Annotated in this window: 97 protein-coding genes and 7 tRNA genes (2 of these 104 cut by a window edge); 39 read left to right on the top strand and 65 right to left on the bottom strand. The window is 60.7% G+C overall.

Annotated elements, in window-relative coordinates:
* From DXT88_RS10310 to DXT88_RS10290, 5 genes are all read right to left on the bottom strand, one after another.
* Nucleotides 1-707, bottom strand: partial view of a bile acid:sodium symporter family protein gene (locus DXT88_RS10310; RefSeq protein ID WP_265213179.1) — the 5' portion only. 277 nt of this gene lie to the left of the window's left edge; 707 of the gene's 984 nt are visible here — the first part of the coding sequence; its start codon is at nt 705-707; the stop codon falls past the left edge of the window.
* A 133-nt stretch (nt 708-840) separates the two neighbouring features.
* Nucleotides 841-2,181 (bottom strand): 4Fe-4S binding protein, encoded by a 1,341-nt coding sequence (locus DXT88_RS10305; protein WP_265214127.1) that lies wholly within the window; start codon nt 2,179-2,181, stop codon nt 841-843.
* Between the two features lie 57 nt (nt 2,182-2,238).
* Nucleotides 2,239-3,108: an FTR1 family iron permease gene (locus DXT88_RS10300; protein ID WP_016835062.1), complete on the bottom strand. Its 870-nt coding sequence runs from the start codon at nt 3,106-3,108 to the stop codon at nt 2,239-2,241.
* 54 nt (nt 3,109-3,162) lie between these two features.
* The gene (locus DXT88_RS10295) at nt 3,163-3,537 is read right to left on the bottom strand and encodes a cupredoxin domain-containing protein (protein ID WP_050977729.1); all 375 of its coding nucleotides are present in this window, start codon (nt 3,535-3,537) and stop codon (nt 3,163-3,165) included.
* 104 nt (nt 3,538-3,641) lie between these two features.
* On the bottom strand, nt 3,642-4,184 hold the full coding sequence (locus DXT88_RS10290; RefSeq protein WP_016835060.1) for an iron transporter: 543 nt from the start codon (nt 4,182-4,184) through the stop codon (nt 3,642-3,644).
* Between the two features lie 416 nt (nt 4,185-4,600).
* Between DXT88_RS10290 and DXT88_RS10285 the strand changes: the two genes are divergently transcribed.
* Together DXT88_RS10285 and DXT88_RS23410 are read left to right on the top strand one after the other, a co-directional pair.
* Complete coding sequence (locus DXT88_RS10285; protein ID WP_029363633.1) at nt 4,601-5,167, top strand: phosphonate degradation HD-domain oxygenase; 567 nt, start codon at nt 4,601-4,603, stop codon at nt 5,165-5,167.
* A gap of 187 nt (nt 5,168-5,354) precedes the next feature.
* Nucleotides 5,355-6,929 (top strand): methyl-accepting chemotaxis protein, encoded by a 1,575-nt coding sequence (locus DXT88_RS23410; RefSeq protein ID WP_016835057.1) that lies wholly within the window; start codon nt 5,355-5,357, stop codon nt 6,927-6,929.
* A gap of 24 nt (nt 6,930-6,953) precedes the next feature.
* On the opposite strand, the gene DXT88_RS10270 is transcribed toward DXT88_RS23410, so the two are convergent.
* The 4 genes from DXT88_RS10270 to DXT88_RS10255 all read right to left on the bottom strand — a co-directional run bounded on the left by DXT88_RS10270 (nt 6,954) and on the right by DXT88_RS10255 (nt 7,919).
* Nucleotides 6,954-7,184, bottom strand: coding sequence for a hypothetical protein (locus tag DXT88_RS10270; RefSeq protein ID WP_016835056.1), 231 nt, complete (start codon nt 7,182-7,184; stop codon nt 6,954-6,956).
* An 80-nt stretch (nt 7,185-7,264) separates the two neighbouring features.
* Nucleotides 7,265-7,341, bottom strand: a tRNA-Arg gene (locus DXT88_RS10265).
* Between the two features lie 212 nt (nt 7,342-7,553).
* A tRNA-Arg gene (locus DXT88_RS10260) sits at nt 7,554-7,630 on the bottom strand.
* Between the two features lie 212 nt (nt 7,631-7,842).
* A tRNA-Arg gene (locus tag DXT88_RS10255) sits at nt 7,843-7,919 on the bottom strand.
* Between the two features lie 196 nt (nt 7,920-8,115).
* Between DXT88_RS10255 and DXT88_RS10250 the strand changes: the two genes are divergently transcribed.
* The 3 genes from DXT88_RS10250 (at nt 8,116) to DXT88_RS10240 (ending at nt 11,286) form a co-directional block, all read left to right on the top strand.
* Complete coding sequence (locus DXT88_RS10250; RefSeq protein ID WP_265213172.1) at nt 8,116-8,805, top strand: sensor histidine kinase; 690 nt, start codon at nt 8,116-8,118, stop codon at nt 8,803-8,805.
* Between the two features lie 41 nt (nt 8,806-8,846).
* The gene (locus DXT88_RS10245) at nt 8,847-9,497 is read left to right on the top strand and encodes a response regulator (protein ID WP_016835055.1); all 651 of its coding nucleotides are present in this window, start codon (nt 8,847-8,849) and stop codon (nt 9,495-9,497) included.
* 223 nt (nt 9,498-9,720) lie between these two features.
* The gene (locus DXT88_RS10240; protein WP_265213170.1) at nt 9,721-11,286 is read left to right on the top strand and encodes a GGDEF domain-containing protein; all 1,566 of its coding nucleotides are present in this window, start codon (nt 9,721-9,723) and stop codon (nt 11,284-11,286) included.
* A 3-nt stretch (nt 11,287-11,289) separates the two neighbouring features.
* Here DXT88_RS10240 and pnuC read toward each other — a convergent pair whose 3' ends face one another.
* The 11 genes from pnuC to DXT88_RS10185 form a co-directional block, all read right to left on the bottom strand.
* Nucleotides 11,290-11,898, bottom strand: coding sequence for a nicotinamide riboside transporter PnuC (gene pnuC, locus DXT88_RS10235; RefSeq protein WP_265213168.1), 609 nt, complete (start codon nt 11,896-11,898; stop codon nt 11,290-11,292).
* Nucleotides 11,899-11,910: 12 nt separating this feature from the next.
* Nucleotides 11,911-12,291, bottom strand: a complete 381-nt coding sequence (ftsB, locus tag DXT88_RS10230) for a cell division protein FtsB (protein WP_016835052.1) — start codon at nt 12,289-12,291, stop codon at nt 11,911-11,913.
* Nucleotides 12,292-12,343: 52 nt separating this feature from the next.
* Nucleotides 12,344-13,627, bottom strand: coding sequence for a phosphopyruvate hydratase (gene eno / locus DXT88_RS10225; protein WP_016835051.1), 1,284 nt, complete (start codon nt 13,625-13,627; stop codon nt 12,344-12,346).
* An 83-nt stretch (nt 13,628-13,710) separates the two neighbouring features.
* A complete protein-coding gene (gene kdsA, locus DXT88_RS10220; protein ID WP_016835050.1) occupies nt 13,711-14,565 on the bottom strand; it encodes a 3-deoxy-8-phosphooctulonate synthase in 855 nt (284 codons plus the stop codon).
* A complete protein-coding gene (locus DXT88_RS10215) occupies nt 14,562-16,223 on the bottom strand; it encodes a CTP synthase (protein ID WP_016835049.1) in 1,662 nt (553 codons plus the stop codon). Before DXT88_RS10215 ends, kdsA begins: the two co-directional genes overlap by 4 nt.
* 116 nt (nt 16,224-16,339) lie before the next feature.
* A complete protein-coding gene (locus DXT88_RS10210; RefSeq protein ID WP_265213161.1) occupies nt 16,340-17,155 on the bottom strand; it encodes an alpha/beta fold hydrolase in 816 nt (271 codons plus the stop codon).
* Nucleotides 17,156-17,246: 91 nt separating this feature from the next.
* Entirely contained in the window at nt 17,247-19,757 is a 2,511-nt protein-coding gene (locus DXT88_RS10205; protein ID WP_265213159.1) for a DNA internalization-related competence protein ComEC/Rec2, read from the bottom strand.
* Between the two features lie 2 nt (nt 19,758-19,759).
* Complete coding sequence (locus DXT88_RS10200) at nt 19,760-20,557, bottom strand: TatD family hydrolase (RefSeq protein ID WP_016835046.1); 798 nt, start codon at nt 20,555-20,557, stop codon at nt 19,760-19,762.
* 96 nt (nt 20,558-20,653) lie between these two features.
* Entirely contained in the window at nt 20,654-21,826 is a 1,173-nt protein-coding gene (gene argE / locus DXT88_RS10195) for an acetylornithine deacetylase (RefSeq protein ID WP_265213156.1), read from the bottom strand.
* Between the two features lie 54 nt (nt 21,827-21,880).
* Nucleotides 21,881-22,576, bottom strand: coding sequence for a lipoprotein-releasing ABC transporter ATP-binding protein LolD (gene lolD, locus DXT88_RS10190; protein ID WP_265213155.1), 696 nt, complete (start codon nt 22,574-22,576; stop codon nt 21,881-21,883).
* Between the two features lie 25 nt (nt 22,577-22,601).
* Nucleotides 22,602-23,867, bottom strand: coding sequence for a lipoprotein-releasing ABC transporter permease subunit (locus tag DXT88_RS10185; protein WP_265213154.1), 1,266 nt, complete (start codon nt 23,865-23,867; stop codon nt 22,602-22,604).
* Between the two features lie 213 nt (nt 23,868-24,080).
* On the opposite strand from DXT88_RS10185, the gene DXT88_RS10180 reads away from it, so the two are divergent.
* The 4 genes from DXT88_RS10180 (at nt 24,081) to DXT88_RS10165 (ending at nt 29,955) form a co-directional block, all read left to right on the top strand.
* On the top strand, nt 24,081-25,172 hold the full coding sequence (locus DXT88_RS10180; RefSeq protein WP_321161109.1) for a hypothetical protein: 1,092 nt from the start codon (nt 24,081-24,083) through the stop codon (nt 25,170-25,172).
* A 10-nt stretch (nt 25,173-25,182) separates the two neighbouring features.
* Nucleotides 25,183-26,877 carry a single-stranded-DNA-specific exonuclease RecJ gene (gene recJ, locus DXT88_RS10175; protein ID WP_265213151.1) on the top strand — a complete coding sequence of 565 codons (1,695 nt, stop codon included), beginning with the start codon at nt 25,183-25,185 and terminating at the stop codon, nt 26,875-26,877.
* Between the two features lie 94 nt (nt 26,878-26,971).
* Complete coding sequence (locus tag DXT88_RS10170) at nt 26,972-28,339, top strand: TAXI family TRAP transporter solute-binding subunit (protein ID WP_265213149.1); 1,368 nt, start codon at nt 26,972-26,974, stop codon at nt 28,337-28,339.
* On the top strand, nt 28,336-29,955 hold the full coding sequence (locus tag DXT88_RS10165; protein WP_265213147.1) for a diguanylate cyclase domain-containing protein: 1,620 nt from the start codon (nt 28,336-28,338) through the stop codon (nt 29,953-29,955). The genes DXT88_RS10170 and DXT88_RS10165 overlap by 4 nt, the downstream gene beginning before the upstream one ends.
* Before the next feature lie 96 nt (nt 29,956-30,051).
* Here the strand turns inward: DXT88_RS10165 and DXT88_RS10160 are convergent, their stop codons facing one another.
* The 3 genes from DXT88_RS10160 to DXT88_RS10150 all read right to left on the bottom strand — a co-directional run bounded on the left by DXT88_RS10160 (nt 30,052) and on the right by DXT88_RS10150 (nt 34,243).
* On the bottom strand, nt 30,052-31,227 hold the full coding sequence (locus DXT88_RS10160) for an acyl-CoA dehydrogenase family protein (protein ID WP_265213145.1): 1,176 nt from the start codon (nt 31,225-31,227) through the stop codon (nt 30,052-30,054).
* Nucleotides 31,228-31,334: 107 nt separating this feature from the next.
* Complete coding sequence (locus DXT88_RS10155; protein ID WP_265213143.1) at nt 31,335-32,069, bottom strand: hypothetical protein; 735 nt, start codon at nt 32,067-32,069, stop codon at nt 31,335-31,337.
* Nucleotides 32,070-32,314: 245 nt separating this feature from the next.
* Nucleotides 32,315-34,243, bottom strand: coding sequence for a PhoX family protein (locus DXT88_RS10150; protein WP_265214122.1), 1,929 nt, complete (start codon nt 34,241-34,243; stop codon nt 32,315-32,317).
* Between the two features lie 170 nt (nt 34,244-34,413).
* Between DXT88_RS10150 and prfB the strand changes: the two genes are divergently transcribed.
* From prfB to DXT88_RS10115, 7 genes are all read left to right on the top strand, one after another.
* A protein-coding gene (gene prfB, locus DXT88_RS10145) for a peptide chain release factor 2 (RefSeq protein WP_157137882.1) occupies nt 34,414-35,518 on the top strand; the annotation gives its coding sequence in 2 pieces (ribosomal slippage) (nt 34,414-34,494 and nt 34,496-35,518; 1,104 coding nt in all).
* A 97-nt stretch (nt 35,519-35,615) separates the two neighbouring features.
* Nucleotides 35,616-37,166, top strand: a complete 1,551-nt coding sequence (gene lysS / locus DXT88_RS10140) for a lysine--tRNA ligase (protein WP_016835032.1) — start codon at nt 35,616-35,618, stop codon at nt 37,164-37,166.
* A 179-nt stretch (nt 37,167-37,345) separates the two neighbouring features.
* Nucleotides 37,346-37,975 (top strand): outer membrane lipoprotein, encoded by a 630-nt coding sequence (locus DXT88_RS10135; RefSeq protein WP_265213140.1) that lies wholly within the window; start codon nt 37,346-37,348, stop codon nt 37,973-37,975.
* A 215-nt stretch (nt 37,976-38,190) separates the two neighbouring features.
* Nucleotides 38,191-39,201, top strand: a complete 1,011-nt coding sequence (locus DXT88_RS10130) for a methionine ABC transporter ATP-binding protein (protein ID WP_265213138.1) — start codon at nt 38,191-38,193, stop codon at nt 39,199-39,201.
* The gene (locus DXT88_RS10125; RefSeq protein ID WP_265213136.1) at nt 39,198-39,860 is read left to right on the top strand and encodes a methionine ABC transporter permease; all 663 of its coding nucleotides are present in this window, start codon (nt 39,198-39,200) and stop codon (nt 39,858-39,860) included. The genes DXT88_RS10130 and DXT88_RS10125 overlap by 4 nt, the downstream gene beginning before the upstream one ends.
* Before the next feature lie 14 nt (nt 39,861-39,874).
* Complete coding sequence (locus tag DXT88_RS10120; protein ID WP_016835028.1) at nt 39,875-40,678, top strand: MetQ/NlpA family ABC transporter substrate-binding protein; 804 nt, start codon at nt 39,875-39,877, stop codon at nt 40,676-40,678.
* Between the two features lie 206 nt (nt 40,679-40,884).
* A complete protein-coding gene (locus tag DXT88_RS10115; RefSeq protein WP_265213134.1) occupies nt 40,885-41,838 on the top strand; it encodes an amino acid ABC transporter substrate-binding protein in 954 nt (317 codons plus the stop codon).
* Between the two features lie 126 nt (nt 41,839-41,964).
* Here DXT88_RS10115 and DXT88_RS10110 read toward each other — a convergent pair.
* Together DXT88_RS10110 and DXT88_RS10105 are read right to left on the bottom strand one after the other, a co-directional pair.
* A tRNA-Arg gene (locus DXT88_RS10110) sits at nt 41,965-42,041 on the bottom strand.
* A gap of 84 nt (nt 42,042-42,125) precedes the next feature.
* Nucleotides 42,126-42,202 (bottom strand) — tRNA-Pro (locus tag DXT88_RS10105).
* Nucleotides 42,203-42,513: 311 nt separating this feature from the next.
* Between DXT88_RS10105 and DXT88_RS10100 the strand changes: the two genes are divergently transcribed.
* Nucleotides 42,514-43,977: a DUF3300 domain-containing protein gene (locus DXT88_RS10100; protein WP_265213132.1), complete on the top strand. Its 1,464-nt coding sequence runs from the start codon at nt 42,514-42,516 to the stop codon at nt 43,975-43,977.
* A 238-nt stretch (nt 43,978-44,215) separates the two neighbouring features.
* The gene (locus DXT88_RS10095) at nt 44,216-45,874 is read left to right on the top strand and encodes a peptide chain release factor 3 (protein ID WP_265213130.1); all 1,659 of its coding nucleotides are present in this window, start codon (nt 44,216-44,218) and stop codon (nt 45,872-45,874) included.
* 71 nt (nt 45,875-45,945) lie between these two features.
* Here DXT88_RS10095 and DXT88_RS10090 read toward each other — a convergent pair whose 3' ends face one another.
* On the bottom strand, nt 45,946-47,403 hold the full coding sequence (locus DXT88_RS10090) for a Ppx/GppA phosphatase family protein (RefSeq protein WP_265213128.1): 1,458 nt from the start codon (nt 47,401-47,403) through the stop codon (nt 45,946-45,948).
* A 221-nt stretch (nt 47,404-47,624) separates the two neighbouring features.
* Here DXT88_RS10090 and DXT88_RS10085 point away from each other — a divergent pair, with 221 nt between their 5' ends.
* Nucleotides 47,625-48,377 (top strand): SAM-dependent methyltransferase, encoded by a 753-nt coding sequence (locus DXT88_RS10085; protein ID WP_265213126.1) that lies wholly within the window; start codon nt 47,625-47,627, stop codon nt 48,375-48,377.
* Nucleotides 48,378-48,452: 75 nt separating this feature from the next.
* Here the strand turns inward: DXT88_RS10085 and DXT88_RS10080 are convergent, their stop codons facing one another.
* The 4 genes from DXT88_RS10080 to DXT88_RS10065 form a co-directional block, all read right to left on the bottom strand.
* The gene (locus DXT88_RS10080; protein ID WP_016835023.1) at nt 48,453-49,493 is read right to left on the bottom strand and encodes a S49 family peptidase; all 1,041 of its coding nucleotides are present in this window, start codon (nt 49,491-49,493) and stop codon (nt 48,453-48,455) included.
* A gap of 79 nt (nt 49,494-49,572) precedes the next feature.
* Nucleotides 49,573-49,944: a Rieske (2Fe-2S) protein gene (locus DXT88_RS10075; protein ID WP_016835021.1), complete on the bottom strand. Its 372-nt coding sequence runs from the start codon at nt 49,942-49,944 to the stop codon at nt 49,573-49,575.
* A gap of 11 nt (nt 49,945-49,955) precedes the next feature.
* Nucleotides 49,956-50,615: an HAD-IA family hydrolase gene (locus DXT88_RS10070; RefSeq protein ID WP_265213123.1), complete on the bottom strand. Its 660-nt coding sequence runs from the start codon at nt 50,613-50,615 to the stop codon at nt 49,956-49,958.
* A 62-nt stretch (nt 50,616-50,677) separates the two neighbouring features.
* On the bottom strand, nt 50,678-51,709 hold the full coding sequence (locus DXT88_RS10065; RefSeq protein WP_029363620.1) for an RluA family pseudouridine synthase: 1,032 nt from the start codon (nt 51,707-51,709) through the stop codon (nt 50,678-50,680).
* A 684-nt stretch (nt 51,710-52,393) separates the two neighbouring features.
* On the opposite strand from DXT88_RS10065, the gene DXT88_RS10060 reads away from it, so the two are divergent.
* The 5 genes from DXT88_RS10060 (at nt 52,394) to DXT88_RS10040 (ending at nt 60,117) form a co-directional block, all read left to right on the top strand.
* Nucleotides 52,394-55,462, top strand: coding sequence for an Rne/Rng family ribonuclease (locus DXT88_RS10060; RefSeq protein ID WP_265213120.1), 3,069 nt, complete (start codon nt 52,394-52,396; stop codon nt 55,460-55,462).
* A gap of 194 nt (nt 55,463-55,656) precedes the next feature.
* Nucleotides 55,657-56,781, top strand: a complete 1,125-nt coding sequence (gene moaA, locus DXT88_RS10055; RefSeq protein ID WP_265213118.1) for a GTP 3',8-cyclase MoaA — start codon at nt 55,657-55,659, stop codon at nt 56,779-56,781.
* Nucleotides 56,781-57,422, top strand: a complete 642-nt coding sequence (mobA, locus tag DXT88_RS10050) for a molybdenum cofactor guanylyltransferase MobA (protein ID WP_265213116.1) — start codon at nt 56,781-56,783, stop codon at nt 57,420-57,422. Before moaA ends, mobA begins: the two co-directional genes overlap by 1 nt.
* A complete protein-coding gene (gene moeA, locus DXT88_RS10045; RefSeq protein WP_265213114.1) occupies nt 57,423-58,709 on the top strand; it encodes a molybdopterin molybdotransferase MoeA in 1,287 nt (428 codons plus the stop codon).
* 4 nt (nt 58,710-58,713) lie between these two features.
* Nucleotides 58,714-60,117 carry a coniferyl aldehyde dehydrogenase gene (locus DXT88_RS10040; RefSeq protein ID WP_265213113.1) on the top strand — a complete coding sequence of 468 codons (1,404 nt, stop codon included), beginning with the start codon at nt 58,714-58,716 and terminating at the stop codon, nt 60,115-60,117.
* A gap of 28 nt (nt 60,118-60,145) precedes the next feature.
* Here DXT88_RS10040 and rmuC read toward each other — a convergent pair whose 3' ends face one another.
* The 4 genes from rmuC to DXT88_RS10015 all read right to left on the bottom strand — a co-directional run bounded on the left by rmuC (nt 60,146) and on the right by DXT88_RS10015 (nt 65,205).
* Nucleotides 60,146-61,621, bottom strand: a complete 1,476-nt coding sequence (rmuC, locus tag DXT88_RS10035; RefSeq protein WP_265213111.1) for a DNA recombination protein RmuC — start codon at nt 61,619-61,621, stop codon at nt 60,146-60,148.
* Between the two features lie 15 nt (nt 61,622-61,636).
* Nucleotides 61,637-62,038: a group II truncated hemoglobin gene (locus tag DXT88_RS10030; RefSeq protein WP_265213109.1), complete on the bottom strand. Its 402-nt coding sequence runs from the start codon at nt 62,036-62,038 to the stop codon at nt 61,637-61,639.
* A 52-nt stretch (nt 62,039-62,090) separates the two neighbouring features.
* On the bottom strand, nt 62,091-64,601 hold the full coding sequence (locus tag DXT88_RS10025; protein ID WP_265213107.1) for an ABC transporter permease: 2,511 nt from the start codon (nt 64,599-64,601) through the stop codon (nt 62,091-62,093).
* Between the two features lie 247 nt (nt 64,602-64,848).
* Nucleotides 64,849-65,205, bottom strand: coding sequence for a hypothetical protein (locus DXT88_RS10015; RefSeq protein ID WP_016835010.1), 357 nt, complete (start codon nt 65,203-65,205; stop codon nt 64,849-64,851).
* A 186-nt stretch (nt 65,206-65,391) separates the two neighbouring features.
* Here DXT88_RS10015 and DXT88_RS10010 point away from each other — a divergent pair, with 186 nt between their 5' ends.
* Nucleotides 65,392-65,796, top strand: a complete 405-nt coding sequence (locus DXT88_RS10010; protein WP_265213104.1) for a lysozyme inhibitor LprI family protein — start codon at nt 65,392-65,394, stop codon at nt 65,794-65,796.
* A 150-nt stretch (nt 65,797-65,946) separates the two neighbouring features.
* A complete protein-coding gene (locus DXT88_RS10005) occupies nt 65,947-66,246 on the top strand; it encodes a PsiF family protein (protein WP_016835008.1) in 300 nt (99 codons plus the stop codon).
* A 102-nt stretch (nt 66,247-66,348) separates the two neighbouring features.
* Here the strand turns inward: DXT88_RS10005 and DXT88_RS10000 are convergent, their stop codons facing one another.
* A complete protein-coding gene (locus DXT88_RS10000; protein WP_265213100.1) occupies nt 66,349-66,984 on the bottom strand; it encodes a LysE family transporter in 636 nt (211 codons plus the stop codon).
* Between the two features lie 133 nt (nt 66,985-67,117).
* Here DXT88_RS10000 and DXT88_RS09995 point away from each other — a divergent pair, with 133 nt between their 5' ends.
* Both DXT88_RS09995 and DXT88_RS09990 read left to right on the top strand, forming a co-directional pair.
* Nucleotides 67,118-67,273 (top strand): DUF3096 domain-containing protein, encoded by a 156-nt coding sequence (locus tag DXT88_RS09995; protein WP_016835006.1) that lies wholly within the window; start codon nt 67,118-67,120, stop codon nt 67,271-67,273.
* 164 nt (nt 67,274-67,437) lie between these two features.
* Nucleotides 67,438-67,710, top strand: a complete 273-nt coding sequence (locus tag DXT88_RS09990; protein WP_265213096.1) for a hypothetical protein — start codon at nt 67,438-67,440, stop codon at nt 67,708-67,710.
* Between the two features lie 129 nt (nt 67,711-67,839).
* Here DXT88_RS09990 and tilS read toward each other — a convergent pair whose 3' ends face one another.
* From tilS to cysS, 4 genes are all read right to left on the bottom strand, one after another.
* Nucleotides 67,840-69,267 carry a tRNA lysidine(34) synthetase TilS gene (gene tilS / locus DXT88_RS09985; protein WP_265213094.1) on the bottom strand — a complete coding sequence of 476 codons (1,428 nt, stop codon included), beginning with the start codon at nt 69,265-69,267 and terminating at the stop codon, nt 67,840-67,842.
* A gap of 184 nt (nt 69,268-69,451) precedes the next feature.
* The gene (locus DXT88_RS09980) at nt 69,452-70,432 is read right to left on the bottom strand and encodes an acetyl-CoA carboxylase carboxyltransferase subunit alpha (RefSeq protein WP_265213092.1); all 981 of its coding nucleotides are present in this window, start codon (nt 70,430-70,432) and stop codon (nt 69,452-69,454) included.
* 111 nt (nt 70,433-70,543) lie between these two features.
* Nucleotides 70,544-71,188 carry a DNA-3-methyladenine glycosylase family protein gene (locus DXT88_RS09975; RefSeq protein WP_265213090.1) on the bottom strand — a complete coding sequence of 215 codons (645 nt, stop codon included), beginning with the start codon at nt 71,186-71,188 and terminating at the stop codon, nt 70,544-70,546.
* A 5-nt stretch (nt 71,189-71,193) separates the two neighbouring features.
* Nucleotides 71,194-72,597: a cysteine--tRNA ligase gene (gene cysS / locus DXT88_RS09970; RefSeq protein WP_265213088.1), complete on the bottom strand. Its 1,404-nt coding sequence runs from the start codon at nt 72,595-72,597 to the stop codon at nt 71,194-71,196.
* A gap of 214 nt (nt 72,598-72,811) precedes the next feature.
* Here cysS and DXT88_RS09965 point away from each other — a divergent pair, with 214 nt between their 5' ends.
* The 5 genes from DXT88_RS09965 (at nt 72,812) to DXT88_RS09945 (ending at nt 77,367) form a co-directional block, all read left to right on the top strand.
* A complete protein-coding gene (locus DXT88_RS09965) occupies nt 72,812-74,065 on the top strand; it encodes a L,D-transpeptidase Cds6 family protein (RefSeq protein ID WP_407649300.1) in 1,254 nt (417 codons plus the stop codon).
* A complete protein-coding gene (locus DXT88_RS09960) occupies nt 74,065-75,321 on the top strand; it encodes a L,D-transpeptidase family protein (protein WP_265213084.1) in 1,257 nt (418 codons plus the stop codon). Before DXT88_RS09965 ends, DXT88_RS09960 begins: the two co-directional genes overlap by 1 nt.
* Before the next feature lie 82 nt (nt 75,322-75,403).
* Nucleotides 75,404-75,988 (top strand): peptidylprolyl isomerase, encoded by a 585-nt coding sequence (locus DXT88_RS09955; protein WP_016835000.1) that lies wholly within the window; start codon nt 75,404-75,406, stop codon nt 75,986-75,988.
* Between the two features lie 73 nt (nt 75,989-76,061).
* On the top strand, nt 76,062-76,550 hold the full coding sequence (locus DXT88_RS09950; RefSeq protein ID WP_016834999.1) for a peptidylprolyl isomerase: 489 nt from the start codon (nt 76,062-76,064) through the stop codon (nt 76,548-76,550).
* Nucleotides 76,551-76,572: 22 nt separating this feature from the next.
* Entirely contained in the window at nt 76,573-77,367 is a 795-nt protein-coding gene (locus tag DXT88_RS09945) for a UDP-2,3-diacylglucosamine diphosphatase (protein ID WP_265213081.1), read from the top strand.
* Between the two features lie 59 nt (nt 77,368-77,426).
* Here the strand turns inward: DXT88_RS09945 and cysE are convergent, their stop codons facing one another.
* The 3 genes from cysE to rnr all read right to left on the bottom strand — a co-directional run bounded on the left by cysE (nt 77,427) and on the right by rnr (nt 81,613).
* Nucleotides 77,427-78,176, bottom strand: a complete 750-nt coding sequence (cysE, locus tag DXT88_RS09940) for a serine O-acetyltransferase (protein WP_265213079.1) — start codon at nt 78,174-78,176, stop codon at nt 77,427-77,429.
* A gap of 151 nt (nt 78,177-78,327) precedes the next feature.
* Nucleotides 78,328-79,065: a 23S rRNA (guanosine(2251)-2'-O)-methyltransferase RlmB gene (rlmB, locus tag DXT88_RS09935; protein WP_265213077.1), complete on the bottom strand. Its 738-nt coding sequence runs from the start codon at nt 79,063-79,065 to the stop codon at nt 78,328-78,330.
* A 79-nt stretch (nt 79,066-79,144) separates the two neighbouring features.
* A complete protein-coding gene (gene rnr, locus DXT88_RS09930) occupies nt 79,145-81,613 on the bottom strand; it encodes a ribonuclease R (protein WP_265213075.1) in 2,469 nt (822 codons plus the stop codon).
* Between the two features lie 276 nt (nt 81,614-81,889).
* Between rnr and DXT88_RS09925 the strand changes: the two genes are divergently transcribed.
* The 3 genes from DXT88_RS09925 to DXT88_RS09915 all read left to right on the top strand — a co-directional run bounded on the left by DXT88_RS09925 (nt 81,890) and on the right by DXT88_RS09915 (nt 82,301).
* Nucleotides 81,890-81,974 (top strand) — tRNA-Leu (locus DXT88_RS09925).
* A 19-nt stretch (nt 81,975-81,993) separates the two neighbouring features.
* Complete coding sequence (locus tag DXT88_RS09920; protein WP_265213073.1) at nt 81,994-82,185, top strand: hypothetical protein; 192 nt, start codon at nt 81,994-81,996, stop codon at nt 82,183-82,185.
* Between the two features lie 31 nt (nt 82,186-82,216).
* A tRNA-Leu gene (locus tag DXT88_RS09915) sits at nt 82,217-82,301 on the top strand.
* Nucleotides 82,302-82,360: 59 nt separating this feature from the next.
* On the opposite strand, the gene pbpC is transcribed toward DXT88_RS09915, so the two are convergent.
* The 3 genes from pbpC to DXT88_RS09900 all read right to left on the bottom strand — a co-directional run bounded on the left by pbpC (nt 82,361) and on the right by DXT88_RS09900 (nt 91,382).
* On the bottom strand, nt 82,361-84,568 hold the full coding sequence (gene pbpC, locus DXT88_RS09910) for a penicillin-binding protein 1C (protein WP_265213071.1): 2,208 nt from the start codon (nt 84,566-84,568) through the stop codon (nt 82,361-82,363).
* Complete coding sequence (locus tag DXT88_RS09905) at nt 84,568-90,378, bottom strand: Ig-like domain-containing alpha-2-macroglobulin family protein (protein ID WP_265213069.1); 5,811 nt, start codon at nt 90,376-90,378, stop codon at nt 84,568-84,570. Before DXT88_RS09905 ends, pbpC begins: the two co-directional genes overlap by 1 nt.
* 122 nt (nt 90,379-90,500) lie before the next feature.
* Nucleotides 90,501-91,382 carry a LysR family transcriptional regulator gene (locus DXT88_RS09900; protein ID WP_265213067.1) on the bottom strand — a complete coding sequence of 294 codons (882 nt, stop codon included), beginning with the start codon at nt 91,380-91,382 and terminating at the stop codon, nt 90,501-90,503.
* Between the two features lie 99 nt (nt 91,383-91,481).
* On the opposite strand from DXT88_RS09900, the gene DXT88_RS09895 reads away from it, so the two are divergent.
* Together DXT88_RS09895 and DXT88_RS09890 are read left to right on the top strand one after the other, a co-directional pair.
* Nucleotides 91,482-92,666 (top strand): MFS transporter, encoded by a 1,185-nt coding sequence (locus DXT88_RS09895; protein ID WP_265213065.1) that lies wholly within the window; start codon nt 91,482-91,484, stop codon nt 92,664-92,666.
* 38 nt (nt 92,667-92,704) lie between these two features.
* Complete coding sequence (locus tag DXT88_RS09890) at nt 92,705-93,760, top strand: SDR family oxidoreductase (protein WP_265213063.1); 1,056 nt, start codon at nt 92,705-92,707, stop codon at nt 93,758-93,760.
* Nucleotides 93,761-93,845: 85 nt separating this feature from the next.
* Here the strand turns inward: DXT88_RS09890 and DXT88_RS09885 are convergent, their stop codons facing one another.
* The 16 genes from DXT88_RS09885 to ndk form a co-directional block, all read right to left on the bottom strand.
* The gene (locus tag DXT88_RS09885; RefSeq protein ID WP_016834990.1) at nt 93,846-94,382 is read right to left on the bottom strand and encodes a phosphoribosyltransferase; all 537 of its coding nucleotides are present in this window, start codon (nt 94,380-94,382) and stop codon (nt 93,846-93,848) included.
* 35 nt (nt 94,383-94,417) lie between these two features.
* Nucleotides 94,418-95,731, bottom strand: coding sequence for an adenylosuccinate synthase (locus DXT88_RS09880; RefSeq protein WP_016834989.1), 1,314 nt, complete (start codon nt 95,729-95,731; stop codon nt 94,418-94,420).
* A 3-nt stretch (nt 95,732-95,734) separates the two neighbouring features.
* Nucleotides 95,735-96,886, bottom strand: a complete 1,152-nt coding sequence (locus tag DXT88_RS09875) for an ATP phosphoribosyltransferase regulatory subunit (protein ID WP_265213060.1) — start codon at nt 96,884-96,886, stop codon at nt 95,735-95,737.
* Nucleotides 96,887-97,190: 304 nt separating this feature from the next.
* A complete protein-coding gene (hflC, locus tag DXT88_RS09870; RefSeq protein ID WP_016834985.1) occupies nt 97,191-98,075 on the bottom strand; it encodes a protease modulator HflC in 885 nt (294 codons plus the stop codon).
* Nucleotides 98,075-99,394 carry an FtsH protease activity modulator HflK gene (hflK, locus tag DXT88_RS09865; RefSeq protein WP_029363612.1) on the bottom strand — a complete coding sequence of 440 codons (1,320 nt, stop codon included), beginning with the start codon at nt 99,392-99,394 and terminating at the stop codon, nt 98,075-98,077. Before hflK ends, hflC begins: the two co-directional genes overlap by 1 nt.
* Nucleotides 99,395-99,496: 102 nt before the next feature.
* Complete coding sequence (hflX, locus tag DXT88_RS09860) at nt 99,497-100,651, bottom strand: GTPase HflX (RefSeq protein ID WP_016834983.1); 1,155 nt, start codon at nt 100,649-100,651, stop codon at nt 99,497-99,499.
* A 39-nt stretch (nt 100,652-100,690) separates the two neighbouring features.
* Nucleotides 100,691-100,930: an RNA chaperone Hfq gene (gene hfq / locus DXT88_RS09855; protein ID WP_034297704.1), complete on the bottom strand. Its 240-nt coding sequence runs from the start codon at nt 100,928-100,930 to the stop codon at nt 100,691-100,693.
* Between the two features lie 119 nt (nt 100,931-101,049).
* Nucleotides 101,050-102,390, bottom strand: coding sequence for a ribosome biogenesis GTPase Der (gene der, locus DXT88_RS09850; protein ID WP_265213057.1), 1,341 nt, complete (start codon nt 102,388-102,390; stop codon nt 101,050-101,052).
* 6 nt (nt 102,391-102,396) lie between these two features.
* Complete coding sequence (gene bamB, locus DXT88_RS09845) at nt 102,397-103,569, bottom strand: outer membrane protein assembly factor BamB (RefSeq protein WP_016834980.1); 1,173 nt, start codon at nt 103,567-103,569, stop codon at nt 102,397-102,399.
* A gap of 54 nt (nt 103,570-103,623) precedes the next feature.
* Nucleotides 103,624-104,274 (bottom strand): YfgM family protein, encoded by a 651-nt coding sequence (locus tag DXT88_RS09840; RefSeq protein ID WP_016834979.1) that lies wholly within the window; start codon nt 104,272-104,274, stop codon nt 103,624-103,626.
* A gap of 27 nt (nt 104,275-104,301) precedes the next feature.
* Nucleotides 104,302-105,654, bottom strand: a complete 1,353-nt coding sequence (gene hisS / locus DXT88_RS09835) for a histidine--tRNA ligase (protein ID WP_265213054.1) — start codon at nt 105,652-105,654, stop codon at nt 104,302-104,304.
* 74 nt (nt 105,655-105,728) lie between these two features.
* Nucleotides 105,729-106,997: a flavodoxin-dependent (E)-4-hydroxy-3-methylbut-2-enyl-diphosphate synthase gene (gene ispG / locus DXT88_RS09830; RefSeq protein WP_265213053.1), complete on the bottom strand. Its 1,269-nt coding sequence runs from the start codon at nt 106,995-106,997 to the stop codon at nt 105,729-105,731.
* Between the two features lie 27 nt (nt 106,998-107,024).
* Nucleotides 107,025-107,996, bottom strand: coding sequence for a helix-turn-helix domain-containing protein (locus DXT88_RS09825; RefSeq protein WP_265213052.1), 972 nt, complete (start codon nt 107,994-107,996; stop codon nt 107,025-107,027).
* An 82-nt stretch (nt 107,997-108,078) separates the two neighbouring features.
* Entirely contained in the window at nt 108,079-108,897 is an 819-nt protein-coding gene (pilW, locus tag DXT88_RS09820; RefSeq protein ID WP_265213051.1) for a type IV pilus biogenesis/stability protein PilW, read from the bottom strand.
* Nucleotides 108,894-110,075 carry a 23S rRNA (adenine(2503)-C(2))-methyltransferase RlmN gene (gene rlmN, locus DXT88_RS09815; RefSeq protein ID WP_265213050.1) on the bottom strand — a complete coding sequence of 394 codons (1,182 nt, stop codon included), beginning with the start codon at nt 110,073-110,075 and terminating at the stop codon, nt 108,894-108,896. Before rlmN ends, pilW begins: the two co-directional genes overlap by 4 nt.
* Before the next feature lie 67 nt (nt 110,076-110,142).
* A complete protein-coding gene (gene ndk / locus DXT88_RS09810; RefSeq protein WP_016834972.1) occupies nt 110,143-110,568 on the bottom strand; it encodes a nucleoside-diphosphate kinase in 426 nt (141 codons plus the stop codon).
* A 225-nt stretch (nt 110,569-110,793) separates the two neighbouring features.
* Here ndk and DXT88_RS09805 point away from each other — a divergent pair, with 225 nt between their 5' ends.
* Nucleotides 110,794-111,486 (top strand): Bax inhibitor-1/YccA family protein, encoded by a 693-nt coding sequence (locus tag DXT88_RS09805; protein WP_016834971.1) that lies wholly within the window; start codon nt 110,794-110,796, stop codon nt 111,484-111,486.
* A gap of 72 nt (nt 111,487-111,558) precedes the next feature.
* On the opposite strand, the gene rlmD is transcribed toward DXT88_RS09805, so the two are convergent.
* From rlmD to DXT88_RS09785, 4 genes are all read right to left on the bottom strand, one after another.
* Nucleotides 111,559-112,917, bottom strand: coding sequence for a 23S rRNA (uracil(1939)-C(5))-methyltransferase RlmD (rlmD, locus tag DXT88_RS09800; protein ID WP_265213047.1), 1,359 nt, complete (start codon nt 112,915-112,917; stop codon nt 111,559-111,561).
* A 76-nt stretch (nt 112,918-112,993) separates the two neighbouring features.
* Nucleotides 112,994-114,025: an RNA polymerase sigma factor RpoS gene (rpoS, locus tag DXT88_RS09795; protein WP_029363608.1), complete on the bottom strand. Its 1,032-nt coding sequence runs from the start codon at nt 114,023-114,025 to the stop codon at nt 112,994-112,996.
* 3 nt (nt 114,026-114,028) lie between these two features.
* Nucleotides 114,029-115,036, bottom strand: a complete 1,008-nt coding sequence (locus DXT88_RS09790; RefSeq protein WP_265213044.1) for a peptidoglycan DD-metalloendopeptidase family protein — start codon at nt 115,034-115,036, stop codon at nt 114,029-114,031.
* Between the two features lie 123 nt (nt 115,037-115,159).
* Nucleotides 115,160-115,343: the 3' portion of a protein-L-isoaspartate(D-aspartate) O-methyltransferase gene (locus DXT88_RS09785; protein ID WP_265213042.1), read on the bottom strand. Its footprint extends 731 nt past the window's final position; the window shows 184 of its 915 coding nt (coding positions 732-915); the start codon falls outside the window, past its right edge; the stop codon is at nt 115,160-115,162.

The raw sequence follows: 115,343 nt of genomic DNA, 5'->3' as shown, positions 1-115,343 counted from the left end.
ACAATCAGGCTGACCAGCATGACCGGCGGCACCTGGCGCCACAAGCCTTGATTGACCGCTTCACTGAACGCGACGTACACGACGAGCAGGACCGAGCTCTGGTCCACCCAGCGCAGCCAGGACTTGTTGCGATCCATCCAGGCGCCGATCCAGGGACGGGCGATCTGGCCGGCCACGAACGGCAGCAGCAACTGATAGACGATCTTCAGGATGGAGCCCAGCGAGGAATGTTCCGCGTTGTGCGCCACGATGATGACGCCGACCATGAGCGGCGTCAGGAAGATTCCCAGCAGATTGGAAGCGGAGGCGGCGCAGATGGCGGCCGGCACGTTGCCGCGCGCGACCGATGTAAAAGCAATCGAGGATTGCACCGTCGATGGCAGCACGCACAGGAACAGGATGCCGAGATAGAGATCCGGCGTAATCACCAGCAACAAGGCGGGCTTGAGAATCAGGCCGAGCACGGGGAAGACGGCGAAGGTGCACAACAGCACCGTCACATGCAGACGCCAGTGCACCATGCCGGCGATCACGGCTTCGCGCGACAGCTTGGCGCCGTGCATGAAAAACAGCAAGCCGATCATGAAGGTGGTGAGCCAGTCGAAGCCGACGGCAACCACGCCGGTACAGGGCAAAAGGCTGGCGGTGAGGACCACCGCAAACAGCATCAACGTCAGATTGTCGGGAAGGAAACGGGGGCGCGCCATAAGAATCTTTGCAGGTTGGTTCCGGAAACAAGGTCCTGTCGGACCAAACCCGCTATTTTACGCGAGTCCTGCAAAGCGACGGAACGGGGGAAACCCGGCGGTATTCCGAGAAGAGAATTAGAGAATCAGGGAATTACCAGATCCAGAACATCAGCAGCCACGCGTAGTTGACCAGCGCGAGCGCACCGATCACGGGCAGCATGGCGAGTACCCGGCGCGAGAATGCTTCTGTGTGCTGGCCGATGACTTTCCAGGCCAGCAGTACGCTCCACAAGGTCATGACCGTGAGCAAGGCAGCGCGCACGTCATTGGCCCAGTCAACCGGCCAATGTTCCGCACGCAGCAAGCTGATGGTGGTTGCCGACAAGCCGACGAACACGCCGCAGCCGGCCAGCGGAATCGTTGCCTGCACCAGATGATTGAAGCGGGAACGGCTCCATGATCCCAGCACCAGGTTGCTCAGTGCGAACAAGGCGGTCAGCGCGGTGCCCAGCACGGCGGCGGTCGCCAGGATGTAAGACACCACGAGGCCGCCGTCGAGCCAGGAAAACACGTCGCTTTGTTGCGGATAGTTGGTGAGCAGCCACCATGGCGCGTTGGTCGCAAACGGCCACATGATGTCGCGATCGATCAGCCAGGTGGCGATGAATTGCTTGGCTTCGACGAACCAGGGGCTGGCGCTCCAGTGGAACGCGCCGATGGCGATGCCGAACAGGCCGTACAGCGCCAGCGAGCTTTCCCACAGGTTGTTGCTGGTGCGGCCGACCTTGACGATTTCAACGGTCGGTGCGCGCCATGTCAGCGCGATGGCGTCGCGATGGCCGCTGCAGCGACCGCACATATGACAATCGGAAGCCCCCTTCATGTTGCGCAGGGGAACCAGCGGCGCGCAATTGACGGCGATGGTCTTCTTGCCGTGAGTATCGTAGGAAGCACGCCAGGCGTCTTCGTTGACTTTGTAATGAAATGGCGCCAGCTTGGCCAGCAAGCCGAACACGCCGTTGACCGGGCACAGGTATTTGCACCAGACGCGCTTTTCGCGGCCGTACAAATAGCCGACGATCATGGCGCCGAGGGTCGATCCGCCGAGCACGAGCAGTACCGCCTTGGGATATTGATAAACGCTGACCATCTGACCATAGATCGTGGTGAGCGCAAACGCGAAGAAGGGCCAGCCGCCCCAGCGCATCCAGCGCGGGATTGCCCGGTTTTTACCGAACTTGCTGGCAAACTCGGTCAATGCGCCTTCGGGACACAATACGCCGCACCAGACACGGCCCATCAGCACCATGCTGACCAGCACGAACGGCCACCAGATGCCCCAGAAGCAGAACTGCGCAATCAGGGTCAGATTGGACCAGATATGCGCGGTTTCGTCCGGCAACGGCAGGAAAATGGGAACAAGAATGAGCACGGCGTACACCAGTACGACGATCCACTGAATACCGCGGATCAATGCGCCATTGCGGCGCATCCAGTCACCCGTCCGCGCCAGACGGGTATTGGGAAGCGTACTGGTGCTCATATCGCCTTATGCTGCTTGCCTGTTAACTTGTGTAGATTTCGACTTGCCAAGCGCGGAGGATATCACAAGCCAATATATGACATAAATTGCAATACTCATCAGCGCCGGGCGGGCGCGATAGCCGGTCAGCGTCGATATCAGGCTGCCTGCCGTGCTCGAATCATCCAGCAGCCAGCTGGTGTCCCAGACGGGTGCAGTCAGGGTCGAGACGAAGCCGAGCGAGGAGAACCAGTCCGAGCTTTCCAGCAGCAGATCGAGCAGCTTTTCAACCCCCGTCAGCAACAAGCCGGCTGCCAGCAGCAACAGGATGATTTCGGTCACCTGGAAAAAACGACGCCAGGAGAAAACCTTGCCGCCCAGTTGCAGCAGGTAGAAAGTCAGGAACGCCAAGGCGAAACCGAGCACGCCGGCAAAAATAAGCGCGCCGCGGCTGGCGTCCTGTTCGCCCATGCCAATCCCGTAAAGGAACACGGCCGTTTCGCTGCCCTCGCGCGCAATCGCCAGCGCCACCAGCAGGAACACGCCCCACCAGTTGCCGGCTTCATAGTTGGCCTTCATCGAGCTTTCCATGTCTTTCTTGAGCGTGCGACCGTGCTTGCGCATCCAGAACACCATTTGCACGATCAGCACCGCGGCGATCAGCACCATGCCGATCTGGAAATATGTCTGGGCGTCGCCCGACAGGAGTTCGCTGAAACCGAGCAAGGCGGCGCCCAATGCCAGCGCAGCCACAATGCCTGCCGCCACGCCGCCCCACAGATACGGCAGGCCGCGACGTGCGGCGGCATCGCCGTTATTCAGCCAGGCATACAGAATCCCGACCACCAGCAAGGCCTCGACGCTTTCACGCCAGACGATAAATAGCACCTGCCCCATTACATCCCTTTCAATTGCATATTGCCGATAACCACGATCACAGCTCTGCGCCGTTTATTTGGCGACGATGACGCCTTGCGGCATGTTCAGATGGAAGTCGTCGAAAAACTTGTACTCGCCCGGACGCAAGGGTGCGATCACGACGAAGGACTGTGCGCCCGGCGCCAGGACTTTTTCCTTGCGCAACTCCACGCTTTCGAACTCGGCGGCGGTTTTGCCGACGTTGTGGATTTCAATCTTGATGCGCTGCCCGGCAGGGACTTCGATGCGTGCCGGCTTGAATTTGCCGTCCGCCATTTCAAGCTTGAAGGTCAGCAGATCCGAAGCAAATGCGGCGGCTGCGGACAGCGAGCAGGCCAGGCCGATCAAGGTAGCCAAAATGCGCGAGGATTGTGAAGATTGCAAAGGTTGCGATTTACGCAAGAACATTCAGTACTCCCAAACTACATGGCCTTGCACAAAGGCAAGGCCGGTCAACTCGGCATGCGCGATCGGCTGCGCATGCGCTCTCGCTAAACCAGCTCGGTCGCTGATTAATAGCCGCCCTTCTTGCCGACGCCGGCGAAGGTGAAATCGTAGGACAGTTCAAATGGCTTGAACCAGGCGCCGACACCGGTTTCCTTGTCGACGTGACGGCCAAAGTGGGCGTGCGCGTTGGCCGATGGCGGCGAGATGGTCAGCTTCAGCTTGTACTTGCCCGGACCGTCGAGCTTGACGTTGTCGCCGTAGTGCGGGCCGTCGCTGGCCACCATCGGCATCATGTCGCCCTTGATGACCTTGGTCGAACCGGCCTTGGTCAGTTCGAATTTGATGACCAGATAGGGCATCCAGTCGCCTTCGGCAAAACCGTTGGGATTCTTGGCGACGGCGCGGATATCGGCCTCCAGATGGACGTCCGATTCTTCCGCCTTGCGCATCATGCCGTCCGGTTCCATCTTGATCGGTTGCAGGTAGACCGCGCTGACTTCCATGCCATTCTGAATCTGCGGTTTGCCGATAGGATATTCGGCGGCGCTGGCGGCCGAGAAGGCTGCGAACATGGCGGCGGCTACTGCGAGTTTCTTGATACCGATCATATGATTTTTCTCCTACGCGTTAGATGATAATGATTACCATTAAAGTATAACACTTTATAGGAGCAGGTATCAGCGCCGGATCTGAAATTGACGAATCGGAAGAGCGACGGAAGAGCGCGAAGTCGTCCGAAAAATCGACCGGACAATAAAAAACCCGCGCCTTGCGGCGCGGGTTAAATCTAATTCAGGGGATGAATTAGAGGGGGGAGTTCGTAAGATATACCCCGTCTCACCCTGTATCTATCGCTATTACAAACTGTTACGGTTATTAACAAGTCTTGACGCTGCACAGCGAGTCTCGTTTGTGCCGGGTGTCCTTACCCTCATCGCTACGGTCATCGAATTGTCATAATAAGGCCGTACGCCGCCGCTATCATGTGAGCTTCGCGCGCCCTGCTTTTCCGTATCCGCACACCATGTCCCTGACGCTTCCCGACATCGAACTCCTTTTCCGCCGCCACGGCCACGCTCAGTACACCGGAGAGCCCGTGACGCAACTCGAACATGCCTTGCAAACCGCTACGCTGGCCGAGCGTGAGAATGCGGCACCGGCGCTGATCGCCGCCGCGCTGTTGCATGACCTCGGCCACATGCTCGAAGACGCCTCCGCCGGCTACGACATCCACGACACGCCGACCGCCAATGGCATCGACGACTTGCATCAATACCGCATCCTGCCGTTCCTGCGCGCCATCTTCGGCGAAGACGTACTGGCGCCGATACGCTTGCACGTCGACGCCAAGCGCTATCTGTGCGCGGTCGAGCCGGCGTACTTCTCATCCCTGTCCGCGGACTCGGTGCGCAGCTTGCAATTGCAAGGCGGCGTCTTTGACCGGCAGCAGGCGGAAGACTTCATCGCCATGCCGCACGCAGTCGACGCCACTCGCCTGCGGCGCTGGGACGACCTCGCCAAGACCGCCGGCCTGGCGACGCCGGACTATGCGCATTTCTCGCGCTACCTGACGCTGTGCGCCCACGCCTGAATTCCTTCCGAGATCGCCCTGCCTGATTTGCTGATGACAAAACGGAAACTTTTCTTCCGCTTTTGATATTGCTTTCCCGTTATTTTTCATTATTCCGGATCATTCTCCGGTGCTAGCATCCTCGGCAATCCAATATCGTCGGCGCAGCCATTGAGGCTCAACGGCGACACAAAATAACGAGAGACGCATGAAGAACTGGAAAGTCGGGACGCGCTTCGCCGCGGGCTTCGGGGTGGTGTTGCTGATGATGGCGATCGTTGCCGCAATGGGGATCTGGCGCCTGCAGTCGGTGGCCGAAGCGACCAATGCCATGATGCAGATGCCGCTGGCCAAGGAACGCCTGATCAGCGACTGGTATTCAAATATTTCCACCTCGATCACACGCACCACCGCGATTGCGCGCAGCACCGACCTCAGCCTGGCCGGGTATTTCGAAACGGCGACCGGCGACGCGGCAAAGAATGCCGCTGCACTCCAAGCCAAAGTGCAGCGCCTGCTGGATACGCCCGAAGAACAAAAACTGTTCGCCGACATCGACGCCAACCGCAAGGCTTACCACGAAGCCGGCAACACCATCCTCGCCTTGCGCGCCGAAGGCAAGCTGTTCCAGGCCAAGAACGCCTTCGAGAAAAATTACCTGCCGAGCGCCGCCCGCTACCAGGCCTCGGTCGACAAACTGCTGCGCCTGCAGCGTCAGGGCATCGACCGCGTTGCCGGCAGCATTGACGCCACCTATCGTTCGAGCCGCCTGGTGCTGCTGGCGCTGAGCGCGGCCGCCGTGCTGTTCGGCATCGCCGCCGCCATCGTGCTCACGCGTAGCCTGCTGCGCCAGCTCGGCGGCGAACCGGCCTATGCGGTGCGTGTCGCCGACCGCATCGCGTCAGGCGATCTGACGGAAACAATCCGCCTCGCCGACAACGATGAAACCAGCCTCATCCATGCGATGAAAACCATGCAAGGCAACCTGGCCCGCTCAGTCGATCACATCAAGCAATCGGCGGAAACCATCGGTACCGCGTCGAAGGAAATTTCCGTAGGCAACCTCAATCTGTCGTCGCGCACCGAACGCCAGGCCGGCTCGCTGCAAGAGACCGCATCGGTCATGCAGCAGCTCACCTCGGCCGTCAAGAAGAACGCCGAGAGCGCCCTGCACGCCAACCAGCTCGCCGCCTCGGCCTCGCAGGTGGCGATCGCCGGCGGCAACGCAGTCAATCAGATGGTGGGAACCATGGCGACCATCAATGAATCGTCGCGCAAGATCGTCGACATCATTTCGGTCATCAACGGCATTGCCTTCCAGACCAATATCCTGGCGCTGAACGCTGCGGTGGAAGCGGCGCGCGCGGGTGAACAAGGCCGCGGCTTCGCGGTGGTCGCCACCGAGGTGCGCGCACTGGCGCAACGCTCGGCCGGTGCGGCAAAGGAGATCAAGAGCCTGATCGATGATTCGGTCGGCAAGATCGTTTCGGGCAGGACATTGGTGGAGGAAGCCGGCGCCACCATCGGCCAGGTGGTCGACAGCATAAGGACGCTCAGCGATTTCGTCGCCGACATCAGCAACGCCAGCCTGGAACAAAGCACCGGCATCGAGCAGGTCAATCAGGCCATCATGCAGATGGACGACGTCACGCAGCATAACGCCGCACTGGTGGAAGAAGCCACGGCGGCGGCGCAATCGCTGCTGGATCAAGCCGGCTCGCTGGTGACGGTGGTGAACACCTTCAAACTGTCCTCGTCGCGCGAACTGGTGTTGAACGCGTAATTCTTGCGTCAGCGGACGCGCGGCTTACAGCGGATTCTGATCAATCCATTCAGCGGAAAAATCGAGGATGTAGGCGACGGCGTCGTCTTCACTGGGAAACTCGGTAGTCGGCAATTCGCGCACGTAGCGAATTTCGCCGCTTTCGTCGTAGCCCGCCCGGATGATGAAGCAGGCGGCATATTGGCCGTTGTCCTGCAGCGCCACTTGCGGATAGACGGCTTGTCCCTTGTAGGGAAATTTGCTGGTTGCGCTCATGAATGCTCCACGGTCTGGTCTGGAAGTCTGGAATAGGTCAAAAACAAAAGGGCCCGTCTTTCGACGGACCCTTTTCATTTTGGTGCGGCTGGCAGGAATCGAACCCACGACCCCTTGGTTCGTAGCCAAGTACTCTATCCAGCTGAGCTACAGCCGCAAGAGGCGCGATTATATAGGGATTTTCAAATAGCGCAACAGTTTTTGTGCGATGGCCATCTCACCGCGATCAAAACGGCTTCGCCATCACCATCAATGCAATGATCGCGGCCGCCGATCCGGAGATACGTCAATGTGGAGGTCACTTCAAAAGCAGACTTTTGTGGAGCAGAAAAGACAAAAGGGCCCATCTTGCGATGGACCCTTTATATCTGGTGCGGCTGGCAGGAATCGAACCCACGACCCCTTGGTTCGTAGCCAAGTACTCTATCCAGCTGAGCTACAGCCGCAAGAGGCGCGATTATATAGGGATTTTCAAATAGCGCAACAGTTTTTGTGCGATGGCCATCTCACCGCGATCAAAACGGCTTCGCCATCACCATCAATGCAATGATCGCGGCCGCCGATCCGGAGATACGTCAATGTGGAGGTCACTTCAAAAGCAGACTTTTGTGGAGCAGAAAAGACAAAAGGGCCCATCTTGCGATGGACCCTTTATATCTGGTGCGGCTGGCAGGAATCGAACCCACGACCCCTTGGTTCGTAGCCAAGTACTCTATCCAGCTGAGCTACAGCCGCGAAAGACGAGATTATAGCACCGCTTTTGGGCGGAATGGAAGCCTTTGCGCCAAAAATCTTCTATTCCGCACCGGGACTCGTTTTCAGGCGCATCAATCATCGTTAAATCGCCTTGACGCTACCTTTATCTGCAGATTTGCACTTCATCTGCCTTATGATTGCCGCTTGATTCCTCGCTTTTCCACCTTACTGCACCATGAGCGACATTCCTGCCGCCCGCCCTGACCCGACCGCCGACCGCATCAAGGAAGCTGAACGCCGGCGCATCGCCAAAGACTTGCACGACGAACTCGGCAGCCACCTGACCGCGCTCAAGATGGCGCTGGCCCAACTCGGCGGGCAACTTCCCCGCGACAACGATGCCCTGCTCGACCAGGCGCGCCACGCCGACGGCCTGATCGACGGTGCGCTCGACGCCATGCACGACATCATCGACGACTTGCATCCGGCCGTACTTGATCTCGGCCTGCAAGCTGCGCTGGAATGGCTGGCGCGCAGCTTCGCGCGCCAGACCGGCGTGCCGCACCGCTTGCATGTCGATGTCATCGGCGACGAGTTGCCGCCGATGCTGCTCGATGCGTTCCAAAGCGTCAGCCTGTACCGGATCGCACGCGAAGCGTTGCATAACGCCGGTCGCCATGCAGCTGCACGCAGCGTCGACATCTCGCTGCGCCATGACGGCACGATATTGACGCTGATCATCGCCGACGACGGCGCCGGTTTGCCGCAGGATGCCGGTACGCGGCCGCAGTCGTCGGGCTTGCGCGGCATGCACGAACGCGCCGCACTGGTCGGCGCAACGCTGGAGGTGTCGCAAGGCGACAGCGGCGGCACGCAACTGCTGTTGACGCTTCCTGCCCCATCCGCCGCTAACCTTATAAAATAACGCCACGTTCAGCCGGAGACAGATAGCAACCCATGCCAATAATGAAAAAGAACAGCTCTGCCATCAAAGTGGCGATCGCCGACGATCATGCGATCGTGCGCGAAGGCCTCCGGCAGATCTGCAGCGGCACCAAGGACATCATCGTGGTCGGCAACGCCGAGAACGGGCTGGAAACCATCAAGCTGACGCGCCTGGGCAACTGCGACGTGCTGCTGCTCGACATCATCCTGCCGGATCGCACCGGCATCGACGTCCTCAAGCAAATCAAGAAGGAAATTCCCAAGCTGCCGGTGCTGATGCTGTCCATCCACCGCGAAGACCAGTACGCCATCCGCGCCCTCAAGGCCGGCGCGGCGGGCTTTCTCAACAAACAGGCGGCGCCGGCCGAATTGATCAATGCGATCCGCCAGGTCGCCGCTGGCCGCAAGTACATCAGCCCGTCGCTGGCGCAGGAGTTGGCCAACCAGATCGGCTTCGACCACGAAACACCACTGCACGAAACCCTGTCCGACCGGGAATACCAGACCATGGTGATGATCGCGTCCGGCAAGACCGTCAGCGATATCGCGGCCGAATTATTGCTCTCGGTCAAAACCATCAGCATGTATCGTTCACGCGTCCTGGCCAAAATGAAATTGCGCCACAACGCCGAGCTCACGCACTATGCGCTGAAAAACAACTTAGTCGAATAAATACGCAACCGGCCTGCCGGTGTAAACCGCCAGACGGTAAAATGCGTTAAAAGACAAATCTCGTCCTACCCGTTGTAATGTCGTCAAGAAATAAGTATTAAACGACATCAGCTGTCCTTGCCGAGGTAAAGAACGCCATGTCGCCGGATATTGTTCCGCGTCATCCGGCGGGAAGCCATGAGACTTGTCGCAATCCGTTTGAATAAGAAGCCGCCCATCAGGCATGCCAAAAAAGCCAGATCAAAGTCCCGTCGATATCGCGCGAGAAGCCTTCCAGCAACTCGCCACACGCCGCATTGCCCCTACTCCTGACGCCTATCGTGAGGCCTACGAAGAAATCGTCGGCACCAAGAGCGACCTGAAGCCGGAAGGCGTCCTCACCGCGTTCGCCCAGCACCTGACGCAGCAGCCGGGCGACATCGGCAAGCTCGGCCTGCGCCTGACGATGGCGGTCAACGGCAGCGACTGGAAAGACTACAACGACGAGCTGGACAATTTCGTCGAGCAATATTTTCCATCGCGCAACCTGGTCCCGCATGGCCAACTCGTGCCGATCGATCCGGAACGCGAATTCATCCGCGACAGCAAGAAGGAAAAGATGCTGCGCGAGGTGCTGGCGCGCGTGCTGATCTTCAACATGGCGTCGCTGCTGATCGAAGCGCCGGAACTGGCGAACGAATCGAAATCGATCGGCCTCGATCTCAAGACCGCGTTCTCCGAACAGGCCATGAACGAGGTCATCGGCCGCCTCAAGCAGATGAGCTTCCAGATTGAACTCAAGAGCGAAGACATTGCCCTGCAGCAGGAATTATTGATGCGCCTGTTCCAGCTGTTGCTGGAGAACATCCACGGCCTGCTGGAGAAAGGATCGTGGCTGAGCAGCCAGATCACCGCCGTGCAGGAACTGATCAACGGCCCGATCAGCAAGACCTCGCTGGCCGACGCCACCAAGACCCTGAAGGAAGTCATCTTCAAGCAAGGCCTGCTCAAGAATACGCTGAGCGAAGAAAAGGTCACCGCCAAGAACATGATGCTGACCTTCGTCGATCGCCTCAGCGCGATGGTGTCGACGACCGACAACTATCACAAGACCATCGCCACTTTTTCGCAGCAAATCAGCCAGGCCTCGGACATCAGCGATCTCAACTCGGTGCTCAACGGCATCATGAATGCAACCAAGGACGCGCAGGACGAAGCGCTGCGCGCGCGCGATGAAATGATCAATGCGCGCCAGGAAATGCAAAAAGCCGAAGCCCGCATCACCGCCCTGGAGTCGCAACTGGTGCACATGGGAGAACTGGTGCGTGAAGACCAGCTGACCGGCAGCCTCAACCGCCGCGGCATGGACGAATCGCTGGAGCGCGAGATCATGAACGCCGATCGTCTGGGCGCGCCGCTGTGCATCGCCCTGCTCGACCTCGACGATTTCAAGCGCATCAACGACACGCACGGTCACGCCACCGGCGACGAAGTGCTGGTGCATCTGGTGAACGTGGTCAAGGAAACGCTGCGCAAGCTGGACGTGATCGCTCGCTTCGGCGGAGAGGAGTTTTTGGTGTTGCTGCCGGAAACCGAGCCGGCCGAAGCGATGCAGATCATCACCCGTGTGCAGCGCGAACTGACCAAGCGCATTTTCATGCACAACACGCAGCGTTTGCTGATCACCTTCAGCGCCGGCGTGGCCTATCGCGCGCAAGGCGAAACCCAGGCCGATCTGATCAAGCGCGCCGACGTGGCGCTGTACAAGGCCAAGAACGCCGGCAAGAATCGCGTGATCCTGGCTGACTGAAGCTCAGGACACGGCCGGCGCCTGCTTCCATGCGCGCCAGCCGGCGATCGCCAGCAGCACGAACAAACCATACAAAATCGCAGTCAGCGTCAGGTGCTTGTAGAGATACAAGCCGACGTAGAGTACGTCCACCGCAATCCAGACCAGCCAGTTTTCAATCTTCTTGCGCGACAGCAGGAACTGTCCGACCAGACTTCCCGCCGTCAGGAAGCCGTCCATGTGCGGCACGTCGGTATCCGTGAAATGACGCAGGAACACCGACAGCAGAGCGAAGCCGGCCAGCCAGGCCACGCCCGACCACAGCATGCCGCGACGCGACAGCGTGGAAGCCCTCAGCGGTAAATGCTGCTCACCACCGCGCAGCCATTGATACCAGCCCCACACCGACACCGCCACGAACACGCACTGCAGGCCGGCGTCCCCGTACAAGCGCGCGTCGACAAACACCACGCCGTACAAGGCGGAAGACAAAATGGAAAACAACCAGGCCCAGTGATTCTGGCGAATATTGAGCGCGACCGTGATGATCGCCAGCAGGAAGGAGATCAGCTCCAGCGGTGTCGTGACGAGACCGGCGAAACCGAACAGCGGCAGGCTGTCGTTGAGAGACATGGCAAGCCGATCCTAGCGTGAAGCAGGGGAAGATCGGGAGGGAGACGACGCAGGCGTGGCTGAAGGTGGTACGGGCGCCGACGGCATGGGCTGTTGCGGCGTCCTGGAGACAGCCGCGGCATTGCCGTCAAGGACCTGGATGAAGACTTCGTTCTGCTTGATCATGCCAAGCTCGTAGCGCGCCCGCTCTTCGACCGAACCGGTGCCCTGCTTGAGGTCTTCCACTTCGGATTCCAACTTGGCGTTGCGCGCCTTGAGTTCGTCATTCTTCTTCTGCGCCTGCTGGACTTGCTTGTCCAGATCCCATACACGCAGCCATCCGCCTTTGCCCAGCCAAAGCGGATACTGGATCAGCACCAAAAGTGCTGTGAGGCAGAGGATGATCAGGCGCATCGAAAGAATGCCGGGTGATTGTCCGGCAGGCGAATGCTGCCGGACATCTTGCTTATTTCAGATTGTAGAAAGCCGAACGGCCAGGATAGCTGGCGATATCGCCGAGGTCTTCCTCGATACGCAGCAACTGGTTGTACTTGGCCATGCGGTCCGAACGCGACATCGAGCCTGTCTTGATCTGCAACGCGTTGGTGCCGACGGCGATGTCGGCGATGGTCGAGTCTTCGGTTTCGCCCGAACGGTGCGAGATCACGGCGGTGTAGCCGGCACGCTTGGCCATCTCGATCGCGGCGAATGTCTCGGTCAATGTACCGATCTGGTTGATCTTGATCAGGATCGAGTTGGCGATGTTCTTGTCGATGCCTTCTTTCAGGATCTTGGTATTGGTGACGAACAAATCGTCGCCGACCAATTGCACCTTCTTGCCCAGCGTTTCAGTCAGCAACTTCCAGCCGGCCCAATCATTTTCGGCCATGCCGTCTTCGATGCTGATGATCGGGTACTTGTCGCACCAGGATGCCAGCAGACCGGTCTTTTGCGCCGGTGTCAGCACCATGTTTTCGCCGGCCAGGTGGTAGTTGCCGTCCTTGTAGTATTCGCTTGCGGCGCAATCCAGGCCCAAGGCGATCTGCGTGCCCGGCTCATAGCCGGCTTCTTCGATCGCTTGCAGGATCAGCTGGATCGCTGCTTCGTGGCTGGCCACGTTCGGCGCAAAACCGCCTTCGTCGCCGACCGACGTGGTCAGGCCCTTGGCGTGCAGGATCTTCTTCAGTGTATGGAACACTTCGGCGCCGTAGCGAATCGCTTCGCGGAAGCTCGGTGCGCCGACCGGGATGATCATGAATTCCTGCAGATCGAGATTGTTGTCTGCGTGCGCACCGCCATTGATGACGTTCATCATCGGCACCGGCATCTGCATCGAACCGCTGCCGCCGAAATAACGATACAGCGGCAGGCCGGCTTCTTCAGCCGCCGCCTTGGCGACCGCCATCGACACGGCCAGCGTGGCGTTGGCGCCCAGGCGCGCCTTGTTCTCAGTGCCGTCGAGATCGATCAGCGTACGGTCCAGGAAAGCCTGTTCGTTGGCGTCCAGACCCATGATCGCTTCGGAGATCTCGGTGTTGATATTCTCGCAGGCTTGCAGCACGCCCTTGCCGAAATAGCGGCTCTTGTCGCCGTCGCGCAGTTCGATCGCTTCGCGCGAACCGGTCGAGGCGCCGGACGGCACTGCCGCACGACCCAATACGCCGGACTCCAGCAGGACATCGCATTCGACAGTAGGATTGCCGCGCGAGTCGATAATTTCACGGCCGATAATATCAACGATTGCACTCATTCAAACATCTCCATCAAGCAGGGGTTTAAGCAAATTTTTATAGACGGAAGCCGGGCCGGAACGAAATCCGCGCCCGCTCAGTTTCAGGAAAAATCGTTTTCCAGGAAAACCGATTTCTTCACAATGCGATCCAGTTCGATCATCGTGCCCAGCAACTCCTTGATACGAGCCAATGGAACAGCGTTGGGGCCATCGGATTTGGCCTCCGCCGGATTCGGATGTGTTTCCATAAACACGCCGGCAATACCGACCGCAATCGCCGCGCGGGCGAGTACGGGTACAAATTCACGCTGGCCGCCCGAGGACGTGCCCTGTCCGCCCGGCAGCTGCACCGAGTGGGTGGCGTCGAACACCACCGGCGCGCCGGTCTCGCGCATGATCGCGAGGCTGCGCATGTCGGATACCAGGTTGTTGTAGCCGAAAGACACGCCGCGTTCGCAGGCCATGAAGTTGTCCTCCGGCAGGCCGGCTTCCTTGGCCGCCGCGCGCGCCTTGGCGATCACGTTGATCATGTCGTGCGGCGCCAGGAACTGGCCCTTCTTGATATTGACCGGCTTGCCCGACTGCGCGCAGGCGCGGATGAAATCGGTCTGGCGGCACAGGAAAGCCGGCGTCTGCAAGACGTCGACCACTTCCGATACCGGCTTGATCTCGTCGATCTCGTGGATGTCGGTCAGCACCGGCACGCCGATCTGCTTCTTGACCTTGGCCAGGATTTCCAGGCCCTTTTCCATGCCCAGACCGCGGAACGAGGAACCGGACGAGCGATTGGCCTTGTCGAAGGACGACTTGTAGATGAACGGGATGCCCAGTTCAGTCGTGATCTCTTTCAAGGCGCCGGCTGTGTCCAGCGTCATTTGCTCCGACTCGATTACACAGGTACCGGCGATCAGGAAAAACGGCTGATCGAGGCCGATGTCAAAACCGCACAGTTTCATGCTTTTCCTTTTGCCGCAGTCGCATCATGGTGCGCCAGAGCAGCCTTGATGTACGAGATAAACAGCGGATGGCCGTCGCGCGGGGTCGACTTGAACTCGGGGTGATACTGCACGCCCAGATACCACGGGTGGGCATTCTCACCGCCGGTGCGCGGCAGCTCCATGATCTCGCACAGATCTTCGGTCGGCGTACGCGCCGACACGATCAGGCCCGCCTCTTCCACGCGGGGCAGGTAAAAATTGTTCGCCTCGTAGCGATGGCGATGACGCTCGGTCACCTTGGCGCCGTAAATTTCGGAAGCCAATGTACCCGGCTTGACGTCACAGGTCTGCGCACCCAGGCGCATGGTGCCGCCCAGATCAGAATTGGCGTCGCGCTTCTCGACCTTGCCGTCGTGGTTTTGCCATTCGTCGATCAGCGCCACTACCGGCTGTTCCGTTTCCGGATCGAACTCGGTGGAATTGGCTTGCGCCAGGCCGGCCTTGTTGCGTGCATATTCCAGCAGCGCCACTTGCATGCCCAGGCAGATGCCCAGGTAAGGCACCTTGTGCTCGCGTGCAAATTTCGCCGCGGCGATCTTGCCTTCCACGCCGCGCTTGCCGAAGCCGCCCGGCACCAGGATCGCGTCATACTTAGCCAGGACGGCAGTGCCGGTGGTCTCGATTTCTTCCGAATCCAGGTACTCGATGTTGACGCGGCTACCGGTATGAATACCGGCGTGGCGCAGCGCTTCGGTCAGGGACTTGTACGACTCGGTCAGATCGACGTACTTGCCGACCATGCCGATGGTGACTTCGTGCGATGGATTGTCTTGCGCATGGATCAGCTTGTCCCACATCGACAGATCCGCTGGGCTCGGCGACAGGCCGAGTTTTTCGCAGATGATGTTATCCAATCCCTGGTCGTGCAACATCTGTGGAATCTTATAGATGCTATCTGCATCCCACACCGAAATCACGGCGTCGACCACGACATTGGAGAACAGCGAAATCTTGTCGCGCTCATCGTCGGGAATACGGCGGTCGGCACGGCACAGCAAGGCGTCCGGCGAAATACCGATCTCGCGCAGCTTTTGCACGCTGTGCTGGGTCGGCTTGGTCTTGAGTTCGCCGGCCGAGGCCAGGAACGGCACCAGCGTCAGATGCACGAAGGCGGCGGCGTTGCGGCCGGCGCGCAGGCTCAGCTGACGCGCTGCTTCGAGGAACGGCAGGGATTCGATATCGCCGACGGTGCCGCCGATTTCGACCAGCGCCACGTCATAGCCTTCAGCGCCGCGGTGGATGAAATCCTGGATCTCGTTGGTGATGTGCGGGATGACCTGAACGGTCTTGCCCAGATACTCGCCGCGGCGTTCCTTGCGGATCACGGACTCATAAATCTGACCAGTGGTGAAATTATTCACCTTCTTCATCTTGGCAGTGATGAAACGCTCGTAATGGCCGAGATCCAGATCGGTTTCAGCGCCGTCATCGGTGACGAACACTTCGCCGTGCTGGAATGGGCTCATCGTTCCAGGATCAACGTTGATGTAGGGATCGAGCTTGAGAAGGGTGACTCGGAGGCCGCGCGATTCGAGGATCGCAGCGAGGGACGCGGCGGCAATCCCTTTACCCAGGGAAGACACGACGCCGCCAGTGACAAATACAAACTTGGTCATTACAAAGAAGGTGCCGAACGGCACGTGCGGGAAATTCGAATTATACCCCAAACCGCCCGCTTTTCATCCCCCTCTTTTGCGGAAACGCCAGATTTCCGGCCGGAATCCGGCGCGGCTTATTTCCCTGCAAGCAAGCCCCGGATCATTTCGTGGGTCGCCTGCGCCGCTGCTTCGGGCGCTTCCATCGGAAACAAATGGCCGCCCGGAATCTGCCTGAAATGCTTCCCCACCAGTCTTTTGGTGGCGTCCAGTCCGGCCAGCCGGCACTCCACCGAATCGATGCCGCCGACGAAGCCGACCGGCACCGGATATTGTCGTCGCGTCAACGCCCCGAGATGATGCGGAATGGTGCGGTAGACCGCGGTTTCGGTTTCGCGCGTAAAGCGCAGCTTGACGCCGCCGGACGGCTCGGGCTCGACGCCATGGGCGACATAATCACGCAGCACGCGCTCGGGCCAGGCCGCGAACATGGCCTTGGCGGCGTAATGCTGATAGGCGGCCTCCATGTCCGGCCAGGCGTTGCGGCGGCGGCTCGACGCCACCGAAGGCGAATGCCTGCTTTCAATGCGCAGCAGTTTCAGCAGCCGCAGCGTGGAAGCGCGCCAGCCCGCCACGATCGGCGAATCCAGCAAGACCACGCAGCGCACCAGGTCGGGCCGCTTGCGCCCCGCCAGCAGGCTCAGGATGCCGCCCATCGAATGACCGACCAGGATCACCGGTTCGCTGTAGCGTTGCGCGAGTTCCTCGCCCAGTTCCTTGCCGAGCTTGCGCCAGCCGTCATCCACCGGGTAAGCCGGATTATGCGCATGCATGGGCAAGGCGCGCACATCGTAGTGCATGCGCAATTGGTCGAAGAACATGCCGTAGGTCCCCGCCGGGTAACTGTTGGCATGGGCAAAATGCAGGATCGGCAAGGTCGTCTGGTGGTTCATGGCATCGGATGGACGTATTGATTGCCGGATTATCTGGCAATTAACGCGCGGCGTCAGCCTTTTCCGGCGTGCTTTTTCGGTGTCCGGCGTGCTATTTTCCGTACCAGTAGCGCGCATGTTCGCGACGATATTCCTGCACGCTTATGTTGTCGTTCGCCTTGTCGAATTGCAGCGAGATGGCGCCCGCCTCATCGTTGCGCAAGCCGCGTATGCCTATGCGGCCGTAGCGTGCATACACTTCCGGTTTGGGATGATTGAAGCGGTTGCGATAACCCACCTGAAACAAGGCCAGGCTCGGCTGCACCGCCTGCAGGAATGCCTCCGTCGACGACGTGCCGCTGCCGTGATGCGGCGCCAGCAGGACGTCGGCCCGCAGCCGGGCGGCGTCGGCGCCGTTGACGAGCTCATCTTCCTGCACCGCCTCGATATCGCCGGGCAGCAGAATCGCGCGCTTGCCCAGGCTGACTTTCAGCACGCAGCTGCGCGCATTCGGTTTCCATTTGTCGCTGTCGTAACTGACCGGCGCCGGATACAGCATGTCGAACGCCACGCCGTCCCAGCGCCATTGCTGACCGGCCTGGCAGCGCTTGTGATCGGGTGCGGCCCGGACGATCGCGCTGGTCGGCGCCAGCGATGAATACACGCGGTCGACCGCGATCTCCTTGAACAGCGAGAGCGCGCCGCCGGAATGGTCGTTGTCGTTATGCGAAATCACCACGGCGTCGAGATGATCGATGCCGCGTGCGCGCAGATACGGCACGATCACGCGATTGGCGCCGTCGGATTCCGGCGAGTAATACGGACCGGTGTCGTACAACAGACGATGTCCCGGCGTCTCCACCAGCAAGGCCATGCCCTGCCCGACGTCGAAGGCGGTCACGTGGACCTGGCCCTGCTCCGGCCAGGTCGGCGTGTTGAAGATCAGCGGCAGCCAGCCGAATAGCCCCAGCCAGCGCGCCGGCCAGCCGCGCGGCGCCAGCAGCAGCAAGGTCCCGCCCAGCGCCAGCGCAAACACCCAGAACGGCGGCAACGGCGCCTGCCAGACCGCAAACGGCTGGCCGGCAAGCCATTCCAGCCACTGCACCAGCCACTCCAGCACCGTATGCGCGGCCAGCAGCAACCATTGCGACAAGGGCGGCGGCAAGATGCTGCCCAGCAGCGACAGCGGCGCCACCACGAGGGTGATCAAGGGAATCGCCACCGCATTGGCAAGCGGGCTGAGCAGTGAATACTGTCCGAACAGCACCATCGTCAGCGGCAACAAGCCGAGCGTGACGACATATTGTGTATAAGCGCCCGCGCGCAACGACCGCCGCATCTTGGCAAGGCGAGAAGGACGGCGATGGCGCTGCATCGGCGTCAGGATCTGCGGCTCGGCCGATACGTCGGCGCCGACGCGTCCGGCAGAGGCGTACAGGATGATCGCCACGGCGCCGAACGACAGCCAGAAGCCCGGCCACAGCAACGCCCACGGATCGAACAGCAGCACCACCGCCAGCGCCAGCGACATCACATAGGAAATATGTGTCAGCCGCCCCGTCCAGTACGCCAGGCCCACCACGCACAGCATATATAGCGTGCGCTGCGCCGGCACGCCGAATCCCGCCAGCAGCACATAGACCAGCGCCGCCGCCAAACCGGCCAGCACCGCCACCTTGGGCGCCGGCAACAGCAGCGGCAACTGCGCCCGCGTAAAGAACGAACGCCGCCACAGCCAACCGAAGAACGCGCCGAACAGGCCGGAGATCAGCGTGATGTGCAATCCCGAAATCGCCACCAGGTGGCCGACGCCGGTGCGGTTGAAAATACTCCAGTCGGATTGCTCAATGGCGCGCTGGTCGCCGATCACCAGCGCGACGATGACGCCGGCGTATTTCTGTTGCGGCAGCGCCGACATGATGCGGTCGCGCAGCCAGGCGCGACCGTACTCGATGGCGTTGGATGGCGTAAGGACGAATTCCTGCAGGCGATGATTCTTGTAGGCCGATTGCTGATCGGAGCGCACTGATCCGGTCGCACGCAAGTTCTGCTCGAGCAGCCAGACTTCGTAGTCGAAACCATGCGGATTGGCATTGCCGTGCGGACGTTTGAGGCGCACCGTGAACTGCCACCGTTCACCCGGACGCACTCCCGGAACCGCTTGTCCTGACTCGCCCCCGGCTTGGCCGAAAGCCCCAGGGCTGTACCAGGACAAAGCGACTCGCTGCGGCACCGGCGGCCTGCCGCCGTTTTGCGGAGCCACTCTTTCGACATTGAAGTTGAATCGTACGCCGCGCTCGAAGCGATACGGCAGGCTGTCGATGGTGCCGACCACGACGACGTCATGGCCCTCCCACGCTGCAGGCAAGGCGTCGTCCAACCGGTACTGCGCCATCAAGCCGCCCCAGGCGAAGCCAGCGCATAGACCGGCGAGATTGAACAGCACGATGCGCAGGACAATCTTCCACACGGCGCGGGCGCCGGTATCCCGCAGCCGCCAGCATGCCAGCAACAGCAAGACCGCCGCTGCCAGCAACGCCATATGTCCTTCGAAAGGAAGCAGTTGCGCCTGCATCTGCAAAAAGGCAATTCCTGCGGCGAAACCGAGAATCGCGCTGCGCATGCTTATGTCGCCGCAGCCAGGCGCGGCAACACCGCATGTGCATTGGCGCTGGTGGCCGCAGCCACGTCCGCGATGTCCATGCCGCGCAATTCGGCCAGCACTTGGCCGATGCGCGGAATCTGATCCGGCGTATTGCGCTGCGGATGCAGCCAGGCGGGAGAAATATCAGGCGCGTCGGTTTCCAGCACGACGGCTTCAAGCGGCACCTCCGCAGCCAGCCGGCGTATCTGCAACGAACGCGGGAACGTCATCGCCCCCCCGAAGCCCAGTTTGAAACCCAGTCCGATGAAGGTTTCCGCCTGCTGGAAACTGCCGTTGAACGCGTGCGCGATTCCGCCCGGCACGACAATGCGACGCAGGTATTTGAGGATGATGTCTTGCGAGCGGCGCACGTGCAGCAGCACCGGCAAATCGAATTCGCGCGCCAGCTTGAGTTGCTCGCGGTAGAAGTGCTCCTGCTTGTCGCGCATGGCCGGTTCCTTCAGCGCCGGGACAAAGAAGTCCAGTCCGATTTCACCGATGGCGACAAAACGCTTGTCGTTGAGCGCGGCCTCCACTGCATTACGCAACGCCGACAAGTCGCTCTCGTCGCAGTTGGGGACATACAAGGGATGGATGCCCAGCGCGTACACGCAATTGCCGCGTTGCCGCGCCAGTCGCGCCACCGCGTCGAAATTGAACGGCGCCACCGCCGGCACCACGATCATGCCTACGCCCTGCCCGGCCGCGCCCTCGGCGACGGCGAGCTCTTCACCGGCAAACTCGCCGGCATCAAGATGGCAGTGCGTATCAACCCACATACCTAATCCACATAGTTGATCCAGATGATGCCGGCAGTTCATGAAAGACTCAAAGCAACGCGATGCAATCCAATGCAGCAGCGCGTCTGCCGATCGTCAGGCGGCTTGCAGCGAACGGCCCAGCTTGCGCAGGAACTCTTCGCAGCGCTGCAATTGCGCAATCGCCACGAACTCGTTCGGCTTGTGCGCCTGGATGATGTCGCCGGGACCGCAGACGATGGTCGGGATGCCGATTTGCTGGAACAGCCCGGCCTCGGTGGCATAGGCGACCTTGCGCTTTTCGTTGTCTTCGGTCAGCGCGCGCACCAGCGCCGTGATGGCTTCCTGCTCGGCGGTTTCCAATGCCGGGCTGGCGGCGATGATGCCGATGTCGATCTTGGCGTCCGGATATTCGGCCTGCATTTTCGGCAACAACTGATCGCGTACGTATTGCGTAACCTGCGCCTGGATCTTGTCCGGCGACATGCCCGGCAGATTGCGGAATTCATAGGTGAATTCGCACAGATCGGGAATCGTGTTGATCGCGATGCCGCCGCGAATCTGGTTGGTCGTCATGGTCGAAAACGGCACGTCGTACAGCGTGTCGTACGGACCGTTGACCTTGTAGGCATCGGCAAAATCGCGGATTGTGCAAATCAGGCGCGCGGCGTATTCGATGGCGTTGCAACCTTGCGGCGTCAGCGAGGAATGCGCCGACTTGCCATGCACGCGGCAAGTGAAGGCATTGATGCCCTTGTGCGCCACCACCACCTGCATGTTGGTCGGTTCGCCGACCACGCAGCTGTCGGGACGAATGCCGCGTTCCTGCAATTCGGCCAGCATGCTCGGCGCACCGGCGCAGCCGATTTCCTCGTCATAGGAGAACGCCAGGTGTAGCGGCTTGCTGCGCGGCATCGCCAGAAACTCCGGCACCAGCGCCAGCGACGCGGCGATGTAGCCTTTCATGTCGCAGCTGCCGCGACCGTACAGCAAGCCGTCGCGCTCGGTCAGCGTGAACGGATCGCTGTCCCATTTCTGCCCATCGATCGGCACCACGTCGGTGTGGCCGGACAAGACGATGCCGCCCTGTATCGTGCCGGCGTCCGGGCCTTCCGTGGCCGGCAGCGTGGCGAACAGATTGGCCTTGGTGCGCTCCTTGTTATGCGCGAACCAGGGTGTGATGCCCTGCGCCTGCAGGCTGTCGCGCACCGAGGTGATCAGTTCGAGATTGGAGTTGCGGCTGGTCGTGTCGAACGCAACCAGTTGTTCAAGCCATTGACGTGTATTCATGATGAAATCCTTGTTTCCTGTTTGTTTCCTGTTGTTTCGTGTTCGGTTTGCCGCTCAGGCGGTATACGGCAGCAAGCCGTTCTCCGACAAGCGCAGCACGCGGCCGCAGCGGCGCGCCAGTTCGATGTCGTGGGTGACGATGACGAAAGCGGTGCCCAGCGTCTGCGACAGTTCTATCATCAATTCAAACGTCTTGTCGGCGGTGCTGCGGTCAAGATTGCCGGTCGGCTCGTCGGCCAGCACGCAGGCCGGATTCGTGACCAATGCGCGCGCCAGCGCAACACGCTGGCGCTCACCGCCGGACAGCTCGCCCGGCACGTGACGCACGCGGTTTTCCAGGCCGACGCGAGCCAGGATCGTACGCGCCTGCTCCTGCGCCTGGTCGCGTTTGACGCGGCGGATCATGAGAGGCATGGCGACGTTGTCGAGCGCCGAAAATTCCGGCAGCAAGTGATGGAACTGGTAGACGAAACCCAATGCCGCATTGCGCAAATCGCCGCGCGCAGTTTCGCCCAGATTGGCGAAATCCTTGCCCATCAAGGTGACGCTGCCGGCGCTCGGCGTATCGAGGCCGCCCAGCAGATGCAACAGCGTCGACTTGCCCGAACCGGATGCACCGACAATGGCGACCTGCTCGCCGGGCTTGACGTCGATGTCGACGCCGTTGAGCACCTTCACCGAATATTTCCCTTGCATGAAGGTCTTGCCCAGCCCGCGGCAGGACAGCACTGCCTGGTCGTGTTGATTCATGTTGTTGTTCGTCTGGTTCGTCTGGTTACTCATAGCGCAGCGCCTCCGCCGGTTTCACGCGCGCCGCCGCCCAGCTCGGGTACAGCGTCGCCAGGAAGGCAAGCACTACCGCCACTGCGCCGATGGTCCACACATCCGACCAGATCAGGTCGGACGGCAGTTCGGAAATCACGTAAATGCTCTTGGGCAGGAATTGCACGTGCAACAGTCGCTCGATGGCCGGCACGATGACGTCGATATTGAGCGCCACCACCACGCCGAACGCGACGCCCAATGCGGTGCCGATCAGGCCCACCAGCGCCCCCTGGATCACGAAGATCTTCATGATCGATCCGGGCGATGCGCCGAGCGTGCGCAGGATCGCGATATCGGCCTGCTTGTCGGTCACCGTCATCACCAGCGTCGACACCAGGTTGAACGCCGCCACCGCAATGATCAGCGTCAGGATGATGAACATCATGCGCTTCTCGGTCTTCACCGCCGCGAACCAGTTGCTGTTCTGCTGCGACCAGTCGCGCAGGTAGAGGTTGCCGGTCAGCTGCGTCGACAATTCCTGGGTCACCTGCGGCGCCTGTAGCATGTCCTTGATGCGCAAGCGCACGCCGGACGGCGCGTCAAGACGGAACAATCTCTCGGCATCTTCAATCTGGATGAAGGCCAGCGACGAGTCGAACTCGTAATGCCCTGCCTCGAAAATGCCCACCACCGTAAATTGCTTCAGTCGGGGCAGCACGCCGGCCGGCGTCACCTGCCCTTGCGGCGCAATCAGCGTGACCTTGTCGCCCAGCGTCACATGCAGGCTGCGCGCCAGCTCGCCGCCCAGCACGATGTTGAATTCACCCGGTTTGAGATCGGAGAACTTGCCTTGCCTGACCTGACCGGCAACGTCGGAAACTTTGGGCTCTTCAGCCGGCAACACGCCGCGAATCACCACGCCGCGCACGTTGTCGTCGCGCGTCATCATGGCCTGCGCCGCCACATACGGCGCCGCGCCGATGACTTCCTTGTTCTGGAAGGTCTGCTTGGCCACCGCCTGCCAGTCCGGCATGGCGCCGGACGCGTCGAACACTTCGATGTGCGAGAGCACCGACAGCATGCGGTCGCGCACTTCCTTCTGGAAGCCGTTCATCACCGACAGCACCACGATCAGCGCAGCCACGCCGAGACCGATGCCGGCCATGGAAATCAGGGAAATGAATGAGATGAAACTATTGCGGCCGCTGCGCTTGCCGGCCCGTGTATAGCGAATGCCGACCAGCCATTCGAACGGTAAATTTTTTATCAGACTCAAACCTTGACTCTCTTTTCTGGAAACGATGCCGGACGACAATGCGCCAGTTTGCCACACTCTCCGTCATCTTTCACTGTCCCATTGGGCCCGGGACAGTCAGGCCGGATCGCGATTGAGACCGTAAAACGCCCGCCAAGTTTTGACGGCCACGCTTTTTTACGATTTCGACATCCGCCGACGAGCCGCGTCCATAGGGGGTTTTAGGCCAGAACAATGAAATTCGCCTACAATCGCGGCATGAATCATCTCGACATACTTCTCCCTTTTGGCCTGCCGCAGGCCGAAATGGCGCGCGATCTGGTGCGCGAATGCAAGGCTCCCGCGCTGGCCATGCTGTTGGCGCGCAGCAAGACTACCGCTCCCTTGCAACATCTCGATCCGTTTTCCCGTGCTCTGCCGCATGAGCATTGGCTAGCTGAACGCTTCAACCTTGCTGCGCCCGGTGCGCCGCAACAGGATGAACGCGGCAACAGCCCGGCCGTCGCGGCTGCGATGCTGCGCAATCGCGTCCCCCCTCCCGCGCCCGCCGAAGGCCACTGGTTCATCGTGCAACCCGCGCATATCCACGTCGCGCGCGACCATCTGGTGCTGACCGACATCGGCCAACTGGATCTCGAAGAAGCCGAATCGCGCCGCCTGTTCAATTCCGCCCTGCCGCTGTTCGAAGAAATCGGCCGCACGCTGCTGTATGTCGACGCCGCCACCTGGCTGCTGCGCGCCGACGACTGGGCCGGCCTGCGCACCTCCTCGCCGCAAGCCGCCAGCGGCCGCAATATCGACATCTGGATGCCGGAAGGTCCGGGCGAACTGGCCTGGCGCAAGCTCCAGAATGAAGTACAGATGCAATGGTTCTCCGAAGCGATCAACGACGAGCGCGAGATGCACGGCAAGAAACCGGTCAACTCGCTGTGGATCTGGGGCGGTGCTGCCGCTGCCTCGACCGTCCCGACCACCACCTATCAGGCCAGCTTCAACCTGAGCGGCTGGCCGCAGGCGCTGACCGCAACCGCGCAGCACGGCTCCGCCCCGGATGGCGTGCTGGCCGCCCCCGGCGAGCATGGCTTGCTGTTGTTGAGCGATCTGCTGGAACCTGGCCTGACCGATGAGTGGGGCTACTGGCTGCAACGCATGGAAGCGCTCGACAAGCTATGGTTCGCGCCGCTGCTGCAAGCCGTACGCAGCAAGCGCCTCGCCACCTTGTCGCTGGTGTTCACCGGCCAGGACAAACTGCAGCACGTGACGGTCACCGCGTCATCGCTGCGCAGGTTCTGGAGCAAGCCTTCGCTGGCCAAACTTGCCCCATGAGATTGACGCCATGATCCGTATTGCCACCCGCAGCTACGACCCGCGCGACGTCGACGGCCTGATCCACAGCGGTATCCATCCGGTACTGGCGCGCGTTTATGCTGCGCGCGGCCTGCTCAACGCCAAGGATTTGTCGAGCGAACTGGGCGCGCTGATCGCGCCGTCCGGCCTGCTGCACATCGACGCGGCAGCAGTCTATCTGGCCGACGCCATTGCCGCCGGGAAAAAGATGGTCATCGTCGCCGACTACGATTGCGATGGCGCCACCGCCTGCGCGGTCGGCCTGCGCGGCCTGCGCAGCCTCGGCGCACAAGTCGATTTCATCGTGCCGAACCGCTTCGAGTACGGCTACGGCCTGACGCCCGAAATCGTCGAACTGACCATTCGCGAAAAATCGCCCGACATCATCGTCACCGTCGACAACGGCATCGCCAGCATTGATGGCGTCGCCGCCGCCAAGGCGCGCGGTATCGACGTCGTCGTCACCGATCATCACTTGCCCGGCGACAGCCTGCCCGACGCACGCGTGATCGTGAATCCGAACCAACCGTCCTGCGGCTTCCCGAGCAAGAACCTGGCCGGCGTCGGCGTCATGTTCTACGTGCTGCTGGCGTTGCGCGCCGAGATGCGCAAGCGTGGCATCTTCGACGCCCAGACCCAGCCCAAGCTCGATACGCTGCTTGACCTGGTCGCATTGGGTACGGTCGCCGACGTCGTCAAGCTCGACGCCAACAACCGTATCCTGGTGGCGCAAGGTTTGAAGCGCATGCGCGCCGGCCGCATGCATGCCGGCATCGCCGCGCTGTTCCGCGCCGCCGGCCGTGAAGCGCGCCGCGCCACGCCGTTCGACCTCGGTTTCGCCGTCGGCCCGCGTCTGAACGCCGCCGGCCGTCTGGCCGACATGGCGCTCGGCATCGAATGCCTGACCACCGACGACGAAGGCCGCGCCTGGGCCATCGCCCAGCAGCTCGACGCCATCAACCGCGAACGGCGCGACATCGAAGCCGGCATGCAGGACACCGCGCTGAACCTGCTGGACGATTTCAACCCGCAGGACCGGCGCACCATCAGCGTGTTCGACGCCTCCTGGCACCAAGGCGTGATCGGCATCGTCGCCTCGCGCCTGAAGGACAGGTTCTACCGCCCCACCATCACCTTCGCACCCGGCGACGAAGGCCTGATCAAGGGTTCGGGCCGCTCGATCGCCGGCTTCCACCTGCGCGATGCGCTGGACCTGGTGTCCAAGCATGCGCCGTCGGTGATCACCAAATTCGGCGGCCATGCGATGGCGGCCGGCCTGACGATCCACGCCGAAGCCTTCGACGCCTTCGCCCAGGCATTTGAAGAAGTAGGCAAAGATTGGTTAAGCCAGAACCAGCTCGAGCGCGTGGTCGAAACCGACGGCATGCTCGAGGATGCCTATTACTCGGTCAATTTCATCAGCCTGATGGACGACCAGGTGTGGGGACAGGGCTTTGCGCCGCCGGTCTTCTGCGATCGCTTCCGCGTGCTGAGTCAGCGTATCCTCAAGGAAAAGCACCTGAAACTGCTGCTCGAAAAGAACGGCCAGAAGTACGATGCGATCTGGTTCGGCAACACGGATGCGCTTCCCGATTACGCAACGGTTGCATTTAGACTGGATGCCAACGAATATAACGGCACAACCAAGGTACAGTTGATGGTGGAACACGCAGAACCGGCTTAGGGATTCGTTGTCAGCAAATTGACAGGACAAGCCGGCGGCACAAGCAGCGCTCAATAAAAGAACGGGCGCCAACAAGCAAAAAAAGCAGCGACCAATGTCCAAGACTCCTCTTCCGCTGCACCGCATCCAGAAGCCGCCGATGACGCCGCAGCGGCTGCGCCGCCTGATGCTGATCGGCTCGCTGGTGCTGCTGGCCGTCTGCTGGATCGTGCTGGCGATGCTGAAGCCCGCCACTCAAGGCAAGATCGTGATGACCGCCGGCGCCGAAGGCGGCATCTATCACAACTATGCGCAACGCTATGCGCAAATCCTCAAGCGCGACGGTATCACGCTCGACATCCGCACCTCGTCCGGCTCGGTGGAAAATTTCCAGCGCCTGCGCGAAGACGACAGCGAATTCCAGGTCGGCTTCATCCAATCGGGCACGGGCAACGGCGAACAGGCGCCCGGCATCCAGACCATTGCCGCGATTTCGTATGAACCGATCTGGGTGTTCTATCAAGGCAATGCAACCTATGACCGCTTGTCGCAATTGCGCGGCAAACGCATTTCGCTGGGACTGCCGGGCAGCGGCCTGCGCATCGTCGCCAACGACCTGCTCACCGAAAACGGCATCACCACCAACAACTCCACACTGGAAGAACTCAGCGGCAACAAGGCCTACGAACAACTGCTCAATAACAAGATCGATGCGGCCTTCTTCATCGGCCGCGCCGACAGCCAGCTGATCCACACGCTGCTCAACAGCGGCATGAAACTGATGAGTTTTTCGCAGGCCGATGCGCTGGTGCAAAAGTTTCCCTCGCTGTCGAAGATCACTTATCCGCGCGGCGCCACCAGCCTGATCAACGACAGCCCTTCGCATGACGTCACGCTGCTCGCGGCCACCGCCATGCTGGTGTCGAAGGAGTCCCTGCATCCGGCCCTGGCCTACCTGCTGCTCGACGCCGCCAACGTGATTCACACCGCGCCGGATTTTTTTACGCCGCGCAATTACTTCCCGAACCAGAACATCGAAGACTTCAACATCTCCGATGAGACGCGCCGTTATTTCAGATCCGGCCGTCCTTTCCTGCAACGCTATCTGCCGTTCTGGCTGGCCAATTTCATCGAGCGCCGCTTCACGATTTTGCTACCATTCATCGCCGTACTGTTCGGTCTGGTCCAGGCGGTGCCGCGCATCTATGAAGCCAGCATGAAAAAACGCCTGGTTGTGTGGTACAAGGAAATCCATCTGCTGGAAGAAGAAATCTGGAACACGCAAGAACCATCCGACGAAAAACTCGCCGAATGGCATGCCGAAATCGAAGAGATCGACGCCAACGCCAACCAGATCGATATTCCGCAACGCTACTACGGCGACGTCTATGCGCTCAAGCAAGCCATCCGCGTGGTGCGCGACCGCGTCAGCGAAGTTGCGAATCAACGAACAATAACAACAACACCGGCATCCTCCGTATGAATTTCAAACGCTTCTTCAACAGTCTCGTCACCCGTCTGGTCCTGTTCGGCACCCTGGTCGTATTCGCCAGCGCGGTCGCACGCTTTCATGTGTTGACCAACTTCCTGCATGACGATCTCAGCGAAGTCGCCGCCGACCAGCAGAGCACGATCGCCAGCTACCTGGCGCAGGACATCAACTACCGCATCGTCGAGCGGCGCCGTTTCCTGGAACAGCTGGCGCGCATGCTGCCCACGGAATTGCTGGATCAACCGGAAAAACTGCGTGCCTGGCTGCGCGAACGCCAGGAACTGCAGCCGCTGTTCTCCACCGGACTGTTCGTCGCCGACGCCAACGGCGAAGTCATCGTCGACTATCCGGCGGCAGCTGGTCGCCGCAACCTCTCGCTGGCGATCTTTCCCGATTTTCATCTGGTCAGGGAAGGCAAGTTCATCATCGGCGAACCGATACTGAGCAGAACCGAGCAATATCCGATCCTGCCGATGCTGGCGCCGGTGCGCGACGCCGGCGGCAAGTTCGTGGCAGTGCTGGGCGGCTCCACCGCGCTGGCGGCGACCGGTTTCCTCGATCATTTGCAACAGGCACGGTTGGGCGAATCGGGCAGCTTCCTGCTGGTGTCGCCGGCGAGACGGCTTATCCTGGCTTCCAGCCAGAAAGAACTGATTTTCAAATCCTTGCCTGAAGTCGGCGTCGATCCCATGCTGGACAAGGCGGTCGACGGCTATCGCGGCAGCGGCGTCGGCGCCAACGGCGATATCGACGAAATCAAGGCCATTGCCGACGTGCCCAGCACCGGCTGGTTCGTGGTGGCGCGGCTGCCGGTGAAAGCGGCGCTGCCGACGGTGGACCGGGTGCAGGCGTTCATCGTGCGCGGCGGCGCGATGCAGGCTGCCGTGATTTTCCTGCTGATCATTCTGGTGATCATCTGGTTCTTCCGCCCTCTGCGGCGCGCTGCCGACCAGGCCGAACGCATGACGCGCGGCGAGTTGCCGCTGACGCCGCTGCCGGTCTACCGCAACGATGAAGTCGGCCATCTCACCATGGCCTTCAACCGTCTGCTGTCGCGTCTCAAGACACATCAGTCGGAATTGCAGCACCAGGCGCATCACGACATCCTGACCGGCTTGCCGAACCGGGTCATGCTGGCCGAACGCATGCAGCAAGCGATTGCACAGACGCAGCGCGGCGTAGCGCTGCTGTTCCTCGACCTCGACGGCTTCAAGCCGATCAACGACACGCTGGGCCACAAGGCCGGCGATCAGGTGCTGCAGGAAATCACTCAGCGGCTGCAAAAAGTCGCACGCCACAGCGATACGCTGGCGCGCGTCGGCGGCGACGAATTCGTATTGCTGGCGACCGATCTCGGCGCACCACTGGAGAATGGCGCACGTGCATTGGCGGAGAAGTGCATCCGCGTCGTCGCCGACCCGCTGCAGATCGGGCACGGCGAATACAAGATCGGCGTTTCAATCGGCATTGCCGTGTGCGAAACGTATTGCGATCCCGATATCCTGCTCCAGGCCGCCGACAAGGCCATGTACGACGCCAAGAACAAGGGGCGCGGCTGCTACGTCATCGCACCGGTCATGGAAACGGCGGTGCAGACGCCGGCATGAATTTGTCGCGGCCGTTTCCTGCCGGGTGCGGCGGCCCGGTTTAGCTCCCTCACCGGACAGATTCCGCCATCATTCCGAATAGCCGGAATCAGGAAATCAGGAATACAGCGTCGGTTCCGGCAACAGATGTTCCAGCGCATAGCGGCCGACGTCGCGCAGCTTGTAGTCGATCGGGTCATGCAAGGTGTGGGTGCGCGCATTGCGCCAGAAGCGATCCAGCCCCAGTTCCGCTTTGGTGGCGCGTGCGCCGCAGACGTCGAACACGTCCTCGCCCACCGCCAGCGCGGCGCGATGCGCCAGTATCTTGGCCTCGGCCACGGCCAGCGCCGCCCTGCCGCGTTGCTCGCTGGTCAACTCGCGGCCGATGCCCCAGGCCCGGTCCACTTCTGCACCGGCTTCATCAGTCAATGCCCGCGCGGCGCGCAGCTTCAGATGCATCTCGGCGTAGCGATGGATGACGTAAGGATCGTCGGCGGCGCGCTGTACGCCTGAGGCGAACCAGGGACGTCCTTGGTTGAGCGTATAGTCGCGCGCCTGTTCGAACGCACCTTCGGCCATGCCCAGATAAAGATTCACCAGGATCAGTTGCGCCACCACGCCGCGCATGGTGAGGAACGGCGTCGATACGCCGTCGGGACGGTGCAGCACTTCGCTCCATTCGAGCCTGACCTGCTCGTAGCTGACCGAGGTGCTGTCGGTCTGGCGCTGGCCGATCGGATCCCAGTCGTCATGGATGGAAATACCCTCGCGCGCCGTCGGCAGCACCGCAATCAGCAGCTTGCCGCTGGGCTGGTGGATCGCCGTGGTCAGCAGGCGATGCGAGCCCAGTGTGCCGGAACAGAAACCCTTGATCCCCTGCAGCACCAGCCCGCCGTCCTGCTCGGTGGCGACCAAGCGCGGATCGGCCGGATTGGCGGAATTGCCCCACCAGTGATTGAGCGCGACGGTCTCGCCCAGGTAAAGCTGGCGCTGCCGGTCGCTGCCGTAGGAAATCACGCCCGACAATTGCAGCGTCTGGAACGCCAGCAGGTGCGCCATGGCGCTGTCGACGCGCGCAATGCGGCGCACGATGGCGAAGGTCTCGCTCCACGAGGCGCCGATGCCGCCGTATTCCTTGGGCACCGCCAGCAGCAGCAAACCGTGTTGGCGCAACAATTCCTTCTGCGCTGCTGCGTGGCCGCCGGCCTTGTCGCGCTCGGCGGCGGTACGCGCCAGCTCTTGCTCGATGGCCGGCAAGGCGGCATGGATGGTTTCAAGTGTCCAGTTGCTCATGGAGATGCTCATCAGAGTGATTTCAGTGTGCGGAAGTGTCGGCGTTGCTTGCCGAATCCAGAACAAATTTTTCTGCATATGAATATGCAGATTCCGTTGCGCAGGCTTCAGCGCACCGGCAGGAACTGCAGAAACGAGCCGCCCAGCAGGTTCTGCACGTAGCTGATGCCGGCGCGGCGATATTTCTCGGTAATGAATTCAGCCAGCAGGTCGAGACGGCCGATGATCTTGCCGAACTCGCGCTCAAAGCTGAGGTTGCGTTCGGCAGCGTTGATCTCGTCGGACAGCAGCAAAGGCTGGCCGGTGGTGTTGCGGCGATTGCTCAGCATCCAGACCGCGGTTTCGATGTTGCGCGCGGCGTTGTACAGGTATTGGGCGTCGAGGCCGTCGATCAGGAAGAACTCGATCTTGCCGCCGTGGGCGGTGACGATCATGTCGGCGGTGGCGTAGATGAAGGCAGCGACACGATCAGCCTTGAAATCCGGCGATAGCGCCAGCGACATGGCAGCGATGTCATGTTTGCCTTGCAGGTCATCCCAGGTCTGGCGTTTTTCGACGGCTTCGCGCACGCGCTTGACGACCTCTTCACGGCTGGCGCCGGTCTTTTTCCACTCGCCCGGATTGCGGCGGTAGAGTTTGTCCATCAGCAGGTAGAGGCTCTCGAGGTTGGCGCGCATGGCCAGCGTGGCAACGCGGTTGGTGTCGGACTGGCCCATTTCGCGCGAACTGGCGGATGCGCCCTTGACTTCGCCGCGCGGGGCGGGGGCAGATGAACAGGCAGACAAACAAGCCGCCAGCAGCAGGATGGCGAACTGCGTGGAACAGGCGGCGGTTGGTCTCATTTTTTGCATCCCGCTATGACTGCCGGCGAGCGAAATGAGTTCAGCGCCCATTTCGTCCGGCGAAGAAATCGGCCCCGATCGCGCACACCGGGAAACTGCTTCAGCATCCAGAGAATCGAGGCAAGCATATAACGACATGCCGGGCATGGGCTGACATTTTTCGTCGCCGGACACGGTTTTTCCATGCTGCGGACGCAAAAAAAGAGAGGCCGCAGCCTCTCTTTCAATAAATTCCTTCAGCGCAATCAGGCTTGCGGCGGCAGTTGCATCCCGGTCAGGTAACCGACCGTGGCGCCGAAGCGGTCCTTGTAATTGGCGCGCACGAGCGGGTCCAGTACCTCTTTCACCTTGTCGTGCAGCGGCTTCTCCCAGTCCCCGGCATGCTGGAAATTGCTCATCACGTAGGTCCAGCCGTTGATCTCGTCGACCGCGTGCAAGCCGGTCGATTCAGCCCCCGCCGGGCAGGACAGGATGCGCGACAGCTGCTTCGTGTCGACGTTGTAGGCCCACAGGAAATTGTTGACGTGCATGCCGCTGTCTTCGCCGATGAACAGCGTGCGCAGTTTTTCAGAGAACTTGATGTTGTCCGGATTGGCGATCTTGTCGGCGTGGGCCAGGTTGCCGAGCGCGTCGGCCTGCTTCAGGTCCTCACCCACCAGCGCGGCCGGCGGCGCCATGTCGACCGGCACCCAGGCGCTGTCGATGGCTTGGCCGGACACGTCGTTCCGGCCGCCCTTCATGTTCAGCGCATAGACTGCGCCGGCCTTCGGACCTTGCACCTTGATGCCGCCGGAGCCGTCCAGCATCGAGGTCTGCACATAGGACATGGCCGAGTAGGCGATCTTGTCCCTGACATTGACGGTGGTGCCCTCCATCTTGGTGAAACCGAGGCTGCCGCCCTTGAGTGCGGCGTAGCGATGCGTCTCAAGGAAGGCGGCGGCCTGTTCCATGCCCGGTTTCAGTTTGACCCAGTTGGCTTTGCCGTTGAACGGGATCTTCGTGTAGGAAGCATCCTGCGGATCGCTGGTCTTGACGTCCATGATGTCGACGGCCTTGAGCTTGTCGGCCAGCGCCTTGATTTCGGCGCTGGTCGCGTGGCCCAGCCGGACCCAGCCGAGCGTGCCGGCGCCGGGACCGATGCCGGAGGTCTGGGTCCATGTGGCGACGTACAGCGTGCCGGCCGACAGATCGGCTTCACGGTCGGCGATGAACATGAACAGGCCGCCGTTGGTGGCGTCGTCGCCCATCAGCACGGTGCGGCGATCCGGCATGACCTGCACCAGCTCGTGCGAGATGCGGCCGAGGCAATAATGCTTGACCACGCTGCCGCTGCCGTCGGCGTGCACGGTGATTTCGGGCAGATGACCGTAATGGTAGGGATTGGCGCGGGCCGCGTCGCCGAACAGGTTCTTGCTGAAAGCCTGGAACTGTACGTTGCCGGCAATCGCGGCGGCATCCGGCTCGTACTCTTCGCTCGACAGATGGGTGTTCCACGGCGACAGGCTGGCGCCGCAGGTGATCCACAGGCCGTTGACGGAAGACGTATCGACATTGTGATACTTCACCAGCGAGAGCTTGCCGGTGGCCGGATCCTGGTCCAGCGTCAGCACCGCGATCGGCGACGGCAACTGACCGTACATCGCGGCCTGCTTCTGGTCGCGCGTGGTGTATTCGAACTGGACCACGGCGAACACGGTGTTACCCCTGACGCCGGCCACTTGCGCGCCCTTCAATGTCAGCAAGGACGAGCCGTCCGGGCAATCCGAGAAAAAGTGGCGCTCCTTGCCGGGCACCGAACGGTCGATGATCGGCTGGTTATTGATGTCGTAATAGCCGCCGGCCAGCAACTTGCCGCCCTTGCCGTCCGGCACCATGTCGCCGGTCACGAAAAACGGCTGGTAGGTCAGTTGATAACTCTGTTTCACACCGTCGCGAAACACCACGTCCAGGCTCGAGGCCACCGTGGTGGTCGCCATGGCCGACGGATTCGCCAGCGACGGCGCCGCCATGCCGCTGAACGAGGCCGAGGCGAAGCCGCTGCGGTTCGATGCCGTGGCGCAACCGGCCAGCATGCCTGATGCGGACAGCGTGAGCGGCAACAATGGCGCGGCGGCAAATACCTTGAGCAATTCGCGGCGTTTGGGCTGGATTTCAGCGCCGCTCGGGATTGGCATGCTGGTCTGCTGAGTGGCTGGTTTCATGGGCGTTTTTCCTTTTTGACAATGCCTGACAGTTACCTGACGGAATCGCGTGATGCTAATCGCCTAACATGACGCCTTTGTGACAGGAGATATACCCTCCCAGTCTTGTATAATGCGAGGTTTGGTTTGCAAAAGACATAATCATGGAAGCAGAACGCCTCAATTCCCTCCAATCCCTGCTGGACGACCTCGCGGTGCGTGCAGCTGAATTACGGAGGTATCTTTGACTTCGATGTGAAGTCGGAGAAACTCGACCAGGTCAACGGCGAATTGGAAGATCCGGAAGTCTGGAACGACCCCAAGCGCGCGCAAGACCTCGGCAAGGAAAAGAAATCGCTGGAAAACATCGTCCATACGTTGATCAAGATCGACGGCGACCTCAATGACACGCGCGACCTGTTCGCGATGGCGCGCGAGGAAAAGGACGATGAAACGCTGGAAGCCATTGAGCCGGACGCAGAAGCCATCAAGGCCCTGGTCGAAGGCATGGAATTCCGCCGCATGTTCAGCAATCCCATGGATCCGAACAACTGCTTCATCGACATCCAGGCCGGCGCCGGCGGCACCGAAGCGCAGGATTGGGCGTCCATGCTGCTGCGCCAATATCTGCGCTACTGCGAACGCAAGGGCTTCAAGGCCGAAATCCTGGAACAGTCCGACGGCGAAGTGGCCGGCATCAAGACCGCCACGATCAAGGTCGAGGGCGAATACGCCTACGGCTTCCTGCGCACCGAAACCGGCGTGCACCGCCTCGTGCGCAAGTCGCCGTTCGACTCCGCCAACGGTCGCCACACCTCGTTCTCAAGCCTGTTCGTGTATCCGGAAGTGGATGAATCCTTCGAGATCGACATCAATCCGGCCGACGTGCGCGTGGATACCTACCGCGCCTCCGGCGCCGGTGGCCAGCACATCAATAAAACCGACTCCGCGGTGCGCCTGACGCACGGCCCGAGCGGCATTGTCGTGCAGTGCCAGAACGACCGCAGCCAGCACCGCAACCGCGCCGAGGCATGGGACATGCTGCGCGCCAAGCTGTTCGAACTGGAACTGCGCAAGCGCATGAGCGAACAGCAAAAACTGGAAGACTCCAAGACCGACGTCGGCTGGGGCCACCAGATCCGCTCCTACGTGCTGGACCAGTCGCGCATCAAGGATTTGCGCACCAACTTCGAAATGGGCAACACCAAGGCCGTGCTGGATGGCGAGCTGGACGGTTTCATTGCCGCATCGCTGAAACAAGGCGTCTGATTATCGTCTGATCATCGTCTGACTTCGGCCGCGGCAGTCTTGCTGCTGCGGCTCGAAATCTCCTCATGCCCATTCTTACTAACGAATTTCCGACATCATGACCACACAAAACGATAACGCCGCACAGCCGCAACAGCCGCCAGTGGATGAAAACGCCATCATCGCCGAGCGCCGCGCCAAGCTGAACGCGATCCGCGAACAAGGCATCGCCTTCCCGAACGACTTCCGCCCCGAGCACAACGCCGCCGCCCTGCACGCGCAATACGACGAGCTCGACAACGAGGCGCTGGAAGCCAATCCGGTGAAGGTCTCGATCGCCGGCCGCATGATGTTGAAACGCGTAATGGGCAAGGCTTCGTTCGCGACCTTGCAGGACGCATCGGGCCTGCGCGCCGACGGTCGCATGCAGCTCTACGTCACCAACGACGTTACCGGCGAAGCTGCGCATGCCGCGTTCAAGCATTACGACCTGGGCGACATCCTCGGCGCCGAAGGCACGCTGTTCAAGACCAAGACCGGCGAACTGTCGGTCAAGGTGACCGGCCTGCGCCTGATCACCAAGTCGCTGCGCCCGCTGCCGGACAAATTCCACGGTCTGTCGGACCAGGAAACCAAGTACCGCCAGCGCTACGTCGACCTGATCATGAGCGAAGAAACGCGCCGCACCTTCAAGGCGCGCACCGCTGCGATGTCGTCGATCCGGCGCTTCATGGAGAAAAACGACTTCATGGAAGTCGAGACGCCGATGCTGCACACCATCCCCGGCGGCGCCGCGGCCAAGCCGTTCATCACGCATCACAACGCACTGGACATGCAGATGTTCCTGCGCATCGCGCCCGAGCTGTACCTGAAGCGCCTGGTGGTCGGCGGCTTCAACCGCGTGTTTGAAGTGAACCGCAACTTCCGCAACGAAGGCGTTTCGCCGCGCCACAATCCTGAATTCACGATGATGGAATTCTATGCGGCCTACGTCGATTACCAATGGCTGATGACGTTCACCGAACAGGTGATTCGCCAGGCGGCAATCGATGCGCACGGCACCGCGACGCTGACTTACCAGGGCCGCGAACTGGATCTGGCCAAGCCGTTCCAGCGCCTGACCATCACCGGCGCCATCAAGAAGTACGCGCCGGAATACACCGATGAACAACTGGGCGACATCGACTTCCTGCGCACCGCGTTGAAGAAGTTCGGCGTCAAGACCGACCAGGCGCCGTTGGCCAAGGCCGGCATCGGCGCGCTGCAACTGGCGCTGTTCGAAGAGACCGCAGAGTCGCAATTGTGGGAACCGACCTACATCGTCGATTACCCGGTCGAAGTGTCGCCGCTGGCGCGCGCCTCCGATACGGTCTCGGGCATCACCGAGCGTTTCGAACTGTTCATCACCGGCCGTGAAATCGCCAATGGCTTCTCGGAGCTGAATGACGCCGAAGACCAGGCCGCGCGCTTCCAGGCGCAAGTCGCCGCCAAGGATGCCGGCGACGAAGAAGCCATGTATTACGACGCCGACTACATCCGTGCGCTCGAATACGGCATGCCGCCGGCCGGCGGCTGCGGCATCGGCATCGATCGCCTGATGATGCTGATCACCGATTCGCCGAACATCCGCGACGTTATCCTGTTCCCGCATCTGCGCCGCGAAGACTGATCGAAGCTCCTCTTCCAAGTCCCAAAAGACAAACAAGTCGGAAAGCGCCTACAAGGCCTTTCCGGCTTGTCTTACATTGGACTTACAAGTTTTTACAACTGACACACTATCCGCATTTTTTCTCTGCCGCTTGTCATCCATACTCGCCTCACATCAACATCAAAACGGAGAGGCCCATCATGGACGTCGTCAAATCCCCTAGTCGCATTCATCCCCTGGTTGCCACCGCCGCTGTCGCGGTGACATTGGTCAGCCTGGTCGGCGTCGCCGCCATCACCGGTTTGCTGCCGACATCCAACAGCAGCGTCGCACCCCAACAGGCCATGTCGGATGCGAGCACCGCACCGCAAACTCCACAACAATTGCAGCAGGCGAAAAACAATCAGCAGCCTGCACCAAAGTCCAACTACAGCCAGCAAGCACAAAATGCCAATAGCAATAGCTACGGCGCCCCTGCTCCGGCAGCGGTTGCACGCTGCTCCAACTGCGGCGAAGTGCAGGCAGTGCGCGCCGTCCAGCACACACCTCAAGCCAGCGGCGTAGGCATCGTCGCCGGCGCCGTGCTCGGCGGTGTCCTTGGCAACCAGATCGGTAGCGGTAATGGCCGTACACTCGCTACTGTGGCTGGTGCAGGCGCTGGCGGTTACGCCGGTAACGAAGTTGAAAAACGCAGCCGCACGACTACCACTTATATGGTCGATGTGCGCATGGAAAACGGCAGCGTGCGCTCTTTCCCGCAGTCGGGTGAAGGCTGGCGCGTTGGCGATCAGGTGCGTGTCGTGAATGGTCACCTGACCGGCCGGGGTTGATTCTCACCTCGCTGCATCAAACGATGCAGCGACCTGCCCGATAGTACGTTTGAAGTTTGATTTTGCGTTGGTTGAAGCCGTGTGCGCCTTGTGCCCACACGGCTTTTTTCATACCGGCGCTCATTACAAAACCGAATAAGCATCCAACTATTTATGCGTTCACGCACTATTGCCACGCTGCTAGACTGATCTTTACTTCATTCATTTTTACGCCCGTGATTCGCATCGAGCATCTCCATAAAACCTATCAAGTTGCCAACCGGGACCTCATAGCACTGACCGATATCAACCTGCAAATCGAAGCAGGTGAAATCTTCGGCGTCATCGGCCGTTCGGGCGCGGGCAAAAGCACGCTGATCCGCACGCTCAACCTGCTGGAACGTCCCAGCTCGGGCAGCATTTTCATCGAAGACGAAGACATCACGCGTTTCGACAGCGCGCAATTGCACGCATTGCGCCAGCGCGTCGGCATGATTTTCCAGCACTTCAACCTGCTCAACGCTAAAACCGTCGCCGCCAACATCGACTGGCCGCTCAAGATCACCGGCAAATACACGCGCGAACAACGCGCTGCACGCGTCACTGAACTGCTGGAACTGGTCGGACTCACCGGGCATCGCGACAACTACCCGGCGCAATTGTCCGGTGGACAAAAACAACGCGTCGGCATCGCCCGCGCGCTGGCGAATTATCCGCATCTGCTGCTGTGCGATGAGGCAACGTCCGCGCTGGACCCGGAAACCACGCAAGCTATCCTGCGCCTGCTGCTCGACATCAACCGCAAGCTGGGCCTGACGATAGTACTGATCACGCACGAGATGCAGGTAATTCGCAGCATCTGCGACCGCGTCGCGGTGATTGATGATTCCCGCATCGTCGAAAGCGGCAAGGTCGCCGACGTGTTCCTCCATCCTCAACACGCGGCGACGCAAAAGCTGGTGGCCGAAAGCCATAGCTTCGAACAGCAGGACGGCATCGGTCTCGAGCATATCAAGGGAAAACTGGTGCGCCTGACCTTTGTCGGCGACATCACTTACCAACCAATTCTGACCAATATCACCGCCGCCACGCAGGCGCTGATCACCATCCTGCAAGGCACGATTTCACGCATCAAGGACACGCCTTACGGCCAGTTGCTGGTGGAACTCAACGGCAGCGACGACGACCTCGCCAAGGTGTTCGCGCATTTCGATCGCTACCAGATCCATCATGAGGTGCTGGCATGATCGACTTCTCCGTCATCGACTGGGGCGACATCGGCCAGGCCACGCTGGAGACATTGGCAATGACCGGCCTGTCGCTGTTCTTTACCGTGCTGATCGGACTGCCGCTGGGCATCCTGCTGTTCCTCACCGCGCGCAAGCAGTTGCTGGCGCAACGCGGCGTGTACGTGGCGCTGTCGCTGGTGGTCAACGTGCTGCGCTCGGTGCCGTTCCTGATCCTGCTGATCGTGATGATTCCGGTGACCTTGCTGCTGGTCGGCACCTCGCTCGGGGTGGAGGGCTCGATCCCGCCGCTGGTGATCGGCACCGCCCCCTTCTTTGCGCGCCTGGTCGAAAACGTGCTGCGCGAAATCGACCGCGGCGTGCTCGAAGCCTGCCAGGCCATGGGCGCAAGCACGCATCAGATCATTTTCGGCGCGCTGCTGCCGGAAGCGCTGCCGGGCTTGCTGGCCGCCGTCACGATCACCGCCATCACGCTGATGTCCTACGCCGCCATGTCCGGCGTCATCGGCGGCGGCGGCCTGGGCGACCTGGCCATCCGCTTCGGCTATCAACGATTCCAGACCGAGGTGATGATCGTCACCGTTGCGGTCCTGGTGGTACTGGTGCAGTTACTGCAGTTCTTCGGCGATCGCCTGGTCCTGTATTTCACACGTAAATAAAAAAGGAGTTATCCATGTCGCGAAAATTCACGTCCCGCAAATTGTCCCTTCTGCTCGCCGCCTCCCTGACCTTGTTCGCCGCCGTGGCGCAAGCCGCCGACAAACTGGTCATCGCCGCCACGCCGGTACCGCACGCCGAAATCCTCGAATTCCTCAAGCCGACGCTGGCCAAGGAAGGCGTCGACCTGCAGGTAAAGGTATTCACGGACTACGTGCAACCTGCGGCGCAGACCAATGAGAAGCAAGTCGACGGCAACTTCTTCCTGCATCAGCCTTACCTCGACGAATTCAAGAAGAGCCACAAGAACGACATCGAAGTGCCGGTGACCAAGGTCCACGTCGAACCGTTCGCCGCCTATTCGCAAAAATACAAGAAGACCGCCGACATCCCGGACGGCGCCACCATCGCGATCCCCAACGATCCGTCCAATTCCGGTCGCGCCCTGCTGCTGCTGGCCCGCAACGGCCTGATCAAGCTGAAAGACGCCAGCAACATCTCGGCCACGCAAAAGGACATCACCGACAATCCGAAGAAACTGAAATTCCGCGAGCTCGAAGCAGCGACGCTGCCGCGCGTGCTGAACCAGGTGGACGTCGCGCTGATCAACACCAACTATGCAATCGAAGCCAGGCTCAATCCGGTCAAGGATTCGCTGTTCATCGAAGACGCCAACTCGCCTTACGCGAATCTGCTGGTCGCACGCCAGGACAACAAGGACAGCCCCGCCATCAAGAAATTGGCTGCCGCCCTCAACTCGCCTGCCGTGAAGAAGTTCATCGAAGAGAAATACAAAGGCGCCGTGGTGCCGGCGTTCTGATTTGAATGATTTCCAACGCTCCACGAAAAAGCCCGGCACGCCGGGTTTTTTCCTTTTATACAGAATTAATATGCACATTTAATCAAAATATTTTGATTGATCTGTGTCTTTTCAATCTTGACGAGTATCGCGGGACTTCTGCGCTTGAATCTTGCCGACATGCATCATAAGATCAGCCGGTGTTGTTGCAGGAAAGACGCCCCCACATGAATGATTCCCCTTTGCTCTTATTCCCCGCGTCCGCCATCCGATTGCGCTGCATCCGATTATTCATTCTTTTCTTTCTTCTCGTCCTCCTGTCGGGCGCGATTGCATCAACCGCTTCCGCACACGACACCATCAAGAAAATCCGCGAGACCAAAACCATCGTACTGTCTTTCATGGGCAGCGTGGACAACCTGTCGCCGTTTGTAGTGATCGAGCCCGACGGAGAAGTCAGCGGCTATACCATCGAACTGTGCCGCAAGATTATCCAGGGCATTCGCCAGGAACTGCGCATGCCCGACCTCAAGATCCAGTACCTGCCCGTCAACGCATCATCCCGCTTCAGCGCCCTGCTCGACAACCGTGCCGATCTCGAATGCAGCGTCAGCACCAACAACGCCGAACGCCGCAAGAAAGTCGCCTTCACTATCCCGCATTTCTTCACCAGCGTGCGCATGCTGGTGAAGGCCGGCTCCTCCATCAAGAACTGGAGCGACCTGCGTAATAAACGCCTGGTGACGACACGCGCCACTGCAATGATCGACGTCATCAACAAGCGTAGCAATATCCGCTACCTTGATCTGACGGTGCTTGAACTGGAAAACGACAGGGAATGTTTTTCGATGCTGGAGCACGGCATGGCCGACGCCTTCATCATGGATGAGATATTGCTGTACGGTGCGCGCGAAAACGCGGTCGATCCCGAAAAATTCATTATCGTCGGCACGCCGCTATCGGTGGAACCCTACGCCATCATGATGCGCAACGACGATCCCGAGTTCAAGAAAATGGTCGACCGGCAAATGGCCAAGCTCGCCAACAGCGGAGAAATACATCGGCTCTACAACCGATGGTTCATGCAGGCGATCGGCCCGGACAAACGTTCACTGGACATGCCGATGAGTTATATCCTGCGCGATTCGCTACGCTATCCGACGGACAAGATCACCAATTGAGATCGCAGATTGAGCTTGCCGACTCAGCTTGTGTCGCCGCGCCAACGCGCAATGAACGCTACGGACACAAAAATGGCAAGGTAAAAAAGGAATGATGCAGGAAGAGAAAAGAGCGGTGCAGAGAAGTGGCCTGCCCTAAGGGAATCGAACCCCTAACCTATGGCTTAGAAGGCCATTGCTCTATCCGGTTGAGCTAAGGGCAGATCGGTGAATCAAGCAGAAACTGCTGCGCTTGAAATCATCTTCGGAAATGAAAACGGGCTGTCTTTCGACAGCCCGTTCATGTGTGGTCGGAGTACAAGGATTCGAACCTTGGACCCCCTGGTCCCAAACCAGGTGCGCTACCGGGCTGCGCTACACTCCGAGAAGCGAGATAATATCCCGACATGGGGGTTCGGTCAACACCTTCTTCACATTTTCTTCAATATTTTTAAATTTCCCCCTATGAGCGAACGCGAAATTTCATGTTTCGCGCGTTCGACGCAATCGTGCTGCACGCTTTGGCGCCGGAGTCGGAAGCTGAAACATCCCTTGCAGTTTGGTTACACCTTGTTGCGATTCCCTGATCGAAGATAAGAACACATGCGCGCAAGCGGCAATGACATATATTGTTTTCAATATTTTCGATCGCTTCGATATATATCCCGCGCACGCCGAATCCAAAGGAGAATCGCCGTGAACAAGAAAACCCTCGCCTGGATCGCCTCCGCCCTTTTTTCGCTGGCGTCAGGCATATCCACTGTTTCAGCACAAGACATGAACCGTCCTCCTGCCGTTTTCTCGCAGGAAGAACTGGACCAGATGCTGGCGCCGGTCGCGCTGTATCCCGATTCGCTGCTGGCGCAAGTGCTGATGGCCGCGACCTATCCGCTGGAAGTGGTGCAGGCGGCACGCTTTGTCGACAGCCGGCCGGGTCTGCAAGGCGATGCGCTGGCGCGTTCGATCGCGCCGATGCCCTGGGATCCCAGCGTGAAATCGCTGGCGCAATTCCCGTCCGTGCTGGCGATGATGAACGACAAGCTGGATTGGACACAGCGCCTCGGCGATGCTTTCCTGTCGCAGCAGGCCAATGTGATGGACACCGTGCAGAATCTGCGCGTGAAGGCCCAGATCGCCGGCAACCTGCAGTCCAGCAATCAGCAGCGCATCGTCCAACAGGAACAGATCATCGTGATCGAGCCGGTCAATCCCCAAGTGATCTACGTGCCTTATTACAACCCGACCGTGGTGTACGGCGGCTGGTGGTGGCCGCAACGCCCTCCGGTCTATTGGGCGCCGCCGCCGCGCTATCGTCCGCCCAGCTATAACGTCTCGATCGGCATTTCCTTCGGCGCCGGCACCGGCATCGTGCGGTCGGTCTACAGCGACGCGCGCCCCGACTGGCGCCAGCATCACGTGCTGGTCAACAACGTGCGCATCAACAATGTCAACGTCACCAATAATGTGACCAGAAATGTCGTCGTCAACAACAAGCCCGTTGTCTGGCAGCACAACCCACGCAACGGTCGTGACGATCGCCGCCCGGATGTGGGCAATGTCTCGCGTCCCAATCCGGCGCCGAATACCGCCGTCGCTCCTCCTGCTACTCCGCCAAATCAGGCTCCACGTCCGGACCAGCGCCCCGGTCAGGCTGAACGCGACCATCGCGGCGACCATGATCGCAACGATCGTGATGACAGGGATAACCGTCGCGAACAGAACCGTCCGGCACAGGCGAATCTGATGGCGCCGAACAATGCGCCGGCTGCACAACGGCCAACTCCGGCCCCGGCGCCGCAATTGCAGGCGCCTCAGCAAGCGCCGCAGACTCGTCCTGCACCTGCTGCACCTCCACCGTCCGCGGCGCATCAGAATCGCCCGGAACGCACTGAACGCCCCGAACGTGCCGGGCGGCCTGACAACGCACCGCGTCCAGAACACCGCCCGGAACCACAGGCGGCGCATCGCGCGCCGCCGCCGCCGGCCCAGGCCATTCCGCGTCCCGAGCCGCACGTGCAGACGCGCCCGGCGCCCGCCGCCCATGCCGCGCCACCGCCGCAGGAACGTCACGAACAAGCCCAGCGTCCCGAACCACGGCCTCAGCAACGCGAGGAACGGCCCGACCGCCCTGATCGTCCTGATCGGCCCGACAGGAAATAGTGCCTGCCTGAAACCCGCGCCCCGTAGCCGGAACGCGGAGAATGCCCGCGAATACGCTATAATCGCGGCTTCCGAGACGTGACCAGGCGCCTAGAGCGCCGGGAAACAAAAAGGGTTGGATCTTCCAGCCCTTTTTCTATTTCCGTCACATTCCCATGAACGAAGGCAGCGCCGCACACCGGCCGCCTGTCGTACAGGACGCTCACCGCTTTCAACGCCTTCGACCTACCGACTCACGATGCAAGACACTACTCCCGATTCCGCGAACGACGACTCCGGCTCGACCAGCAAGGCTCCGCTTGAACTGATCGCGCGCGAAGTTGCGCGCCGCCGCACCTTCGGCATCATTTCCCACCCCGATGCGGGTAAAACCACGCTGACCGAAAAACTGCTGCTGTTCTCGGGCGCGATCCAGCTGGCCGGCACCGTGAAGGCCCGCAAGAGCGGTCGCCACGCCACCTCCGACTGGATGGAAATCGAAAAGCAGCGCGGCATCTCGGTAGCCAGTTCGGTCATGCAATTCGAATACCGCGACCACGTGGTCAACCTGCTCGACACCCCGGGCCACCAGGACTTCTCGGAAGACACGTATCGCGTGCTGACCGCGGTCGACTCGGCGCTGATGGTGATCGACGCCGCCAAGGGCGTGGAAGAACAGACCATCAAGCTGCTCAACGTCTGCCGCATGCGCAACACGCCGATCATCACGTTCATGAACAAGATGGATCGTGAAACGCGCGACCCGCTGGAACTGCTCGACGAGCTCGAATCGGTGCTCAAGATCCAGTGCGCGCCGGTGACCTGGCCGATCGGCATGGGTAAGAATTTCCGCGGCGTGTATCACCTGCTGCGCGACGAGATCATGCTGTTCAAGGCCGGTGAAGAACGCGCCGACGGCAACGTCGAAATCATCAAGGGCATCGACAATCCCAAGCTGGTCGAGATGTTCCCGCTGGAGATCGAACAGCTCAAGATGGAAGTCGAGCTGGTGCACGGCGCGTCGCATCCGTTCAATCTGGACGAGTTCCTCGCCGGCATCCAGACGCCGGTGTTCTTCGGTTCCGCCATCAACAACTTCGGCGTGCGTGAAATCCTCAACGCCCTGCTCGACTGGGCGCCGGCGCCAGGCAGCCGCGATGCCACCGTGCGCAGCGTCGAACCGAAGGAAGCACCGTTCTCCGGTTTCGTCTTCAAGATCCAGGCCAACATGGACCCGGCGCACCGCGACCGCATCGCCTTCCTGCGCGTGTGCTCGGGACGCTTCGAACGCGGCATGAAGCTCAAGCACCTGCGTCTGAATCGCGAGATCAAGGTGTCGTCGGTCGTCACCTTCATGGCATCCAGCCGCGAGCAAGTGGAAGAAGCCTACGCCGGCGACATCATCGGCCTGCCCAACCACGGCAACATGCAGATCGGCGACAGCTTCTCGGAAGGCGAACTGCTGCAGTTCACCGGCATCCCCTACTTCGCGCCGGACTTCTTCCGCGTCGCGCGCATCCGCAATCCGCTCAAGATCAAGCAGTTGCACAAGGGCTTGCAACAGCTTGGTGAAGAAGGCGCGGTGCAGGTCTTCAAGCCGACCAACAACAGCGACCTGATCCTCGGCGCGGTCGGCGTGCTGCAGTTTGAAGTGGTGGCGAGCCGCTTGCTCAACGAGTACGGCGTCGACGCCGTGTTCGAAGGCACCAGCATCAGCAGCGCGCGCTGGGTCACCTGCGACGACAAGAAGAAGCTGGCCGATTTTGAAAAATCGTCCGCCGGTTTCAACCTGGCGCACGATGCGGCCGGCAACCTGGCCTATCTGGCGACCTCGGGCGTGAACCTGCGCCTGACCCAGGAGCGTTGGCCGGAAGTCACCTTCCACGCCACGCGCGAGCATGCCGCCAAGCTTGACTGAACCTCTGCTGTATCAATAAAAAATCCCCGCCAGGTGCGGGGATTTTTTCATGCGTTGCGGGCGGGCCTGCTTCAGGCAGTCACGCGGATGGAGAAATCAACGCCGATGCCGCTCCACCACTCCTGTTCCTTCTGCATCCAGTAGGACACGGTCGGGTGATCGCGCAGCCAGTCGCGCTTGATTTCAATATCGATGCGGCTCTTCATTTTGAGGCGAACGTCGTCAAGATCGAGCGTGATGTGCGCGTGCATGAACATCACCGCCAGTCGCAGCGCCAGCACCGCCTTGGCGAAATCAGGATCGGACACCACTTCGCCGATCTTGCGCAGGTTGCCCTTCTGGCCAAGGATCAGCGTGCTCATCACGCGCTGCTCGCGTGTAGTGAAGCCCGGCAGATCGGCGTTGGCGATGAGGTAGGACGAATGCTTGTGATAGCTGCTCTGCGACACGATCAGGCCGGCTTCGTGCAGCAAGGCGCTCCAGTTCAGGTATTTGGCATAGGCTTCGTTGCCGGGCTTGAGCATCTGGAAGAAACCGAGCGCGGTCTCGGCCACCTGGCGCGCGCGCAACTCGTCGATATGGAAGCGTCGGCTGAAGTCGTCCACCGATTGCTCGCGGCGGTCGCGCTGCGTGGCGCGCAATTGCAGATCCCACATCACGCCCATGCGCAGGCCGGCTTCCACCGGGGAGATGACCGAGATATTGAGCTCCTGCATCAGGCCGATCAGCACCGCCAGGCCGCCCATGATGACGGCGGCGCGGTCAGGCTTCATGCCGGCCAGTTCGATATGATCGACGTGGCCGAAAGCGATCAGGCGCTGCTTCAGTTCTTCCACGCTCTCAGGCGTGATGCGCCCGTCGCCCATGCCGTTCCTGGCGATCGTGTCGGCGATCGCGCGCATGGTGCCGGACGAGCCGTACACCTTGCTGCGATGCTGGGCGCCGAACGGCACCACGGCGTCTTCCACATGCGAACGCGCCGACAGAATGGCGCGCTCGAACGCGGCTTCATTGATATAGCCGTCGCCGAAAAAAGCCTGGCTCTGGTTGACCGTGCCGATGCCGAAGGATTCGACCCGGCGCACATCGCTGCCATGCCCGAGGATGACCTCAGTCGAACCGCCGCCGATATCGATCACCAGGCGGTCTTCGTCGGGCAAGGCCAGCGCTCCGGCGACGCCCATGTAGATCAGGCGGCCTTCTTCTTCGCCGGAAATGATTTCCACCGGATAGCCGATCGCGCGTTCGGCGTCAGGCAGGAATTCGTGCGCATTCTTGGCGACGCGCAAGGTATTGGTCGCGACCACGCGCACGGCGTCGAGCTGGTAGTCGCGCAGGATGGTGCGGAAGCGGGCCAGCGACTCGACCGCGCCGACAATTGCCTGCGGCGTCAGCTTGCCGTTCTTGTCCAGACCGGCCGCCAGGCGAATCGGATCGCGCGCGCTTTTGACGACACGAATGGCGTCGCCTTCATGCTTGCCGATATGCAGGCGAAAGCTGTTGGAACCAAGATCTACTGCTGCAAACATTCATTCCCTTTCGGAGGGTGTTGAGGCTGTACGGAAATTATTTAGCCAATTTCTGCTTCTGCCGAACCGACACAATAGTTGCCTAGCATGACAGTTTCATGACAACCGCATAAGACTTGCCCGCCAATCGCCCGGTAGTCGCCCCGCAAGGCCCGCGAAAGCTCGCAGGCAACGGGGAAATCAGGTCTAATAGCGCCAGCCCATATTTTAACGACTTAGACATGCCCGGTATTCTTTATCTTGTGCCCAATACGCTGGGCCCCGCCGACACGGCGGACAGCAATATGCTTGCCTCCATCCTGCCGGCCGAGGTGCAGGCGCTGGCTGCGCGCCTCGACTATTTCATCGCGGAAAACGCCAAGACTACGCGCGCCTTCCTGAAGCTGGTCAATGTGCATCATCCGCTGGCCAAACCCTTGCAGGAAATCCGCATCGCCGAGCTCAACGTCAATACCGAAGCCGCTGCGCTGCCGGCCTTGCTGGCGCCGCTGCTGGCCGGCCAGGACGCCGGGCTGATCTCGGAAGCCGGCGTGCCTGCAGTGGCCGACCCCGGCGCCAACCTGGTGCGCCTGGCGCATCAGCACGGCATCCAGGTGCGCCCGCTGGTGGGACCGTCGTCGCTGTTGCTGGCGGTCATGAGCAGCGGCCTCAACGGCCAGAGCTTCGCCTTCAACGGCTACCTGCCAACTGACGCCGCACAACGCGCCAAACGCATCAAGCAGCTGGAAGACCGCTCGCGCCAGGAAAAGCAGACGCAACTGCTGATCGAAACGCCTTACCGCAACGGCGCCATGCTGGAAGCCCTGGCCGCTGCCTGCAACGGCACCACCCTGATCAGCGTGGCTACCGATCTGACGTTGGCGACCGAGGCGATCCGCACGCAGACCGCCGCCAAATGGAAGAGTGAACTTGGCGCCGGCAAGACGCCGGATTTTCACAAGAAGCCGACGGTGTTCCTGTTGCTGGCCGAATAAAACTTCGTGCTGAAATAAAAAACAGCCGGCGCAGATGCGATCATCTCCGCCGGCTGTTTTACGTGAACTGCAGAATCAGCGCAGTTGCAATCCGTTGCTGCCCACCATCGACTTGGCGACGCCGCTGCCAACCGCCACGCCGAACTTCTTGAGCACGCGCTCGGGCAAGCCTTCGGTCTGGGTGTAGTCAACCAGGTCTTCCGCCTTGATCACGTCGCGCGCCACGCTGTCGACGGTGCCGAAACCATCGGCCAGGCCCATCTCAACCGCCTTGGAGCCGGTCCAGAACAGTCCGGAGAAGGTCTCGGGCGTTTCCTTCAGGCGCTGGCCGCGGCCCTTGCGCACCACGTCGATGAATTGCTGATGGATTTCGTTGAGCATCTGCTGGGCGTATTCCTTTTGCTTCGGATTCTGGGCGCTGAACGGATCCAGGAAACCCTTGTTCTCGCCCGCAGTCAGCAGACGACGCTCGACGCCGACCTTGTCCATCAGGCCGGTGAAACCGAAACCGTCCATCAGCACGCCGATGGAGCCGACGATGCTGGCTTTGTTGACGTAGATCTTGTCGGCCGCCGCAGCGATGTAGTAACCACCGGAGGCGCACATTTCCTCGACCACGACGTACAACGGCTTCTTCGGATACTCCTTGCGCAAACGCACGATTTCATCGTTGATCATGCCGGCCTGGACCGGGCTGCCGCCGGGGCTGTTGATCTTGAGGATCACGCCGAGCGAATCGTCGGCAGCGAACGCTTTGTCGAGCGCCGGGATCACGGCTGCGGCGGAACCGCGGCCTTCGGCTTCGATGGTGCCGGAGATTTCCACCAGCGCGGTATGGGTGCCGACCGGCTCCGACTCCGATTTGGTGTAATTGAAGGCGCTCCAGATCACGAACACGAACACAGCCAGGCCGGCGATCTTGAAGAAGATGCTCCAGCGACGACGCGCCCGCTGTTCCTTGACCGCGAACAGGGCCAGCTTTTCCAGTACGTCGCGCTCCCAGCCGCCCTTCTTTTCTTCCGCGGCTACCGCCGTTGCGGTGCCGGTAGTTGGCGGCACCGGTTCAGCCGGTTTGGGCGGTTGCGCTGCTGGATTCTCAAATTCGTTATTGCTCATATCGTCACTCGGAACGGCAACCTGCCGATGCCGCGCATGTTTGCGGGTCTGGCGGGGATTGCCGGGGTTGCCGCATGGCTCATGCCAGCGCGGGCCTTACATAATCGTCGGGCGCCCAGAAAATCGCGCCGTCTTTTTCAAACACCATGATCTTACGCAAACGCGCGCCCGTACAGGGGCCGCCTTCGCATTTTCCGGTATCGGGGGCGTATACCGCGCCGTGTGTTGCGCACATGAGATACAGGCCGCTGGATTCGAAGAACTCGCCTTCGGCCCAGTCCAGCTCGATCGGTACGTGTGCGCAGCGGTTCAGGTAGCCGTAGACGGCGCCGCCGTAGCGCACCACGAAGCCGGTGGCGTCATCGCCGTGCACCGACACCGCAAAGCGGCGGCCTTTGCCGCCCTCCTCGATTTCAGCCGAGGCGCATACCTGGATCGCCACTTCTTCCATAGCCGTGTTTCCTAAGCGTTGTCATTGAGCCATTGGTGCAGCACTTTGATGGAGCCGGCGGAATACAGCGGATTGAGCGCTTGCAACTGTTCCACCGGATGCGCGCCGAATTCTACCGCAACACCGGCCGCGCCTGCATTAAGCGCCATCTGCAAATCGTGGGTGGTGTCGCCGATCATCAGCGTACGGCCCATTTCCTGGCCGAGTTCGCGGGTAAGCTCCTGCAACATGGCCGGATGCGGCTTGGAGAATGTCTCGTCGGCGCAGCGCGTGGCGTCGAACGCCGACAGCAGCTTGGTGCTGTTGAGCGCGCGGTTGAGGCCGACGCGGCTCTTGCCGGTCGCGACCGCGAGGAAATAGCCTTGCTGGCCGAGGTCGTCGAGCATTTCGCGCACGCCGTCGAACAGGCTCAGGTCTTTGTCCTGACCCAAATAGTGGTGACGATAGCGCTCGACAATGCGCGGATAGTATTTCGGATCGACGTCCGGAATCGCCGCCTGCATCGCGTCCTGCAGGCCGAGGCCGATCACGTAGGAAGCGGCGCTCTTGTCGGGAATCGGCAGGCCCAGGTCGCGCGCGGCGGCCTGGATGCAACGTACGATCGTCGAAGTGCTGTCCATCAGCGTGCCATCCCAATCGAACACGATCAGGTCAAATTGCTTTCTTGCCATGTTTCACTTTTCAACATATTCAAAAATCGTCTGCCGGCCGATGCAGCCGGTCTGAGGTCTGATCAGGCCTCCGCTGCGGCATCAAGACCTTCCAGGCTCTTGAGAAAACGCTGGCATTCGGGCGGCAAGCCAGCCTTGAGCGTTACCGTCTTGCCGCTGTCGGGATGCGTAAAGCTGATCTGGTGCGCGTGCAGGAACATGCGCCTGAACGCGACGCGCTCGCCGTCGGCCTTCTGCAGCGCCTTGTTCAACGGGAAATCGCCGTATTTGTCGTCGCCCACGATGGGGAAACCGCTGGCCGACAAATGCACGCGTATCTGATGGGTACGGCCGGTTTTCAGTTCCGCTTCCAGCAGCGCGAACTCGCCATAGCGCCGGATCAGCGAAAACACCGTGTGCGAGGCCTGGCCGTCTTCCTGCACACGCACGCGGCGCTCGCCTTCGGCGGTGCTGTACTTGTGCAGCGGCAACTTGATGTGCTGGCGGGCGTTCTTCCAGTCGCCGTGGATCAGCGTCAGGTAGCGCTTGTCGGTCAGGCCGTCGCGGATCTGCTCATGCAGGTTGGTCAGCGCCGAACGTTTCTTGGCCAGCAACAAAACACCCGAGGTGTCGCGGTCGAGCCGATGCACCAGCTCCAGGAATTTGGCGTCCGGACGCGAGGCCCGCAATTGCTCGATGACGCCGTAGCTGACCCCGGACCCGCCATGCACGGCCACGCCGGCCGGCTTGTCGATGATCAACAGATGATTGTCCTCGAGCAATATCTTGAATTCCGCGCCCGGGGCCACCGCAGCAGATGCCTTTTCGGCAATGCGGATCGGCGGCACGCGCAGGATATCCCCGTCTTGCAGACGATAAGTCTGGTCGATACGGCCTTTGTTGACACGTACTTCGCCGGAACGCAGGACACGGTAAATATGGCTTTTGGGCACGCCTTTGCAGACGCGCAAGAGGAAATTGTCGATGCGTTGACCGGCTTCCTCTTCCGAAATCGTGAGCAGCTGGACTTGCGGTGAAGCAGGTGCAGATTGGGTCGACGCGGGTGATTCAGGCTTTTCAGGCGTCTTCCCAGAAAATCTCGCTAAGTCCTTCATTTTGAATATATAATCGCTCGACGCTGGTCAGAAAACCGGTGTCAGTGTAAGAATAAAAAAGACCATTCTACACAGAGGCGTCTTCATCAGCCTCGCTAATTTGCAAATTTGATGGGGGGAACCACTAAAAATCGCAGCATGCGGCGACAGGGTCCTGTCGGCAAGCCTCGTACACCCTACGAAGACATTGTGGACGCGACATTTCTCCGCGCGATTGGACGGTTCCTTAAAAACGTGTACGCATCATCCCTGCGCGAGTCCAGTTTGCACCGCAGTTGCAATCGGATAACGCACTTGGATGTTGAACAGATGTGCTTGGATTATCAGGATAAAGTCTGGCAAGACCTTCAGTTGAAAAACGAAGTGCTTGCCGGTTGATGCAAGTGAACCCGATTCGCCGATTTGCCAACTTTTAGAATAATGCTTCGTTTGGCTCAAACATATAGCTTACCGTCCACAGCTGCCGTGACCGCCCCATGCGGAACGGCGCGCGTGGATACGGAGCTGCTCGGCTTCCCGGTTCACCGCATCCGCGCCCCGTTGTGCATGAGTGCCGCCACCCTGGCGCGCTCCACACACTAAGGCAATTCCCTCCCCCAATCACTTCGTTCTCGCGTACATCCTTGTACTTTTGATGCATTCATCGTGCATCAATAAAGCGGCCTCAGTGCCACGGAGTGAAACATGAAACGTATGTTGTTCAATGCTACGCAGCAGGAAGAATTGCGCGTAGCCATCGTTGACGGTCAAAAGCTGATCGACATCGATATCGAAGCCACCGGACGCGAACAGCGTAAATCCAACATTTACAAAGGCGTCATCACCCGCATCGAGCCTTCGCTCGAAGCCTGCTTCGTCAATTACGGCGAAGAGCGCCACGGCTTCCTGCCATTCAAGGAAGTCGCCCGCACCTATTTCAAGGAAGGCATCGACGTCCGCAACGCTTCCATCAAGGAAGCCCTGCGCGAAGGCCAGGAAATCATCGTCCAGGTCGAGAAGGAAGAACGCGGCAACAAGGGCGCAGCCCTGACCTCGTTCATCTCCCTGGCCGGCCGTTACCTGGTCCTGATGCCGAACAATCCGCGCGGCGGCGGCGTATCGCGCCGGGTCGAAGGCGAAGATCGCCAGGAACTGCGCGAAACCATGGACAAGCTGGACCTGCCCAACGGCATGTCCGTCATCGCCCGCACCGCAGGCATCGGCCGCAACGTCGACGAACTGCAGTGGGACCTGAACTACCTGATGCAACTCTGGCGCGCCATCGAAGGCGCCGGCCAGTCCGGCTCCGGCGCTTTCCTGATTTATCAGGAATCCTCGCTGGTGATCCGCGCGATCCGCGACTATTTCCAGCCTGACATCGGCGAAATCCTGATCGACACCGACGACATCCACGAACAAGCCCAGCAGTTCATGGCGCACGTGATGCCGGACATGGTCCACCGCGTCAAGCGCTACCACGACGACGTGCCACTGTTCTCGCGCTTCCAGATCGAACACCAGATCGAAACCGCGTACTCGCGCACCGTGCCGTTGCCTTCCGGCGGCGCCATCGTGATCGATCACACCGAAGCGCTGGTCTCGGTCGACGTCAACTCGGCGCGCGCCACCCGCGGCAGCGACATCGAAACCACCGCGTTCTACACCAACCTTGAAGCCGCCGACGAAGTGGCCCGCCAATTGCGCTTGCGCGATCTGGGCGGCCTGATCGTCATCGACTTCATCGACATGGAAAACGCCAAGAACCAGCGTGAAGTCGAATCCCGCCTCAAAGACGCCCTGCACCACGACCGTGCGCGCGTCCAGATGGGCAAGATCTCGCGTTTCGGCCTGATGGAACTGTCGCGCCAGCGCCTGCGTCCGTCGCTGTCCGAAGGCAGCCACGTGACCTGCCCGCGCTGCAACGGCACCGGCCACATCCGCGACACCGAATCGTCCGCATTGCAAGTCCTGCGCATCATCCAGGAAGAAGCAATGAAGGAGAATTCCGCCGCCATCCACGTGCAGGCCCCGGTCGACGTCGCCGCTTTCCTGCTGAACGAAAAGCGCGGCGAAATCCTGAAGATCGAAACACGCCACCGCGTGACGGTCATCATGATCCCGAACAAGCATCTGGAAACCCCGCACTACAAGCTCGAGCGCATCAAGCACGACGATCCGCGCCTGGACGACGCTCAAGCCAGCTACTCCATGGCCGAACAAGCCGAAACCGACATCGGTTACAGCAAGCGCCAGAAGGAAGACATCAAGCCGCGCCAGGAAGCCGTCGTCAAGGGCATTACCCCTGACCAGCCTGCGCCTATCGTCGAGCGCAAGGTCGCGACGCCGGTTGAACCACCGCCGACGCTGGCGCCGGAATCAGGCTTCTTCAACAAGATCTGGAGCTTCTTCCGCGCCAAGCCGGTGGAAGCAACGCCTGCTGTCGCCCCGGTCGAAACCAAGAGCCCGCAAAAACGCGACCACGCCGACCGCAACAGCCGCAACCGTAACGGTCGCAACCGCAACGGCCGCAACCGCAACGAGCGCGAAGAGCGCGACGGCGGCGCGGCACCTGAGAAAACCGCCCGCGACGAATCCGGCAAGCAGGAATACGAAGGCAAGCCGGCACGTCCGCCGCGCCCACCGCGCGAACCGAAGGAAGCCCGCGAACCACGCGAGCCGCGTGAAGGCGCAGAAGGCCGCAACGATCGTGAGCCGCGCGAACCACGTGAACCACGCCAGCCGCGCGAAGGCCGTGAACCGCGTGAGCCGAAGGAAGCTCGTGAACCGCGCGAAGGCAGCGAAGCACGTGAACCACGTCAACCGCGCACGCCGCGTCCACCACGCGAAGAGCGCAAGGACCTGCCGAAAGCGGAAGACGGATTGCCATTGGAAGCCGCTCTGGCAACCGGTGTTGCCGCTGTCGCAGTGACTGACGTCGAAGGCGTTGAAACCGCACAGGTCGCAGGCAATCAGGTCGAAGGCACAACCGAAGAAGGCGAACCACGCCGTCGTCGTCGTCGTGGCGGCCGCAACCGCAATCGTCGCGATCGCGACGGTGAAAACGGCGGTGAAAATGCCGATGGCGAATCCGCTGAAGGCGCGGATGGCGAAGAGTCGGCGCCAGTTGCCGCCCCAGCTGCAACTGTCGCTGCGCCTGCCGACGACAACGAGCGTCCATGGTACGAAAAGGCTCCTGCTGCAACACCGGCTGCGGCTCCGACTCCAGCTCCTGCCCCTGCTGCAGCTCCGGTCGCAGTACAAGCTGCTCCGGTAGTTGAAGCGCCTGCCGAAGCTGCACCTGCACCTGCACCTGCCCCAGCTGCTCCGGCGCCTGTTCAGGAAACAGCAGCCCCTGTTGAAGCGCCTGCACCTGCCGCCGCTGAACCTGTGGTTGAAGCCACACCGGTTGCGCCTCTTGAAGCGACTGCTCCGGCAGCCGTGGAACCGGCTCCCGCGGCACCGGTAGTTGCACCGGCACCGCAAGCGGTTGAAGCGGCCCCGGTAGTTGTTGCTCCTGCCCCAGCGCCGGCGCCGACTCCTGCCCCGGCTCCGGTCGCTGCTGCTCCGGCAGCCTCCAACGGCAAGCAATGGAATGACCTCAACGACATGCTGTCGTCGGCCGGTCTGACCCTGGCCAGCACCGATCCGGAAAAACTGCGCGCAGCCCAGGCCGCCGCAGCCCTGATCGTGCCTGCTCCGCATGTGCCGCGTGAACGCAAGCCATTGCCGCCGCAATCGACTGACCCTCTGGTCCAGGTCGAAACCCGTCGTTGATGCCTTAGCAAGCACCGCGCAGCAAGGAAAAAAGGGAGTGAGAACTCCCTTTTTTCTCGTCTGCCGCCGGCGGAATGTGCGCCTGCATCATTGCAAAAAAGCAAGTAAATAGTGTCTATGTCCGCACTGTACACACCTCGCTCCGGCCGCTCTGTACACTGCCGAATTCTCCGCCGCATGCTATCGTAGCGAGTATGAACAAACGCATCATTCCGATCATCGACGAACGCGTCAATGCCAGCCATGCCGCTGTGCCCGCGCTGCTGGAAGCGCCGTCCGGCTTCCTCGCCGATGCCTTGATGCGCCCGTTGCACGACCTGCGCATTTCGGTCACCGACCGCTGCAATTTCCGCTGCGTGTATTGCATGCCCAAGGAAGTGTTCGACAAGGACTACAGCTTCCTGCCGCACTCTTCCCTGCTGTCGTTTGAAGAAATCACCCGCCTGGCCACGCTGTTTGTCGCCCACGGCGTCGAGAAGATCCGCCTGACCGGCGGCGAGCCGCTGCTGCGCAAGCACCTGGAACGCCTGATCGGCATGCTGCACGAACTGCGCACGCCCGACGGCCGCGAGCTCGATCTGACCCTGACCACCAACGGCACGCTGCTGGCGCAAAAGGCGCAGGCGTTGAAGGATGCCGGCCTCAAGCGCGTCACGGTCTCGCTGGACGCGATGGACGACGCCAACTTCAAGCGCATGAACGACGTCGACGTCCCGGTCTCGCAGATCCTGCACGGCCTCGATGTCGCGCACAAGGTCGGCCTCGGCCCGATCAAGATCAACATGGTGGTCAAGAAAGGCGTCAACGACCACGAAATTCTGACGATGGCGCGCCACTTCAAGGACACGCCGTTCACCCTGCGCTTCATCGAATACATGGACGTCGGCAGCTCGAACGGCTGGCGCATGGATGAGGTGGTGCCGTCCAGCGAAGTGATCCGCCGCATCCATGCCGAACTTCCGCTCGAAGCGATCGACGCCAACTACACCGGCGAGACCGCGCAACGCTGGCGCTATCAAGACGGCAGTGGTGAAATCGGCGTCATTTCCAGCGTCACCCAGGCGTTCTGCCAGGATTGCAGCCGCGCGCGCCTGTCCACCGAAGGAAAAATCTACACCTGCCTGTTCGCAGGCGAAGGCCACGACCTGCGCGGCCTGTTGCGCGGAGAGCGCAGCGATGCGGAAATCTCCTCCGCCATCACCGCCATCTGGGGCGCCCGCGGCGACCGCTATTCCGAACTGCGCAGCGAACAAAAAGGTTCGTCCACGACATCGATGCCGCAAGTCCGCAAAGTCGAAATGTCATACATCGGCGGCTGATGGCCATGGCCGTCGTCGCTGCAATTCTCCCCGAACAGATTACCGGCCTCGTACTGGCAGGCGGACGCGGCGCCCGCATGGGCCATGTCGACAAGGGCCTGCAGTTGTTCCGCGGCAAGCCGCTGACGGCGCACGTGATTGAGCGCCTGGCCGGCCAGACCGGCACGCTGGCGATCAACGCCAACCGTCATCAGAACGACTATGCGGCGTTCAATCTGCCGGTATGGCCCGACCTCCTGCCCGACTTCCCCGGCCCGCTGGCGGGCCTGCATAGCGGCCTGACGCATTGCGCCACCGACTACCTGGCCGCGGTACCTTGCGACTCCCCATTGCTGCCGGCAGATTTGGTTGCACGGCTGGCAACTGCGTTGATCGAACAGCAGGCCGACGCCGCCATCGCCGTCACCGTCACCGTCACCGTCACCGGCCGCATTGACCAAGCCGATTTTCAGCGTCATCCGGTATTCTGCCTGCTCAGGAAAACGCTGCTGCCGTCGCTGACCGGCTACCTGCAACAGGACGGCCGCAAAATGGACCGCTGGTTTGCCGGCATCCGCACCGCCGAAGTCCGCTTCGACGACGAAGCCGCCTTCAGCAACATCAACACGCTGCAAGAGCTGCGCCAACTGGAATCAGGATAAATGACTCGACTCTCCCTCTCCGACATCGTCAGTTGCGTATCCGGCTATGACCCGGATGCGATGACCGTGCCGCAGGCGCAAAAAATCATCCACGATTTCGTGCAGCCGATCTCTTCGATCGAACGCGTCGCCATCCGCAGTGCGCTGGACCGCACGCTGGCGGCCGACATCATCTCGACCATCGACGTGCCCGCCAACGACAACTCCGCCATGGACGGCTATGCGCTGCGCGGCGACGATCTCGCGGGCAACCGGACACTGACGCTGCGCATCGTCGGCAGCGTCCATGCCGGCCAGCAGTTCGACGGCGCCGTGGCCGCCGGGGAATGCGTGCGCATCATGACCGGCGCCGCCATGCCGGCCGATTGCGATACCGTCATCCCACAGGAATTTACCGAGAATCAGACCGATGCGTCCGTGACCATCCCGGCCGGCAGGGTGCGACGCGGCGACAACCGCCGCTTGCGCGGCGAAGACCTGCGCAATGGTCAAACTGCACTGCGCGCCGGCAAGATCCTGCGCCCGGCCGATATCGGCATGCTGGCCTCGCTGGGCGTGGCAGAGATTCCGGTGCAGCGTCGCCTGCGCGTGGCCTTCTTCTCGACCGGGGACGAATTGCGCTCGGTAGGCGAGCCGCTCGATCCGGGCTGCGTCTACGACTCCAACCGCTACACCCTGTACGGCATGCTCACGCGTCTGGGCTGCGACATCATCGACATGGGCGTGGTCCGGGATGATCCGGTCGCCATGGGAGCAGCCTTCCGCAGCGCCTGCGAACACGCCGACGCCGTCATCACTTCCGGCGGCGTCTCGGTCGGCGCAGCCGATTACACCAAGCAGACCATGACCAAGCTGGGCGACATGCTGTTCTGGAAAATCGGCATGCGCCCGGGCCGGCCAATGGCCTTCGGCCGCATCGCATCGCACGATCGCGGCGCTTACCTGTTCGGCTTGCCCGGCAATCCGGTGGCGGTGATGGTGAGTTTCTATTTCTTCGTCCGCGACGCCTTGTTGCGCATGTCGGGCGCCGACGCCAGTCCGCTGCCGCGACTGCAGGCGACGTCGCTGTCCGCGATCCGCAAGAAGCCCGGCCGCACCGAATATCAGCGCGGCATCCTGGCGCCCGACAGCGATGGTGTATGGAAAGTGAAGCTGACTGGCGCGCAAGGCTCCGGCATCCTGCGTTCGATGTCCGATGCCAACTGCATCATCGTGCTTGATGACGCCCAGGGCGACGTCGCGGCCGGCGATCCGGTGCAGGTCGTGCTGTTCGACGGCCTGATCTGAAGCCATGACGCTGCGCGCGCGCTTCGGCCGGCTGCACCTGCGCTCGCGCGCGCAGCCGGCGACGCCGTGGGAAGAACGCCAGGACCGATTGCAACGCCTGCGTCAGCTGCTGCTGCGCCATCGCGACGACATTGCCGCGGCGATCAGCGCCGACTTCGGCAATCGCTCGCAGCACGAAACGCAATTCCTCGAAGTCTTCACCAGTCTGCAAGCCATCGATCACGCTCTGGCCCACGGCAAGCATTGGATGCAGCCGCAAGTCAGGCCTGCGGCAATCTGGTTCAAGCCGGCCGGCAATCGCCTGCTGCCGCAGCCGCTCGGTGTGGTCGGCATCGTCACGCCGTGGAATTACCCGCTGCTGCTGACCATCGGTCCGCTGGCCTGCGCGCTGGCCGCCGGCAACCTGGCGATGATCAAGCTGTCGGAGAACACGCCGGCCTTCGGCGAGCTGTTCGATCGCTTGATCCGGCAATCATTTTCCGAAGACGAAATCATCGTCATCAATGGCGGCGTCGACCTTTCCCGCGAATTCTGCGCCCTCGCCTTCGACCATCTGATTTTCACCGGCTCCACCGCCGTCGGCCGCGAGGTCATGCGCATCGCCAGCGAGCGATTGACGCCGGTGACGCTGGAGCTGGGCGGCAAGTCGCCGGCCATCATCGCCGCCGACGCCGACTTCAAGCATGCCGTCGCGCGGATCATGAACGGCAAGTTGCTCAACGCCGGCCAGACCTGCATCGCCCCCGATTACGTATTGCTCCCGCGCGGCCGTGAACGTGATTTCGTGGATGCCGCGCGCGCCGTCGTGGCGCGCATGTACCCTGCGCTCAACGACGAACGCATGGCCATCGACGACTACACCAGCATCGTCAATGAACGTCATTTCACGCGCTTGCAAGCCCTGCTCGACGATGCCCGCGAAGGCGGCGCGACAGTCGAGAAACTGACCACGCATACGCCGCACCCATCGACGCGATTGTTGCCGCCGATGGCGCTGACGCAAGTCGCGCCGGAGGCACGCATCCTGCAGGAAGAAATTTTCGGGCCGTTGCTGCCGCTGGTGACTTACGAGCATCTCGACGAGGCGATCGCCTTCGTCAACGCCAGGCCGCGCCCGCTCGCGCTGTATGTGTTTGCAAAAAGCGATACCGCCATCGACCAGGTCTTGTTGCAGACGGTCGCCGGCGGCGTGACGGTCAACGACACGCTGCTGCACATTGCGCAAGAGAATTTGCCTTTCGGCGGAGTCGGCGCATCCGGCATGGGCGCCTATCATGGAGAGGAAGGCTTCAGGCGCTTTTCGCACATGAAGCCGGTGTTCACGCAGAGCCGCTTCAACGTCATGCGCTTGTTCAATCCGCCTTACGGCAGGCTGTTTTCCTTGCTGATGAAATTTTTGATCCGCTGATTTATTTCAGACCGGGCCGCTTCAGCGTCTAGAGCAGTTCGCTCTGGCCGTCGCCGTCGATTTCCGGTTCGGCGGTGCCCAGCAATTTCTGCGCCGTATCGCTCGGCAAGGCTTCCACCGATTTCAATTTGCGCGTCATCTGGCGCGTGCGCGTTTCGGCCTGCTCGATGTTCTTGGCGGCGCGTTCCAGCGTACTCTTGGTCGCGGCCAGCACATCGCCGAATTTGCCGAACTCGGTCTTCACCGCACCCAGCACCTGCCACACTTCCGACGAACGCTTTTCCAGCGCCAGTGTGCGGAACCCCATCTGCAAACTGTTCAGCAAGGCCGACAAGGTCGACGGCCCCGCGATGCTGACGCGATGGGTACGCTGCAAATCATCCGACAAACCCGGCCTGCGCATGACTTCGGCATACAGACCTTCGGTCGGCAGGAACAGGATGGCGAAATCGGTCGTCAAGGGCGGCGACAGATATTTTTCGGCGATGGTCTTGGCTTCGCCGCGCACGGCGCGTTCCAGCTCGCGGCCTGCCTGCGCCACGCCTTCTGCATCGGCACGGTCGGCGGCTTCGGCCAGGCGTTCGTATTGTTCCTTGGGGAACTTGGCGTCGATCGGCATCCACACCGGCGTGCCGCCATCATCGTTGCCGGGCAGCTTGATCGCGAATTCGACGCGCTCGCCGGTGTTGGGGACGGTCTCGACGTTCTTGGCGTACTGGTCCGGAGTGAGCATTTGTTCCAGCAGCATTTCCAGCTGCACTTCGCCCCAGGTGCCGCGCGTCTTGACGTTGGTCAGCACGCGTTTCAAGTCGCCCACGCCGATCGCCAGCTGCTGCATTTCACCCAGGCCCTGATGGACCTTGTCGAGACGATCCGAGACCAGCTTGAAGGATTCTCCGAGGCGCTGCTCCAGCGTCGCATGCAGCTTCTCATCGACGGTCTTGCGCATCTCTTCGAGACGGTTGCCGTTGTCCAGCTGCAGGTCCTTGATCTTGGCTTCCAGCGTGGCGCGCACTTCGGCCATGCGCTGCGCGTTGGATTCGGTCAGCGTAGTCAGCGTCTGGTTCAGCGTATCGCCGAAACGCTTGAGCGAGACCGCCTGCTCTTCGCGGCTGGCCTGCGCTTGCAGGTTCATGGTCTGGCGCATGCCGTCGAGTTGCTGGGCGTTTGTTTCGTTGAGCTTGACCAGTTGCTGGGCGAAGCTGTCGATCTGGTTGTTCTGCAGGGTCGCAACGCTGGTCATCTGCGCAGCCAACGTCTGCTGCAACTGGCCGAAATTGCCGCCCAGTTCCTGGCGTGTGCTTTGTGCGTTGGATTGCAGCTGGTCGCGCAATTCGCGTTCGCTGCGCTCGGCCAGATCTTGCTGATGGCGTTGCAACTCGCTCTTGAGCTGCTGCAACGGCGTGCCGATATCGATGCCGCCGCGGCCGCGCAGGAGGATCACGATCTGCAGTACGATGCCGATGGCGATCAGGGCGAGGAGAATCATTTCAGTCTGGGTCATGTCGGTGCTTTTTGTTTAGTCAGGCTTGTTGCGCATCCAGTCGGCCGTCTGAAAGAACGACTGCATCAGGCGCGTGCGCAGCGCTTCGTCGAGGCCGGTGTCTTCCATTGCCCAGGCCATGCAGCGCAGCCACTGGTCGCGCTCGGAAATGCCAATGGCGAACGGCAGATGGCGCGCACGCAGGAACGGATGGCCGAAACGCTCGGTATACAGGGTGGGACCGCCGCTCCAGCCGGACAGGAACCAGTAGGTCTTGTCGCGCGAGCCGTCCAGCGATGGCGGATGCAGCGCACGGATGCCGGCGAACTCCGGCTCGAGGTCCATCAGATCGTAGAAACGATCCACCATGGCGCGCAGCTTTTCCGCGCCGCCGATCATGTCATAGACGGTCGGCTGATTAAGGTCTTCGATTTGCATAGACCGAGATGATACCTGCTTCGGTGCGGCCATGTCTCCGGTGATGGCGCCCTTATGCCTCGCGCAAAGTCTGCAGCGGCGGCCTCGACAGCACATTGCGCAAGCCGGCCCAGCCGCCGAATACGGCGCACGCCATGCCGATGCCGGCGCCCGCCAGCCACAACCACGGGCTGAAGCGCCATTCGAAGTCGAACACGTAATGCGCCAGCGCCCAGCCGATGCCGGCGGCGCCGCTGGCGGCCAGCAATCCGGCTACGCTGCCGATCAGCATGACCTCGATACGTTGCGCCTTTGCCAACTCTTGCCGGGTGGCGCCGAGCGCACGCAGCAAGCCGGCTTCGCGCACCCGCTCATCCTGGGTGCCGACCAGCGCCGCATACAGGACCAGCACGCCGGCCGTCAGCGTGAACAGGAACAGGAATTCCACTGCGGAAATCACCTGGTCGACGATGTCCTGGATCTGCTTGAGCACGCTGCCGATATCAACCACCGTCAGGTTCGGGAAATCCCGCGTGAGCACGTTGCCGAGCCCGGCCTTGGCGTCCGGCAAGTGGAAGGCGGTGATCCAGGTCTGCGGCATCTCGCGCATCGCCGCCGGATTGATGATGACGAAGAAATTGACCCGCAACGAGCCCCATTCGAGCTTGCGGATGCTGGTAACCGGTACGCTGACCAACTGGCCGGCGATATCGAATTGCAACCGGTCGCCGAGGCTGAGCTTGAGCGTCTTGGCCAGCCCCTCTTCCACAGACGCTTCGGGACGGCTGTCGTCATACCATTTGCCGCCGACGATGGTGTTCTGCGCCGGCAGGTCGCGCATGGTCGATAGATTGAATTCGCGATCCACCAGGCGCTTGGCGCGGTCTTCCTGATAGGTGTCGTTGGTGACGGGCTTGCCGTTGATCTGCACCAGACGGCCGCGGATCATCGGGAACAGGCGCGCCTGCTGCAAACCTGCCTGCTTCAGTTTTTGCTCGACTATGTCTTTCTGGTCCGGCTGAATGTTGATGACGAAGCGGTTCGGCGCATCGGCCGGCGTGGCCTGGCGCCAGGCGCCGATCAGGTCGCCGCGGATCACCGTCAGCAGCAGCAAGGCCATCAGGCCGAGACCGAGCGCGACGATCTGCATCGTGGTGGCGCCGGGTCGGCGCTGCAAGCCGTCGATGGCGAAGCGCCAGCTCTGGTTGTTGAACAGGCCGCGCAGCGATTGCACGCTGCGCAGGCAAGCCCAGGCAATCAGCGCAAACAGCGCGAACCCGCCGAGGAATCCGGCCGCCGTCATGGCGCCGAGCTTGATATCGCCGGCCTGCCACAGCAGCAATCCGGCAAAGACCAGCATGCCCAGCGCGTAAGTGGCGATGCTCATCGCCTTCGGCGCCGAGGCTTCGCGCCGGATCACGCGGTTGTGCGGCACATTGCGCAGTTGCAGCAGCGGCGGCAAGGCGAACCCGACCAGCAACAGCAAGCCGACCGCCACGCCTTGCAGCGCCGGCCACCAGCTTGCCGCCGGCAGCGCCGTCGGCATGAAGCGACCGAGCCATTCAAGCAGCGCGAAGTGCGCGGCGAAACCGAGCAGCACGCCAAGCGCACTGCCGGCCAGGCCGACCACGATGAATTCCTGCAGGTACATCAGCGTGACCTGATTTTGCGTCATGCCAAAACAGCGCAGCATGGCGCAAGCATCCAGATGCCGCAGCATGAAGCGGCGCGCCGCCATCGCCACGGCAACCGCCGCCAGCAAGGCCGACAGCAGGCCGACCAGCGACAGGAATTGTTCGGCGCGGTCAAGCGTGGCGCGCATTTCCGGACGGCCTGATTCGAGCGATTCGATGCGCACGCCCTTGACGTTGCCGCCGTCGATGGTCTTTTGCAGCCATTGCTGGTAAGCCTTGATCTGCTCCGGCGCGCCGGCCAGCAGCAGGCGGTAGGTCACCCGTGAACCGAACTGGACCAGGCCGGTGGCGGCGAGATCGTCCATAGACAGCATCACGCGCGGCGCGAAATTGACGAAGGCGCTGCCGCGATCCGGCTCGACCGAGATGACGCCGGCGATGCGGAAGGTCTTGTCGCCCAGCTTGAGCGGATCTCCCTGCCTGACTTGCAAGGCCGAGAGGATGTTGGGATCGACCCATACCGTGCCGGCTTGCGGGACGCCGTCCGCGGCAAGGTCGGCGCCGTCGGCGCCGGCCAGCTTCAGTTGTCCACGCAACGGATAGGCGCTGGTAACCGCCTTGATCGATGACAGGATGGAGCGCGCCGCATTGGCGCCGGCATCGCCTTCGCCGGCAATCGCCATGCTCGGGAACACAACCGTCTGCGCCATCGTCAACTGGCGTTGGCGGGCCTGCTCCAGCCAGGCCGGATCAAGCGGCTGGTCCGCACCGACCAGCAGATCGGCGCCGAGCAACTGGTGCGCATCGCGCGTGAGGCCGGCGCGCATGCGATCCACGAAGAAACCGACCGAGGACAATGCCGCCACCGCGACGATCAGGGCAATCAGCAGGAAGCGCAATTCACCGGCGCGCCAGTCACGGCGCGTCATGCGCAACGATAGAAAAAACATGCAACTCCAGACGGAAAATCAGAAGGAAACGACGCGCCTGTCTGAGGCTTATCTGAGGCTAGTATCTGATGCTTGTATCCCCAGGCAAGCGCGTCCATTGCCGACAGCATAGCGCATGCCGGCGTGGCTGACTTTTTTACGCCGCCGGCGCCGCCATGTCGATGACGACGCGATATTTCACATCGCTTACAGCAATGCGCTCGCAGGCCTGGTTGAGGTCCTGAATCCTGATCACTTCAATCCCGGGCTAGCGCAACCACAAGGCCGCGCTGCTCAACGCCAGCAGGACGCACGCCGCGACCAGCAGTTTGACCTTGTTGCGCAGGTTGTCGAATGCAGCCACCAATTGCGCGTTCTGCTCGGCCAGCGTATTGATCAGCGCCGAGGCGTCGACCTGCTCCGCTTCCAGTTGCGTGATGCGCTGCGCCAACTGTTCGGGGCTGCCCGGCTCCGCTGTCGCGCCGTCTTCGGCGATGGCTGATTTGGCCTTGCCTGCCCGCGTGCGCGCCCACAAATCCTTGGCGCCGCGCACCACGGTTGGTGTGGCCTGGACGACGTCGGCCCACGGTATCAGTTTAAAAGCTGCGATCCAGTTGAGCGCCATGAATTTATCCTGTCTTCACTTGAATATTGATTGATCTTCGATTGAACTCGATGCCGGGCAACACTTCTAAAAACCGCAGCGCCTTGCTAACACGTCGTAACACTTCGCAACAATGTTGCCGCGCAAAGCGCTTGCTTTTGCCTACCGCAGAGTAGACACTCGCCACCAGATAAAGTTGAGGAAAACATGAAAACGTCCCTATGGCGCACGGTCGCGCTGCTCTCCTTCTCCATCGCCGGCAGCAGCGCCTGGGCTGTGGATTGCAATAATGCCCAAAGTATCCAAACTCAGGTCGACATCGATGAATGCGCCAGCCAGGCGCTCAACAAGGCCGACGCCGAGCTGAACCAGACTTACGTCGACTACCGCAAGCGCCTCGACAAGACCCAGCAGAATCAGATCCGCGATGTCCAGCTGGCCTGGATCAAATACCGCGATCTGTCATGCAAGTATGCCACCTCGCGCAGCGCCGGCGGTTCGGTGCACAACATGGCGCTGCAATCCTGCCTGACGGAAAAGACGCTGGAACGCACCAAGGAGCTCAAGGCGCTGTCCGCGTGCCCCGAGGGGGACGTTGCCTGTCCGCGCTGAAAAAACGGCGTAGCGACGCTGTCAACGCAGCCCGTTTGGCAAACGTTCAAGGGCAAGCGACGGCCATGCCGTCGTGCCAAGCGCAGAAAACAAGGTAAGAACGCGGCATCCAAACCGCACAACCCACGTTATCCCTGAATGGAGAAACCCATGAAAAAACTGATCGCCGCCCTCGCCCTCGTCGCTCCCGTCATGCTTGCCCCTGTCGCCATGGCGCAAACCCAGACTGCCCAGCAAAGCAAGATGACTACCTGTAACAAGGACGCCACCGGTAAAAAAGGTGACGAACGCAAGGCCTTCATGAAGGATTGCCTCTCCAACAAGCCGGCCGCTCCTGCCGCACCGGCAACGCAGCAAGACAAGATGAAGAGCTGCAACAAGGACGCCACCGGCAAGAAAGGCGACGACCGCAAAGCCTTCATGAAAGAGTGCCTGAAGAAGGACAAGTAATTCCGGCAATCCAGGTGTCAATAAAAAGCCCGCAGGCGACATGGTCGCTGCGGGCTTTTTTACGCCTGTCGGATTATTGCCAACAGCGTTATCGGAAACACATCATTGCGGGCTGCGCTTGAAGAAAAACAAGCCGGCGCCGACCAGCATCAGCACGCCGCCGAAAAAACGGTTCTGCATGCGCACCGCCTTCGCATCCCGGAAGAAGCGCTGCATGCGGCTCGCCGCGAAGGCATAGCCGTGCATCACCACCAGGTCCACCGCCACCATCGTGATCGCCATCAGCAGCAATTGCAGCCACAGCGAACGCTCATGGTTGATGAACTGCGGCAAGACCGCGACCATGAAAACGATGCCCTTCGGATTGGTGGCGTTGGTCAGGAAACCTGTGACCGTGCGCTGCCACCATGCCGCCGGTGCTGCAGGACGCGTCGCTTGTGCTTCGTCGACATGCACCGGCGAGCGCCATTGCGACCAGCCGAGATAAATCAGGTAGGCCGCGCCGAGGATCTTGATCGTGTTGAAGGCGGCTTCCGACGCCACCAGCAGCGAACCCACGCCGGCGCCGGCAATGACCAGGATCAGCACGAGTGCGAGTTCAAGTCCGAGGATGGTGGCACTGGTGCGGCGCACGCCGTAGTTGAGGCCGTGGCTCATCGACAAGACTGCGCCGGAACCGGGAGAAATGGCGATCAGACAAGCCGCCAGGAAAAATGCAAACCAGGATTGAAAAGCCATGCCGTACTTTCTACTGATAAACCAGGGATGGACATTATAAGGACTCATGCAGCGGCGCGCTGAACTCTGCCAGCCGAATGCCGTCTGACCGTGATAGCTGTTCCGGTCAAGATCAACCAACAAGGAGCATCACATGAACCTTCATCTTTCCTTCGGCCCCCTGGTCGCCCTGATTGCCGGCGTCCTGATCCTCGTGATGCCGCGCCTTCTCAATTTCATCATTGCGATTTACCTGATCGTCATCGGCCTGGCGGGCTTGTTCGGTTCGCATGGCTGGCCGTTTGCATAGCGCCTGGAGAGATGCAAAGGAACTGCAACAGATGCTTACAAATATGACATCTTTTGAAACACTCTGATGTCGTCGCTTCGGTTCACGGCTCGTTAATGGAAGTAAGGCGCAACAATCAATAGTCAGCGCCGAGACTGAAAAAACTTCTCTTTAAGGAAATTGCCATGAACTCGAAATCCATCGTCGTTGCAGCTCTGTTCTCCGCCCTGACTCTGCCAGTGTTCGCTCAAACCGGCGCGCCTGCAGCACCGGCAGCTGCAAAACCTGCAACTGCGACTCCTGCCGCTGCAACTGCAGCGCCGAAGGCGGAGCACGCCGCCAAGCACAAGGCCGTGAAACACACCAAGAAGGAAGCCAAGGCTGAAAAGACAACCGCCGCACCTGCGGCAACACCAGCGACACCAGCAACCCCTGCCGCACCTGCCAAGACCAAGTAATTCAGGCAGCCTGAAGTGAAGTACAGGTAGCATGTAAAACACGCTCAGGGAGCGCTAAAAAAGAACGGCTTGCCATCGAACATGGGAAGCCGTTTTTCATTGCGATCCACGCAAGCTGGACTTCAATGGTCAACCCAGATCGGTCTGCCAGCGCAGGGCAATCCGACGCTCCTTGCTCTCCTCGCCGGGCTTCGGTTGCGCATGGCAATCCATGCCGATGCCTGCTGCATAGAGGATCTGCTCCTGCGCAAAAACCAGCGGCAGATACGGACGTTCCCATGCCGGGATGTCCATGTTCTGGAAATGATATTTGAGACTCTTGGCGGGACGATTCCACGCCAGCCGGATGCGTTCGCCACCGCTGCGCAAACACACGGAGAGGGATTGCTCGCGCAACCACGCCGCGTCGAAACCGACTTCACTGACGTCGAAAAAAAGGCTGCCGGAAAACTGTGGAAAATGCAGCTTGTCTTCACCGCGCCAGATGAATGGTTGCGGCCCGGTGTTTTCGTCGAACGGCGGACGGCGCGGCGTCAGGAAAACGCGGTCGCGATAGCGCCGCACGTGGCAATCAGGGTGTGTCACGCACAACTGCGCATCGTATTTCGCATCGATCAGCTGCGTGCGCAACTCGAACAGCCAGGCCGACGACGGCATGCGCAATCCACGCAGGCCGAGCCAGTAGCGCAACAGATTGTCGATGCGTTCGGGATCGAGCCGCCGCAATGCCGACACATTGAGATATTCACCTTCCAGGCAAGCGGCAAGATCCTGACTTGCCAACACCGTCAGCAGTCGCTGCGCCGCTTGCGCATGTCCTGCTGCGCGCGCAAAACGCTCCTGGAAGCCGGGGAAGAATTCCGCCAATACCGGCATCACTTTATGACGCAAGGCATTGCGTGCATAACGCGTGTCGCTGTTGGATTCATCCTCGACGAACGGCACCTGTTCCTGCTGCGCGTATTGCTCCAGCTCTCCGCGTGCTGCGCCGAGCAAGGGGCGCGCCATCAGCAGCCCGGCGTCGCCGAGCAATTCCGCCGCCTTGTTGGCGCTGTCCATGCCCGAAATACCGGCCACGCCGGAGCCGCGCAGCATTTGCAGCAGCACGGTTTCAGCCTGGTCGTCAAGATGATGCGCGGTCAGCAGCAAGCCGGCGCCATGCTCCCGGCACAGTTGCCCGAGCGCCTGATAACGCGCCACGCGCGCCGCTTCTTCCACGCCGCTCTTGTCCTTTATCGCCAGCGTGACATTGCGCGTATCGAACTCTGCGCCGGCACGTTCGGATTGCGCGCGGCAATGCGCCTGCCATTGATCGGCATTGGCGCTGATGCCGTGATGGATGTGGAAAGCGAACAGGCGCACGCCCTGCTCACGCGCGAACGCGGCGGCAAGATGCAGCAGCACCGACGAATCGAGTCCGCCGCTGTAGGCCACCGCAATGACGGGAAACACGTCGGCCAGCGTGCGGTCATTATCGACGCGATGCGGGTTGCTCAGCGCCTCAATGGCCTGGGAGAATTGTTCTTGCAACGTGAGGACGGCGCCTGAAGCGGACATAATGATTTCCTGCGCGCGAGTAGTGAGTAATGACGCGAATGATGAAACGAAATTCAGCGCCGATGACGGCACCTGCAGCGGGCGTCGCGACGCTAAAGAAAAATGGCCTCGAGCGAGGCCATCTGTACAAGGCGGGAACTGCACACCGGTGTCGTCACCTCAGGAAACGACGCCGGCAACAGATTTATTCCTGCGTATTCAATTCCTTGAACTTGCCGTAGCTCATCAGCTTTTCATGACGCGCAGCCATCAGTTCCTTGGTCTTGACGCCCTGGAATTGACGCAGCGTATCGGCCAGCGCGCGCTTGAGCAGCGAGGCCATCTGTTTCGGATCGCGATGGGCGCCGCCCAGCGGTTCGTTGACGATCTTGTCGATCAGGCCCATGGCCTTGAGTCGGTGCGCGGTCAGGCCCAGCGCTTCGGCGGCGTCGGACGCGCGGTCGGCGGTCTTCCACAGGATCGAGGCGCAGCCTTCCGGCGAGATCACCGAATAAGTCGCGTATTGCAGCATCAGCACCGAGTCGCCCACGGCGATCGCCAGCGCGCCGCCGGAGCCGCCTTCGCCGATGATGGTGGCAATCAGCGGAACCTTGAGTTCGGCCATGACGTAGAGGTTGTGGCCGATCGCTTCGGATTGGCCGCGCTCTTCCGCGTCAATGCCGGGGAATGCGCCCGGCGTGTCGACAAAAGTAAAGATGGGTAAATTGAATTTTTCGGCGACTTTCATCAGGCGCATGGCCTTGCGATAGCCTTCCGGTTTCGGCATGCCGAAATTGCGCAGTGCGCGTTCCTTGGTGTCGCGGCCCTTCTGATGGCCGATCACCATGCAGGCCTGGCCGTTGAAGCGCGCGAGACCACCGACGATGGACAGGTCGTCCGCATAGGTGCGGTCTCCGTGCAGCTCGTGGAAGTCGGTGAAGATTTCATTCACATAGTCCATGGTGTACGGACGTTGCGGATGACGGGCGATTTGCGACATTTGCCATGGCGTGAGCTTGGCGTAGATATCCTTGGTGAGTTGCTGGCTCTTCTTGACCAGGCGCTCGATCTCTTCCGAGATATCAACTGCCGAGTCGTCTTGCACAAAGCGCAACTCTTCGATTTTGGCGTCCAGCTCGGCGATTGCCTGCTCGAAACCCAGAAATGTCGTTGTCGACTTGCTCATCGTATTCCTTTACGCATTTTCATGAACAGGCGCGAGTATAACAGCCCGCATGCCTTCTATTCGCATTGCCGCCTCGGCAACATTGGTCGCAGGCGGCAATCTTTTCAACCTTCAGGAGGCAGCGCCATCCAGGCTGCGCCACAGATACCAGGTGGCGACGGTGCGCCACGGCTCCCAGTTCGCGGCGACTTCGCGCGCATCGCTGCGCGATACCGGTTCGCCCGAAAAATAACTGTCGCTGATGCCCTTGAGCAACCCCGGATCGTCCAGGGGAAGCACATTCGGCCGCAGCAGATTAAATATCAAAAACATCTCGGCTGTCCAGCGGCCGATCCCGCGGATCTGCAACATCTCGGCAATGACGTCTTCATCTTCCATCTCCGCCCATTTGTCGGGATGAACGGTCTTGGCCTTGAAGTGATTGGCGAGGTCGAGAATGTACTCGGCCTTGCGTTTGGACAGCCCGCAGGCGACAAGATTCTCCGGGCCGGCCTTGATGACCTGGGCCGGCATGCATTTCGGACATGCTTCGAGGAAACGTTGCCAGACGGCCTGTGCGCTCTTGGTGGAAATCTGCTGGCCGATGATGGAACGCGCCAGCGTGGTGAACGCATCGCCGCGGCCGGTCAGTTGCAGGTCGCCGAATTGCGGGATGAGCTTGCGCATGATGCGGTCGCGCTTCATCAACTCCGCTTTGGCGTCTTCCCAATATGCCGGTACGCTGATCGCCGGATCAGCGGGATTGTTTTTTATCATTCTCGTCAGCCTCGTCGCCACGTGGTCAAACCGCCCGGTTTGTCTTCCAGAATTACGCCGGCCGCAGCGAGTTCCGCGCGGATGCCGTCTGCTTCGGCGAAATTCCTTGCTTGCTTGGCGGCGACGCGCGCCGCGATTTTTGCTTCGATATCTGCTGCGGACAGGCCGTCGGCTTCACTGCCGAGACCGCCCTGAAGGAAAGCTTCGGCCGGTCGCTCCAGCAATCCGATCACCGCTGCCAGCGCCCTCAACTGCCCCGCCTGCACGGGCGACTTGCTCTTGTTGACTTCATTGGCCAGATCGAACAGCACGGCAACCGCCATCGGCGTATTGAAGTCGTCGTTCATTGCTTCAGCAAAGCGCTGCGCATAGACATCGCTCTGATCCACAGTCACCGCCGCATCCGCTTCCGACGGCACATCTTTCAGCGCCGTGTAAAGACGCGTCAAGGCGACGCGAGCATCGTCCAGATGCGCATCCGAATAATTCAGCGGACTGCGATAATGCGCACGCAGAATGAAGAAGCGTACCACTTCAGGATCATATTTTTTCAGGACGTCGCGGATGGTGAAAAAATTTCCCAGCGACTTCGACATCTTTTCATTGTCGACACGGATGAAACCGTTGTGCATCCAATAATTGACGAAGGCGTGCTGGTGCGCGCCTTCCGATTGGGCGATTTCGTTTTCGTGATGAGGAAATTGCAAGTCCTGCCCGCCGCCATGGATGTCGAAATGATCACCCAGCAAGTCGCTCGCCATGGCCGAGCATTCGATATGCCAGCCCGGCCGTCCCTTGCCCCATGGAGAATCCCATTTGACTTCGCCCGGTTCGCTTTCCTTGGCAGCTTTCCACAGGACGAAGTCGAGCGGATCGCGCTTGCCGGTGTTGACGTCGACGCGCTCGCCGGCGCGCAGGTCGTCGAGCGACTTGCCCGACAATTTGCCGTAGCCGGGGAAATCGCGCACCGAATAATTGACGTCGCCGTCGCTGCCCTGGTAGGCCAGGCCGTTGGCCTGGAGCTTGCTGATCAAATCCAGCATCTGCGGCACATAGGCGGTGGCGCGCGGCTCATGGTCGGGTTTCTGCACGCCGAGAGCGGCGGAATCCTCGTCCATGGCGTCGATGAAACGCTGCGTCAGCTGGCCGATCGACTCGCGGTTTTCGATGGCGCGCTGGATGATCTTGTCGTCGATGTCGGTGATGTTGCGCACATAAGTCACCTCGAAACCCGTGGCGCGCAACCAGCGCTGCACCATGTCGAACACCACCATCACGCGCGCGTGGCCGAGATGGCAATAGTCGTAGACGGTCATGCCGCAGACGTAGAGGCGGACCTTGCCCGGTTCGATTGGGGAAAAAGCCTGCTTATCACGCGCCAGCGTGTTATAGATTTTCAGAGTGCTCATGAATGGGAATATCGGTTCCGGCAATGGTTCGTGTGGTGTTTCAGTGCTGAGCAAGAGGCGCGGGGTGCCATCTGCCAGCACGTTTTCAGTGCGTCCGCGCTTGTTGTTTTATAGCGGTCTACAACATGAATACAACACGATTGCCAAAACCCTTTTTATAGTGCTTCTTTGATAAAATGCGTCTTTTCGTTCGAGTATAGCATTGATGAAAACCATGCCTCTTGCATCCCCGCACACTTATCGCAATGCATTGCGTGGCATTTTGAGCAAGACCGTTATTCTATCCGGCCTGATCGCTGCAATCTACTCGGTGCAGGCCAGCGAAGTTTCGGACATCAGCAAACTCATGCGCAACGGCCAGTACGCCGACGCCCTGGTCAAGACCGACGCGGTCCTCGCCAAGCATCCGCGCGACGCCCAGATGCGCTTCGTCAAGGGCCTGATCCTGGCGGAACAGAACAAGTCCGCCGAAGCCATCGCCATCTTCAGCAAACTGACCGAAGACTTCCCCGACCTGCCCGAGCCGTACAACAACCTGGCCGTGCTATACGCCGCCAATGGTCAATATGACAAGGCGCGCACCACGCTCGACATGGCCATCCGCACCAACCCCACCTATGCCACCGCGCTGGAAAACCTCGGCGACATTTACGCCAAGCTGGCCAGCCAGGCATACGACAAGGCGCTGCAGATCGACCCCGGCAGCAATGTGCCGCAACCGAAACTGACGCTGGTGCGCACGCTGTCGGGCAACATCACCGGCGGGACCATCCCGAAACTGGCGAGCGCAAATACCCCCAGCAACAAGCCGTCGACGCCTGCCGCGCCGGTCGTGCCCCCCACTACCACTACCACTCCCACCCCGACGCCGGCTCCGGAAATCAAGCCGAAGCCGAAGCCGGAACCGAAACCGGAACCGAAGCCAGAACCTGCCGCGCCGGTCGAAAAACCGAAGCCGGTAGAAAAACCGGTTGAGAAGCCGACGCCGAAGCCTGCTGAAAAGCCCGCCGACAAACCGGTCGGGAAGCCTGTTGAAAAACCGGCCGAGAAGCCAAGCAAGGCCGACAAGGCTGCGGAAAAGGCCGACAAGGCCAGCGCCAAGGCAGCCGAATCCGCACGTGAAGAAAAAGACAAGACCGCCGTCCTGGCGGCTGTCAACAACTGGGCCAAGGCTTGGAGCGACCTGGACGTGAAGTCTTATCTGGCAGCGTACGGCAGCGATTTCCAGACGCCGAAGGGCGAAACGCGCAAGGAATGGGCTGACGAGCGCCGCGCCCGCATCGAGGAAAAAGGCCATATCACCGTCAAGGTCGAGGCGCCGCAAATCGCCATCAAGAACGACACCGCAACGGTCCGCTTCCGTCAGATATATAATTCGAACCGTCTGACAGTTAACAGCCGCAAGACACTGATCCTGACCAAACAGGGCAACAAATGGCTGATCAAACAGGAGCGCTCGGGAGGCTGATGGTTCGTTTTGCCGCAAATACGCGCAAGGGATTGCCCTTGTTGTCAGTCGTTGGTCGACTGATGCTGAGTTGCCTGGCCTGCGTGCCGGTCGCAACCAGTGTCGCCTCCTCTTCCGCCATTCCGCCGCAGACCCTGCAATCGGAAATCCGCAAGCCGGATCCCGAGGCTTTGCTGATTGAGATCTACAAGGACCTGGGCAACAACCGCCTGCAGGAAGCGCAAGCCAAGGCCGATGCGCTGGTGGCGGCGTATCCGCATTTCCGCCTCGGCCATCTGGTGCGCGGCGATCTGCTGATGATGCACGCGCGTCCGGTCAAGGGCTTCGGCGCCATGGCCGATGCGCCGGCCGACAAGCTCAAGGATTTGCGCGCTGAAGCCATGGTGCGCATCAAATCGCTGCAGGAACGTCCCAATCCCAACCTGATTCCCAAGCCGGTGCTGCAAGTCGGCGACGACCAGAAGAACGTGCTGGTGGTCGACACCAGCCGTTCGCGCCTGTACGTCTACGAGAACCAGGGCGGCCAGCTGCGTTTCATCACCGACTATTACGTTTCGCAAGGCCGCTACGGCGTCAACAAGTCGCGTGAAGGCGACCAGCGCACGCCGATCGGCGTGTATTACGTCAACGCCCGCATCCCCGGCCCCAAGCTGCCCGACTTCTACGGCACCGGCGCGCTGCCGCTCAACTATCCCAATGAATGGGACAAGCGCAACGGCCGCAGCGGTTCCGGCATCTGGCTGCACGGCACCCCATCCGACAATTTCAGCCGCCCGCCGCTGTCGTCCGACGGCTGTGTGGTGTTGGCCAATCCCGACCTGCAAAGCCTGTATTCCACCGCCGAAGTCGGCAAGACCGTAGTCGTGATCAGCGACGGCATCCAGTTCGTCAACAAGGCTGAATGGGACAAGGATCGCGGCTCGGCCGGCAAATTCATGGACCAATGGCAGCAAGACATGGAAGCCACCGACGCCGACAAGGTGCTGGCTAATTACTCGCCGGCCTTCCGCTCCAACTTGGGCGAAAGCCTCAGCACCTGGTTCAGCCGCCAGCAAAAAAGCCTGAACGGCGCTCGTCCTTCCAGTGTCAAAGTGCGGGATCTCAGCTTGTATCGCTACCCCGGCAAGGATGAACTGATCGTCAGTACTTTCACCCAGGAAACTGCCGTCGGCAAGAACAAGAATGCGATCCGCAAGCGCCAATACTGGCAAAAAGAAGGATCGCGATGGAAGATCGTCTACGAAGGCGCAGCCTGAGCGAATCCGGTCTTCCCGCCCGCATTGAGCAGTCTATTTCAGCCGTCTGTTTTCAGACGTTATCAAGCAAGGAAATCTCTTCATGATTCAAGCCCTGTCCCGCCGCAAGCTGCTGCAATGCATCGCCGCGATTTCCCTGTCCGGCGCCGCCGTGATGGCACACGCCGCCGACGCGCCGCGCGTGCTGCTCAAAACCAGCATGGGCGACATCACACTGGAACTCGATGCCGACAAGGCGCCGGTCACCGTGGCCAACTTCCTGCAATACGTCAAGAAGGGTCAGTACAACGGCACCATCTTCCATCGCGTGATCAAGGGTTTCATGATCCAGGGCGGCGGCTTCGACAAGGACATGCGCGAAAAGCCGACTGACGCGCCAATCAGGAATGAAGCCAGGAACGGCCTGAAAAACGATGCGTATACCATCGCCATGGCGCGCACTTCGAATCCGCATTCGGCCGCTGCCCAGTTCTTCATCAACGTCAACAACAACCAGCCGCTGGATTACCCCAGCCGCGACGGTTGGGGTTACGCAGTGTTCGGCAAGGTCGTGCAAGGCGCGGACGTGGTCGACAAGATCAAGCAGGTCCGCACCGGCAGCAGCGGCATGTACGACGACGTGCCGGTCACACCGGTGGTGATCCAGTCGGCAACGCTGGTCAAGTAAGTCGCCGCAGGCTGCGGCACGCATTACCGTATAATTTTTCGCATCATTTCATTTTTCACGCAAAGGAATTCTCATGGCTGTTCTCTTCACTACCAACCACGGCACCTTCACAGTCGAACTGGAGGCTGAAAAAGCGCCGAAGACGGTTGAAAACTTTCTGGCCTACGTCAATTCCGGTCACTACAGCGGCACCATTTTCCATCGCGTGATCGATGGCTTCATGATCCAGGGCGGCGGTTTCGAACCGGGCATGAAGCAAAAGCCGACCAACGATCCAGTTGAAAACGAAGCCAAGAACGGCCTAAAGAACGAGCCGTACACCCTGGCCATGGCGCGTACATCGGCGCCGCATTCGGCGTCGGCCCAGTTCTTCGTGAACGTCAAGAACAACAGCTTCCTCGACTTTCCGGGCCAGGACGGCTGGGGCTATTGCGTATTCGGCAAGGTCACCGAAGGCACTGACGTGATTGACAAGATCAAGAACGTCAAGACCACCCGCTCGGGCATGTTCGCCGATGTGCCGGTCGAAGACGTGGTGATCGAAAAGGCTGAAGTGGTCTGATCGTCTGCATCAATCTTCAGCGATGACCGACACTTCATCCATACAAGAAGCGCAACCCCGGGCGGTTGCGCTTTTTATTTCCGACCTGCATCTGCAGGCCGCGCTGCCGCGCACGACGCAGGCTTTCTTCGATTTCCTGACTGAGCACGCTGCGTTCGCGCAGCAGCTTTACCTGCTCGGCGATATCTTCGAATACTGGGCCGGCGACGACGATCTGGAAACGCCCTATAACCACGCCATCGCCAATGCCTTGCGTCAGTTGGGCGAACGCGGCGTGCAACTGTTCTGGATTGCCGGCAACCGCGATTTCCTGGTCGGATCGGCTTTCGCCGAAGCCGCCGGGCTGACCATCCTTGATGATCCGCATGTGATCCATCTGGCCGGACGCGATATCGCGCTGGCGCATGGCGACGCGCAATGCACCGACGACACGGCTTACATGGCGTTTCGTGCGCAAGTGCGGCAACCTGCGTGGCAACAGCAATTCCTGGCCATGCCTCTGGCTCAGCGCAAGGCCATCATCGAAGGCGTGCGCCAGAACAGCAAGGACGCCAACAAGGAAAAATCCAACGAGATCATGGACGTCAACGCCGACGCCATCGCTGCGCTGTATGACAGCACCGGCACGCAAGTGCTGATCCACGGCCACACGCATCGTCCCGCCCTGCATGCCGTGGAAGCAAACGGACAGAAGCGTCTTCGCTACGTGCTGCCCGACTGGGAGTACGACGTCGAAGTCGCACGCGGCGGCTGGATCAGCCTGACTGCGGATGGCATGCTGCATCGCTTCGATGCCGCAGGAATTGAACTGCCTTGAATCGCATTCAAGGCAAAGACTGCGCGCAATAAAAAAGAGGAGCAATAAGCTCCTCTTTTTTATTCCACCAGCTTGTTGAGCCGGGCGGGATCGAATTTCTCCAACTCCTCCAGCTTCTGGCAACCGATGCCGGCACTCTTGAGCGCGGCCAGCATTACTTCGATCTGATGTTCCTGCGCCGCAGCCTGATCGATCAGGCCATGCAACGCCTTCGACAAGGGGTCGTCGCCATTCGGTGTGACGCCATAGGCGGCGAACATGCGTGCGGCTGCATGCTCGCGCGGATCCAGCACTTCCTTGCGCACCACGCGCGCCGGATTGCCGATCGCAGTGGCGCCCGGCGGCACTTCCTTGACGACGACGGCATTGGACCCGACCTTGGCGCCGTCGCCGACGGTGAAGCCGCCCAGCACTTGCGCACCGGCGCCGATGATGACGCCGCGCCCCAGCGTCGGATGGCGTTTGGCGCCCTTGTTGAGCGACGTCCCGCCGAGCGTGACGCCTTGGTAAATCGTACAGTCGTCGCCGATTTCCGCCGTTTCGCCGATCACCACGCCGAAGCCGTGATCGATGAAAACCCGACGGCCGATGGTGGCGCCCGGATGAATTTCGATGCCGGTGAACCAGCGCGCCAGCTGCGAAATGAAACGTCCCAGCCACTTCAGGCCGATCACCCAGCATTTGTTCGCGACACGATGCAACACCACTGCGTGCAGACCCGGGTAACAGGTCAGGACTTCCCAAGCGTTGCGCGCTGCAGGATCGCGTTCGATGATGCTGGAGATGTCTTCTCGGAGTCGGCTGAACATAATGTCGGTGTCAATGCGGAATGTGCAATCTTAATCGTTTACCGCCAGTCTTGCCGAACAGGCATCGGCTTTCCTGGCATCAATAAAGGGATCACACGGAGGAAATACAGAGGAAGAATCGCCTGCCGAGGATCCCGGCAGGCAGCCCGAATTACTTGGGCAGACGCTGCCGGCGGGCTTCATACAGACAGACGCCGGAAGCGACGGAGACGTTCAGGCTCTCGACCGAGCCGAACATGGGAATGCTAACCAGAATATCGCAGGTCTCGCGCGTCAAGCGGCGCATGCCTTCGCCTTCCGAACCCATGACCAGCGCGGTCGGTCCGGAGAAATCACCTGCGTACAAATCCTTGTCGGCATCGTCGGCCATGCCGATCAGCCAGACGCCGCGGTCCTTGAGGTCGCGCATGGTGCGCGCCAGGTTGGTCACGGTGATGTAGGGAACGGTTTCGGCGGCGCCGCTGGCGACCTTGGCAGCCGTGGCGTTGAGGCCGACCGCGCGGTCCTTGGGCGCAATCACGGCATGTGCGCCGGCGCCGTCGGCCACCCGCAGGCAAGCGCCCAGGTTGTGCGGATCGGTGATGCCGTCGAGGATCAGCAGCAATGGCGGACCTTCGACGACGTCGAGCAGTTCGTCCAGATTGCGCGCCAGAGACAGTTCGCCGGCCTTGGCCACCACCCCCTGGTGACGGCGCGTGCCGACGATGTTGGACAGGCGCTGGTCGTCCGCCTGGATGATGCGCACGCCGGCCGCCTTCGCCGCATGCAGCAGATCGCGCATGCGGGCGTCGTTGCGATCCGCGTCGACATACAGTTCTTCCACCGACGACGCCTCGTGACGAATCCGCGAGGTGACGGCGTGGAAACCAAAAATCATTTTACTTTTCATGTGCTCTACTTCTTGCCTTATCTTGCCAAATTGCTGATTGCTTTATTTACCTGAATTACCGGGGTTGCCTGACTCGGGATCAGCGCTTTTTCTTGCTGGGACGGGAGAAACCTTTCGCCGGACGCTTGCGCTCCGACTCGGCCGCACCCTTTGCAGTACCCGTGCGTGCAGCCGTCTTGCCTTTGGCCTTCGCCGGAGGTGCTGCGACTTCGGGAGCCGCCTTCCTGCCGCCACCGGCTTTGGCGTTGGCGCCACCCTTGCCGCGCGCCTGCTGGGCGCTTTCAGCGCGACGCGCCTCGTTCTTGAGAATGGTGCGAATGCCCGGCTCGGTCACCAGGCGCAAGTCAATCTTGCGCGCATCGAGATCGACGCGGCTGACCTGCACCGTCACGCGATCGGTGAGCTGATAACGGATGCCGGTGCGCTCGCCGCGCAATTCATGGCGCGCTTCATCATACTGGAAGTAATCGGCGCCCAGCTCGGTGACGTGCACCATGCCTTCGATGTACAGCGCATCCAGTTGCACGAAGATGCCGAAAGTGGCGACGCCGGAAATCGTACCGGTGAATTCCTCGCCCAGCTTGTCGCGGATGAAGTAGCACTTGAGCCATGCTTCGACGTCGCGCGACGCTTCGTCAGCGCGGCGCTCGTTGGCGGAACAGTGAATGCCGAGGGCTTCCCAGATGGCGACGCTGCTTTCCGATTTCTTCTTGCCGTTGGCGCGATCCACTGCCTGCGCCTTGCGCGCGGCCGGCGACAGCATGGTGTTGAGCACGCTGGTGTCGAGGCCCTTGGGCTCGTAGCGCTTGCCCAGCAAAATCGCCTTGATGGCGCGATGCGTCAGCAAGTCGGGATAGCGGCGGATCGGGCTGGTGAAGTGGGCGTAGGATTCATACGACAGACCGAAGTGGCCGATGTTTTCCGGGCTGTAGACGGCTTGCTGCATGGAGCGCAGCAGCATGGTCTGGACCAGCAAGGCATCGGGACGCGCCTTGATCTTCGGCATCAGTTCGGCGTAATCGGACGCGCTCGGCTTGTCGCCGCCGTTGAGATTGAGGCCGATCTGCTTGAGGAAGGTGCGCAGTTGCGTGAGCTTTTCCTTGGTCGGTCCGGCATGGACGCGGTACAGGCCGGGATGTTCATGACGCTGCAGCAAATCGGCGGCGCAGACGTTGGCCGCCAGCATGCATTCTTCGATCAGGCGGTGGGCGTCGTTGCGCGTGCGCGGCAGGATCTTTTCGATCTTGCCGGCGGCGTTGCAGACGATGTAGGTTTCGGTGGTCTCGAAATCGATCGCGCCGCGTGCGTGGCGCGCCTGCAGCAAGGCCTGGAACACTTCATACAGATGCAGCAGATGCGGCACCACGCCGGCGCGCTTGGCGGCTTCCGGTCCCTTGGTGTTGGCCAGCACGGCCGCGACTTCGGTGTAGGTCAGGCGTGCGGCCGAATGGATCACTGCAGGATAGAACTGGTACGCCTTGATCTCGCCCTTGGCCGTGATGACGGCGTCGCACACGAGCGTGAGGCGATCAACGTCGGGGTTCAGCGAGCATAAGCCGTTCGACAGTTTCTCCGGCAGCATCGGGATCACGCGGCGCGGGAAATACACCGAGGTGCTGCGTTCCAGCGCGTCGACGTCGAGCGCATCGTTGGGCTTCACATAGTGACTGACGTCGGCGATCGCGACGATCAGGCGGTAACCGTTGGAACGGCCGATCTTGACCGGTTCGCAATACACCGCATCGTCGAAGTCGCGCGCGTCTTCGCCGTCGATGGTGACCAGCGGCACGTCGCGCAAGTCGACGCGGTCGTCGAGATCGGCGGCGCGGACTTCACTCGGCAGTTTCGACGCCAGCTTCTTGGCGGCGTCGGAGAACTCATGCGGAACGCCGTATTTGCGCACGGCGATTTCGATTTCCATGCCCGGATCGTCGATGTCGCCGAGGATTTCAGCGATCTTGCCGACCGGTTGCGTATAGCGCGAAGGCTGCTCGGTCAGTTCAACGCTGACCACCTGGCCGGCCTTGGCCTTGCCGGGCGAGCCGGCGAGGATCACGTCCTGGCCGATGCGCTTGTCTTCGGGAGCCACCACCCAGACGCCGTTCTCGTTGAGCAGACGGCCGATGACGTGGGTATTGGCGCGCGACACCACTTCGACGATCGTCCCTTCCGGACGGCCGCGGCGATCGGTGCCGATGATGCGGGCCTGGACGCGGTCGCCGTGCAAGACCTTCTGCATTTCTTTCTCGGGAAGGAAGATGTCGGCGCTGCCGTCTTCCGGCAACAGGAAACCGAAACCGTCACGATGGCTGCTGACGCGGCCTTCGATAAAACTGTCGGAATGGGTGAGCTGGTAATTGCCGGAGCGGTCGGCCTTGATCTGGCCATCACGCTCCATCGCGTTCAGCCGGCGCGTCAGGCCATCCATTTCTTCAGGTTTGACACTGAGCGCGGCGGCCAGTGTCATTGTGTTTTGCGCGCCGGAAGAGGTGCGCAGGATGCCGAGAATTTCCTCACGGCTGGGGATGGAATAGGGAAATTGGCTCAAAAGTATATTCGCGTAAATTGTTATTCGTCAGCAGCACCGGGAGAATTGCACGATTGCACGAATTTCCTGATGCGCTGTTGGAATACCGTCGTCCGGGCAGGTGGCACGGTGCAACATGCCCTAGTGTAACGGAGGTTGCGGTTATTTACCTAACGCGAGGCGGCGAAAGGCTACCGCGCCGAATGTGCCGGCAAATAATTCCGGCATACGCTCCCAAGTGATTGACATTCACGAAAATTGCGCTATAATCTCGTTCTTTCGCTTTTACAGCGTGAAGCCCACGTGGCGGAATTGGTAGACGCGCATGGTTCAGGTCCATGTGCCGCAAGGTGTGGGGGTTCGAGTCCCTCCGTGGGCACCAAAACATAAAAGGCTGGTTGATGAAAATCAACCAGCCTTTTGCGTTTCTGGAGTTACTGAATTTCCTGCGTCGCCTCTCCCGATTTCCCATCTCAAAACCCTCTGTCACGCCCGACATTTCCCTCGCCGCCATCGTCATCAAATCGCCTGAATTTTCCGGCATTATTTTGTTGACCATCAGACACAATGCCAGTATTATTCAGCCCTTCTAAGCGCTGCACGGATTATGTGACAACGTTTTAGGCCCACGTGGCGGAATTGGTAGACGCGCATGGTTCAGGTCCATGTGCCGCAAGGTGTGGGGGTTCGAGTCCCTCCGTGGGCACCAAAATATTAAAGGCTGATCGATAAAAATCGATCAGCCTTTTGTATTTTCAAGCCTCCTCGTTACTTTGCCGCGGCACCTTTGACCTTTACCGCCTTGCTCTCGGGCGGCCGCACCAGCGCCCCGCGTACTTCAAACTGCAACTGATCAAGCACCACCCCGTTCACATCCTGCAATACCAGCTTGTGCTTGCCCGGCCACGGCATCCAGTCGTAACCAAGGTCGCCCGTCTTCTTTCCGGCCGTCCGTACCAACGACTTGCCGTCGAGCACCCAGCTCCCCTGCTTCACACCCTGCGCACTGAAACGCAAACGCTGGTGCGCCGGCGGGATATCGGGGTCGATCGCCACCAGCATGCCAGGCGTCGGATAACTGATTGCCGGCGCAATGTCGTTGGACTTCGCCACGCGCAGCAAGGATTGCTGCGTGCCGGGCAGGAAGTATTCGGTGCGCGCCGCCTCAAGCCGGTTTTCGAATTGCACCGGCTGCGCGATTACCGACGCCGGCCTGGCCGGTTCCTGCGAACCGGATTGCCGGTGCAGGTATTGCATCACCTCCTGCCATACCGGCGCCGCACCGGTGACGCCCGAGACATCCCACATCGGTGCGCCGGACGCATTGCCGACCCACACCCCGACCGTATAGCGCGACGAGAAGCCGACGCACCAGTTGTCGCGCATGTCCTTCGACGTGCCGGTCTTGACTGCGGTCCAGATGCGCGTCGACAAGGCGCTCTCCAAGCCGAATGTGCGCGCCCGTGCGCTACGGTCCGACAAGATATCGCCGACGATGAAAGATGCGCTGCCATCCATCGCCTGCTGATAGGCCGCGCGCGGATCGCTGGTGGTGGTGCGTACGCTGCTGTAACGCCCCTGGTTCGCCAATGCCCGATAGGCATTGGTCAGCGAAAGCAGGCTGACGTCGGCGCTGCCGAGCGCCAGGCTGTAGCCGTAATAATCGCCGGACTCGCGCAGGTTGAAACCGAGTGATTGCAGGCGCCGGAAGAAGCGCTCCGGCGTCACCGTCACCAGTGTACGCACGGCAGGAATGTTCAGCGACGAACCGAGTGCCGTGCGCATGCTGACCAGGCCCTTGAACTGCTTGTCGTAATTCTGCGGAATATACAGCCCGGCGGACGTGGCCAGATTGACCGGCGAGTCATCCAGCAGCGAGGCCGCCGTCAGCCATTTCTTCTCGATCGCCAGTTCATACAGAAAAGGCTTCAGCGTCGAACCGGCCTGGCGCAACGCTTGCACGCCATCGACCTGCGCCGCGCCGGACAGGGAGCCGCTGGAGCCGACCCAGGCCAGCACGTCGCCGCTGGCGTTGTCGATCACGACCACCGCGCCGTCCTCGATATTGCGCTCGACCAGCGCCGACAATTGCCGCCGCAAGGCATCGCTGGCGAAGCGCTGGGTTGCCGCGTCAATCGTCGAATACACCGGCTTGCCGGCATCCTTGAGCAGCTTGCGTCCCAGATGCGGCGCCAGCTGCGGTGCAGTCCCAGCGCCGCTTAGCTCGCCTTTTGCCGTCGCGCGCGCCAGCACCAGTTCGGTACGCCCCTGCAGGCCGTTGCATTCCTGCGGCGCCTGTTGCTCCTTCAGGATCGCGCAGGCGCGTTCCGACACTTTCGCCGGCTTGGCGTTGGGCGCACGGATCAGCGCCACCGCAATCGCCGCTTCACTCTGGTTCAGGCCGCTCGGATGTTTGCCGAACAGCACGCGCGACAAGGCATGCACGCCGACCAACTCGCCGCGAAAGCTGACCAGATTGAGATAAGCCTCAAGGATCTGGTCCTTGCGCCAGTTGCGTTCCAGCGATTGCGCGATGAACACTTGCGACACTTTTTGCGTCATCGAACGCGCCGACGACTTGCGCCGCAAATCGTCGTAGATCAAACCCGCCAGTTGCATCGTGATGGTCGATGCGCCGCGCGTTTTGGTGTTCCACAGATTTCCCCACGCCGAAGCCGCGACGGCGTTCCAGTCAACGCCGCTGTGCTGATAGAAGCGCCGGTCTTCCGAAGCGATCAACGCATTGCGCAACGCCGGTGAAATGTCTTCCAACGCAATCCACGACAGCCGACGCTCGTTGGGGTTGAGCCGCAGCTGTTGGATCAGTTCGCCATGACGATCGAACATGGAGGCATCCGACGAGCGGAACGACTGCTGCACTTCGGCGAAGCCGGGAACGGCCAGCGCAATGCCCGGCACTCCCAGCAGGAGCGCCGCCGACACAGCCACCATATGCCGTCGCAGATTGAAGTTCATCATTGCGCCTTGATGCTCATCCTGGCGTTCGGGATTTCACCGAACATTTCCGGCGCATACATCGCCTCGACGCGCGTCGGCGGCAGGCTGAACTCGCCGGCGTTGTTCAGGCGCACCGTATAGGAAATGCTCGAACGCCCCTTGGGCATGCGCTCGTAATACGCACGATAGCCCTCGAAGCTGCGCTCTTCATACGCCAGCCATGCGCTGCCGCGCGAACGGCCGTCGTCCTCGCCGCTGCGCGTGATCGCCGAATCGCGCGCCAGTCCCGAACCCAGCAAACTCGCGCCGCCCGGAATCGGATCGCTCAGCACCACCCAGGTCATGTCGGTCTGCGCGTCGATATCCAGCGTCACGCGCAAAACGTCGCCGCGGCTGTAGATGCCCTGCTGCTTCTGCTCGACCGCGACTATCGTTTTGGTGATGCGATAGCCGCTCGAGAACGGCGACTTCAACGGCACCGCTGCCAGGCTCTGCATCGTGATCCACGGCTTGCCGCTGCCCTCTTGCGAGAACTTCAGCGTACCCGGCGCCGGCGTGCCCCACGGCAGTTGCAACTTGCCGCCGGCGGCGCCCGCACCGCTCCATGCGTGCGCATTGCTGCCGGCATCCGACACCACGCGCGTGGCGCCGGTGACTTTTTCGGCCTCGAAGGCGCGACTGAATTTCTCCAGCGCCAGGCTGCCCCAGACGTTGGCGGTGGTGGTGTTCCAATGACCGCGCTGCTGGCGCTGGATGGCGCCGCTGATCAGCTTGGGCATGTCTTCGCGCCAGGCCGGATTGTTCAGCATGGTCAGCACCAGCCGGTTGGCATTGCTGTCGCCGCTGGCCATCAGCCACCACCAATAGTCGCCCGCCTCATCCGAGAATCCCATGCGCGTGCCCTGATAGTTCAGGCGCGAACGAATGATCTGGTCAGCTTCGGCCAGGCGCTTGTCGCGCTCGGGAATCGTCGTCACGCGCTGCAGGATCGCAATCCAATCCAGCACCGCCGAGGTCGGCCACAGGTTCGGGTTGATCTGTACCGAACCGAGCATGGACGGCTGCACGCGATGATAGCGAGACAGCGCTTCCAGTGCAGCCAGCTTGCGCACGTCGAGGTCTTTTTTTGGCGACCAGAAATCGCGTGTGAGCTTGCCCTCGACGAAGGCGGCAAGACCGTCCAGCATCTTGTCGCGGCTCTGCAGCGGCAACGCATACGCCGCTTCGTTCGATGCCGCCAGCAGATACGCGGTCAACGTATCGCTGCCGCGCCGCGCGTTGGATTCGCTCGGCGGGAAATAATACGCCAGGCCGTCGGCATCGAGATAAGTCGGCAAGTCCGTAACGATCTTTTGCCACAGGGCGTCATCGCGCAGACCGATCGCCTTCGACGTCCGTTGTTCAAGGCAGGCAAACGGATAATCGGCGAAGTATTTGCGAATGCCTTCGCTGCCGCCGGCCAGGGACGGCTTGAGCGAAATGTTCAAACCGCCGCGTCCCGGCAGGCTGTCGGCCGGCTGCGCCACGCTCATCGACAAGGCCTTGTCGAGCTGGAACAGCGTGGCCTGCTGCACCGTCACCGGTATCGCCGGCAGGACGCGCTGCACGAACCGGATGCTGTCTTTGGCCGGTGACGCCGATTGCTCCTGCGCGCCGATTTCCCAGCTCAGTTGCGACACATCTGCAGGCACCATGACCGGCCAAGCGACTTCGCGCGCTTCACCGGCGGGAATCGCGACATCCTTGTCCTGCAAGGCAATCATGGATGCCGGAGTACCTCCGCTCGCCTTCGCATTCAGGCGAATCTGCATCGCCCGCGTCGTGGTGTTGCGCACCGTGACCATGGCGCTGAACTGATCGCCTTCGCGCACCAGCGGCGGCAAGCCGGAGATCACTTGCACATCCTGCGACGAGCGGATGCTGGCCGTGCCGGTGCCGAACAAGCCGGCGCCGCTCTCGGCAACCGCAACGATGCGGAACGACGTCAGCGAATCGTTGAGCGGCACATCAATCTGGGCCCTGCCGTTGGCGTCGAGCACCACGTAAGGTTTCCACAACAAAAGCGTATCGAACAGCTCGCGCGTCGGCGACTTGCCGCCGCCGCCGCCAGCCGGCGTCGCCTTCTTGCCGTAGTGGCGCTTGCCGATCACCTGCATCTGCGCGGTCGCGGTTTCGATGCCGTAGCTGCGCCGTTGCAGCATTGCGGAGAGCAGATTCCAGCTGTTGTTCGGCTGCAGTTCGAGCAAGGCCTCGTCCACCGCAGCGAGCGCGATTTCGGCACCGGCGGCCGGCTTGCCGTCGGGTTGCGTAACCTGCACATTGACCTTGGCGACAGAGCGGATCGGATAGCTGGCCTTGTCGGCGGTCACGGCAACTTTCAGCACGTGCGCGCCGCTGCCGACGGCGATTTCGGCAATCCCGAATTTGTACGCCGGCTTGGCCAGATCGACCATGGTGCCGGGCGCCTGGTATTCCTTGAATTCATGCCACCAGTTGATTGGTTCTTTCCAGCCCCAGGTGAAGAAGGAATACCACGGCACTTCGCGCATGCGGCCGCGCACTGCCAGCACCGACACATACACGTTTGGCGCAAAGCCGCCCTTGACCGGCAGGCTGATGGTCGGGTCCTGGCCATTCAATTGCACCACCTGGGTGTCGATGATGCCTTCGCGTTCCACCGCGACCAATGCTGTCGCGTAGCGGAACGGCATGCGCACCTGGAACCTGGCGGTCTCGCCGGGCTGGTAGGTTTTCTTCTCGGGAAGGATGTCGATGCGGTCCTGGTTTTCACCGTCGAACCACAACTCGCCCTGGCGCGTCACCCATACCGAGGTTTTGGCGAAGGAGGCGTTGCCGTTGGCGTCCTTGCCGCTGGCGGTCAGTTCGACATTGCCGGCTTCCGTCAACGACACTTCGCAGATTAGCACGCCATGCTTGTCGGTCTTGCCCGAACACAGCGTGCCGAGGTTTTGCGACGAACGCGTGTTTTCGTAAGCATAGAAACCGCCGACCATACGCTTGCGGTGCGAATTGGTCTGCTTGCTTTCGCCGCTGATTTCCACCGGCACGTCCGCTTGCGGCTGACCGGCGGCATTGAGTGCGACCATGGTCAGCGCCAGCTTCTTTTTCACCGAAACCCAGTCGCCGCCCTTGATGCCGATGACGACTGCCGATGGCCATAGCGTCGTGACATTGGAAACGGTCTGAATCTCGCCGTTCGGATCGTTATAGGTCATCTCGGTCAGCAACTCGCGCGGCGTCTTCAAGACAGGCAGCGACTTGACCGTGGTGCGGCCGGCGCCGTTCTTGTCGAGCGTCACGGGCAACTTGTCGGCGACGATTTTCTGGTCGTCGTTGCCGGCGCCATCTTCTCCACCGGAATTGCCCGCATCGAAGGAGTAGCCTTCATACGCGGGGAAACTGACCGGCTTGGCACGCATCAGGCTGGTGACGCGCACGGTTTGGCCGGAGGCGCCGCCGCCGTTGATGTAATTGAGCTGTACGTCGAGCGGCACTTCTTTCGGCGCCACCAGAGCGTCTCCCTTGCCTTTCCCCGCCACCGGCGTGATGCGTCCCTGCATCAGCGGCAGACGGAATTCTTCCACGCGGAAGCTGCCGCTGCTATAGGTTCCGGGCGCATAGCCGCCATCTCCCTCGTCACCGTCGGCGCTCCCTTCATTGCCGGCTTTCGCAGCGCCGCGATCGAGCAGCACTTCATAGCTGCCGAGCTTGGCTTCCTTGGGAATTGAGAAGACAGTCTCCGCGTTCTTCTGATTGCGCCAGTTCAGCGCGAACTGGAATTCCTGCCCGCTGCCCTGATGGATGATGCGCACACGCGTCGGCAACTTGTCTTTGCCGGCCAGCGCAAAACCGTTCATGCTTTCAAGGCGGAACTCATGTTTCATCGACACCGTTTCACCGGCGCGGAACAAGGTACGGTCGAAGATCGTGTGGGCGCGCGCGCTGGAGCTTGCGGATCGATCCGTCGGCAAATTGAAGCGCCACGACTCGATGCCGTCGTTCCACGAGGTCAGCGCGAACGCCATGTCGGCGCGTCCCTGCTCGTCGGTCTTGCGGGCGCTGACGAACAGGCCGTTGATGGCGCCGTCTTGATTCTGCCCCATGGCGCAGACATCTTCGAGCGGTTTGGCGATGGTCGCCACGCCGATGGCATTGGTCTTGCCGCGCCAGATTTCGTCGCCCTTGCAATTGGAAATGCGGACGTCGGCGTCGGCCACCGGTTTGGCGGTATCCAGCGTGGTCACCCAGACCGCATTGTTTTCGCGGCCCAGCTTGACGTGCACCGACAGATTGGTCACCAGCGTGCTGGTGCGCACATACATCGGCGCCGGCTTGCCGAGCAACGAGGCGCCGAGCTTCTGCGACTCCAGTTCGACGACGTAAAAGCCGGGATCCTTCAGCGGGATGCCGACCACTTCAAACGGCCGCTCGCCGTCCTTGGCGTCGGACAAGGCCGGCAGGTTCAGCGTCTTCACTCCCGGCTCTTTCGCCAGCAAACCGATGGCGCGCGTATCGGGCGTCTTGCCGGAGGTATCGCCCCAGCGCTCGTGGTAGCGATTGAGGCGCGTCAGCCATGCGATCACGCCCTTGTCGCCGTCGACCTTGAGATTGGCGACCTTGCCAGGCAAGGCTTTGCCGTCAATGCCGCGCGCCAGCAGATTGGCTTCGACGCGTCGCAGGGTCACCGGCAAGGTGGCGTCAGCGTTCAGTTCGATGATGCCGAACGGCGCCGCCGGAAATTTCGCCAGCGGCGGATAGCCGGCGGTGCGCGACTTCAGCGGAAACGCGGAGGCATTGCCGAGCGCACGGCCGCTTTCGTCCTTGAAGCCGGACGGCAGGTTGATGGTGAATTCACCGTTCTCGGCGAACGGCGGCTTGAAGGTCAGTCCGTAGACGGTCTCGTCGACATTGCCCTTTTCAAAGAAAGGCTTGAGCTTGCCGTTGCTGCTTTTGAGCTCTACCGCCTCGGCCAGCTTGCGCGGCACCGGCGAGGAGAACGACATGGTCACGGGACGGATAGGCGAGCACGCGGCGTTGGCGTTTTCACGTTCGCAGCTGAGGCTGGCGGCGAACTCCTTGCGCACCTTGAACTTGAAGGTCTGCGGAATCGTGGTGGCGATGCCGTTCGGCGTGGCGATGCCCTTGTCCCAGGTCAGCCGCACCGTGGCGTCATTGGGCAGGCGCTGCTGGCATTGCACGATGGTGACGGTGGCCGGATCGATTTTCTTGGCGAACTCTTGCAGCAACTGCTTGCGCGTGGCGTCGGCGACGAACTTGACCGGAATGCGCTCATGCACGCCTTCGGCTTCGCAGTACAGATGGTCGCGCACGGTGTCCTGGTTGGCCGCGCCGTTCTGGAACAGGATGAAGGCCTGTTCTTCTTCGATTTCTTCGCCGCTCGGCATGTGGCGCACCACCGCCGGGCCGCCGGTGCTGAACTGGAATACGCTCTTGCCGCTCAGCGCAGCGCCGGATACCGCCTTGACGCCGGGCTTCAACGTAAAGGAGCAACGTGTGCCGGGCGGCAGGTCGCGCTCGAAATCATAGACCCAGTTCTTGCCGTCGGCCCAGCGTGAAGTCCCGGCCACCGCGCAATTGACGTCGAACGGCGCCGCCGCCTTGGGATCGCCGAACTTGATGATCGGTTCGGAGAAGGTAGCGCGCGCCTGGCGGATCTGGGCCACCTCGCCTTGCGGTGAAAAGCCGGCAACGCCGGCGGCCCCGGCGTCGGTAGCCGGCGACAAGAGTAATGCCAATACCAGTTGCAATGGCGAGATCCAACGTGCAGTCCGGGAAATCAGGGGCATGCTTGCTCCGTTATATTTTTAATCAGTGTTAAGCAATTTTGCAGCAACGCATCATGATGGCGAATCGTCGTGACACGATCAAGACAAATGACACGTCGAATGGTTCTATTCCAAAACAGGCATTACAGCTTGCATTGCAAGAAATCGAGGAAGCAGCTGATCCGCCGCGAAATCCGGGTATTCCGATAATACACAGCGTGGATCTGCTGGCGGAACGCCGTGTGCGACTTTTCCAGCAAGCGAACCAGACGTCCCTCCTTCACATCGGCATCCGACATGAAATTGGACAGGCAAGCGATGCCTTGCCCGTGCAGCGCCAGTTGCCGGATGGTCTCGCCGCTGGAGGCGCGCAGCGCCGGACGGATCGGATAGCGGTCGCCGTCTTCATGCTGCAGCGGCCAGTTGTTGAGCCCTTCCGGCTGCGTAAAGCCGATCAGCTGATGCTTGTCGAGCTCCTTGACCGTCTTCGGCGTGCCGTGACGGCGCAGGTATTCCGGACTGGCCAGCAGTTGCAGCCGCGCCGAGGTCAGCGGTTTGGCATGCAGCGTGGAATCCTGCAGCTCGCCGATACGGATGGCGATGTCGGTACGCTGCTCGACCAGGTCGATGAAGCGATCGTTGGTGGTCAGGTCCAGTTCAATATCGGGATATGCCTCACGGAAGGCGCCGACGTGCGGCACGATACAGTGCAGCATGAACGGCGCCGAGGCATCCACACGCAGCTTGCCGACCGGCTTCTGGCTGCGGATGCGGATCGATTCTTCGGCGCGCTCCATGGCGGCAACGATCTCGCGCGCCTGCTCCAGGAATACCTGCCCTTCTTCGGTCAGGTCCATGCGCCGCGTGGTGCGCGTCAGCAGGCTGGTGCCGAGTTTTTCCTCCAGCCGCGTCAATGCCCGGCTGACGCCCGACGTGGTCTGCTCCAGCACCTCGGCGGCGGCGCTCAGGCTGCCGGCCTCGACCACCGCGATAAAGATCCGCATTTCATCCGACTGCATGGCCATTGTTGACTCCAATTCAAATATTTTTTGATTTTAACGGTATTTTTCTCAACAAAGATAGCCGTCACAATGCGATACGTCAAACCAACCTGGAGTTGCATCATGCCGATTGCTTTATGGGCGCTGGCCATCAGCGCATTTGCGATAGGAACCACCGAATTCGTCATCATGGGCCTGTTGCCCGAAGTCGCCGCCAATCTGGGCACGACCCTGTCTTCGGCCGGCTTGCTGGTCACCGGCTACGCGCTGGGCGTGTTTGTCGGTGCGCCGCTGGTCACCGCCACCACCGGCAAGCTGCCGCGCAAGACTTTGCTGGTCAGCCTGATGGTGCTGTTCGTCATCGGCAACGTCGGCTGTGCAATCGCGCCGGATTACACCACGCTGATGATTTCGCGCATCGTCGCGTCGTTTTCGCATGGTGCCTTCTTCGGCGTCGGTTCGGTGGTCGCCACCGGCCTGGTGCCGAAGGAAAAGCAGGCTTCCGCGATCGCCCTGATGTTCACCGGCCTGACCGTGGCCAACGTGTTGGGCGTGCCATTCGGCACCTGGCTCGGCCAGATGTACGGCTGGCGCTCGACCTTCTGGGCAGTCAGCGCCATCGGCGTGGTGGCCTTGCTGGCAACCGCCTATCTGGTGCCGCGCTCGGATGACCGGCAGGATGCCGACTTCCGCAGCGAACTGCGCGTGCTGGGTCGTCCGCAAGTGCTGCTGGGCCTGCTGATGACAGTGCTGGGCTTCGGCGGCGTGTTTGCGGCGTTCACCTACATCGCGCCAATCCTGACCGACATCACCGGCTTCCAACCGGGCGCCGTATCGCCGATCCTGCTGCTGTTCGGCGTCGGCCTGGTGGGCGGTAATCTGCTGGGCGGCAAGTTCGCCGACAAGTACCTGATGCCGACGCTGGTGATCAGCCTGGTGTTGCTGGCCGGCGTACTGGTGCTGTTCTCGTTCACCAGCCATTACAAATTGGCCGCCGTGATCACGGTCGGCTTGCTGGGCGCCGCGGCCTTCGCCACCGTGCCGCCGCTGCAAATGCGCGTACTGGAAAAAGCCACCGGCGCGCCCAACCTGGCCTCATCGGTCAATATCGCCGCCTTCAATCTTGGCAATGCCCTCGGTGCATGGCTGGGCGGCGTCACCATCGATCACGGTCCCGGCTTGCACGCAGTGTCGCTGGTCGCCGCACTGATTACCGCAGGCGGATTGGTGGTCGCGCTGATCAGTTGGAAGCTGGATCGCAAAACCGCTCCGGCGGTTTCGCTGAAGGCCGCCAACGAAGCTTGCTAAGGCCACTTTGACCTTAACCTGTCCGGGAAACCATCATCATGAACACGCAAAAAGTAGCATTGGTAGTCGGCGCCCAAGGCGTCATCGGCCGCAACCTGATCGATCATCTGCGCGGCCTTGAAGACTGGAATATCGTCGGCCTGTCGCGCCGCGGCGGCCAGTCCGACGCGCGCGTGCAGCACGTCGCGGTCGACCTGCTCGACCGCGACGACGCCCGCGCCAAACTGGGCGGCCTCCAACAAGTCACCCACATCTTTTACGCCGCCTACCAGCATCGCCCGACCTGGGCCGAATTGGTGGGGCCTAATCTGGCGATGCTGGTCAATACGCTGGAAAGCGTCGAGCCGGTCGCCGATCGTCTGCAACACGTCAGCCTGATGCAGGGCTACAAGGTCTACGGCGGCCATCTCGGTCCGTTCAAGACGCCGGCGCGTGAAACCGATGCGCATTTCATGCCGCCGGAATTCATGTTCGACCAGCAGACTTATCTCGAGCAGCGCCAGCAAGGCAAGGCCTGGACCTGGTCGGGCATCCGCCCGGCGGTGGTCGGCGGCTTTGCGTTGGGCAATCCGATGAACCTGGCGCTGGCAATCGCGGTGTATGCGTCAGTGTCGAAAGAACTGGGCCTGCCGCTGCGTTTTCCAGGCAAACCGGGCGCCTATGACAAGCTGGTTGAAATGACCGATGCGGGCCTGCTGGCCAAGGCCACGGTGTGGGCGGCGACCGATCCGCGTTGCGGCAACCAGGCCTTCAACATCGGCAACGGCGATCTGTTCCGCTGGAGCGAAATGTGGCCGAAGATTGCGCGCTATTTCGATCTCGAGGCAGCGCCGCCCTTGCCCCTGTCGCTGACTACGGTGATGGCGGACAAGGCCGAGGTGTGGCAGCGCATCGTCGACAAGCACGACCTGGCCCGGCACGATCTGGCGGAATTATCGTCGTGGGAGTTCAGCGACTTCGTGTTCTCCTGGGACTACGACATGTTCGGCGACGGCTCCAAGGCGCGGCGCTTCGGCTTTCATGCGTATGTCGAGACCGAGGCGATGTTCATGGCGATCTTTGACGACTTCCGTCGCCGCAAAGTGATTCCCTGAGGCAGCGGCGATGCGGGATCGCGGACATAAAAAAAGAGCTTACGTGAATGCGTAAGCTCTTTTTTTGGTCTCGCAGAACGGCGAATTACTTCGTCTCGCCCTTCTTGACCCATGCCGCCAACTGATGCGGACCAAGGCCGTCGTAGTCTTCGAACGGCTGGTGGATCCATGGATTGGTCGGCAGGTAGTCGAGGTGATAGTCCGGCTCGACGATCGAGCAGGCCTTCCACCACAGCACTGCCGATTTGATCTCGGTCACGGCCGGATAGTGCTCCTTGAGGTGCTGCTGGACCTTTTGCAGCGTTACGCCGGAATCGACCAGATCGTCCACCAGCAAAACGCGGCCCGACAGGCTGCCCTTGGTGATGGTGATGTATTTGGCGATGTCCAGGCTGCTGCGGATGGTGCCCGCGGCTTCACGGTAGGAGCTGGTCGACAGGATCGCCAGCGGCACGTCGAAGATGCGCGAGAACACATCGCCGGGTCGCAAGCCGCCGCGCGCCAGGCACAGGACCTGGTCGAATTGCCAGCCCGATTCATACACCTTCAGGGCCAGCTTTTCGATGCTGCGGTTGTAGTCATCCCAGGAGACCCACAGGTCTTTGTCGTCGGATATTTTCATTATTGATACTCGTCGTACGAAATTGCTTTACGGGATTACTTGAACGGATGACGCAGGACGATGGTTTCTTCGCGATCCGGACCGGTAGAAATCATGTCGATGGGCACGCCGACCAGTTCCTGGATACGTTCGATGTAAGCGCGCGCGTTCTTCGGCAAGCCGTCCAGCGATTGTACGCCGACGGTCGACTCTTTCCAGCCCGGCATTTCTTCGTAGATCGGCACGCAGGCAGCGGCTTCTTCAGCGCCGACCGGGAAGATGTCGACGGTCTTGCCGTTGAGTGTATAACCGGTGCACAGCTTGAGCGACTCGAGGCCGTCCAGCACGTCCAGCTTGGTCAGGCACATGCCGGACACGCCGTTGATCTGCACCGAACGCTTCAGCAGCGCAGCGTCGAACCAGCCGCAGCGGCGCGCACGGCCGGTGACGGTGCCGAATTCGTGACCGACGGAAGCCAGATGCTTGCCGACGCCTGCATCGGTCGGCAATTCGGCCGGGAACGGGCCCGAACCGACGCGTGTGGTGTAGGCCTTGGTGATGCCCATGACATAGTGCAGCATGTCGGGACCGACACCGGCGCCGGCGGCAGCGTTGCCGGCCACGCAGTTGCTCGAGGTGACGAACGGATAAGTGCCGTGGTCAACGTCCAGCAGGCTGCCTTGCGCGCCTTCGAACAGCAGGTTGGAACCGTTCTGGTTGGCGATATGCAGGTCGTTGGAAACGTCGGCGACCATCGGCTTCAGGCGCGGCACATTGGCCAACGCATCGTCCAGCGTCTTCTGGAAATCGACCGGCTGGGTCTTCAGGTATTGAGTCAGGACGAAGTTATGGTAGTCCAGGTTTTCCAGCAGCTTCTCAGCGAAGCGCTTTTCGTTGAGCAGATCGGCCACGCGGATGGCGCGACGGGCAACCTTGTCTTCGTAGGCGGGGCCGATGCCCTTGCCGGTCGTGCCGATCTTGGCGGCGCCGCGGGCGGCTTCACGCGCCACGTCCAGCGCCACGTGATAAGGCAGGATCAGCGGACAGGCTTCGGATACTTTCAGGCGCGACGCGACTTCGACGCCGGCAGCTTCCAGCTTGTCGATTTCACGCAGCAGATCAGGCACGGACAGGACGACGCCATTGCCGATATAGCAAGCCACGCCGGCACGCATGATGCCGGACGGAATCAATTGCAGAGCAGTCTTCTTGCCGCCGATGACCAGCGTATGGCCGGCGTTGTGGCCGCCTTGGAAACGCACCACGCCCTGGGCGTGATCGGTCAGCCAATCGACGATCTTACCTTTACCTTCATCGCCCCACTGCGTACCGATGACGACGACATTCTTTGCATTGCTTTTCTGTAACATGGCTTAACCCAAATTTTTGATAATCCAATTTCCATTGCTGAGTTCCACTGCGCGGTCGCAGTCGAATTCGTCCTGGTCGTTCTCGTGTCCCGGGAGACTTTGAATCACGATTTCCCCGGCGCGGCGCAATTCCGCTATTTTCTCACGCAAACCTGCCTCGGTACCCCATGGCGCCCGAATTGCAGGCTTTCTTTCCGCGCCCGGCATCAGGCGAGCCAGTTCACGCAAATCCATGGAAAAACCGGTGGCCGGGCGGGCGCGTCCAAATGCTTCGCCGACATGATCGTAACGGCCGCCGCGCACCACCGCGTTGGGCAAGCCGGGCACGTAAGCCGCGAACATCACGCCGCTGTGATAGTGGTAACCGCGCAGGTCGGCCAGGTCGATGGTGACGTTGGCTTCGCCGGCCAGTTGCGCCAGCGCTTGCAGTTCGTCGAGCGCCTGGGCAATGCCCGGCAGCGCCGGCAAGGCCTTGCGTGCACGTGCGATCACTTCGATGTCGCCGTACAGCCCCGGCAATGCCAGCAAAGCGTCACGCGTGGCCGGCAGATAATCGTTGGTCAGTATGTGCAGACCGGGGATGTCCTTGGCTTCCAGCAGGCCGAACAGTTGCGCTGCCTGCTTCGCCGCCTTCTCGTCGTTGGCGATGATGGCGCGCAGCACGCCGACGTGGCACAAGTCCAGCCGCACCTTGCCGATGCCGGCCAGCGCCAATGAGGCCAGCGCCAGTTCCTGGATTTCGGCGTCGGCTTCGAGGCCGGCGTGGCCGTAGATTTCGGCGCCGATCTGCAAGGGTTCGCGCGTGGCATGCAGGCCCGAGGGACGGGTATGCAACACGCTGCCCGCGTAGCACAGGCGCGTGACGGAATCACGGTTGAGCAAATGCGCGTCGATGCGCGCGACTTGCGTGGTCATGTCGGCACGAATCCCCAGCGTGCGTCCCGACAGCTGATCAACCAGCTTGAAGGTGCGCAGGTCGGTGTCCTGACCGGCGCCGGTCAGCAACGACTCAAGATATTCGAGCAACGGCGGCATGACCATTTCGTAGCCGTACAGGCGGAAATTGTCGAGCATGCGGCGACGCAGCTCTTCAATCTTGCGCGCTTCTGACGGCAGGACGTCGGCGATATTTTCAGGAAGAAGCCAGTTCGGCATAAAACAATTCAATCAAAAAATATATCTGAAACAAACCCCGGCATGCACAGGAAAAACTCGGGCGAAACCGGGCAAACCCCACCACACGCGGCAAGGCACACGCGTCCGAAGAAGCGTATGCCTGAAGCACATCACATCAATGCTGGGGAAACAAATACTCGAAAGAAACGAAAAGAAACGTTAGAAACAGCGATAGAAACAGCAGACAACAATTCAAGTCAACAAAACAGAGGACGCCCCGTGTCGGCGGCATCCATTTTCTGTTCGCGCAACCCGATATTGTATACCACGATCGGGTCGTGGCTTATTTCTTGGCGCTCGCGCTTCCGACGCCCTTGAAATACTTGAAGAACTCGGAGTTGGGGTCCACCACCATCAGGTCGTGACGGTTCTTGAAGCTGGCGCGATAAGCCTCGAGGCTGCGATAGAACTTGAAGAACTCGGGATTCTGTCCGAATGCCTGGGCGTAGACCTGGGAAGCCTTGGCGTCACCCGCGCCGCGGATCTTTTCCGCATCGCGATAGGCTTCGGCCAGAAGCACCACACGCTGACGATCGGCGTCGGCGCGGATCTTTTCCGACTCGGCGGCGCCGGTGGAACGCAATTCGTTGGCAACGCGGGCGCGTTCGGACTTCATGCGGTCGTACACCGAATTGTTGATCTGGTCGACATAGTCGACCCGGCGCAGACGCACATCGATGATCTCGGCGCCGATCTGCTTGGCTTCCGTGGCAACCTTGCGCTGGATCGCGTCCATCACCTTGCCGCGTTCACCGGAGATCACTTCGCGCACGGTGCGCTTGGTGATTTCTTCGTTCAGCGCAGCCTTGACGATTTGCGACAGACGATCTTGCGCACGACGCTCATCGCCGCCGAAGCTGATGAAATACAGACGCGGATCGACAATGCGCCATTTGACGAAGGAGTCCACCAGGACGTTTTTCTTTTCGGCCGTGATGAAACGATCGGCGTCAGGCGTATCCAGGGTCTGGATGCGCTTGTCGATGTAGATGACGTTCTGGAACGGCGGCGGCAGCTTGAAGTGCAGGCCCGGCTCCGTCACCACCTGCTTGACTTCGCCGAGGGCGAAAACGATGGCCGACTGGCGCTGTTCAACGACGAAGATGGTGGTCGACACCAGCCAGATGGCGATGACGGCGGCGATGATGCTGGTAATCAGGCGGCTCATTAGCGTACCTCCCGATCGCGGGAATCACGCGCATCCCGGTTGCGGGAATCACGTTGGACATCAGTTGAATACACTGGATCTGTTCCTGGAAGTGTTGGCGAGGCCGTGGATGATCCTGCAGGCGCAGTCGCAGGCTTCGCGGCAGCGGCGGCGTTGTCGGATTGCTGGATCAGCTTGTCCAGCGGCAGATACAGCAGGTTGTTGCCGCTCTTGGCGTCCACCATGACCTTGGTCGTGTTGGAGAAGATCTGCTGCATGGTTTCCAGATACATGCGGTCACGCGTCACGGCCGGCGCTTTTTGGTATTCCTCGAGCACCTGCTTGAAGCGCGCGGCATCGCCTTCGGCGTTGGCGACGATGCGCGAACGGTAGGCTTCGGCTTCTTCCAGCAGACGCGAAGCAGCGCCGCTGGCCTTCGGAATCACATCGTTGGCATAAGCCTGGCCTTCATTCTTCTGGCGCTCGCGATCCTGCCCTGCCTTGACGGCATCGTCAAATGCCGCCTGTACCTGTTCGGGCGGTTGCACGCCTTGCATGGTGACGTTGGTGATCTGCACGCCCGATTTGTAGCGATCGAGGATTTGCTGCATCAACTGGCCGACGTCGAGCGCCACCTTTTCACGGCCTTCGTACAACACGAAGTCCATCTTGCTGCGGCCGACGATTTCGCGGATTGCGGTCTCGGCGACCTGGCGCACGGTTTCGTCCTGGTCACGATTGTTGAACAGCCATTCTGCGGCGTTCTTGAGCTTGTATTGCACGGCGAACTGGATGTCGATGATGTTTTCATCGTCAGTCAGCATCAGCGCTTCCTTCAATTGCTTGTTCTTGGCGTTGCTGCGATAGCCGATTTCCGCCGTACGTACCTGCGAGACGTTCACGATCTCGTGGCTTTGCAGCGGATAAGGCCAGCGCCAGTTAAAACCGGGCAACGTGGTGTGACTGTATTTGCCGAAGGTCATGACGACCGCGGTCTGGCCTTCCTGAACAATGAAGAAGCCGCTGGCCAGCCACAGGAACGCGACGATGACGGCAATCACGCCGGCGCCAATGCCGGCGCCCTTGATGTCGCCGCGATTAAAGCCGCCGCCGTCACCGTTATCGGAACCGCCGCCACCGCGTTTGCCGAACAGCCGGCTCAGGCGCTGGTTGAAATCGCGCCACAGCTGATCGAGGTCGGGAGGACCGTCGTCCGGCTTCTTGCCGTTATTGCCGTTGTTCTGATTTTGACGGTTGTTGTCGTCTTGTGAACCGCGCCCCCATTGAGGGTCGTTCAACGAAAACTTTATACCGAGTTTTTTGAATAGAGAAACGAGCATGCGTTGCGATCCGGCTTAGTAATTGAAAAAATCAAAAGAGGGAATGCCCGCCAACTTCGAGAACCGCCCGGACGACCAGCTGTGGCGGTTCAAGCCAACAGATTAATGCGCTTGCGTATCGTGTACATCGTACACATTGTGCGCATCTTGAGAATCGAAAGTCTGTGATCGGGCGCCCCTGCGCACCTCGATCGACGACCTGAGTGAGTCGGCAATTGCCTGCCGCAACAAATCCAGGCCGGCGCCAGTTTTCGCACTGACAAAAACCCGGTGGATTCTACCATACTCATCATGCTCAATTGCCGGCTCCAGGTCGGCGGCATCGATCTTGTTCCAGACCAGAATCTGGGGAATATGATCCGCGCCGATCTCCTTGAGAACCAGATTCACCTGCTCGATTTGTTCCATCCGCACCGGGCTTGCCGCATCGACAACATGCAGCAGCAGATCGGCGTGGATGGTCTCTTCGAGCGTGGCGCGAAATGCCGCCACCAGTTGGTGAGGCAACTCGCGGATGAACCCGACCGTGTCTGAAATGACAACGTGGCCGACCTCGCCCAGATATACCCGGCGCGACGTCGTGTCTAGCGTCGCGAACAGCTGGTTGGCGGCATATACGCCGGCCTTGGCCATGGCGTTGAACACCGTGGATTTGCCCGCGTTGGTGTAACCGACCAGCGACACCGAGAACGTGTCGTTGCGGCCGCGTGCGCGTCGTTGCGTGGCATGCTGACGATGCAGCTTGGCCAGTTGGGCACGCAAGGCCTTGACGCGATCGCCGAGCAGTCGACGGTCGGTTTCGAGCTGGGTTTCGCCGGGACCGCGCAAGCCGATACCGCCCTTTTGCCGTTCCAGGTGAGTCCAGCCACGGATCAGGCGCGTCGCCAGATGCTGCAACTGGGCGAGCTCAACCTGCACCTTGCCTTCATGGCTCTTGGCGCGTTGGGCGAAAATATCGAGGATCAGGCTGGTGCGATCAAGCACCCGCGTTTTCAGTACCCGTTCGAGATTGCGCTGTTGCGCAGGCGATAAGGCATGATTGAAGATAACGATGTCCAGTTGCAGATCGGCTACTGCATCCGCAATCTCCTGCGCCTTGCCGGAACCGACAAACAGCGCGGCGTCCGGACTGGCGCGCTTGCCGGTTACGGTGGTAACAGGCTCTGCGCCAGCGGACTTGGCCAGCAGGAATAATTCATCCAGACTTGCGGCAAAATCGCTTTTGCCGAAATCCAGGCCGACTAGCGCGGCACGCATATCAGTATGCACACGGCGTGGCGCCGGCTGGATAAACCATTATTCCGCTTCTGCCGAATCGAGGCTCAGGTTCACGGCACGGGCTGGTACGACGGTAGAAATGGCGTGCTTGTATACCATTTGCGTGACGGTATTGCGCAGCAGGACGACATATTGATCGAACGACTCAACATGGCCTTGCAGTTTGATCCCGTTGACCAGATAGATCGAGACGGGGACGTGTTCTTTTCTTAAGGCATTAAGAAATGGGTCTTGTAACAATTGCCCTTTGTTGCTCATGGCAGCTCCACTGTGTTGTTGTGATTAGGATTTGGAGGCACCTGACAAAATTTCAAGTGCTTTACCAATCTATGCGTTATGAATGTAAACGATTTCCTACCGACCGCCAAGATTCGAGATTATTTATCTGGGCGTGCGAAAGGATTCTTGCTCGAGCGGAACTCGATACGGAGTGGAGTGCCAACCAACGAGAAAGTTTCACGAAAATGCTTCTCGAGATAACGTTTGTAGCTGTCATCCACGCCTTCAAGGGCGTTGCCGTGGATCACCACGATCGGAGGATTCATGCCGCCCTGGTGGGCGTAGCGCAATTTGGGTCGGATCGAGCCTTTGCGGCGCGGCTGTTGATGTTCGACCGCTTCGATCAGCGCCCGCGTGAGCTTCGGCGTGGTCAGATTGGACATCGCTGCGGCATAGGCCGAGTCGATTGATTTCATGACCGGGCCGATACCGGTCGACTTCAGCGCGGAGATGAAATGGAACTTGGCAAACGACAGGAAACTGAGCTTGCGCTCCAGATCCATCTTGATCTCGTCGCGGCGATCGCTTTGCAGTCCATCCCACTTGTTGACGCCCACCACCAGCGCACGGCCGGACTCCAGCACGAAGCCGGCAATATGCGCGTCCTGCTCCGAAATGTCCTGTTGAGCGTCGAGCAGCAACAGGACCACATTGGTTTCCGAAATCGACTGCAGCGTCTTCACCACCGAGAATTTCTCGATCGCTTCGAACACCTTGCCGCGACGACGGATACCCGCAGTATCGATCAGCGTGTATTGCTTGCCGTCGCGCTCGAATGGAATTTCAATCGAGTCGCGCGTCGTGCCCGGCATGTCGAAAGCGATGACGCGTTCTTCGCCGAGCAAGGTATTGACCAGTGTCGACTTGCCTACATTCGGACGGCCGACGATGGCGATCTTGATGCCGCGCGCGGTATCGACTTCTTCGCCGAGATCAGGGCGTTGCGCCAGCGCGATATCCAATGCTTCATCCACCAGGTCGGCGACGCCGTCGCCATGCGCAGCGGAGATCACATACGGATCGCCCAGGCCCAGCTCATAGAAGTCGGCGGTCACGGACGTGTACTTCATGCCTTCGGCCTTGTTGACCACCAGCATGACCGAACGGCCCGATTTGCGCAGGAAATCGGTAATGGTTTTGTCGTGCGGCGTGAGGCCCTGACGACCATCGACAATGAATATCACGACATCGGCCTCGACCACCGCCTGCTTGGTCTGTTTGGCCATTTCAAACATGATGCCTTCTTTGGCCACCGGCTCGAAACCGCCGGTATCAATCACCAAAAAGGGGCGCTCGCCGACCCGGCCTTCGCCGTAGTGACGATCCCGGGTCAGTCCGGGCAAGTCTGCGACCAGCGCATCACGTGAACGGGTGAGCCGATTAAACAATGTCGACTTACCGACATTGGGACGACCAACAAGTGCAATAACCGGCTTCATTAAATTTTATTCTGCCGCCAAGGCGACGACTGTTCCTGCTTGAGTTTGAAAAACGACGGCTTGCCCAGCGGCAATCGGCGTCACCTGAATCGGGCTACCGTCAGTGCTTGTGCGGGCGACGAACGCACCGTCATCGCGCGACAGGAAATGGATATAACCCTGATAATCGCCTACTGCGACCGCTTTGCCAACTGCTATCGGCGGCGACAGGCGGCGATAGGCCAGCTTGGCGTTGCGCCACAGCGCGGTGCCGGTGTCGCGGGCGAATTCCGTCACGCCGCCCTTGTCATCGGCCGAAAACACGAAACGGTCATCCAGCGTCAAGCCGGATTCGCTGGAAAAATCCTTGGCCCAGCGCACGTTGCCGTTGGCAACATCGAAGCAGCCGATACGACCTTGATAAGCCACGGCGCAGACATCGCGTACGCCCAAGCCCGGCACGCCGGATACGTCGGCAATACGTTCAAGTTCGGTGGTGCCCTTCGGATCGCCGACGGCAACTTCCCAGCGCGGACCGCCGTTGTTCAGCGCCAATGCCGACAAGCGGCCGCCCGGCAAGGCGACGTAGGCCGTTTGCGAATCGAGTACGATGCCCGGCGCAGTGCGCAGGGTCAGCGCCGGCAAAGGACGCAGTACGGTCCAGCGACGTGTGCCGTTTTCGGCGTCAAATGCGGTAACGCGGTTATCGATGCTGCGCACCAGCACCAACCCCGAACCTACCACCGGAGCGGACAGGACTTCGCTGGGCGCCTGGGCTTTCCAGAGCGACTTGCCATTGCCGTCGAAGGCTTGCACGACGCCCTTCTCGCCCACCACGGCAACCACGTTGCCGTCGCTGCCGACACCGGCCGTCAATGAAGAACCGGCGTTGACGCGCCACACAGTCTGCCCGTTGGATGCATTCAGGCGCACCACGGCGCCGTCTGCACCGGCCGCGAACACGCTGCCGCCCGCGAAGACCGGGCTGAACTGGAAGACGCCGGCTTTGCCGACGGAGGCAGTCCAGACGGTTTGCGTACGCAGTGTTTGCTTGAATTCAACCAGCGCTGCAGGCGGATTGACTTCTTTCTTGCTCGAAAACAACGAACATCCCGACAACAAGGCTACGGTAGCCAGCGCGCTCAGTTTGATCGCCAGGGCAGCGGTACGCTTGGATACAACTTGTGACTCACGACGCATATGGTTTTTCCTCTTACCGGATTTCACGATGTTGGAGTGTTGTTATGGCGATGCTCAGGCCGCAGCCTTTGCCGGCGTGCCGCCGATGGCGTCGAGCTTCAATTGGATCAGCTGACGGCCCGGATTGCGCTCATCGGTCTTGTCCAGCGCCAGTTGGTAAGCGGTGCGCGCTTCATCGCGCTTGTCCTGCGCCACCAGAATATCGCCCTTGCGATCGGCAACGGCGCCGGCAAACTGCGCAGGGAAATCACCGGCCAGCAGCTTGAGGGCGTCATCATAGGCTTTGGCATCCAGCAACAGGCCCGCCAAGCGAATCGACGCAATCGCCTTGTACTCGGCGTCGCGGCCATGGTCGATGACCCATTGCAATTGCTTCTTGGCGGTCTCGGTATCGTTCGCGCTGAAAGCTGTCTTGGCGGCGACCAGCGCACTCATCTGCGCGTAAGCGGTGCCGCTGAACTTGTCCTGCATGTCGGTCGCTGCGCGCAGCACTTTGGCGTTGTCTTTGGCTTCCGCCGCCTTCTGCTGCTCTTCATAGAGCTGGGAGGCTTGCTGCGACTGCTTGCGCTGATACAAATTCCAGCCGCTCCAGGCACCGTAGGCAGCCAGCGCGACGATCAACACCCAGGTCAGAAGATTGCCGTACTTGCTCCACCAAGCCTTGATGGAAGCAAGCTGTTCTTGTTCTTCGAGATCGTATGCCATGAAATAAGTCTAAAAGTGGTTCAGAAATTAAGGGTGGTAATGCACGTGGTCATGATCGTGACCATGATCATGGTCGCCCACGATTTGCTCCACGACATAGTCGGTGACGCCGTCGAAAGGAATCGTGACCTGATTGCTCTCGCCCTCGGTTGCTCGCAAGGTCTTGACGGTGGCCGTCGCGTTCTTGACTTCGTCTTCGCCGAGGATGACTGCAAACGCCGCGCCGCTGGCGTCGGCCTTCTTCATCTGCGACTTGAAGCTGCCGCCCGCGCTCGCCGATGCGCAATGTAGCACAACATCCAGCCCGGCACCGCGTAATCTTTCCGCCAGCACAAAGGATTGCAGTTGCGCTTCATCGCCCTGGTGGACCATGTAGACGTCGCATTGGTTCGGCGCATATTGCTCACCGCTTGCCTTCATCAGTTCCAGCAGGCGCTCCACGCCCATGGCGAAACCACAGGCCGGCGTCGGCTTGCCGCCGAACATTTCGATCAGCGGATCGTAACGTCCGCCGCCGCACACCGTACCTTGCGAACCGAGCTGATCGGTGACCCACTCGAATACCGTGCGATTGTAATAGTCCATGCCGCGCACCAGGCGCGGATTGATGGTGAACGGGATGTTGTTGTGGTTCAGGATCTTTTGCACGCCTTCGAAATGGGCGCGCGATTCTTCACCGAGATAATCGAGCAGCTTGGGCGCGCCGTTGACCATGTCTTGCATGGTCGGATTCTTGGTGTCGAGGATGCGCAGCGGATTCGAATGCAGGCGACGCTGAGCATCGGCATCGAGCAACTCCTTGTGCTGCTCGAAATAGGCGATCAGGTCGGCGCGATGCTTGCTGCGCTCTTGAGCGTCGCCGATGGAATTCAGTTCCAAGCGGATGTCTTCCAGACCGAGATCGTCCCACAGGCGCTGGCACATCATGATCAGCTCGGCGTCGATGTCCGGGCCGGTGAAACCGAGCGCTTCCGCGCCAACCTGATGGAACTGGCGATAGCGGCCGCGCTGCGGACGCTCGTGACGGAACATCGGACCCGCGTACCAGAGGCGCTTCGGGCCATCATAGGTAAGATTATGTTCGAGCGCCGCTCGCACCACGCTGGCGGTGCTTTCCGGACGCAGCGTCAGGTTGTCGCCATTCATGGAATCGGTGAAGGAATACATTTCCTTCTCGACGATGTCGGTGACTTCGCCCAGGCCGCGCGAAAACAAAGCGGTCGGCTCGACGATCGGCGTACGGATCTGCTGGAAGCCGTAGCTCTTGAGCACCGAATGCACGGTGTTCTCGAACAGTTCCCACAGCGGCGCGTCGGCCGGCAGGATGTCGTTCATTCCTTTGACGCCGACGATTTTTTCGATTTTCTTGTTTTCAGACATGCTAATGATCTTCAGGTTTGTTCAGTCACAGGCCAGCCGGTAGCGGCCTGTCCGGGCGGAGTTGCGGCCGCGGCTCAGACCGCGGTTTGCTTGCCGTAATGCGTTTGCACGTAATCCAGCACAATGGTTTGGAATTCTTCGGCGATGCGCTCGCCGCGCAAGGTCATGCGCTTTTCACCGTCAATGAATACCGGTGCGGCAGGCGATTCGCCGGTGCCCGGCAGGCTGATGCCGATGTTCGCGTGCTTGGATTCGCCCGGACCGTTGACGATGCAGCCCATGACGGCGACGTTCATGCTTTCGACGCCGGGATACACGCCCTTCCATTGCGGCATCTGCTCGCGCAGGTAAGTCTGAATCTTGTCCGCCAAATCCTGGAATACGGTTGACGTCGTGCGGCCGCAGCCCGGACAGGCTATTACCATCGGCGTGAACTTGCGCAAGCCCATGGTCTGCAGGATTTCCTGGCCGACGATGACTTCGCGGGTACGATCGCCGCCCGGCTCCGGCGTCAGCGAAATGCGGATGGTGTCGCCGATGCCTTCCTGCAGCAGCACCGACAGGGCCGCCGTCGAGGCGACGATGCCCTTGCTGCCCATGCCGGCTTCGGTCAGACCAAGATGCAGCGGATAGTCGCAACGACGCGCCAGTTCGCGATACACGGCGATCAGATCCTGTACGCCCGATACCTTGCACGACAGGATGATCCTGTCGCCGGCCAGGCCCAATTCTTCTGCGCGCTGGGCGTTCTCAATGGCCGACGTCACCAGCGCTTCGTACATCACGGCCTGCGCCGGCCATGGTTCCGCGCGTCCGGCGTTTTCGTCCATGATGCGCGCCAACAGGGCCTGATCCAGGCTGCCCCAGTTGACGCCAATGCGCACCGGCTTGTCGTAGCGGCAAGCCGCTTCGATCATCTGGGCGAATTGACTGTCGCGCTTGGCGCCCTTGCCGACGTTGCCGGGGTTGATACGGTACTTCGACAACGCCTTGGCGCAGTCGGGATAATCATTGAGCAGCGTATGGCCGTTGTAATGGAAGTCGCCCACAAGCGGCACGTCCACGCCCATGCGATCGAGTTGCTCACGGATCGCCGGCACCGCCGCAGCCGCTTCCGGCGAATTGACGGTGATGCGCACGACTTCCGAGCCGGCGCGCGCCAGATCCTTGATCTGGATCGCCGTACCGATGGCGTCGGCGGTATCCGTATTGGTCATGGATTGCACCATGACCGGCGCACCGCCGCCGACCGCCACTTCGCGTTCGCCGTACCGGATGACGGCGCGACGGCTTTGACGGCGACCCAACGGGCCGGATGCGATCGGGAAAGGCGAAGATGACATACGTGCTTTATTTCAAATTCTTCAAATTCATTTCAGGCTCAGACGAGCCACGTTGCTGCTGCTGCCGGTTTCCAGATCCAGCCTGGAACCGCGCAGGCTGGCGTCGACCCCGGCCGCATTGCCGACCACCAGCGTGACCGGTTCATTAATGTCGAACGATTCGGTAGTGCCGGCCTTGAGCAAGCGCGAAATCATGGTCGACTTGTCGCCACGACGGATTTCCACCCACGAATCCTCGCGGAAGGTGAGGCGCAGCAAATCCTTGCTGTTGCTGATGTTCAGGCTGCCGGTCACGGGCGAGCCCGGGTTCACCGGCGCTGCCGCGACTTTCGGCTGCGCAGGCTCAGCTGTTGGTGCCGGGGTCTTCGCCGCAGCCGGCTGCGGCGCGCTCGGCGCCACCGCGCTGGCTACGCGCTCGGAAACATTGGTAATCGCCGAACTGGCGGAGCTGGCAGCACTCGTCACGGCCGACTCGACCTTTTCGAGCTTGCTCTTGTCGGAACCATCCTGTACTTCAGGCGGCAAATCCTGCTGGACATCGGCTTGCACCGGCGCTGCAGCCGGTTCTTCCGAGGCCGTTCTGGCGCCCTGCTTCAACCATGCCAGTTGCGGCACGTCGTTGAATGCATCGGTGCGATGGATCACGCCGGCAGCGCCGACCAGCAATACCACCAGTACGCCGCCGACTACCAGACCCGGCGAAACCTTGCTGCGATTGCCCAACGGCAGCGGCGACTCCGAAAACGGCGTCGACAGCGTGCGCTGTGGCGTTATCTGCCCGGTTTGTACAAGACCGTCCTGCGGCAACAATGCCACCAGCGCGTTGGCATCCAGCCCCAGCAACTTGGCATAGGCGCGCACAAAACCGCGCACGATGACCGGGCCCGGCAACGCGGCATAATTGTCCCCCTCCAGCGCGATCACCTGACGCGTGGCGAATTTCAACTGACTCGCGGCGTGCTCCACAGACCATCCCTTGGCCTGACGTTGCGCTGCCAATAGCGCTCCGGGTAATGCCACTTGCCTTACCTCTTCTGTCCCCGATTCGAAACCGGAGATTGGCGCTTCATTTCCCTGCTGATCACTCATCAAATGCTCCACGTTGATAAGCCGCGTATTCTGACGAAGACGGATAGCGACGGCGCAATTGCGCCGCCAGTTCATTTTCGGCTGATTGATTGCCTAGTTTACGTTCAATCTTGATGGCTAGCCATAGTGCATCGACATTCAAGACATCATTTTTTGCCGCCAGACCGATGTGAAAGCGCGCACGCTCGAACTCACTTCGATCAAAGTAAATCCTGGTCAGATTCACATTGGTGGCCAGACTGGCCGGCTCATACTGGAATGCCCGCGCAAAATACCGTTCTGCCGCCGCGGCGTTCTGCGACTTCAGGCTGCATGCGCCGGCATTGGCAAGCGCCTTGCCCGGCGAGAGGTAGGTCGGCTGTGCGACTGCCGCCTCGAAGTACGGTATTGCTTCGGCCGCACGGCTATTGTTGCAAAGGAACCAACCGTAGTTATTGGCGAAATCCGGATTGCCGGGCGAAAGCCTCAGTGCCTGGAGAAAATCAGCCTCGGCTTGCCTGCTGCGGCCCATTTCCATAAGCGCCAGCGCGCGCATGCCGTAGGCTTCGGCAAAATCAGGAACCGCCTGCAATGCCAGATCGGCCTCTTCAAGCGTCACGGCAAACTGGCGCTGTTCGTAGTAACCGATCGCCAGTTGCAAACGAATATCGGCGCGTTTCCGGGCGTCAGCCTGAACATTCACGCGGGACGACGATACCGGCATGCTGTCGCCGGCGGCAGTTTTGTCCATTTTGGAGGAAACGCATCCGGTCAGCAGCAAAGCAGGTGCCAGCAGCAGGACAATGACACTGTTCTGCCAGCGTTTCCTCACCCGGTGATCTCCACGATGCGGCCGAAGTCCTTACCGAATTTTTGCTGGTATTCAGTCATTTTCTGCATGCGTTCCTGCACGCGGGTGCGATCCTTGACCTCGCCCGCCAGCTGACCGCAGGCGGCGTCGATATCGTCGCCGCGCGTCTTGCGAATGGTTGTAACGATGCCGGCATCCATCAGGATCTGGGCAAACGCCTTGATGCGAGGATTGTGGGAACGCTTCAATCCTGACTCGGGGAAAGGATTGAACGGAATCAGGTTGAACTTGCATGGCACCGCTGCCTTGGCGTCGCCGCCACCCTGCACCAATGCCACCAATTCGCGCGCATGTGCATCGCTGTCGTTGACGCCGTCCAGCATGCAATATTCGAACGTCACAAAATCGCGCGGCGCAAACTCGAGGTAGCGCTTGCACGCCGCCATCAACTCTTGCAGCGGATATTTCTTGTTCAGCGGAATCAGACCGTCGCGCAGCGTATCGTTGGACGCATGCAGCGACACCGCCAGCGCCACCGCACATTCCTGCGACAACTTGTCGATCATCGGCACCACGCCACTGGTTGACAGCGTTACACGGCGGCGCGACAAGCCGTACGCGTTATCGTCGAGCATCAGCTTCAAAGCGGTAACGGTAGGTTCAAAATTCAGCAAAGGCTCGCCCATGCCCATCATCACCACGTTGGTGATCTGGCGCTCGCCTTTGGGGCCGGCTTCGACACCCTTGGTCTTGCGCAACTCGAACTCGGCCATCCACAACTGGCCGATGATTTCACCGACGCTCAGGTTACGGTTGAAGCCTTGCTTGCCGGTCGAGCAGAAACGGCAATTGACCGCGCAGCCGGCCTGAGTCGAAATGCACAGGGTGCCGCGGTTTTCTTCGGGAATGAATACGGTTTCAACGGCATTGCCGTTGCCGACATCCACCAGCCATTTGCGGGTGCCGTCGGTGGAAGTATGGTCGCTGATGATGGCCGGAGCGGTCACATGGGCCCGCGTCGACAGCTTTTCACGCAGCGACTTGGCGAGATCGGTCATCTCGGCAAAATCGGCAACGCCGTATTGATGAATCCAACGCTGCAATTGTTTGGCGCGAAACGGCTTCTCACCCAACTCGCCACAATAAGCGACGAGTTGCGCGGGATCCAGATCCAGCAGATTGGTGAGAGCTGTTGTCATGACATGTACCACTTTTCGTTAACCTTGATGCATAGACCACTAAACATCAAGGACAACTTGCTACAAATTAACGCGAGTAGATATTCAGCGCCGGGAAGAAATATGAGATTTCAACCTTGGCTGTTTCTGCTGCGTCGGAACCGTGCACTGCGTTGGCGTCGATCGAATCAGCGAAATCGGCGCGGATCGTGCCTTTTTCTGCCTTCTTCGGATCGGTTGCGCCCATCAGGTCGCGATGCTTCAGGATCGCGTTTTCGCCTTCCAGGGCTTGCACGATCACAGGACCGGAGACCATGAAGTCAACCAGATCCTTGAAGAATGGACGCTCGCGGTGAACCGCGTAGAAACCTTCTGCTTCGGCACGCGACAAGTGAATCATGCGCGCAGCGATGATTTTCAGGCCGGCGTTTTCGAAACGGGTATAAATCTGACCGATCACGTTTTTCGCAACTGCGTCCGGTTTGATAATCGACAGGGTGCGTTCAATTGCCATGTGTAAAAACTCCAATAAAAAGAAAGGGTTAAAGCTGTTAATTAACAATTCAATCAACCTTTAATTCTACCATGAAACGACTATTTATCAGTCTAATTCGCTATAAAGCATGGCAAACTGACAAAATTTAACGACTTCCGCGGACGAACTTCGCTCTTGCTGCGGTGTCTCATGCAGTGAGCGTCGTGCTATGCTCTGTTCGCATTTAACGCTACCGGAGGACGAATGAACAATTACTCGCAAAACACACTTGAAAACCTGAATACCGGCGCCTTGGCCCGCAACCGCGTGCTGCGCAATACTTACTGGCTGCTCGCATTGTCGATGATCCCGACCGTGCTCGGCGCGTGGCTGGGCGTGCAATTGCATCTGAGCCTGTTTGCCGGTAGCCCGATGATCGGTTTCGTGGTGTTCATGGCCGTGGCCTTCGGCTTCTTCTACGCGATCGAAAAGACCAAGAATTCCGGCTTGGGCGTCGCCGTCCTGCTCGGCTTCACCTTCTTCATGGGCCTGATGCTGTCGCGCTTGATCGAATACACGCTGGGCTTCTCCAATGGCGCCCAATTGATCATGACTGCATTCGGCGGCACCGCGCTGATTTTCGGGGTCATGGCAACGGTCGCGACAGTATCCAAGCGCGACTTCTCGGGCATGAGCAAATGGCTGTTTGCCGGCGTACTCGTGATCATCGTCGCTTCGCTGGCCAATATCTTCCTGCAACTGCCGGCGCTGCAATTGACTATTTCGGTGGTGGCGATCGCGATTTTCTCGGCTTACATCCTGTTTGACGTGCAACAAGTCATCAACGGCGGCGAAACCAACTACATTTCGGCCACCTTGGCGATCTACCTGGACGTCTACAACGTGTTCGTCAACCTGCTCTCGATTCTGGGCATCGTCGGCGGCAACCGCGACTGACGCCGCTGCGCATTGCTTCAAAGAAAAAGCCGACCTTCTGGTCGGCTTTTTTCGTGGCGTCGCCGGAACAACTCAATCCGCCAAATCGAACACCGCCATCGATTCCACATGCGCCGTGTGCGGGAACATGTTGACCACGCCGGCCAGCGTCAGGCGGTAACCGCCCAGGTTGACCAGTTCACCGGCATCACGCGCCAGCGTAGCCGGGTTGCAGGATACATAGACGATGCGCCTGGGCTTCAGATGGGCATGCTGCGCGCCCAGACCGGCAATTGCCTTGCACACTTCCAGCGCACCTTCGCGTGGCGGGTCGATCAGCATACGATCGAATTTGCCGAGCGCAATGAAATCTTCCGTCGTCGCCTCAAACAGATTGCGGCAATAGAACGCAGTTTTGCCGGCAATCCCATTGACCTTCGCATTCTCGGCGGCGCGCTCGGTCAGGGCCGTGCTGCCTTCGATGCCGACGACTTCCGTGGCCAATGTGGCGATCGGCAAGGTGAAATTGCCCAAACCGCAAAATAAATCGGCGACACGATCCTCAGGCTGCACATCGAGCAAGCGCAAGGCCCGGGCCACCAGTACACGGTTGATCTGGTGATTGACCTGAGTGAAATCGGTGGGCTTGAACGGCATGCGAATACCGAATTCCGGCAGCGTGTAATGCAGGCTCGATTGCGTTGGATAGAAGGGATGCGCCGTGTCCGGACCTTTCGGCTGGAACCACCATTCGACCTTGTGCTCGTCGGCAAAAGCCCTGAGCTTGAGCTCGTCGTCGGCGCTTGGCGGCTCCATCACGCGCAAGACCATGACCGTGGTTTTTACTCCGTTGTCACCCTCGCCGATGGCCAGTTCAATTTGCGGCAGGCGGTCGATGATGCTCAGCGAACCGATCAGCGCGCGCAGCGGCATCAGCATTGCCGAGACATGCGGCGGCAGGATTTCGCACGTCTTCATGTCGCTGACGAACGGCGATTTCTTTTCATGGAAACCAACCAGCACGGTGCCCTTCTTGACCACGTTCTTGACCGAGATCCGCGCGCGATAGCGGTAGCCCCAGGTCGGCCCGTAAATCGGTCGCAACATGGTTTCCGCCTTGAGTTTGCTGAGATGCCAGAGATTGTCTTCGAGCACGCGCTGTTTCATGGCGACTTGCGCCGACGGCTCCAGATGCTGCATGGCACAGCCGCCGCAGAGACCGAAGTAATCGCATTGCGGCTTGACGCGCAAGGATGATTCGCGATGCAAGGCGGTCATGGTGGCCGCCTCCCATTTCGGCTTCCTGCGGTAAGACTGGAAGCTGACCTGCTCGCCGGGCAATGCGCCTTCGACGAAAATCACTTTGCCCTGGGTGCCGTCTTCGTTCGCCACATGACCGACGCCGCGCCCGTCCATATCGAGGGCTTTGATATTGATGATATTTTGCTGCATAGAAAATAGATGCGGCCACCGTCGCGGCCAAAAGACCAAAAACGCTATTGTCTGCGATACCGTCGGCGGAGGGAAGCTAAAACAGCGCGTCCTTGCCGACGCCACGGGCCAGCAGGCTGCGTTTGAGCTTGATCAGGGCTTCTTGCTGGACCTGGCGCACGCGTTCGCGGGTGATGCCCATTTCTGAAGCGAGTTGTTCCAGCGTGGAAGGATCGTCGTTGTCGAGTCCGAAGCGCCGGGTGATGACGATGCGTTGCTTGTCCGGCAAATTTTTAAGCCAGTCGCGGATCAGTATCGACACTTCGTGGTATTCGGCTTTGCTATCGGGACTCTCGTCGAGCGAGCCCGGCAACAGGTCGATCAGACTGGCCTGCGGATCGTTGTCGAGGGGAGTGTCGAGCGAAGCCGCATGTTCGGACAGCGCCAGCACGTCCTGCACGTCTTCGACCGGACGATCGACCAGATGGGCGATGTCTTCCGCAGTGGCGTCGCGGCCGTCGTGGTGCTGCGCTTCCAGATGGTATTTTGCCCGCAGAATCTGGTTCAGTTCGCGCACCATGTGCACCGGCAGCCGCACCGTCCGCGCCTGATTCATGATGGCGCGTTCGATGCTCTGGCGAATCCACCAGGTGGCGTAGGTCGAGAAACGAAAACCGCGCTCAGGCTCGAACTTGTCGATGGCGCGCATGAGGCCGAGATTGCCCTCCTCGATCAGGTCGAGCAAGGCGACGCCGCGGTTGATGTAATGTTTGGCGATCGACACGACCAGGCGCAGGTTGTGCTCGATCATCTTCTGGCGTGAAGCGAAATCACCCTGCTTGGCCAGCGTGGCGAAATACAATTCCTCCGGCGCAGTCAACAACGGCCGGGTACCGATCTGGTTGAGGTAATGTTGGGTGGTGTCGGTGGACAGCTCGGCTGCCAGCACCTTCTTGAGTTCTTCCACTCCCTCGACGACAACGACGACCTCTGCTTCGCCCTGAGCCTCAGCCTCAGCGTCGTCACCCTCGTCAATGACTTCCAGATCGTCGGCTGTTTCCAACGGCTCGACCGGATCGTCCGATCGGGACTCGTCGTCTGGCAGGTGATCGCGAGGGCTTGGGCTCATACGCTAACGTGGCGGCAGGTATTTCGACGGGTCGACAGGCTTGCCTTGCTGGCGAATTTCGAAGTGCAGCTTGACGCTGTCACTATCCGAATTCCCCATCTCGGCAATCTTCTGCCCCTTGGTTACAGCTTGCCCTTCCTTCACCAGTATCGTCTTGTTGTGCGCATAGGCCGACAAGAGATTATTGGAATGCTTGACGATCACGAGGTTGCCGTAACCACGGATGCCGGCGCCGGCATACATGACCTTGCCGGCGCCCGCCGCCATTACCGGCTGGCCGCTCTTGCCGGCGATGTCGACACCTTTCTTGCCGCCGTCGAAGGTACCGACGACCTTGCCTTCGGCCGGCCACATCCAGGATACGGCGTCATCGTCGCCTGCCGCCGCTGCGGCCGCCGGCTTCTCGGCCGGATGCGCCGCTTCGGCCTTGGTCGGAGTCTGGGCTGCAGAGGCAGCAGGCGCTGCTGCCGGAGCCGTCGATACGCTCGAAGGGGCAGCGTCCGGCTTTTCCAGCTCGGCCAGCGTGCTGTCCGAATAGGCTCGCTTGTCGCCGCGCGGGCCGGTCTTGTTGGCGCCAGCGCCCGTGCCGGTCGCTGCGGGAGCAGCACCCGCAGAAGACGACGCGCCCAACGGACGAACCTCAATGCCTGACGCCCCTGCCGCCGGCGCAACCACGGCGCCGGTTTGAACACCGTCAGGTGGCGAGACGCGCAGCACTTGATCAACTTTGATGTCGTTCGCGTTGGTCAGGTTGTTCCAGGCCACGATGTCGCGATAGCTCTGCCCCGATTCCAGTGCGATGCGATACAGCGTATCGCCCTTCTTCACCGTGTAATAACCTTTTCCTTCAGGGCGCGCCGCTGCAGTTGCCACGTTTTTGGCGGGATCCGCCGCCGGCTTGGCCGAGCTGGTTGTACGTTCCACCACAGGTGCAGCAGTGCGCGGCGTAGTAGAACACCCTGCCAGCAGACTCACGACAATCCCCAACCAGACCAGACGATTATTTTTCATGCTCATTACATTAAATTTTGTACAACGATAACGTTGACCCGCGTCCTGCGCGAGAAGTTCATCGGGATCGGCGAGGCAAAAAGCCGCTCGCCGCCGTATTCTGAATAGCTTGTTTTATTCTTGTTACACCGTGCCCGGACGCAGCGGCACGAAATGGCATTCTTCCAGGGTTTCGCTGGTCCACTCGAATTTACTGATACGTTCGATGAGCTGCAACATCTGCTGACGCCCCCCGACCGGCGCCACCAGGCGCCCGCCGATCGCCAGCTGTTCCAGCAGCGCCTGCGGCACTTCCAGTCCGGCCGCC

It is taken from the genome of Herbaspirillum lusitanum, assembly GCF_026127345.1.
Lineage (GTDB): Bacteria > Pseudomonadota > Gammaproteobacteria > Burkholderiales > Burkholderiaceae_D > Herbaspirillum > Herbaspirillum lusitanum.
This window is presented reverse-complemented; position numbering and strand designations above follow the sequence as displayed.

What these genes read in the sequence shown, in the direction of transcription:
- DXT88_RS10210 (WP_265213161.1), bottom strand. Translation starts at nt 17,155, where the DNA reads ATGAACCACCAGACGACCTTGCCGATCCTGCATTTTGCCCATGCCAAC.
- DXT88_RS09790 (WP_265213044.1), bottom strand. Translation starts at nt 115,036, where the DNA reads ATGAAAAATAATCGTCTGGTCTGGTTGGGGATTGTCGTGAGTCTGCTG.
- DXT88_RS10030 (WP_265213109.1), bottom strand. Translation starts at nt 62,038, where the DNA reads ATGCAAATCGAAGACCTTAATCAGCCGACCGTCTATGACATGATCGGC.
- DXT88_RS10085 (WP_265213126.1), top strand. Translation starts at nt 47,625, where the DNA reads ATGCCCGGTATTCTTTATCTTGTGCCCAATACGCTGGGCCCCGCCGAC.
- DXT88_RS10010 (WP_265213104.1), top strand. Translation starts at nt 65,392, where the DNA reads ATGAAAACGTCCCTATGGCGCACGGTCGCGCTGCTCTCCTTCTCCATC.
- DXT88_RS09875 (WP_265213060.1), bottom strand. Translation starts at nt 96,886, where the DNA reads ATGCCGAACTGGCTTCTTCCTGAAAATATCGCCGACGTCCTGCCGTCA.
- rlmD (WP_265213047.1), bottom strand. Translation starts at nt 112,917, where the DNA reads ATGCAGCAAAATATCATCAATATCAAAGCCCTCGATATGGACGGGCGC.
- rlmB (WP_265213077.1), bottom strand. Translation starts at nt 79,065, where the DNA reads ATGAAAAGTAAAATGATTTTTGGTTTCCACGCCGTCACCTCGCGGATT.
- DXT88_RS10290 (WP_016835060.1), bottom strand. Translation starts at nt 4,184, where the DNA reads ATGATCGGTATCAAGAAACTCGCAGTAGCCGCCGCCATGTTCGCAGCC.
- DXT88_RS09960 (WP_265213084.1), top strand. Translation starts at nt 74,065, where the DNA reads ATGGTTCGTTTTGCCGCAAATACGCGCAAGGGATTGCCCTTGTTGTCA.
- DXT88_RS10070 (WP_265213123.1), bottom strand. Translation starts at nt 50,615, where the DNA reads ATGGCAAGAAAGCAATTTGACCTGATCGTGTTCGATTGGGATGGCACG.
- ndk (WP_016834972.1), bottom strand. Translation starts at nt 110,568, where the DNA reads ATGGCAATTGAACGCACCCTGTCGATTATCAAACCGGACGCAGTTGCG.
- DXT88_RS09880 (WP_016834989.1), bottom strand. Translation starts at nt 95,731, where the DNA reads ATGTTACAGAAAAGCAATGCAAAGAATGTCGTCGTCATCGGTACGCAG.
- tilS (WP_265213094.1), bottom strand. Translation starts at nt 69,267, where the DNA reads ATGTCCGCTTCAGGCGCCGTCCTCACGTTGCAAGAACAATTCTCCCAG.
- der (WP_265213057.1), bottom strand. Translation starts at nt 102,390, where the DNA reads ATGAAGCCGGTTATTGCACTTGTTGGTCGTCCCAATGTCGGTAAGTCG.
- DXT88_RS10065 (WP_029363620.1), bottom strand. Translation starts at nt 51,709, where the DNA reads ATGAAGGACTTAGCGAGATTTTCTGGGAAGACGCCTGAAAAGCCTGAA.
- DXT88_RS09965 (WP_407649300.1), top strand. Translation starts at nt 72,812, where the DNA reads ATGCCTCTTGCATCCCCGCACACTTATCGCAATGCATTGCGTGGCATT.
- argE (WP_265213156.1), bottom strand. Translation starts at nt 21,826, where the DNA reads ATGAATACACGTCAATGGCTTGAACAACTGGTTGCGTTCGACACGACC.
- DXT88_RS09980 (WP_265213092.1), bottom strand. Translation starts at nt 70,432, where the DNA reads ATGAGCAAGTCGACAACGACATTTCTGGGTTTCGAGCAGGCAATCGCC.
- lysS (WP_016835032.1), top strand. Translation starts at nt 35,616, where the DNA reads ATGACCACACAAAACGATAACGCCGCACAGCCGCAACAGCCGCCAGTG.
- DXT88_RS10305 (WP_265214127.1), bottom strand. Translation starts at nt 2,181, where the DNA reads ATGCGCCGCAATGGCGCATTGATCCGCGGTATTCAGTGGATCGTCGTA.
- DXT88_RS09945 (WP_265213081.1), top strand. Translation starts at nt 76,573, where the DNA reads ATGACCGACACTTCATCCATACAAGAAGCGCAACCCCGGGCGGTTGCG.
- DXT88_RS23410 (WP_016835057.1), top strand. Translation starts at nt 5,355, where the DNA reads ATGAAGAACTGGAAAGTCGGGACGCGCTTCGCCGCGGGCTTCGGGGTG.
- cysS (WP_265213088.1), bottom strand. Translation starts at nt 72,597, where the DNA reads ATGAGCACTCTGAAAATCTATAACACGCTGGCGCGTGATAAGCAGGCT.
- DXT88_RS10170 (WP_265213149.1), top strand. Translation starts at nt 26,972, where the DNA reads ATGTCCAAGACTCCTCTTCCGCTGCACCGCATCCAGAAGCCGCCGATG.
- DXT88_RS10115 (WP_265213134.1), top strand. Translation starts at nt 40,885, where the DNA reads ATGAATGATTCCCCTTTGCTCTTATTCCCCGCGTCCGCCATCCGATTG.
- rlmN (WP_265213050.1), bottom strand. Translation starts at nt 110,075, where the DNA reads ATGACAACAGCTCTCACCAATCTGCTGGATCTGGATCCCGCGCAACTC.
- DXT88_RS10095 (WP_265213130.1), top strand. Translation starts at nt 44,216, where the DNA reads ATGCAAGACACTACTCCCGATTCCGCGAACGACGACTCCGGCTCGACC.
- pbpC (WP_265213071.1), bottom strand. Translation starts at nt 84,568, where the DNA reads ATGAACTTCAATCTGCGACGGCATATGGTGGCTGTGTCGGCGGCGCTC.
- DXT88_RS09995 (WP_016835006.1), top strand. Translation starts at nt 67,118, where the DNA reads ATGAACCTTCATCTTTCCTTCGGCCCCCTGGTCGCCCTGATTGCCGGC.
- DXT88_RS10060 (WP_265213120.1), top strand. Translation starts at nt 52,394, where the DNA reads ATGAAACGTATGTTGTTCAATGCTACGCAGCAGGAAGAATTGCGCGTA.
- hflK (WP_029363612.1), bottom strand. Translation starts at nt 99,394, where the DNA reads ATGCTCGTTTCTCTATTCAAAAAACTCGGTATAAAGTTTTCGTTGAAC.
- DXT88_RS09905 (WP_265213069.1), bottom strand. Translation starts at nt 90,378, where the DNA reads ATGCCCCTGATTTCCCGGACTGCACGTTGGATCTCGCCATTGCAACTG.
- DXT88_RS10015 (WP_016835010.1), bottom strand. Translation starts at nt 65,205, where the DNA reads ATGGCGCTCAACTGGATCGCAGCTTTTAAACTGATACCGTGGGCCGAC.
- rmuC (WP_265213111.1), bottom strand. Translation starts at nt 61,621, where the DNA reads ATGACCCAGACTGAAATGATTCTCCTCGCCCTGATCGCCATCGGCATC.
- hisS (WP_265213054.1), bottom strand. Translation starts at nt 105,654, where the DNA reads ATGTCTGAAAACAAGAAAATCGAAAAAATCGTCGGCGTCAAAGGAATG.
- DXT88_RS09955 (WP_016835000.1), top strand. Translation starts at nt 75,404, where the DNA reads ATGATTCAAGCCCTGTCCCGCCGCAAGCTGCTGCAATGCATCGCCGCG.
- DXT88_RS09805 (WP_016834971.1), top strand. Translation starts at nt 110,794, where the DNA reads ATGAACAATTACTCGCAAAACACACTTGAAAACCTGAATACCGGCGCC.
- moaA (WP_265213118.1), top strand. Translation starts at nt 55,657, where the DNA reads ATGAACAAACGCATCATTCCGATCATCGACGAACGCGTCAATGCCAGC.
- DXT88_RS10120 (WP_016835028.1), top strand. Translation starts at nt 39,875, where the DNA reads ATGTCGCGAAAATTCACGTCCCGCAAATTGTCCCTTCTGCTCGCCGCC.
- recJ (WP_265213151.1), top strand. Translation starts at nt 25,183, where the DNA reads ATGATCCGTATTGCCACCCGCAGCTACGACCCGCGCGACGTCGACGGC.
- DXT88_RS10285 (WP_029363633.1), top strand. Translation starts at nt 4,601, where the DNA reads ATGTCCCTGACGCTTCCCGACATCGAACTCCTTTTCCGCCGCCACGGC.
- DXT88_RS09885 (WP_016834990.1), bottom strand. Translation starts at nt 94,382, where the DNA reads ATGAAAATATCCGACGACAAAGACCTGTGGGTCTCCTGGGATGACTAC.
- DXT88_RS10090 (WP_265213128.1), bottom strand. Translation starts at nt 47,403, where the DNA reads ATGTTTGCAGCAGTAGATCTTGGTTCCAACAGCTTTCGCCTGCATATC.
- DXT88_RS10125 (WP_265213136.1), top strand. Translation starts at nt 39,198, where the DNA reads ATGATCGACTTCTCCGTCATCGACTGGGGCGACATCGGCCAGGCCACG.
- bamB (WP_016834980.1), bottom strand. Translation starts at nt 103,569, where the DNA reads ATGCGTCGTGAGTCACAAGTTGTATCCAAGCGTACCGCTGCCCTGGCG.
- DXT88_RS09975 (WP_265213090.1), bottom strand. Translation starts at nt 71,188, where the DNA reads ATGATAAAAAACAATCCCGCTGATCCGGCGATCAGCGTACCGGCATAT.
- mobA (WP_265213116.1), top strand. Translation starts at nt 56,781, where the DNA reads ATGGCCATGGCCGTCGTCGCTGCAATTCTCCCCGAACAGATTACCGGC.
- hflC (WP_016834985.1), bottom strand. Translation starts at nt 98,075, where the DNA reads ATGAGCCGCCTGATTACCAGCATCATCGCCGCCGTCATCGCCATCTGG.
- DXT88_RS10040 (WP_265213113.1), top strand. Translation starts at nt 58,714, where the DNA reads ATGACGCTGCGCGCGCGCTTCGGCCGGCTGCACCTGCGCTCGCGCGCG.
- DXT88_RS09920 (WP_265213073.1), top strand. Translation starts at nt 81,994, where the DNA reads ATGAAAATCAACCAGCCTTTTGCGTTTCTGGAGTTACTGAATTTCCTG.
- DXT88_RS10075 (WP_016835021.1), bottom strand. Translation starts at nt 49,944, where the DNA reads ATGGAAGAAGTGGCGATCCAGGTATGCGCCTCGGCTGAAATCGAGGAG.
- DXT88_RS10025 (WP_265213107.1), bottom strand. Translation starts at nt 64,601, where the DNA reads ATGTTTTTTCTATCGTTGCGCATGACGCGCCGTGACTGGCGCGCCGGT.
- pnuC (WP_265213168.1), bottom strand. Translation starts at nt 11,898, where the DNA reads ATGTCTCTCAACGACAGCCTGCCGCTGTTCGGTTTCGCCGGTCTCGTC.
- DXT88_RS09890 (WP_265213063.1), top strand. Translation starts at nt 92,705, where the DNA reads ATGAACACGCAAAAAGTAGCATTGGTAGTCGGCGCCCAAGGCGTCATC.
- DXT88_RS09950 (WP_016834999.1), top strand. Translation starts at nt 76,062, where the DNA reads ATGGCTGTTCTCTTCACTACCAACCACGGCACCTTCACAGTCGAACTG.
- moeA (WP_265213114.1), top strand. Translation starts at nt 57,423, where the DNA reads ATGACTCGACTCTCCCTCTCCGACATCGTCAGTTGCGTATCCGGCTAT.
- cysE (WP_265213079.1), bottom strand. Translation starts at nt 78,176, where the DNA reads ATGTTCAGCCGACTCCGAGAAGACATCTCCAGCATCATCGAACGCGAT.
- DXT88_RS10005 (WP_016835008.1), top strand. Translation starts at nt 65,947, where the DNA reads ATGAAAAAACTGATCGCCGCCCTCGCCCTCGTCGCTCCCGTCATGCTT.
- DXT88_RS10250 (WP_265213172.1), top strand. Translation starts at nt 8,116, where the DNA reads ATGAGCGACATTCCTGCCGCCCGCCCTGACCCGACCGCCGACCGCATC.
- DXT88_RS10160 (WP_265213145.1), bottom strand. Translation starts at nt 31,227, where the DNA reads ATGAGCAACTGGACACTTGAAACCATCCATGCCGCCTTGCCGGCCATC.
- DXT88_RS09895 (WP_265213065.1), top strand. Translation starts at nt 91,482, where the DNA reads ATGCCGATTGCTTTATGGGCGCTGGCCATCAGCGCATTTGCGATAGGA.
- DXT88_RS10215 (WP_016835049.1), bottom strand. Translation starts at nt 16,223, where the DNA reads ATGACCAAGTTTGTATTTGTCACTGGCGGCGTCGTGTCTTCCCTGGGT.
- DXT88_RS09990 (WP_265213096.1), top strand. Translation starts at nt 67,438, where the DNA reads ATGAACTCGAAATCCATCGTCGTTGCAGCTCTGTTCTCCGCCCTGACT.
- DXT88_RS10150 (WP_265214122.1), bottom strand. Translation starts at nt 34,243, where the DNA reads ATGCCAATCCCGAGCGGCGCTGAAATCCAGCCCAAACGCCGCGAATTG.
- DXT88_RS10240 (WP_265213170.1), top strand. Translation starts at nt 9,721, where the DNA reads ATGCCAAAAAAGCCAGATCAAAGTCCCGTCGATATCGCGCGAGAAGCC.
- rpoS (WP_029363608.1), bottom strand. Translation starts at nt 114,025, where the DNA reads ATGAGCCCAAGCCCTCGCGATCACCTGCCAGACGACGAGTCCCGATCG.
- hfq (WP_034297704.1), bottom strand. Translation starts at nt 100,930, where the DNA reads ATGAGCAACAAAGGGCAATTGTTACAAGACCCATTTCTTAATGCCTTA.
- DXT88_RS10200 (WP_016835046.1), bottom strand. Translation starts at nt 20,557, where the DNA reads ATGTGGGTTGATACGCACTGCCATCTTGATGCCGGCGAGTTTGCCGGT.
- DXT88_RS10165 (WP_265213147.1), top strand. Translation starts at nt 28,336, where the DNA reads ATGAATTTCAAACGCTTCTTCAACAGTCTCGTCACCCGTCTGGTCCTG.
- DXT88_RS10155 (WP_265213143.1), bottom strand. Translation starts at nt 32,069, where the DNA reads ATGAGACCAACCGCCGCCTGTTCCACGCAGTTCGCCATCCTGCTGCTG.
- ispG (WP_265213053.1), bottom strand. Translation starts at nt 106,997, where the DNA reads ATGTCATCTTCGCCTTTCCCGATCGCATCCGGCCCGTTGGGTCGCCGT.
- DXT88_RS10000 (WP_265213100.1), bottom strand. Translation starts at nt 66,984, where the DNA reads ATGGCTTTTCAATCCTGGTTTGCATTTTTCCTGGCGGCTTGTCTGATC.
- DXT88_RS10245 (WP_016835055.1), top strand. Translation starts at nt 8,847, where the DNA reads ATGAAAAAGAACAGCTCTGCCATCAAAGTGGCGATCGCCGACGATCAT.
- DXT88_RS10135 (WP_265213140.1), top strand. Translation starts at nt 37,346, where the DNA reads ATGGACGTCGTCAAATCCCCTAGTCGCATTCATCCCCTGGTTGCCACC.
- kdsA (WP_016835050.1), bottom strand. Translation starts at nt 14,565, where the DNA reads ATGAAACTGTGCGGTTTTGACATCGGCCTCGATCAGCCGTTTTTCCTG.
- DXT88_RS10205 (WP_265213159.1), bottom strand. Translation starts at nt 19,757, where the DNA reads ATGCGCAGCGCGATTCTCGGTTTCGCCGCAGGAATTGCCTTTTTGCAG.
- hflX (WP_016834983.1), bottom strand. Translation starts at nt 100,651, where the DNA reads ATGCGTGCCGCGCTAGTCGGCCTGGATTTCGGCAAAAGCGATTTTGCC.
- DXT88_RS10180 (WP_321161109.1), top strand. Translation starts at nt 24,081, where the DNA reads ATGAAATTCGCCTACAATCGCGGCATGAATCATCTCGACATACTTCTC.
- DXT88_RS09900 (WP_265213067.1), bottom strand. Translation starts at nt 91,382, where the DNA reads ATGGCCATGCAGTCGGATGAAATGCGGATCTTTATCGCGGTGGTCGAG.
- ftsB (WP_016835052.1), bottom strand. Translation starts at nt 12,291, where the DNA reads ATGCGCCTGATCATCCTCTGCCTCACAGCACTTTTGGTGCTGATCCAG.
- DXT88_RS10270 (WP_016835056.1), bottom strand. Translation starts at nt 7,184, where the DNA reads ATGAGCGCAACCAGCAAATTTCCCTACAAGGGACAAGCCGTCTATCCG.
- DXT88_RS09840 (WP_016834979.1), bottom strand. Translation starts at nt 104,274, where the DNA reads ATGGCATACGATCTCGAAGAACAAGAACAGCTTGCTTCCATCAAGGCT.
- lolD (WP_265213155.1), bottom strand. Translation starts at nt 22,576, where the DNA reads ATGAATCAACACGACCAGGCAGTGCTGTCCTGCCGCGGGCTGGGCAAG.
- DXT88_RS10295 (WP_050977729.1), bottom strand. Translation starts at nt 3,537, where the DNA reads ATGTTCTTGCGTAAATCGCAACCTTTGCAATCTTCACAATCCTCGCGC.
- DXT88_RS10300 (WP_016835062.1), bottom strand. Translation starts at nt 3,108, where the DNA reads ATGGGGCAGGTGCTATTTATCGTCTGGCGTGAAAGCGTCGAGGCCTTG.
- eno (WP_016835051.1), bottom strand. Translation starts at nt 13,627, where the DNA reads ATGAGTGCAATCGTTGATATTATCGGCCGTGAAATTATCGACTCGCGC.
- DXT88_RS10080 (WP_016835023.1), bottom strand. Translation starts at nt 49,493, where the DNA reads ATGAGCAATAACGAATTTGAGAATCCAGCAGCGCAACCGCCCAAACCG.